116 protein-coding genes, 1 tRNA gene and 1 riboswitch (1 of these 118 running past the window's edge) are annotated in these 111,905 nt (G+C 60.4%); of the genes, 80 read left to right on the top strand and 37 right to left on the bottom strand.

Annotation, left to right across the window (positions count from 1 at the left end):
• The 40 genes from ACTZWY_RS03060 to ACTZWY_RS03255 all read left to right on the top strand — a co-directional run.
• Window positions 1-370: DUF3164 family protein (locus tag ACTZWY_RS03060; RefSeq protein ID WP_444789209.1), on the top strand; the 370-nt coding region annotated here is incomplete at its 5' end.
• A 4-nt stretch (window positions 371-374) separates the two neighbouring features.
• Window positions 375-1,469 (top strand): hypothetical protein, encoded by a 1,095-nt coding sequence (locus ACTZWY_RS03065; RefSeq protein WP_444789210.1) that lies wholly within the window; start codon window positions 375-377, stop codon window positions 1,467-1,469.
• Window positions 1,462-1,788 carry a hypothetical protein gene (locus ACTZWY_RS03070; protein ID WP_444789211.1) on the top strand — a complete coding sequence of 109 codons (327 nt, stop codon included), beginning with the start codon at window positions 1,462-1,464 and terminating at the stop codon, window positions 1,786-1,788. Before ACTZWY_RS03065 ends, ACTZWY_RS03070 begins: the two co-directional genes overlap by 8 nt.
• A 29-nt stretch (window positions 1,789-1,817) precedes the next feature.
• Window positions 1,818-2,222, top strand: coding sequence for a phage protein GemA/Gp16 family protein (locus ACTZWY_RS03075; RefSeq protein WP_444789212.1), 405 nt, complete (start codon window positions 1,818-1,820; stop codon window positions 2,220-2,222).
• Window positions 2,219-2,473, top strand: a complete 255-nt coding sequence (locus ACTZWY_RS03080; RefSeq protein ID WP_444789213.1) for a hypothetical protein — start codon at window positions 2,219-2,221, stop codon at window positions 2,471-2,473. The genes ACTZWY_RS03075 and ACTZWY_RS03080 overlap by 4 nt, the downstream gene beginning before the upstream one ends.
• Entirely contained in the window at window positions 2,470-2,856 is a 387-nt protein-coding gene (locus ACTZWY_RS03085; RefSeq protein ID WP_444789214.1) for a hypothetical protein, read from the top strand. Before ACTZWY_RS03080 ends, ACTZWY_RS03085 begins: the two co-directional genes overlap by 4 nt.
• A 117-nt stretch (window positions 2,857-2,973) precedes the next feature.
• Window positions 2,974-3,879 (top strand): glycoside hydrolase family protein, encoded by a 906-nt coding sequence (locus tag ACTZWY_RS03090; RefSeq protein ID WP_444789215.1) that lies wholly within the window; start codon window positions 2,974-2,976, stop codon window positions 3,877-3,879.
• 1 nt (window position 3,880) lies between these two features.
• Window positions 3,881-4,393: a hypothetical protein gene (locus ACTZWY_RS03095; RefSeq protein ID WP_444789216.1), complete on the top strand. Its 513-nt coding sequence runs from the start codon at window positions 3,881-3,883 to the stop codon at window positions 4,391-4,393.
• Entirely contained in the window at window positions 4,390-4,776 is a 387-nt protein-coding gene (locus ACTZWY_RS03100) for a DUF2730 family protein (protein WP_444789217.1), read from the top strand. The genes ACTZWY_RS03095 and ACTZWY_RS03100 overlap by 4 nt, the downstream gene beginning before the upstream one ends.
• Window positions 4,773-5,081, top strand: coding sequence for a VpaChn25_0724 family phage protein (locus ACTZWY_RS03105; RefSeq protein ID WP_444789218.1), 309 nt, complete (start codon window positions 4,773-4,775; stop codon window positions 5,079-5,081). The genes ACTZWY_RS03100 and ACTZWY_RS03105 overlap by 4 nt, the downstream gene beginning before the upstream one ends.
• Before the next feature lie 3 nt (window positions 5,082-5,084).
• Window positions 5,085-5,627 (top strand): phage protein Gp27 family protein, encoded by a 543-nt coding sequence (locus tag ACTZWY_RS03110; protein WP_444789219.1) that lies wholly within the window; start codon window positions 5,085-5,087, stop codon window positions 5,625-5,627.
• Window positions 5,624-5,935 carry a hypothetical protein gene (locus tag ACTZWY_RS03115; RefSeq protein ID WP_444789220.1) on the top strand — a complete coding sequence of 104 codons (312 nt, stop codon included), beginning with the start codon at window positions 5,624-5,626 and terminating at the stop codon, window positions 5,933-5,935. The genes ACTZWY_RS03110 and ACTZWY_RS03115 overlap by 4 nt, the downstream gene beginning before the upstream one ends.
• On the top strand, window positions 5,925-7,340 hold the full coding sequence (locus ACTZWY_RS03120) for a phage terminase large subunit family protein (protein WP_444789221.1): 1,416 nt from the start codon (window positions 5,925-5,927) through the stop codon (window positions 7,338-7,340). Before ACTZWY_RS03115 ends, ACTZWY_RS03120 begins: the two co-directional genes overlap by 11 nt.
• Complete coding sequence (locus ACTZWY_RS03125) at window positions 7,340-8,860, top strand: DUF935 domain-containing protein (protein ID WP_444789222.1); 1,521 nt, start codon at window positions 7,340-7,342, stop codon at window positions 8,858-8,860. The genes ACTZWY_RS03120 and ACTZWY_RS03125 overlap by 1 nt, the downstream gene beginning before the upstream one ends.
• Complete coding sequence (locus tag ACTZWY_RS03130) at window positions 8,853-9,752, top strand: phage head morphogenesis protein (protein ID WP_444789223.1); 900 nt, start codon at window positions 8,853-8,855, stop codon at window positions 9,750-9,752. The genes ACTZWY_RS03125 and ACTZWY_RS03130 overlap by 8 nt, the downstream gene beginning before the upstream one ends.
• A gap of 211 nt (window positions 9,753-9,963) precedes the next feature.
• Complete coding sequence (locus ACTZWY_RS03135) at window positions 9,964-10,962, top strand: phage protease (protein ID WP_444789224.1); 999 nt, start codon at window positions 9,964-9,966, stop codon at window positions 10,960-10,962.
• Window positions 10,963-10,965: 3 nt separating this feature from the next.
• Window positions 10,966-11,892, top strand: coding sequence for a Mu-like prophage major head subunit gpT family protein (locus ACTZWY_RS03140; protein WP_444789225.1), 927 nt, complete (start codon window positions 10,966-10,968; stop codon window positions 11,890-11,892).
• Between the two features lie 68 nt (window positions 11,893-11,960).
• Entirely contained in the window at window positions 11,961-12,335 is a 375-nt protein-coding gene (locus ACTZWY_RS03145; protein ID WP_444789226.1) for a hypothetical protein, read from the top strand.
• A gap of 92 nt (window positions 12,336-12,427) precedes the next feature.
• Window positions 12,428-12,859 (top strand): gp436 family protein, encoded by a 432-nt coding sequence (locus tag ACTZWY_RS03150; RefSeq protein ID WP_444789227.1) that lies wholly within the window; start codon window positions 12,428-12,430, stop codon window positions 12,857-12,859.
• Window positions 12,859-13,326, top strand: a complete 468-nt coding sequence (locus tag ACTZWY_RS03155) for a phage virion morphogenesis protein (RefSeq protein WP_444789228.1) — start codon at window positions 12,859-12,861, stop codon at window positions 13,324-13,326. Before ACTZWY_RS03150 ends, ACTZWY_RS03155 begins: the two co-directional genes overlap by 1 nt.
• Window positions 13,323-13,847: a hypothetical protein gene (locus ACTZWY_RS03160; RefSeq protein WP_444789229.1), complete on the top strand. Its 525-nt coding sequence runs from the start codon at window positions 13,323-13,325 to the stop codon at window positions 13,845-13,847. The genes ACTZWY_RS03155 and ACTZWY_RS03160 overlap by 4 nt, the downstream gene beginning before the upstream one ends.
• Window positions 13,844-14,335, top strand: coding sequence for a phage baseplate assembly protein V (locus ACTZWY_RS03165; RefSeq protein WP_444789230.1), 492 nt, complete (start codon window positions 13,844-13,846; stop codon window positions 14,333-14,335). The genes ACTZWY_RS03160 and ACTZWY_RS03165 overlap by 4 nt, the downstream gene beginning before the upstream one ends.
• A complete protein-coding gene (locus tag ACTZWY_RS03170; RefSeq protein WP_444789231.1) occupies window positions 14,332-14,493 on the top strand; it encodes a hypothetical protein in 162 nt (53 codons plus the stop codon). The genes ACTZWY_RS03165 and ACTZWY_RS03170 overlap by 4 nt, the downstream gene beginning before the upstream one ends.
• On the top strand, window positions 14,490-14,828 hold the full coding sequence (locus ACTZWY_RS03175; protein ID WP_444789232.1) for a GPW/gp25 family protein: 339 nt from the start codon (window positions 14,490-14,492) through the stop codon (window positions 14,826-14,828). The genes ACTZWY_RS03170 and ACTZWY_RS03175 overlap by 4 nt, the downstream gene beginning before the upstream one ends.
• On the top strand, window positions 14,825-15,721 hold the full coding sequence (locus ACTZWY_RS03180; protein ID WP_444789233.1) for a baseplate assembly protein: 897 nt from the start codon (window positions 14,825-14,827) through the stop codon (window positions 15,719-15,721). The genes ACTZWY_RS03175 and ACTZWY_RS03180 overlap by 4 nt, the downstream gene beginning before the upstream one ends.
• Window positions 15,721-16,278, top strand: coding sequence for a phage tail protein I (locus ACTZWY_RS03185; RefSeq protein WP_444789234.1), 558 nt, complete (start codon window positions 15,721-15,723; stop codon window positions 16,276-16,278). The genes ACTZWY_RS03180 and ACTZWY_RS03185 overlap by 1 nt, the downstream gene beginning before the upstream one ends.
• The gene (locus ACTZWY_RS03190) at window positions 16,278-17,282 is read left to right on the top strand and encodes a phage tail protein (protein ID WP_444789235.1); all 1,005 of its coding nucleotides are present in this window, start codon (window positions 16,278-16,280) and stop codon (window positions 17,280-17,282) included. Before ACTZWY_RS03185 ends, ACTZWY_RS03190 begins: the two co-directional genes overlap by 1 nt.
• Before the next feature lie 13 nt (window positions 17,283-17,295).
• Window positions 17,296-18,477 carry a phage tail sheath subtilisin-like domain-containing protein gene (locus tag ACTZWY_RS03195; protein WP_444789236.1) on the top strand — a complete coding sequence of 394 codons (1,182 nt, stop codon included), beginning with the start codon at window positions 17,296-17,298 and terminating at the stop codon, window positions 18,475-18,477.
• A 12-nt stretch (window positions 18,478-18,489) separates the two neighbouring features.
• Window positions 18,490-18,987, top strand: coding sequence for a phage major tail tube protein (locus tag ACTZWY_RS03200; protein ID WP_444789237.1), 498 nt, complete (start codon window positions 18,490-18,492; stop codon window positions 18,985-18,987).
• Window positions 18,988-18,999: 12 nt separating this feature from the next.
• Window positions 19,000-19,314 carry a phage tail assembly protein gene (locus ACTZWY_RS03205; protein ID WP_444789238.1) on the top strand — a complete coding sequence of 105 codons (315 nt, stop codon included), beginning with the start codon at window positions 19,000-19,002 and terminating at the stop codon, window positions 19,312-19,314.
• Between the two features lie 26 nt (window positions 19,315-19,340).
• Complete coding sequence (locus tag ACTZWY_RS03210; protein ID WP_444789239.1) at window positions 19,341-19,481, top strand: GpE family phage tail protein; 141 nt, start codon at window positions 19,341-19,343, stop codon at window positions 19,479-19,481.
• Window positions 19,474-21,678 carry a phage tail tape measure protein gene (locus tag ACTZWY_RS03215; protein WP_444789240.1) on the top strand — a complete coding sequence of 735 codons (2,205 nt, stop codon included), beginning with the start codon at window positions 19,474-19,476 and terminating at the stop codon, window positions 21,676-21,678. Before ACTZWY_RS03210 ends, ACTZWY_RS03215 begins: the two co-directional genes overlap by 8 nt.
• Window positions 21,675-22,073, top strand: coding sequence for a phage tail protein (locus tag ACTZWY_RS03220; protein ID WP_444789241.1), 399 nt, complete (start codon window positions 21,675-21,677; stop codon window positions 22,071-22,073). Before ACTZWY_RS03215 ends, ACTZWY_RS03220 begins: the two co-directional genes overlap by 4 nt.
• A complete protein-coding gene (locus tag ACTZWY_RS03225) occupies window positions 22,070-22,630 on the top strand; it encodes a tail protein X (protein WP_444789242.1) in 561 nt (186 codons plus the stop codon). Before ACTZWY_RS03220 ends, ACTZWY_RS03225 begins: the two co-directional genes overlap by 4 nt.
• Complete coding sequence (locus ACTZWY_RS03230) at window positions 22,627-23,607, top strand: phage late control D family protein (RefSeq protein WP_444789243.1); 981 nt, start codon at window positions 22,627-22,629, stop codon at window positions 23,605-23,607. Before ACTZWY_RS03225 ends, ACTZWY_RS03230 begins: the two co-directional genes overlap by 4 nt.
• Window positions 23,604-23,888, top strand: coding sequence for a hypothetical protein (locus tag ACTZWY_RS03235; protein ID WP_444789244.1), 285 nt, complete (start codon window positions 23,604-23,606; stop codon window positions 23,886-23,888). The genes ACTZWY_RS03230 and ACTZWY_RS03235 overlap by 4 nt, the downstream gene beginning before the upstream one ends.
• Entirely contained in the window at window positions 23,885-25,717 is a 1,833-nt protein-coding gene (locus ACTZWY_RS03240; protein WP_444789245.1) for a hypothetical protein, read from the top strand. Before ACTZWY_RS03235 ends, ACTZWY_RS03240 begins: the two co-directional genes overlap by 4 nt.
• Window positions 25,714-25,983, top strand: coding sequence for a hypothetical protein (locus ACTZWY_RS03245; protein WP_444789246.1), 270 nt, complete (start codon window positions 25,714-25,716; stop codon window positions 25,981-25,983). Before ACTZWY_RS03240 ends, ACTZWY_RS03245 begins: the two co-directional genes overlap by 4 nt.
• A gap of 82 nt (window positions 25,984-26,065) precedes the next feature.
• Window positions 26,066-26,302 carry a Com family DNA-binding transcriptional regulator gene (locus ACTZWY_RS03250; RefSeq protein ID WP_444789375.1) on the top strand — a complete coding sequence of 79 codons (237 nt, stop codon included), beginning with the start codon at window positions 26,066-26,068 and terminating at the stop codon, window positions 26,300-26,302.
• The gene (locus tag ACTZWY_RS03255) at window positions 26,299-27,102 is read left to right on the top strand and encodes a DNA adenine methylase (protein ID WP_444789247.1); all 804 of its coding nucleotides are present in this window, start codon (window positions 26,299-26,301) and stop codon (window positions 27,100-27,102) included. Before ACTZWY_RS03250 ends, ACTZWY_RS03255 begins: the two co-directional genes overlap by 4 nt.
• Before the next feature lie 27 nt (window positions 27,103-27,129).
• Here the strand turns inward: ACTZWY_RS03255 and ACTZWY_RS03260 are convergent, their stop codons facing one another.
• A complete protein-coding gene (locus ACTZWY_RS03260; RefSeq protein ID WP_444789248.1) occupies window positions 27,130-27,336 on the bottom strand; it encodes a hypothetical protein in 207 nt (68 codons plus the stop codon).
• A gap of 208 nt (window positions 27,337-27,544) precedes the next feature.
• Between ACTZWY_RS03260 and ACTZWY_RS03265 the strand changes: the two genes are divergently transcribed.
• The 5 genes from ACTZWY_RS03265 to ACTZWY_RS03285 all read left to right on the top strand — a co-directional run bounded on the left by ACTZWY_RS03265 (window position 27,545) and on the right by ACTZWY_RS03285 (window position 32,106).
• Window positions 27,545-29,116, top strand: coding sequence for a site-specific DNA-methyltransferase (locus tag ACTZWY_RS03265; protein ID WP_444789249.1), 1,572 nt, complete (start codon window positions 27,545-27,547; stop codon window positions 29,114-29,116).
• Between the two features lie 271 nt (window positions 29,117-29,387).
• The gene (locus ACTZWY_RS03270; RefSeq protein WP_444789250.1) at window positions 29,388-29,891 is read left to right on the top strand and encodes a YbjN domain-containing protein; all 504 of its coding nucleotides are present in this window, start codon (window positions 29,388-29,390) and stop codon (window positions 29,889-29,891) included.
• 100 nt (window positions 29,892-29,991) lie between these two features.
• On the top strand, window positions 29,992-30,804 hold the full coding sequence (gene proC, locus ACTZWY_RS03275; protein WP_444789251.1) for a pyrroline-5-carboxylate reductase: 813 nt from the start codon (window positions 29,992-29,994) through the stop codon (window positions 30,802-30,804).
• A complete protein-coding gene (locus tag ACTZWY_RS03280) occupies window positions 30,801-31,142 on the top strand; it encodes a tRNA-binding protein (RefSeq protein ID WP_444789252.1) in 342 nt (113 codons plus the stop codon). The genes proC and ACTZWY_RS03280 overlap by 4 nt, the downstream gene beginning before the upstream one ends.
• 10 nt (window positions 31,143-31,152) lie before the next feature.
• Window positions 31,153-32,106, top strand: coding sequence for a 2-hydroxyacid dehydrogenase (locus ACTZWY_RS03285; protein WP_444789253.1), 954 nt, complete (start codon window positions 31,153-31,155; stop codon window positions 32,104-32,106).
• A 345-nt stretch (window positions 32,107-32,451) separates the two neighbouring features.
• Here the strand turns inward: ACTZWY_RS03285 and ACTZWY_RS03290 are convergent, their stop codons facing one another.
• The 3 genes from ACTZWY_RS03290 to ACTZWY_RS03300 form a co-directional block, all read right to left on the bottom strand.
• The gene (locus ACTZWY_RS03290) at window positions 32,452-34,257 is read right to left on the bottom strand and encodes a M3 family oligoendopeptidase (RefSeq protein WP_444789254.1); all 1,806 of its coding nucleotides are present in this window, start codon (window positions 34,255-34,257) and stop codon (window positions 32,452-32,454) included.
• A gap of 61 nt (window positions 34,258-34,318) precedes the next feature.
• A complete protein-coding gene (locus ACTZWY_RS03295) occupies window positions 34,319-34,609 on the bottom strand; it encodes a DUF4389 domain-containing protein (RefSeq protein ID WP_444789255.1) in 291 nt (96 codons plus the stop codon).
• Between the two features lie 64 nt (window positions 34,610-34,673).
• The gene (locus ACTZWY_RS03300) at window positions 34,674-35,765 is read right to left on the bottom strand and encodes an anhydro-N-acetylmuramic acid kinase (protein ID WP_444789256.1); all 1,092 of its coding nucleotides are present in this window, start codon (window positions 35,763-35,765) and stop codon (window positions 34,674-34,676) included.
• 64 nt (window positions 35,766-35,829) lie between these two features.
• Here ACTZWY_RS03300 and tyrS point away from each other — a divergent pair, with 64 nt between their 5' ends.
• Window positions 35,830-37,098 (top strand): tyrosine--tRNA ligase, encoded by a 1,269-nt coding sequence (gene tyrS, locus ACTZWY_RS03305; protein ID WP_444789257.1) that lies wholly within the window; start codon window positions 35,830-35,832, stop codon window positions 37,096-37,098.
• A gap of 116 nt (window positions 37,099-37,214) precedes the next feature.
• On the opposite strand, the gene ACTZWY_RS03310 is transcribed toward tyrS, so the two are convergent.
• The 4 genes from ACTZWY_RS03310 to ACTZWY_RS03325 form a co-directional block, all read right to left on the bottom strand.
• A complete protein-coding gene (locus ACTZWY_RS03310; RefSeq protein ID WP_444789258.1) occupies window positions 37,215-38,147 on the bottom strand; it encodes a pirin family protein in 933 nt (310 codons plus the stop codon).
• Window positions 38,148-38,181: 34 nt separating this feature from the next.
• Window positions 38,182-39,000 carry a serine O-acetyltransferase gene (gene cysE, locus ACTZWY_RS03315; RefSeq protein ID WP_444789259.1) on the bottom strand — a complete coding sequence of 273 codons (819 nt, stop codon included), beginning with the start codon at window positions 38,998-39,000 and terminating at the stop codon, window positions 38,182-38,184.
• An 87-nt stretch (window positions 39,001-39,087) separates the two neighbouring features.
• A complete protein-coding gene (locus ACTZWY_RS03320) occupies window positions 39,088-39,879 on the bottom strand; it encodes a GNAT family N-acetyltransferase (protein WP_444789260.1) in 792 nt (263 codons plus the stop codon).
• 55 nt (window positions 39,880-39,934) lie between these two features.
• On the bottom strand, window positions 39,935-40,384 hold the full coding sequence (locus ACTZWY_RS03325) for an outer membrane protein assembly factor BamE (protein WP_444789261.1): 450 nt from the start codon (window positions 40,382-40,384) through the stop codon (window positions 39,935-39,937).
• Window positions 40,385-40,572: 188 nt separating this feature from the next.
• Between ACTZWY_RS03325 and ACTZWY_RS03330 the strand changes: the two genes are divergently transcribed.
• The 9 genes from ACTZWY_RS03330 (at window position 40,573) to ACTZWY_RS03370 (ending at window position 46,884) form a co-directional block, all read left to right on the top strand.
• Window positions 40,573-41,148 carry a YceD family protein gene (locus ACTZWY_RS03330; RefSeq protein ID WP_444789262.1) on the top strand — a complete coding sequence of 192 codons (576 nt, stop codon included), beginning with the start codon at window positions 40,573-40,575 and terminating at the stop codon, window positions 41,146-41,148.
• A 195-nt stretch (window positions 41,149-41,343) separates the two neighbouring features.
• Window positions 41,344-41,550: a 50S ribosomal protein L32 gene (rpmF, locus tag ACTZWY_RS03335; protein ID WP_444789263.1), complete on the top strand. Its 207-nt coding sequence runs from the start codon at window positions 41,344-41,346 to the stop codon at window positions 41,548-41,550.
• Window positions 41,551-41,580: 30 nt separating this feature from the next.
• On the top strand, window positions 41,581-42,735 hold the full coding sequence (plsX, locus tag ACTZWY_RS03340; RefSeq protein ID WP_444789264.1) for a phosphate acyltransferase PlsX: 1,155 nt from the start codon (window positions 41,581-41,583) through the stop codon (window positions 42,733-42,735).
• Window positions 42,732-43,709: a beta-ketoacyl-ACP synthase III gene (locus ACTZWY_RS03345; RefSeq protein WP_444789265.1), complete on the top strand. Its 978-nt coding sequence runs from the start codon at window positions 42,732-42,734 to the stop codon at window positions 43,707-43,709. The genes plsX and ACTZWY_RS03345 overlap by 4 nt, the downstream gene beginning before the upstream one ends.
• 100 nt (window positions 43,710-43,809) lie before the next feature.
• Window positions 43,810-44,112 carry an integration host factor subunit alpha gene (gene ihfA, locus ACTZWY_RS03350; RefSeq protein WP_444789266.1) on the top strand — a complete coding sequence of 101 codons (303 nt, stop codon included), beginning with the start codon at window positions 43,810-43,812 and terminating at the stop codon, window positions 44,110-44,112.
• 15 nt (window positions 44,113-44,127) lie between these two features.
• Window positions 44,128-44,766 (top strand): MerR family transcriptional regulator, encoded by a 639-nt coding sequence (locus ACTZWY_RS03355; RefSeq protein WP_444789267.1) that lies wholly within the window; start codon window positions 44,128-44,130, stop codon window positions 44,764-44,766.
• Between the two features lie 92 nt (window positions 44,767-44,858).
• Window positions 44,859-44,935 (top strand) — tRNA-Pro (locus tag ACTZWY_RS03360).
• A 210-nt stretch (window positions 44,936-45,145) separates the two neighbouring features.
• Window positions 45,146-46,231 carry a 2'-deoxycytidine 5'-triphosphate deaminase gene (locus ACTZWY_RS03365; protein WP_444789268.1) on the top strand — a complete coding sequence of 362 codons (1,086 nt, stop codon included), beginning with the start codon at window positions 45,146-45,148 and terminating at the stop codon, window positions 46,229-46,231.
• 5 nt (window positions 46,232-46,236) lie between these two features.
• A complete protein-coding gene (locus tag ACTZWY_RS03370; RefSeq protein ID WP_444789376.1) occupies window positions 46,237-46,884 on the top strand; it encodes a MarC family protein in 648 nt (215 codons plus the stop codon).
• Between the two features lie 74 nt (window positions 46,885-46,958).
• On the opposite strand, the gene ACTZWY_RS03375 is transcribed toward ACTZWY_RS03370, so the two are convergent.
• The 3 genes from ACTZWY_RS03375 to prfA form a co-directional block, all read right to left on the bottom strand.
• On the bottom strand, window positions 46,959-47,753 hold the full coding sequence (locus ACTZWY_RS03375) for a DUF4167 domain-containing protein (protein WP_444789269.1): 795 nt from the start codon (window positions 47,751-47,753) through the stop codon (window positions 46,959-46,961).
• 254 nt (window positions 47,754-48,007) lie between these two features.
• Window positions 48,008-48,853 (bottom strand): peptide chain release factor N(5)-glutamine methyltransferase, encoded by an 846-nt coding sequence (prmC, locus tag ACTZWY_RS03380; protein WP_444789270.1) that lies wholly within the window; start codon window positions 48,851-48,853, stop codon window positions 48,008-48,010.
• On the bottom strand, window positions 48,850-49,905 hold the full coding sequence (prfA, locus tag ACTZWY_RS03385; protein WP_444789271.1) for a peptide chain release factor 1: 1,056 nt from the start codon (window positions 49,903-49,905) through the stop codon (window positions 48,850-48,852). The genes prmC and prfA overlap by 4 nt, the downstream gene beginning before the upstream one ends.
• A 140-nt stretch (window positions 49,906-50,045) precedes the next feature.
• Between prfA and ACTZWY_RS03390 the strand changes: the two genes are divergently transcribed.
• Window positions 50,046-51,377, top strand: coding sequence for an HlyC/CorC family transporter (locus ACTZWY_RS03390; RefSeq protein ID WP_444789272.1), 1,332 nt, complete (start codon window positions 50,046-50,048; stop codon window positions 51,375-51,377).
• A 52-nt stretch (window positions 51,378-51,429) separates the two neighbouring features.
• Here the strand turns inward: ACTZWY_RS03390 and ACTZWY_RS03395 are convergent, their stop codons facing one another.
• Window positions 51,430-52,350, bottom strand: a complete 921-nt coding sequence (locus tag ACTZWY_RS03395) for an ABC transporter ATP-binding protein (protein WP_444789273.1) — start codon at window positions 52,348-52,350, stop codon at window positions 51,430-51,432.
• 137 nt (window positions 52,351-52,487) lie between these two features.
• On the opposite strand from ACTZWY_RS03395, the gene ACTZWY_RS03400 reads away from it, so the two are divergent.
• The 3 genes from ACTZWY_RS03400 to polA all read left to right on the top strand — a co-directional run bounded on the left by ACTZWY_RS03400 (window position 52,488) and on the right by polA (window position 56,077).
• Entirely contained in the window at window positions 52,488-52,955 is a 468-nt protein-coding gene (locus tag ACTZWY_RS03400) for a DUF805 domain-containing protein (protein WP_444789274.1), read from the top strand.
• A 90-nt stretch (window positions 52,956-53,045) separates the two neighbouring features.
• Window positions 53,046-53,231 carry a zinc-finger domain-containing protein gene (locus ACTZWY_RS03405; protein ID WP_444789377.1) on the top strand — a complete coding sequence of 62 codons (186 nt, stop codon included), beginning with the start codon at window positions 53,046-53,048 and terminating at the stop codon, window positions 53,229-53,231.
• A gap of 35 nt (window positions 53,232-53,266) precedes the next feature.
• Window positions 53,267-56,077, top strand: coding sequence for a DNA polymerase I (gene polA / locus ACTZWY_RS03410; protein ID WP_444789275.1), 2,811 nt, complete (start codon window positions 53,267-53,269; stop codon window positions 56,075-56,077).
• 247 nt (window positions 56,078-56,324) lie between these two features.
• Here polA and glmM read toward each other — a convergent pair whose 3' ends face one another.
• From glmM to ACTZWY_RS03450, 8 genes are all read right to left on the bottom strand, one after another.
• Window positions 56,325-57,668, bottom strand: a complete 1,344-nt coding sequence (glmM, locus tag ACTZWY_RS03415) for a phosphoglucosamine mutase (protein WP_444789276.1) — start codon at window positions 57,666-57,668, stop codon at window positions 56,325-56,327.
• Complete coding sequence (gene folP, locus ACTZWY_RS03420; protein WP_444789277.1) at window positions 57,665-58,687, bottom strand: dihydropteroate synthase; 1,023 nt, start codon at window positions 58,685-58,687, stop codon at window positions 57,665-57,667. The genes glmM and folP overlap by 4 nt, the downstream gene beginning before the upstream one ends.
• A gap of 51 nt (window positions 58,688-58,738) precedes the next feature.
• Window positions 58,739-59,659 carry a dihydroneopterin aldolase gene (locus tag ACTZWY_RS03425; protein ID WP_444789278.1) on the bottom strand — a complete coding sequence of 307 codons (921 nt, stop codon included), beginning with the start codon at window positions 59,657-59,659 and terminating at the stop codon, window positions 58,739-58,741.
• Window positions 59,660-59,771: 112 nt separating this feature from the next.
• Window positions 59,772-60,686 carry a cell wall hydrolase gene (locus ACTZWY_RS03430; protein WP_444789279.1) on the bottom strand — a complete coding sequence of 305 codons (915 nt, stop codon included), beginning with the start codon at window positions 60,684-60,686 and terminating at the stop codon, window positions 59,772-59,774.
• Between the two features lie 292 nt (window positions 60,687-60,978).
• Window positions 60,979-63,522 carry a putative PEP-binding protein gene (locus tag ACTZWY_RS03435; RefSeq protein ID WP_444789280.1) on the bottom strand — a complete coding sequence of 848 codons (2,544 nt, stop codon included), beginning with the start codon at window positions 63,520-63,522 and terminating at the stop codon, window positions 60,979-60,981.
• A 368-nt stretch (window positions 63,523-63,890) separates the two neighbouring features.
• Window positions 63,891-66,182 carry a glycine--tRNA ligase subunit beta gene (gene glyS / locus ACTZWY_RS03440; RefSeq protein WP_444789281.1) on the bottom strand — a complete coding sequence of 764 codons (2,292 nt, stop codon included), beginning with the start codon at window positions 66,180-66,182 and terminating at the stop codon, window positions 63,891-63,893.
• Between the two features lie 10 nt (window positions 66,183-66,192).
• Window positions 66,193-66,693, bottom strand: coding sequence for a DUF6446 family protein (locus ACTZWY_RS03445; RefSeq protein ID WP_444789282.1), 501 nt, complete (start codon window positions 66,691-66,693; stop codon window positions 66,193-66,195).
• Window positions 66,693-67,634 (bottom strand): glycine--tRNA ligase subunit alpha, encoded by a 942-nt coding sequence (locus ACTZWY_RS03450; protein WP_444789283.1) that lies wholly within the window; start codon window positions 67,632-67,634, stop codon window positions 66,693-66,695. The genes ACTZWY_RS03445 and ACTZWY_RS03450 overlap by 1 nt, the downstream gene beginning before the upstream one ends.
• A 135-nt stretch (window positions 67,635-67,769) precedes the next feature.
• Here ACTZWY_RS03450 and ACTZWY_RS03455 point away from each other — a divergent pair, with 135 nt between their 5' ends.
• Window positions 67,770-69,575: a serine protease gene (locus ACTZWY_RS03455; protein ID WP_444789284.1), complete on the top strand. Its 1,806-nt coding sequence runs from the start codon at window positions 67,770-67,772 to the stop codon at window positions 69,573-69,575.
• Between the two features lie 194 nt (window positions 69,576-69,769).
• Here ACTZWY_RS03455 and ACTZWY_RS03460 read toward each other — a convergent pair whose 3' ends face one another.
• The 5 genes from ACTZWY_RS03460 to metF all read right to left on the bottom strand — a co-directional run bounded on the left by ACTZWY_RS03460 (window position 69,770) and on the right by metF (window position 75,647).
• The gene (locus ACTZWY_RS03460) at window positions 69,770-71,218 is read right to left on the bottom strand and encodes a TrkH family potassium uptake protein (RefSeq protein ID WP_444789285.1); all 1,449 of its coding nucleotides are present in this window, start codon (window positions 71,216-71,218) and stop codon (window positions 69,770-69,772) included.
• Window positions 71,219-71,249: 31 nt separating this feature from the next.
• Window positions 71,250-72,203 (bottom strand): 1-phosphofructokinase family hexose kinase, encoded by a 954-nt coding sequence (locus ACTZWY_RS03465; RefSeq protein WP_444789286.1) that lies wholly within the window; start codon window positions 72,201-72,203, stop codon window positions 71,250-71,252.
• A gap of 40 nt (window positions 72,204-72,243) precedes the next feature.
• Window positions 72,244-73,335 carry a GTP cyclohydrolase FolE2 gene (gene folE2, locus ACTZWY_RS03470; RefSeq protein ID WP_444789378.1) on the bottom strand — a complete coding sequence of 364 codons (1,092 nt, stop codon included), beginning with the start codon at window positions 73,333-73,335 and terminating at the stop codon, window positions 72,244-72,246.
• 94 nt (window positions 73,336-73,429) lie between these two features.
• Complete coding sequence (gene metZ / locus ACTZWY_RS03475; protein WP_444789287.1) at window positions 73,430-74,611, bottom strand: O-succinylhomoserine sulfhydrylase; 1,182 nt, start codon at window positions 74,609-74,611, stop codon at window positions 73,430-73,432.
• A gap of 48 nt (window positions 74,612-74,659) precedes the next feature.
• A riboswitch (SAM riboswitch) is annotated at window positions 74,660-74,737 on the bottom strand.
• 43 nt (window positions 74,738-74,780) lie between these two features.
• Window positions 74,781-75,647 (bottom strand): methylenetetrahydrofolate reductase [NAD(P)H], encoded by an 867-nt coding sequence (gene metF / locus ACTZWY_RS03480; protein ID WP_444789288.1) that lies wholly within the window; start codon window positions 75,645-75,647, stop codon window positions 74,781-74,783.
• Between the two features lie 96 nt (window positions 75,648-75,743).
• Here metF and ACTZWY_RS03485 point away from each other — a divergent pair, with 96 nt between their 5' ends.
• Both ACTZWY_RS03485 and ACTZWY_RS03490 read left to right on the top strand, forming a co-directional pair.
• Window positions 75,744-76,649 carry a LysR family transcriptional regulator gene (locus tag ACTZWY_RS03485; RefSeq protein ID WP_444789289.1) on the top strand — a complete coding sequence of 302 codons (906 nt, stop codon included), beginning with the start codon at window positions 75,744-75,746 and terminating at the stop codon, window positions 76,647-76,649.
• A 62-nt stretch (window positions 76,650-76,711) separates the two neighbouring features.
• Window positions 76,712-77,506 carry an inositol monophosphatase family protein gene (locus tag ACTZWY_RS03490; protein WP_444789290.1) on the top strand — a complete coding sequence of 265 codons (795 nt, stop codon included), beginning with the start codon at window positions 76,712-76,714 and terminating at the stop codon, window positions 77,504-77,506.
• Between the two features lie 323 nt (window positions 77,507-77,829).
• On the opposite strand, the gene ACTZWY_RS03495 is transcribed toward ACTZWY_RS03490, so the two are convergent.
• Window positions 77,830-78,699 (bottom strand): MurR/RpiR family transcriptional regulator, encoded by an 870-nt coding sequence (locus ACTZWY_RS03495; RefSeq protein ID WP_444789291.1) that lies wholly within the window; start codon window positions 78,697-78,699, stop codon window positions 77,830-77,832.
• Between the two features lie 136 nt (window positions 78,700-78,835).
• Here ACTZWY_RS03495 and ACTZWY_RS03500 point away from each other — a divergent pair, with 136 nt between their 5' ends.
• The 7 genes from ACTZWY_RS03500 to ACTZWY_RS03530 all read left to right on the top strand — a co-directional run bounded on the left by ACTZWY_RS03500 (window position 78,836) and on the right by ACTZWY_RS03530 (window position 86,702).
• Window positions 78,836-79,687: an N-formylglutamate amidohydrolase gene (locus ACTZWY_RS03500; protein WP_444789292.1), complete on the top strand. Its 852-nt coding sequence runs from the start codon at window positions 78,836-78,838 to the stop codon at window positions 79,685-79,687.
• Entirely contained in the window at window positions 79,672-80,178 is a 507-nt protein-coding gene (locus ACTZWY_RS03505; protein ID WP_444789293.1) for a TRAP transporter small permease subunit, read from the top strand. The genes ACTZWY_RS03500 and ACTZWY_RS03505 overlap by 16 nt, the downstream gene beginning before the upstream one ends.
• Window positions 80,178-81,503, top strand: a complete 1,326-nt coding sequence (locus ACTZWY_RS03510) for a TRAP transporter large permease (protein WP_444789294.1) — start codon at window positions 80,178-80,180, stop codon at window positions 81,501-81,503. The genes ACTZWY_RS03505 and ACTZWY_RS03510 overlap by 1 nt, the downstream gene beginning before the upstream one ends.
• Before the next feature lie 64 nt (window positions 81,504-81,567).
• The gene (locus ACTZWY_RS03515; protein WP_444789295.1) at window positions 81,568-82,605 is read left to right on the top strand and encodes a TRAP transporter substrate-binding protein; all 1,038 of its coding nucleotides are present in this window, start codon (window positions 81,568-81,570) and stop codon (window positions 82,603-82,605) included.
• A 117-nt stretch (window positions 82,606-82,722) separates the two neighbouring features.
• A complete protein-coding gene (locus tag ACTZWY_RS03520; RefSeq protein WP_444789296.1) occupies window positions 82,723-84,090 on the top strand; it encodes a glutamine synthetase family protein in 1,368 nt (455 codons plus the stop codon).
• 83 nt (window positions 84,091-84,173) lie between these two features.
• Entirely contained in the window at window positions 84,174-85,553 is a 1,380-nt protein-coding gene (locus ACTZWY_RS03525) for an aldehyde dehydrogenase family protein (RefSeq protein ID WP_444789297.1), read from the top strand.
• Window positions 85,554-85,556: 3 nt separating this feature from the next.
• On the top strand, window positions 85,557-86,702 hold the full coding sequence (locus ACTZWY_RS03530) for an iron-containing alcohol dehydrogenase (protein ID WP_444789298.1): 1,146 nt from the start codon (window positions 85,557-85,559) through the stop codon (window positions 86,700-86,702).
• Between the two features lie 45 nt (window positions 86,703-86,747).
• Here ACTZWY_RS03530 and ACTZWY_RS03535 read toward each other — a convergent pair whose 3' ends face one another.
• Together ACTZWY_RS03535 and ACTZWY_RS03540 are read right to left on the bottom strand one after the other, a co-directional pair.
• Complete coding sequence (locus ACTZWY_RS03535; RefSeq protein WP_444789299.1) at window positions 86,748-87,668, bottom strand: HAD-IIA family hydrolase; 921 nt, start codon at window positions 87,666-87,668, stop codon at window positions 86,748-86,750.
• Complete coding sequence (locus ACTZWY_RS03540) at window positions 87,665-88,573, bottom strand: LysR substrate-binding domain-containing protein (RefSeq protein WP_444789300.1); 909 nt, start codon at window positions 88,571-88,573, stop codon at window positions 87,665-87,667. Before ACTZWY_RS03540 ends, ACTZWY_RS03535 begins: the two co-directional genes overlap by 4 nt.
• 183 nt (window positions 88,574-88,756) lie before the next feature.
• Here ACTZWY_RS03540 and ugpB point away from each other — a divergent pair, with 183 nt between their 5' ends.
• The 5 genes from ugpB to ACTZWY_RS03565 all read left to right on the top strand — a co-directional run bounded on the left by ugpB (window position 88,757) and on the right by ACTZWY_RS03565 (window position 93,886).
• Complete coding sequence (gene ugpB / locus ACTZWY_RS03545; protein ID WP_444789301.1) at window positions 88,757-90,079, top strand: sn-glycerol-3-phosphate ABC transporter substrate-binding protein UgpB; 1,323 nt, start codon at window positions 88,757-88,759, stop codon at window positions 90,077-90,079.
• Window positions 90,080-90,157: 78 nt separating this feature from the next.
• A complete protein-coding gene (ugpA, locus tag ACTZWY_RS03550; RefSeq protein ID WP_444789302.1) occupies window positions 90,158-91,042 on the top strand; it encodes a sn-glycerol-3-phosphate ABC transporter permease UgpA in 885 nt (294 codons plus the stop codon).
• A 13-nt stretch (window positions 91,043-91,055) separates the two neighbouring features.
• A complete protein-coding gene (gene ugpE, locus ACTZWY_RS03555; protein WP_444789303.1) occupies window positions 91,056-91,904 on the top strand; it encodes a sn-glycerol-3-phosphate ABC transporter permease UgpE in 849 nt (282 codons plus the stop codon).
• 2 nt (window positions 91,905-91,906) lie between these two features.
• Window positions 91,907-92,959, top strand: coding sequence for a sn-glycerol-3-phosphate import ATP-binding protein UgpC (locus ACTZWY_RS03560; RefSeq protein WP_444789304.1), 1,053 nt, complete (start codon window positions 91,907-91,909; stop codon window positions 92,957-92,959).
• 15 nt (window positions 92,960-92,974) lie between these two features.
• Entirely contained in the window at window positions 92,975-93,886 is a 912-nt protein-coding gene (locus tag ACTZWY_RS03565; protein WP_444789305.1) for a glycerophosphodiester phosphodiesterase family protein, read from the top strand.
• A 2-nt stretch (window positions 93,887-93,888) separates the two neighbouring features.
• On the opposite strand, the gene ACTZWY_RS03570 is transcribed toward ACTZWY_RS03565, so the two are convergent.
• From ACTZWY_RS03570 to gloB, 3 genes are all read right to left on the bottom strand, one after another.
• Window positions 93,889-94,671 (bottom strand): rhomboid family intramembrane serine protease, encoded by a 783-nt coding sequence (locus ACTZWY_RS03570; protein ID WP_444789306.1) that lies wholly within the window; start codon window positions 94,669-94,671, stop codon window positions 93,889-93,891.
• Between the two features lie 93 nt (window positions 94,672-94,764).
• The gene (gene clpA / locus ACTZWY_RS03575) at window positions 94,765-97,083 is read right to left on the bottom strand and encodes an ATP-dependent Clp protease ATP-binding subunit ClpA (RefSeq protein WP_444789307.1); all 2,319 of its coding nucleotides are present in this window, start codon (window positions 97,081-97,083) and stop codon (window positions 94,765-94,767) included.
• 159 nt (window positions 97,084-97,242) lie between these two features.
• Complete coding sequence (gloB, locus tag ACTZWY_RS03580) at window positions 97,243-98,031, bottom strand: hydroxyacylglutathione hydrolase (protein WP_444789308.1); 789 nt, start codon at window positions 98,029-98,031, stop codon at window positions 97,243-97,245.
• 95 nt (window positions 98,032-98,126) lie between these two features.
• On the opposite strand from gloB, the gene ACTZWY_RS03585 reads away from it, so the two are divergent.
• The 6 genes from ACTZWY_RS03585 to ACTZWY_RS03610 all read left to right on the top strand — a co-directional run bounded on the left by ACTZWY_RS03585 (window position 98,127) and on the right by ACTZWY_RS03610 (window position 104,047).
• The gene (locus ACTZWY_RS03585; RefSeq protein WP_444789309.1) at window positions 98,127-98,876 is read left to right on the top strand and encodes a hypothetical protein; all 750 of its coding nucleotides are present in this window, start codon (window positions 98,127-98,129) and stop codon (window positions 98,874-98,876) included.
• A gap of 327 nt (window positions 98,877-99,203) precedes the next feature.
• Complete coding sequence (locus ACTZWY_RS03590; RefSeq protein WP_444789310.1) at window positions 99,204-99,764, top strand: F0F1 ATP synthase subunit delta; 561 nt, start codon at window positions 99,204-99,206, stop codon at window positions 99,762-99,764.
• Window positions 99,765-101,303 (top strand): F0F1 ATP synthase subunit alpha, encoded by a 1,539-nt coding sequence (atpA, locus tag ACTZWY_RS03595; protein WP_444789311.1) that lies wholly within the window; start codon window positions 99,765-99,767, stop codon window positions 101,301-101,303.
• Between the two features lie 23 nt (window positions 101,304-101,326).
• Window positions 101,327-102,202: a F0F1 ATP synthase subunit gamma gene (locus ACTZWY_RS03600; protein WP_444789312.1), complete on the top strand. Its 876-nt coding sequence runs from the start codon at window positions 101,327-101,329 to the stop codon at window positions 102,200-102,202.
• A 20-nt stretch (window positions 102,203-102,222) separates the two neighbouring features.
• Window positions 102,223-103,641, top strand: a complete 1,419-nt coding sequence (gene atpD, locus ACTZWY_RS03605; RefSeq protein ID WP_444789313.1) for a F0F1 ATP synthase subunit beta — start codon at window positions 102,223-102,225, stop codon at window positions 103,639-103,641.
• A gap of 10 nt (window positions 103,642-103,651) precedes the next feature.
• On the top strand, window positions 103,652-104,047 hold the full coding sequence (locus ACTZWY_RS03610; RefSeq protein ID WP_444789314.1) for a F0F1 ATP synthase subunit epsilon: 396 nt from the start codon (window positions 103,652-103,654) through the stop codon (window positions 104,045-104,047).
• 284 nt (window positions 104,048-104,331) lie between these two features.
• Here the strand turns inward: ACTZWY_RS03610 and ACTZWY_RS03615 are convergent, their stop codons facing one another.
• The 6 genes from ACTZWY_RS03615 to prfB form a co-directional block, all read right to left on the bottom strand.
• Entirely contained in the window at window positions 104,332-106,788 is a 2,457-nt protein-coding gene (locus ACTZWY_RS03615; protein ID WP_444789315.1) for a DUF3772 domain-containing protein, read from the bottom strand.
• 12 nt (window positions 106,789-106,800) lie between these two features.
• A complete protein-coding gene (locus tag ACTZWY_RS03620; protein ID WP_444789316.1) occupies window positions 106,801-107,832 on the bottom strand; it encodes a cysteine synthase A in 1,032 nt (343 codons plus the stop codon).
• 109 nt (window positions 107,833-107,941) lie between these two features.
• Window positions 107,942-108,382, bottom strand: coding sequence for a hypothetical protein (locus ACTZWY_RS03625; RefSeq protein WP_444789317.1), 441 nt, complete (start codon window positions 108,380-108,382; stop codon window positions 107,942-107,944).
• 219 nt (window positions 108,383-108,601) lie between these two features.
• Window positions 108,602-109,678 carry a Hint domain-containing protein gene (locus ACTZWY_RS03630; protein ID WP_444789318.1) on the bottom strand — a complete coding sequence of 359 codons (1,077 nt, stop codon included), beginning with the start codon at window positions 109,676-109,678 and terminating at the stop codon, window positions 108,602-108,604.
• Window positions 109,679-110,020: 342 nt separating this feature from the next.
• Window positions 110,021-110,803 carry a DUF2189 domain-containing protein gene (locus tag ACTZWY_RS03635; protein ID WP_444789319.1) on the bottom strand — a complete coding sequence of 261 codons (783 nt, stop codon included), beginning with the start codon at window positions 110,801-110,803 and terminating at the stop codon, window positions 110,021-110,023.
• A gap of 81 nt (window positions 110,804-110,884) precedes the next feature.
• Window positions 110,885-111,905, bottom strand: partial view of a peptide chain release factor 2 gene (prfB, locus tag ACTZWY_RS03640; protein ID WP_444789379.1) — the 3' portion only. It continues 107 nt past the right edge of the window; 1,021 of the gene's 1,128 nt are visible here — the last part of the coding sequence; its start codon lies off the right edge, out of view; its stop codon occupies window positions 110,885-110,887.

Consider the following 111,905-nt stretch of genomic DNA (forward strand, 5'->3'; position numbering starts at 1 on the left):
CTTCATGAGCCATGACGGGCTGTTCAAGGTACAGGTGCAAGTCGCGGATCATATCGATTTTGGGCTACAGTTGCAGATCGCGAAAGAGCTGATTGATGAATGCCTGAATGAATGGGCTGCGGACAGCCGCCCCGAAATCCGCGCCATCGTCACGCGCGCCTTTAATACGGACAAGGCAGGCCAGATCAACAAGGGCGAGATTTTCATGCTCTTGCGGCTGGAGATTGAGGATAAGCGCTGGCTGGAAGCGATGCGCGCGATCCGCGATGCAATGCGTATCGTGGGCAGCAAGACCTATATCCGCTGCTACCAACGTCCGACACAGGATGCGGGGTGGCAAGCCGTGACCATCGATCTGGCGAAGGCGTAAGGGGATGGTCTATAAACCGCTAATCCGGCCGCAACGGCTGAGGTCACAAGGACCGGGCACGGCATCGTTTGTTGATCGGCTGACCAAGCGCAATGCGAAGATGGTCGCCGAGGGAATTTGTGACGCGCAATATCCACTCGATCTGTATCAGCAACTGTCTCTGGTAGTTTCTGCAGAGTGGGATTCGCTGCCAGAAAGCTACAAGGCCAATCGCTTACCAGAAGAAGAGCTTATCGAGTGGGCCATTGAAACTGAAGAGGCAGCATGGTGTCTCGCCCGCGGCAACAACGCCTTTGTTATCGGACCCGATGTAACGGAAATGCTGCGCCGGACCGATGCCTCAGACGTTCGAGTTGCGGATATCCGAATGCCGTTCGACGGGTTTTGCATCCAGTTTGATGAAGGTCAGATGGTCTGGCCAAACGGGGCAGTTTTCGAGGGGGCCTATGTCAGGGCCACCTCAGATGGGATATCCATCGCCCCTTACTTTTCAGGGCCGCGCGGGAACCGCGATGAAACAGGGTTCATCTTTCGGGTGATTCTAAAGCAATCGTCCGAAGACAAGCTGAAGGATGCGTTGAGTAGGCTGCGCGAAAGTATATCCGCTGTGGCGGCATCTGGATCAACAATTGTCGAAGCGGTTAGCAACCGTGCGCTGGACGGTATCGAAGATCGGTCAGCACGCTACGACGAAGTTTTGGCGCTAATCGGATCGACACTTTGTCTCTTAAGTGCGCAGCCGGCACTTTCAGAAATCCGAACGATGCCTTGGCCCCCGGCGGTCCAACATAGGCCCGGCACAGCACACAAGTTGCCCAAGGGTGCTGTTGCGACCCGCATAATCACACTGGAAACGGTGGGTGGCGAAACAAATGGCCGTACCAGACTTGGAATATCGCCGCGCGCGCATTGGAGGCGCGGCCACTGGCGGAGAGTGCTTGTTGGCAAGGGTGGGGACCGTAATCACGTCCTCCGATGGATCAAACCAACCCTTGTAAATCCTGCTGAAGGACCGATGGCAGAAGCAACGCTTTACCGAATTAGCGATGCGAGTAATGCGCCCGCCCCCAACACCGACAATGGAGGCTCTCATGCCTGAGCAAATCGCGCTTCTCGAAATCCCGCTGATCGACGCCTCGGACCGCAAAGCCATGTCGATGGTTCATGACATTGGCGAAGGCATCGTGCTGGGCCGACCGGCAAAGTTTCGTATGACTGTGAATGCATCCCGCATTGAGGTCTGGGTGGCCGATGGCGTGTTCACTATCTCGGTCACTGACCTGTTGGAGAAATCGCTTCACGCAATCGAGGCAGACATTACCGCCAAAACTGCCGCGCGCGCCTTGGCTGTTCATGGCGTTCCCGATCAGACCAGCCAGCCCATGATCATAGGCTGGGATTGGGGGCGTGACGAATGACGGCTCGTGCCCTTCAAAGAAAGGTTTTCATGGGCTGCCGGGCGCTGGGGCTGGATGACGACATGCGCCGCGAACTGCAAGAGCAGGTCACGGGCAAGGCGTCAATGCGCGAGATGTCCGAAGCCGATTTGAAAGCCCTGTTGAAGGTACTGGAAAACAGGGGTTTCAAGCCAGCGCCAAACCCGAACTGGAAGCCCGCCGCCACCCGACCAGACCTGCGATACATCCATGCACTATGGGGAAAGCTGGCGCGTGCCGGTCATGTGAAATCAGGGCGGCGCGCGCTCAACACCTTCATCCGGTCCCGGTTTGAGAGCGCATGGGGGCATGTGCCGGTTGATGTGGACGCCCTGCGCGAGGCCGACGAGATTGCGGCAGTGCTGGAGGCGCTGAAGGCCATGTGCCGCCGTCATGGATTGAAGGTGACGAAATGAAGAAGTCCCGCGTCTGTGTGTCGGACCATGCTGTGCTGCGCTATCTTGAGCGGGTACAGGGTATGGATATCGAGCGCCTGCGCCGTGAGATCGGGGCACGCGTCGATCATGCGGCGGCGCTGGGGGCCTGCGGCATTATAATCAGCGGGTTCAGCTATCGCATAGAGAACAACACCGTCACCACAATCCTGCGCGCACATCGCTGTGACAGCCGGATCGGTCCCAAGCGTCGGGGGCGTGTGCAGGAATGACGCAACTGCCGGGCATTGCTGGCCAGATAGAGGAGGCTATTGGCCTTGATCTGACTGTGCGTCTGCTCAAGCGGCGCGGTGGATGTGAGATACACATTCCCCGCCGCGTCGCCGGGTCAATGCTGGCCGAGATCATTGGCGATGAGGCCACTGCGCGTGTGGTCGATACCCTTGGCCCGGGCAAGGTGCTGTTGCCCTGTGGCCATCTGCGCGGCCAGTTTGCACGCCGCGAAGATGCGCGGCGCATGTTGCGCGCTGGCGCGTCGCTGCAACAGGTGGCGCTGGCTTGCGATATGCACACACGCACTGTTTCGCGGCTGCGCGCAGAAATTGAGCTTGAGCGTGGCGCGCGTCAGCCAACACTGCCGTTTGACAGGACATAGGCTGATCTGCCAAAGTGACGAAACGCGTCTGGCTGCCTGACCTAGACACCTGTCGAGGCGTATACATCCCCCCTGATTTGCGAATGTGCCCCCATCGGTTTTGATCGGGGGTTTTTCATGCAGACGAGTGCACAAGGGGTTGCCTTCAAGAAGCGGCATGAGGGGGATGTCCTGAAGGCGTATCGCTGCCCGGCGGGCGTTTGGACTGTTGGTGTCGGCCTGACTGCCGCCTCGGGTGTGGTTAAACCTCATGCGGGCATGAAGATCACTGCGGCGGAGTCCACGCGCCTGTTGCAGCTTGCGCTACGGCGCAATTATGAGCCTGCCGTGAGAGCAGCAATGCCGCGCGCGAAGCAGCACGAGTTCGACGCAGGCGTGTCATTCCATTTCAATACTGGCGCAATCGCGCGGGCATCCTGGGTGAAACGCTGGGTTGAACGGAACTGGGACGCCACACGCACAGCACTTTTGGCATGGAACAAGGGCGGCGGGCGCGTTCTGCCCGGCCTGACCCGTCGGCGCGAAGAAGAATACCGCCTGCTCCGGCACGGGGACTATGGTCAAGGCGTGCGCGCGCAGGGAGGCCGCGACGGTCTGGCGCGCGTTGTCGTCGATCTGTCCCAAGAAGAGATCGCGGCTGCACAAGCCGCTTTCGTGAAGCTTGGCTATAAGGTCGGAGATGATGCGCGTGGATTTGACCTGTTCGCCATCCGCGCCTTCCAGAAAGATCACGACCTGACCGTTGATGGCATCGTTGGCCGCGCGACCCTCTCAACCTTGCAGCGCGTCATGGACAGCCGCACGAAAGCAGCAACGCCAGCCGCTGTCACTGCCGCTGGTGGCGCAGATACCACGGTTCAGGCCAGCGCCGAACTGGATCCTGCGCTGTCATGGATCGGCCCGGCGCTGCTGGCAGCCGGTGCTCTCTGGGGCCTGTGGCTTGCGTGGCAGTACCGCGACGCAATTGCAGCTGCCATCGCGCCGCGCTTCCCCCGCCTCGCCCGCAAACTCTGGAGTATCTGATATGTCCGCAGCCATTCTCGCCGTTGCCAGCCAGATCGGCGCACCGCTGATCCGGCAAGTGCTGAGCAGCCGGATCGGCGCGCAGAATACCGAACTGGCAACCAGCGTTGTCGAGGCCGTTGCAAAACGCGCAGGCGTCGCCTTGCCTGATCTGGACCGCTTCGCCGATGAAAACCCCCCGCGCATGATCGATGCGGTGCGTGCGACCGAGGCGATGATGCCCGAGATGGTCGCACTTTACGCACAGGGGCTTGAGGGGCAGTTCGCACTGTTGCAGGCCGAGCAGAAAGGGCACTGGCTGGGCTGGGCCTGGCGGCCCTTCATGATGTGGCTGCTGGCCTTCCTGTGGCTGTGGAACATCGTGGCCCTTCATGTCGCCAACGCCATCTGGAAGATCGCGCTGCCGCCTACAGACAGCGCGACGCTGTTGGGCCTGACCAGCGTCTATATGGCGCTTTATATGGGCGGGCACACACTGAAGGACTTTGTGCGCGTGTCGCGAGGTAAAGCGTGACACAGCAGACTATGGATATCGCCCCGCTGATCATCTGGGCCGCTGGCATAACGACCCTGCTGAACTTCGCCAACATCGCCTGGTCAATCTTCTCTGGGCCGACGCGCAAACTTGCCGCCCGGCTGTCCGAGGTTGAGGGGCGCATGCAAGACGCCGAACGACGTTCTGAACGCCACGCCAACCAGATCACAGCGCTTAGCCAGACCATCGGCGCAATGCCCGGCCATCAGGCACTTCACCAGTTGGAGCTGACACTGACGTCCATGAGCGGTGATCTGCGCGAGATGCGCGCGACCATGGAAGGCAATGCAAAAGTGATGAAGCGGCTGGAAAATGTGGTCAGTCGCCATGAAGATCACCTGCTCGACGGAGGCAAGCGATGAGCGACTATCTGGCAACCCTGCGCAAGCACCGCCGTCTGGCCATCCTGCGCCATCTTGAGCGCTGCTCGGAATTCACATCCAACGCTTCGATCCTTGTCGATGTGCTGCGCGGGGTCGGTGTGACATCGACGCGCTCGCAGGTCATCACAGAACTCACCTGGCTGGCTGAAAACGGCTTCACGGAAAACAATGATCGCGGCGATTTCGTCATCACCACAGCGACCGAGCGCGGGATCGAGATTGCGCAAGGTTCAGCCACGCATCCTGACATCCAGCGCCCGCATCCGCGCAATCGCGGGGCGTGATCCATGCCTCCGCCGCGCAAGGTCGATCTGCTCCCCGCCGAGCTGAAATTCTGGCTACAGGAAGAGCTGCGTTCGCGCGGCTTCGGTGGGTATGAGGATCTGGCAGAGGCGCTGAACTTCCGGCTGGAAAAGGCTGGCTCTGAACTGCGCATCCGTAAATCCGCGCTTCATGCCTTCGGGCAGGAATACGAGGAGTTCGTCAAGTATCAGGAACAGGCCAGTGCCTGGGCAGCGGACTGGATGCAGGAACAGGGTCTGGCCGAGGAAGCCAAGCGCCACAACGTGCTGTTCCAGATGATTACCACGCTCGCCTTCAAGGTCATGCAGGCGCAGATGATCAAAGAGGGCGGCGAGATCGACCCGAAGGAGTTGCATTTTCTGGGGCGCATGCTGAAGGACGTCATGGCGTCCTCGGGTATCCGCGAAAGCCTGATTGTCGCAGAGCGCAAGGCGCAGGCCGCAAAGCTCGATGAGGCGGTCGAGGCCGGAGATATCGACAAGGAAGCCGCCGCCAAGGCGCGGCGCATCATGGGCTTCGGCGAATGAGCGGCCTCGGCCAGATCGCAAATGACCTGCGCGCGCAGGTCCGGTACTGGGACCGGAGGCTTCCGAAATCCTCGCGCCTGATAGCGCATATGAGCCGCGCGGCGCAGTTGATCGAGGCTGCGGTCAAGACCGGCGCGCGCAAGGGCCTGATCAAGCGGCTGAAGCGTGCGTGCGGGTGGATGCGGGTACATGCGCAGGAGGTCGCGCATTGGCAATACGTGTTCGGTGCAACCCAGCTTTCGACTTCGCTATACCGCGCAATGCGGTGTCTGCACCTGCTTGCATTGGAGTGCGAGAATGCCAGCTGATACCTCACTGGCCCGCGTGGTTAATTTCCTGCCCTATCAGCGCGCATGGATCGAGGATCAGAGCCGGTTCAAGATTGGCATGTTCTCGCGCCAGACCGGCAAGACCTTCACCACGGGCGGCGAATGCGCCGATGATTGCTTTCAAGGCTGGATCGAGGACCGGCGCGCGCGTTGGGTGATCCTGTCGCGTGGCGAGAGACAGGCGGCCGAGATGATGACCGAAGTCATCAAGCCATTCAGCAAGGCGTTTTACGAGGTCTATAATACCCTGTTGAAAGGGGGGGAGCCGCGCTTTGAAGAGGGCGAGTTCCGCGCGCCGCAGGAGAAAGGCCCTGACGCGGTCTATAAGGCGCTTGAGGTCAAGTTCCCCAATGGCTCGCGCATCACAGCACTGCCCGCGAACCCCGACACAGCGCGCGGGTTCAGCGCGAATGTAATCCTCGACGAATTCGCCTTCCATGCGAAGTCACGCGACATCTGGGCGGCCCTGTTCCCGGTCATCTCGAAACCGGGACTTAAGCTGAGGGTGATTTCTACGCCCAATGGCAAGGGCAACAAGTTCTATGAATTGATGACAGCTGAAGGCGGCGTATGGTCGCGGCATGTGGTTGATATCTACGAGGCCGTGTGCCAGGGACTGGAGCGCGACATCGACGGCTTGCGCGCTGGCATGGCCGACGAGGACAAATGGGCACAGGAATACGAGCTGAAATGGCTGGACGAGGCAACCGCCTGGCTGAGCTATGATCTGATCGCCGCCAATGAACACCCCGCTGCCGGACTGCCCGCGCTCTATCAGGGTGGCCCCTGTTTCGTGGGCGTCGATATCGCGGCGCGCAATGACCTGTTTGTCATCTGGGTGATGGAACAAGTAGGCGATGTGCTTTGGACACGGGAGATTATCGCGCGCCGCCGGATCAGCTTTGCCGAACAGGACCAGTTGCTGGCTGATGTGATGCAGCGCTACCGCGTCGTGCGCTGCGCGATCGACCAGACCGGCATGGGCGAGAAGCCTGTCGAGGATGCCAAGCGCAACCACGGTGCATCGCGTGTTGAGGGTGTGTTGTTTTCCAGCGCTATCAAACTGGATCTGGCAACCGCCCTGAAGGAAGCCATGGAAGAGCGCCGCGCGCGGATCCCGGCGGGCGATGTGGTGCTGCGCGCTGATCTGCACGCAATTCAGTCACAGGTGGGTATCACCGGCGCGCGCCGTCTGGTGGCCGATGGTGATAGCGACGGGCACGCTGACCGCTTCTGGGCAGGTGCACTGGCCGTGAGTGCCGCACGCTCGACCTATCAGCCTTATGAGTACCGCCCAGTACCGCGAGGCGGCCGGGGCGATGATGACGACATGCGCCGTATCCGCCTGACCTCGGGACTGGGCGGCATGAAAGGAGTGTTCTGATGGCGTTGCTTGACCAATATGGCCGCCCGGTCAAAACGCAGGCACTGACAAAGTCGCTTGCGCGTCCGGGTATTACCAGCATCCGTCAGGTCTGGGGCGGCAGCACCGCATCGGGGCTTACCCCGCAGCGTCTGGCCGGGATCCTCTCGGCCTGCGATCAGGGCGACCATGTGCCATATGTGACATTGGCCGAGGAGATGGAGGAACGTGATCCGCACTATGCCTCTGTGCTGGGTGTGCGCAAGCGCGCGGTGTCGGGTGTGGCCGCCCAGGTCAAGCCTGCGTCAGACAGCGCGCGCGACAAGGAAATCGCCGAGGCTGTGCGCAAGCGGATTGCCGGGCATTCAGGTTTTGCCGATCTGGTCGAGGATCTGCTGGACGGGCTGGGTAAGGGCTTTGCCGTGATCGAGATCAACTGGGCGCGCAGCCCCCGCGAATGGTGGCCGGACCGGTTTGAGCATGTCGATCCGCGCTTCATCCGTTTCGATCGCGATACACTGCGCGTGCCCCATCTGCTGGATGAAGCGGACCCCGTCGACGGAATCCCGCTTGCGCCCTTCAAATTCGCCTATCACACGCCCCGCCTGAAATCTGGCCTGCCGCTGCGCGGCGGGTTGGCGCGGCTGGCGGCATTCACATGGATGTGTAAGGCGTTTGCCCTGAAGGACTGGGTGGCATTCGCGGAACTCTACGGTCTGCCCTTGCGATTGGGGCGTTACGGGCCGGAGGCCACGCGCGAAGATGTCGAGAAGCTGTTTCAGGCAGTGGCCAATATCGGCACTGATGCCGCCGCTGTGCTGCCCGAGAGCATGAAGATCGAGTTCGAAGCGGTAGCCACAGGCGCGGGCGGAGACAAGCTGTTCGAGAACCTTGCGCGTTATCTGGACGAACAGACGTCAAAGGCCGTGCTGGGGCAGACCATGACCAGCGACAACGGGTCCAGCATGGCGCAGGCGCAGGTCCATAATGAAGTGCGCCATGATATCGCGGCGTCAGATGCGCGCGGAGTCTCTGGCACGATCCAGCGCGATCTGGTGAAGCCCTATGTCGATCTGAACTACGGTGTGCAAGAGGCTTATCCCATAGTCTCGATCGAGATCGCAGAGCCTGACAATACGACCGAACGCATGGAGGCGGCAGAGGGGTTGATTGCACAAGGCCTGCGCGTGCCCGCGCGCGAGTTGCGCACCGCGCTGAAGTTTTCGGAACCGGAAGAGGGCGAGGAAGTCGTGGGCGGCGCGCCACCGGCAGCCGATCCGCCCGCCCTTGCGCTGAACCGCGAAGGCGACGGGCCAGAGGATGCTCTGGACGAGATCGAGGCCGAGATGCTGGCAGACTGGCAGCCTGTCATGGAGGAGGTGCTTGATCCGATTGAGGCAGCGATCATGAGTGCCACCAGCTATGAGGATGCGCTCGCACGCCTGGACGCCCTTGGCCCGATCAACAGTGCCCGCGCAATAGATGTGCTGGTACGCGGCATGTTCCTTGCCCGCATCCAGGGGGATGTGCAGGATGGTTGACCGCCCGGCCTATTCGTTCAATCCCGGCCCCCCACCCGAAGCGTCGCGTTTTCTTGCGAATAAGGATTGGCTGCCTGCCTTTAGCTTTGAGGATGTGGAACCGCAGGAACACGCAACAGCCTTCACCGTGGCCAAGGCCATGCAGATGGATGTGCTGAAGGATATCCGTGAAGAGCTTCAGCGCGCCCTTGATGAGGGCATTCCGCTGGATCAGTTCCAGCGCAACCTGCGGCCGCGCCTGGAAGCGCGTGGCTGGTGGGGCAAATCCACGATGATCGATCCGGTAACTGGAGAGGCCCGACAGGTCCAGCTTGGCTCGCCCCGGCGGTTGCGGGTGATTTACCAGTCGAACCTGCGCGCGGCCCGCGCGGCTGGTCAGTGGGAGCGCATCCAGCGCACGAAACGCGCGCTGCCCTATCTGGAATATCGCCTCGGCCCGTCTGAACGTCACCGCCCCCATCATCAGGCCAAGGAAGGCATGATCCTGCTGGCGGATGATCCGTTCTGGGCGTCCTGGTATCCGCCCAATGGCTGGGGCTGCAAATGCTGGGTGCGCCAGTTGACGCGCGCGCAGGCTGAAGAACGCGGGATCAGCGCCAGCCCCGAGGTGCCGATGCACGATGTGGTCAATACCCGCACCGGCGAAGTGCGCCGTGTGCCCATCGGCATCGATCCGGGGTGGGAGCGCAACCCCGGCGCGCAGCGTGTGCAGGCGAGCATCGACATGCTGCAGGGTAAGGCTGCATCGGTGGCGCCGGAGATTGCCCGCGTGGCCCTGCGTGATCTGGAGGATGGCTGGATGGCCGAACGCGCGCGCCGTCATCCGGACTGGCGCGATGATCTGCCATTTCTGGAAGCTTTGCGGCGGATTTTCGCGCCGGGCGGGGGCTGACACCGGAAGACCGGCGCGGAATGCGCTCGTAGCGCGCCGTTAAATACCCATTAAAGGGGCTGGACGGATTTGCGGGCGTGCTGATACCGTAGCGTGGGCAAGGTGGCTGTGTGGGCCGCTCTGGCGTTCAATCCCGAAACGATCAATAACATGACTGCCCTCGACATCTGTCGAGGCTGATTGCGCGTGCCGGACTTGCGATTGTGCGGGCATGAACGCACATGCTTTTCTCTCACCCTTGCCAATTGCGCTGAACTCGGAACTTGCCGCGCCAAGCGACAAACCCGAAGTGCCCGAATGGATCCAGATCACTCCCAAGGCCCCGCGCCTTGAGGGGATGGATGGGCGCATCTGGACAATGGCAGACCCCGAAGCCGTTGTGGCAACCTGCCGCGCGAATATGGCGGGCGGGCGGCTGATCCCGGTCGACTTTGAACACGCCACCCATGTGAAAGGCGCGCGCGGCGAGCGCGCCGATGCGGCAGGCTGGATCCGCGAGTTGGAGGCCCGCGACGGCGCGATCTGGGGTCGGGTCGAATGGAATGACAGCGGGCGCGAGGCGATTGCCACGCGTGGCTACCGCTTCATCAGCCCCGGTTTCGATTTTCACAAGCTGACTGGCGCAGTGCGCCGGATCGTTTCGGCCGGTCTGACCAATGTGCCGAATTTCACCATGCCCGCGCTGAACCGGACGGGCGAATTTGAGGAGACAGAGATGGACGCAGCCGTCCTTCAGGCCCTTGGCCTATCACAAGGTGCGAGCGCGGCGGATGCTGTGATCGCGATCACCAAACTGCGCGCGGATGCAGATACTGCGCTGAACCGTGCCCAGAACCCCGACCCGACACAGTTCGTGCCGCGTGCGGATTATGATCTGGCCACCAACCGCGTGAGCGAGCTGGAAGCCGAAGTGTCCACGCGTCTGGAGGCGGAAATCACAGCCGCGATCGATACAGCGGTCGAGGCAGGCAAGATCGCCCCTTCCAGCCGTGATTACCATCTGGCCGTCTGCCGTGCTGATGGCGGGTTGGACAAGTTCCGCGCCTTCATTGGCGCGGCCCCGGTGATTGTGTCTGACAAGACCACCCCCAGAGCCCCGGACCCCAAGCAGGCTGACCAACTGTCCAGTGAAGAGCTGGCGATGTGCCGCGCCTGGGGAATGGCCCCGGATGATTTCAAAGCCGCCCGCGCGGCCCGAGCGGAGACCTGATCCATGCCCATGATCACCAATGCCACCCTGACGGCCCTGCGCACGATGGTCCACACGGCCTTCCGCGCAGGTTTCGACGGCATGATGCCGCAGACCTTCTACCGCGATGCCGCGATGGTCATTCCTTCCACGACCGCGTCCAACACCTATGACTGGCTGGGCGATTTCCCCGAGCTGCGCGAGTGGATCGGCGACCGTGTCATCAAGGACATGAAAGAGAATGCCTACCAAGTCCAGAACAAAACCTTCGAGAGTACCGTGGGCATCAAGCGCACGGATATCGAGGATGACAATCTGGGCACCTATGGTATGCGCTTCACCCGCATGGGCCAGTCTGCTGCGCGCCATCCCGACATCATGATCGCCGATCTGATGAAAACCGGCCATGCAAACCTGTGTTTCGACGGGCAGAACTTTTTCGACACCGATCACCCGGTCTATGCCAATCATGATGGCACAGGTGCTGCCAGCACTGTGTCGAACTATGACGACAATGGCGAGGACACGTCCACACCTGCCTGGTACCTGATCGATGCCTCTGACACGATCCTTCCCTTCATTTTCCAGGAGCGTACCAAGCCGGAACTGGAAACCAAGGAGAACCCCGGCCAGTCGGATCATGTCTTTCTCAAAGACCAGTATCTCTATGGCACCCGCTACCGCTGCAATGGTGGCTACGGGTTCTGGCAGAAGGCTTACAAGAGCCACAAGCCGCTGACCGGTGATAACCTGGACGAAGCGATCGCTTCGATGATGGAATTCAAGGGTGACGGGGGCCGCCCGCTGGGGATCACGCCGACGCGCCTGATCGTGCCACCGCGCCTGCGCGCCGATGCGAACAAGACCGTGAAGGTCATGTTCGGTGAAGGAGGTGCATCGAACGCCAACTATGAAGCGGTCGAGGTGCGTGTCACCCCGTGGCTGGCCTGACCAGAAGTCGGTTTCTCTGTGGGGGTGGGCCACGCCCGCCCCCCATGACAAGCTGACAGGAGGTTGAAATGTCCAGACTAATCAAGATCGCGGCCCTCGCACAGGCAGGGTTTTTCAGGGCCGGGCAGTTCTGGCCGCATGAGGGTGTCGTGGTCGATGCCGATGAACTCGGCGAAGCTACGCTTAAACGCCTTGCAGGTGACCGAAGCCTGCGCATTGAAGCAGCCCCCGAGGGCGTGACCGTTGCGGATGTTGCCGAGGCCACCGAGGATCTGAAGGCGCGGCTGCGCGCGGCCATTGCAGCATTGCCCGCAGAAGCCTTCGGTGCAACCGGCGCTCCGAACCTCGCGCCTCTGCGCGAAGCGCTGCCCGAAGATGCTGCAAGCATCACAAGCACTCTGCGCGACGAGGTCTGGGCTGCGCTGCAGGCCAATCCTGACTGAATACCCGAGCGCGCCTGCTGACATGCGCGAAAGCATCGGGGTGCTGTAGCGGCGGGACGGCACCCCTTTAACCCTGATTGAAGGTTCTGTTTATGGCCTATGCCACACAATCTGACATTGTCGAACTATATGGCCCGGACGCGCTGTTTGTCGCGGACCGGGATGGTGACGGTGTGGCAGACACTGCGGCGGTCACCCGCGCGTTAGAAGGCGCGCAGGATGAAATAGACACCTATATTGCCGTGCGCTACCGGCTGCCTTTGGCGCAACCGGCGCGCATTCTGCGTCAGTATGCTGTGGATATAGCGCTTTATCGCCTCGCACTCTCTGCCGATGTGCTGAGTGACGAGCACCGGAGGCGCTATGAAGATACCATTGCCGCGCTGAAACGGATTGCGAAGGGCGAAGCCGCGCTGGTGATGCCAGCAGATGATGACGCCGAGGATGACGGACAAGGCCCGCGCCCTATCGTGGTCGGTGGCCCAGAGCGCATTTTCTCACGCGAAAAGATGCGAGGTCTGTGATGGCTGGTGTGCAGGTTGAACTGACATTGCAAGGTATTGAAGGTGCGGCCCGCGCCCTTGGCCAGCTGGCCACGACGGATCTGGAGGATCTGGCCTATAATGTTGGCGCACTTCTGGAAAGCAGCACCAAAGAGCGTATTGCCACAGAGAAGGCCGCACCTGATGGCACGCCATGGACGGATTGGAGTGCGCACCATGCCGCAACGCGCAAGACGCAGCATTCGCTGCTGGTGCAGGACAATGATCTGCTGAACGCCACACAGAACTACACGACCGGCACTACTGTCAGGGTGGGAAACAACCTTGTCTATGGCGCGATCCATCAATTGGGCGGCGAGATCACAAATGCCTTTGGCCGCGGTATCAAGGTGACAATGCCCGCGCGCCCTTACTTGGGTATTTCATCTGCCGATGCGGTCGCAATCACGGCCCTTGTCACTGAAAGCCTGTCGGAGCCGTTCCAATGAGCGCGCCGCAAGTCGATCTGCTGGCGCAACTGCCCGATCTGATTGCAGACCGGATCAAGTTGCGGCTGCCGGATCTGCGCCAGTGCAAGGGCATGGTCGGCGGCTTCGATCTGGAGGAGCTTAAGCGTCAGGGAATTCAAGCCCCTGCTGTGCTTGTGTCGCGTCTGGGTGTGGCCCCGATGCCCACGCTTGCCGGGCCGCATCGCAGATACGCGGTGTCGATGGCTGCGTTCATCGTCACCCGTGATGCGATGGGGCTATCGCGCGACATTGCGCTGGGGAATATTGCCAGTGTTCTGCTGCAGGTGGTGCCCGATAATTGCTGGCAGATTGCAGGCGTTGGACCTGCTGACAAGGTCGAAGAGCGGGTGCTGGTCAATCGTGATGCACGGCAGGCGACTGCGGCACTGGCGGCGATTGTCTGGCAGCAACCCCTTACACTGACCCCGCACCCTGATGCCACACCGATGCCGGTTGAACTTTATCTGGGCGGCGATCTGCAAGGTGAGGTGGGCATATGAGTTTTGAGATTGCGGAACTGAACCGCCGTTTGGCGAATATTGTCCAGCTTGGCCGCGTGACCGCGATTGACACAGGCGCGATGCGCGCCCGTGTCCAGATCGGGGATCTGACCACACCGATGATCCCGGTGTCGCAACTGTCCAGCGGTGCGATCAAGGTGCACTGGATGCCCAGCCCTGGCGAACAGGTGGTGGTCTTTGCGCCCTCTGGTGAAATGGGAGCAGCGGTTGTTCAAGGTGCAGTCCCGCAATCGGGCAGCGCCGTGGCCGAGGATGAAAGCCATCCGACGATTGAGCTGGGCGGGGCTGAACTGGTGATCACCGGAAATGTGAAGATCACCGGCAATCTGACGATCATCGGCAATGTCGATGCGATCGGGGCTGTCACGTTCAGCGAAGACGCGATCGCGGATGGTGTCAGCCTTGTGCACCACACGCATGGCGGTGTGGTGTCGGGCGGTGGCAATACGGGAGTTCCCAACAAATGACCCGGACGCAAACCTATATTGCCAAGGCCGCAGGCTGGATTGCCGGACGTTACCTGAAAAAGGGCGACCCGATCCCCCTGACGCCAGATGCCGCGAAATATGAAAACGTCGCGCCCCCGGCCCCGCGCAAGCGCCGCACACGCAAGGGGGCATCATGACCGGCATGGCACGCAACACGGGGCGGCGCTTGGGGTTTGACGCGCATCTGTCGCAGTCGATCGCAGATATACTGGGCACGCCCAAGGGCACGCGCGTGATGCGTCGTGAGTATGGATCGGACGTGCCGCGCCTGATCGATGCCCCGGTCAATGGGAGCACTGTCGTTGATCTGTTCATGGCCGTCGCCGAAGCATTGGGGCGCTGGGAGCCACGGCTGGAGCTGCGCCGTGTAGAAGTTCTGGACGCCAGGCCCGGCAGCTTGACCATAGCGCTGGAGGGCGATGTGACCGGGCGGCAGACACAGATCCAGATCGAACTGGAGGCGCGCGGATGACCACACGCTTTGCCAGGATTGATCTGTCGCGTCTGTCAGCCCCCGAAGTCATCGAGCCTTTGGAGTATGAGGCGCTGTTCGTCGAAATGAAGGACTATGTTGCCGCGCGCGACCCTGATCTTGCGGCCACGCTGGCGCTGGAAAGTGAACCCGCCGTGAAGGTGCTGCAGGCCGCTGCCTATTTCCGCCTGCTGGACCGCGCGCGCGTGAATGATGCAGCGCGTGCGGTGATGCTGGCTTATGCGACAGGCCCTGATCTGGACCATCTGGCCGCGCTGTTTGGCGTTGAGCGTGCCACTGTCACGCCTGCCGATCTGGATGCAAGCCCGCCAGTGGCCGCAGTCATGGAAAGCGACACGCGCTTGCGTGACCGCGTGCAGCTGGCATTGCAGGCCTATTCCAGTGCAGGGCCAGCCGGGGCTTATCGCTATTGGGCCATGACGGCGACACCGGAAGTGCTGGACGTCATGGTCGACAGTCCCGCGCCCGGAGATGTGCGCGTGATTGTGCTGAAGGATCCCGCATCCGATCTGGAGGACAGCGCCTTCACCGCCGCAGTGACGGGCATGGTCACGCGTGAAGATATCCGTGTGCTGTGTGACAATGTCTATGTGACACTGGCAGAGCCTGTCGCATTTGAGGTGCAGGCCACGATTGAATTTCTGTCTGGTCCGGATCCGGCCCCCGTGCTGGCCGCAGCTCAATCCGCAGTGCAAGCCTATATCGAAGACCGCTTCCGGCTGGGGGCGAGTGTCACGCGATCTGGCCTGATCGCTGCGCTGCACCGTGAAGGTGTGAAGGACGTGTCCCTGTCCAGCCCCGCGATCAGCATTCACACGGCCCCCCATCAGGTGCCGGTATGCACAGCACTTACTGTCGGCGGGGGCGCGTAATGGCCGATATCCTGCCCCCTTGGAAAGGCACAGCCGAAATCCTGCTGGCACAGGCAGCTGTCGCGCGGGCCTTGCCGGTGCCCGTTGATGGGCTCTGGGATCCAGCACGCTGCCCGTCCAGCGTTCTGCCTTGGCTTGCATGGGCGTTGGCAGTGGAAGACTGGGACCCTGCCTGGCCGGAATGGCGCAAGCGCGAGGTGATTGCGCAGTCCATCGCGCTGCACCGGATGCGCGGCACAGTCGCGGCGGTCCGGCGGGTGCTGGAACTGACCGGCTTTGGCAGTGCAAAGGTCATTGAACGCTGGGGCGAGAAGGCACGTGACGGCAGCCTGACGCGCGACGGAGAAGAGACACGCGGCGCTGCTGATCATTGGGCGGAATATCGCGTCATTCTGGATCGGCCCATTTCGGCGGCGCAAGCTGTCATGGTGCGCGCGCTGATTGAACGGGCGGCCCCTGCAAGGTGCCATCTGAAATTGCTGGATTTCACCGAAGCGCCCATTTTGCGGGACGGTACTGTCTTGCGCGATGGCACATATACCAGAGGAGGAGCCTGATGGCCTATCTCAATGACGGCGGCGACCAGTTCCCGGACATTCTGCAATTCGAGCAAACCGATCCTGTCTTGTCCGGTGAGCCCAATGAGGCCACTGGCGCCGGGCTGGACAATATTCCGCACATGCAGCTTGCACGTCGCACGCGCTGGCTGAAGACGCGTGTGGATCAGTTGCTCGACACAGTTGTCAATGCGACCACCAATGTCGCGGGTATCGTACGGCTCAACAATACGGTCACCAGTGACAGCGTGACACAGGCCGCCACGGCCAATGCGCTCCGGCTGGCGAACAACAACGCAAATACAAGGGTGCCCGACACCCGCGCGGTCACAGGCGCAGGTCTTGCGACCGGTGGTGGCACCCTGAACCAAAACCGCATCATCACAGTGCCAAAAGCGACCGCGCAGCAAGCAGTTGACGGTGTGGCGGATGATGTGGCCCTGACCCCGGCAACGGGGCGCGCCCAGATTGAGGCAATCTTGTCGGGCGGAAACGAGACTGCAGCCGCATTGGTGCCGGCTGGCGCGATCATGGATTTCGCCATGCCGACCCCGCCCAATGGCTGGCTGGTCTGTGACGGCTCGCAGCAATCGCGCAGCGAACACGCAGATCTGTTTGCAGCCATCGGCACGACATTTGGACCGGGCAACGGAACAACCACCTTCAACCTGCCTGATTTCAGAGGCGAGTTCCGGCGTGGCTGGGATGCCGGGCGTGGGGTCGATGCGGGACGCGGCTTCGGGACTAAGCAGAAGGGGACGCTGTTTGTCTTTGATCAGGCCAATGACGGCGTCTGGGTTACAGGCACAGCCGGAACCACATTGACCGCATCGCAACTATCGGCGGGCGTGGATAGCTATTCAGCAAATGAATATCCGGGTGCCCGTGCGATGGGGGCCGCCCCGATCGGAAATGAACCCTTACCCGGTCAGAACGACAACCTGCACGCGTCCGGCATTACCCGCCCCCGCAACATCGCAGTCCTGACCTGCATCAAGGCTTAAAGGAGAACCCATCATGCCTGATCAATTCCTTCATGGGGTCGAAGTCGTCCAGATCGATGACGGCCTGCGCCCCATTCAGACAGTAAAATCCTCGATCATCGGGTTTGTGGGCACTGCGCCCGATGCCGATGATGCGGTATTCCCTGAAAACACACCCGTGCTGATTACCGGCCCGCGCATGGCTGCGTCCTTGGGCGAACCTGGCACGCTGCGCGATGCCTATCTGGCGGCCTATGCCCAGGGCGTGGCGGAAATCATCATCGTACGTGTGCCGCATGCACAGGACGCGCCCACCACATTGGCCAATATCATCGGCGATGAAACAGCGTATTCCGGTGTCTGGGGCTTGCTGGCTGCTGGCAGTGTCACCGGGCAGGTGCCGCGCATTCTGGCTGCCCCCGGTTTCACATCCGGAGATCCCGGCGAAGGCGTCAATCCCGTGGTCAGCGCGCTGCTCAGCATTGCTCAGCGCCTGCGCGCCGTCGTGATCAAGGACGGGCCGAACACCACCGAGGCTGATGCGATTACCGATGCAGGGCTATACGGGGATGACCGGCTTTACATCGTGGATCCCGCAGTGCGCGCTTTTGACACGGTATCTGCAAGCACGATCACACGACCAGCATCAGGCTATGTGGCGGGTTTGCTGTCACGGCGCGACCGTGAAAAGGGCTTCTGGTGGTCGCCGTCCAATCAGGAAATGCGCGGCATTACGGGCACAGCACGTCCGATCGGGTTCCAGATGTCCGAGCCAGCGACCGAAAGCAACCGCCTGAATGAAGCCAAAGTGGCGACCATCATTCGCCAGAACGGGTTCAGGCTTTGGGGCAACCGCTCGACGGCAACCGATCCGATCTGGGCCTTCCTGTCGGTGCGGCGCACGGCTGATATGATCTATGAAAGCATTGAAGCCGCGCATCTGTGGGCCATGGACCGGCCTTTCTCAGCGCAGCTGCTGCTGGATATCCGCGACAGTGTGCAGGCGTATCTGGATACGTTGACCACGCGTGGCGCACTTCTGGGTGGACGGGTCTGGCTGGATCCGGAACTCAACACCGAAGCCACCCTGAAGGCTGGCAAGCTGTATCTCGATTTCGACATCGAGCCACCCGCACCGTTGGAGCGGCTGACCTTCCGCGCCCATCGCAATGGTTCTTACTACGAAGAGCTGGTTGCCACTGTCATCGCTTCCTGAGGAGATTGACCAATGTCCTATCCAAAGCAAATCCGCAACTTTAACGCCTTCGTTGACGGGATCAGCTATTTCGGTCGCGCGACCGAAGGCAAGCTGCCCGACCTGAAGATTATGACCGCCGCCTATCGCGGCGCGGGCATGGACGGGCCAGTCGGCGTCGATATGGGGCTGGAAGCCATGAAGGCCGAACTGACCTTCGCGGAATTCGACCCCGCTGTGCAAAAGCTGATCGGGCGCGTCAATCGCTTCGTGCTGCGCCCTGTTCACAAGGGCGAAGACGGCAGTCCCGCCGACACGATGATCTACACTGTGGGCGGGCTGATCACGATGCACGAGCCGGGAAACTTCAAGCCCGGCTCTGACACCACACTCAAAATGACAATCGACCTGCGCAGCTACCGCTATGAGCATAACGGCGAGGTGATCTGGGACATCGACCTGGAAGCGGGCAAGCGCATCATCGGGGGTGTCGACCAACTGGCCGATCACCGCCGCGCAATGGGCCTTTAAGGAGGGTATTAAATGACTGCTGCACGTATGAATTCTGTCGCGCTGTCCACGCCAATCAAGGGCACGGACGGCAAGGTCATCACCGAGATCGAAGTGATGAAGCCGACCGCCGGTGCGCTGCGCGGTCTGCAACTGGCCATGGTCCAGATGCAGGACGTCAACGCCCTTGCGAAGCTGCTGCCGCGCATCACACAGCCCGCGCTGAGCACCGATCAGGTGTGGGACCTCGATCCGGCCGATCTGGCCGACCTCGCCAACCGGGTGTCGCTTTTTTTTATGACACCCGAACAGCTGGTGATGATCCAGATCGAACACCAGACCGGTTAAGGCTGCCCGACGACATAGAGGAGGCGATGGCCGACATCGCCTTCATCTTCCACTGGTCCCCCGAGCATATGGACCGGATGGACCCAGAAGAACTGGCGCGCTGGTGGGCGCATGCCGAAGCGCGCTGGAAAGCCACACAACCCCCGTCTGCAGGACCAAATGTCTGACCTCAATATTGCCCTCATTCTGCGCTTCGTCGATCAGGCCACCGCGCCTGCGCGTGCAGCGATGCAGAATGTGCAGGGCGCTGCCGAGGCTGTCCAGCGCTATGGACATCAGCAAATTGCGCAAGGCCGTACGATGCAGGAAACTGCGCGGCAACAGACAGCAGATATGCGGGGGTCGACCTTGGCAACGATCGGCACGGGGGTGGCTTTTTATGCGGCAATGCGCCCTGCGATAGATTTCGAAGCGCAGATGTCGCGGGTCGCGGCTGTGTCCAAGGCCACCGATGATGAACAGCAGGCGCTGACCGCAACAGCGCTGGAACTGGGCGCGCGGACCCGCTTTACCGCGTCGCAGGCTGGTCAGGGTATGGAATATCTTGCAATGGCCGGGCTGGATGTGAACCAGACCATCGCCGCCATGCCCGGTGTGCTGGGGCTGGCTGCTGCTGCTGGCGCAGATCTGGGGGATTCTGCGGATTATTCGACAAATATCCTTTCCGGGTTCCGGCTGGAGGTCGATCAGTTGCCCAGACTGAACGATGTCCTGGTCAACACCTTCACCAGTTCGAACGTGACGCTAAGCCAGTTGGCCGCAACAATGGAATACGCAGCGCCTGGCGCTTCCCGATTGGGGCTTGGTCTTGAACAGGTCGCAGCAATGGCGGGGACATTAGGGGATCAGGGTATCAAAGGCGAGCGCGCAGGGACATCACTGCGCGCGATGCTTGCGCGGCTTGCAGCCCCTTCGACGGAAGCGCGTCGCGCGCTGGACGACATGAATGTCACGCTGGTCGATGCCGAGGGCAACCTGCGCCCTCTGTTCGAACTTCTGGAAGAGATGGACGTGGCGATGCGTGGGATGGGCACTGCCGCCCGCGAGGAGGTGCTGAATTCCATCTTTGGTCTGAATGCTGCGGGTGAAGCCGGAACGTTGATTGCGGCAGCGGGCAGTGGTGCCTTGCAGGACTATGCGGAAAGTCTGCGCGAAACCGGAACAGCGGCGCGTGTCGCAGAACAGATGAGTGATAACGCGCGCGGTGCAATAGACCGGCTGAAAAGCGTGACGGAAAGCGCCCAGATCGCCCTTGGCAACGGATTGCTGCCGGTTCTTGTCGAAATCGCTGAACAGGTCATGCCGCTTATCGCGATCACAGGCCAGTGGATCGGCGAAAATCAGGAACTGGTCAAGGTGATTGGCTGGGCCGTAGCCGGACTTCTGGCGTTGAGTATTGGCGCACTCGCGTTGCAATGGGGTTTCTGGTTGTTGTTCGGGTGGGTTGGAAAACTAAGGGTCGTTTTCGGCATTTTTCTGGTTGCGGTGGGACTCTTGGGACGGGGATTGATGGCGCTGGCCGTTCGTGCAATCCCGCTTCTACAGGTGATGGGCTTGGCGTTGGCCAATGTCTTGTTCTTCGTCGCTCGGGCCATCTATTCCGTGGGCCTTCTGCTTTTGAAGAACCCGCTCATTCTTGCGGTGGCCGCAATCGCGGCACTGGCCTATGTCGTCTATGACAGTTGGGACGGCATTGTCGCGTATTTTCAGGAGAAGTTTGATCGCGTTAAAGATGCCTTTGAAAACGGCCTGCTGGCCGGTCTGATATCGCTGTGGTCTGAGTTCAACGTCTTCACGCTGATGATGGACGCGATCGAGGGGTTGCTGGCCTATATCGGCGAGGCGTTTGATATTGACCTGTTCACCCAGGGCGCAAACATGATTGCCAGCCTGCGCGCCGGGATCTGGTCTGTCCTGACAGATATGGTGGCAGCGGTGCGGGCCTATCTTGCCGGTATTGTGCCTGATTGGCTGATCCGCGCATGGAACTATGTCAGCGGCGGCGGTGGCGTGTCGGGTGACGATGGGCCGGGTGGCGATGGTCCAGCCACCGGTGACGGCCGCCGACGCAGGGCGCAAGGTGGCCGTGACAGCGGTGGTGTGGTGCGTCCGGGCTTCCTGTATGAAATCAACGAACGCGGTCAGGAATTCTTCAGCCCCAATATGCCAGGCAGCGTGATCAAGGGGGCTGACGCGTCCAGGGGGGCGGGAGCTGGCGCGCAGGCCGCGCGGGGCTTTGGTGACATCAATATCTATCCGCAGCCGGGCATGGATGCCCGCGCGATTGCCGAGGAGGTGAAGCGCGCCGTCCGCGAGATGATGCGCGAGGAGCGCTATGCCCTGCATGACGGGGGGTTGTCATGATCAGCACTATCATGATGGCGCTGGGCGCGTTTCGTTTCGGGGTGACAGGCGGCAGCTATCAGACCCTGCGGCGTGTGGCGCAGTTTCGCTGGCAGGCGCAAGACCGGCTGGGGCGCGATCCCGCCATGCAGTTCATGGGGCCGGGATCCGAGGAGGTGACGCTGGAAGGCACAATCCATCCGCATTATCGCGGTGGTTTGCGGCAGGTTGAATTCATGCGTCTGTCCGCACGCAGCGGTGAGCCGTTGATGCTGGTCGACGGGCTGGGCTGGGTGTTCCATCGCTGGGTGATACTGTCGGTTGATGAGACGCGCAAAGTGCTGATGTCCGATGGCGCGCCGCGTCAGATCGATTTTCGCATCGCACTGCGCAGCTATGGCGAGGACCGCGCATGATCCGCTTTCGCAGACAGCGTGGTGAACCGCTGGTATTGCGCCTGACCACGCCCTTCGCGCTGGCCGATATCGAGATTGCCTCCAGCCTGCGCAATGATCTGGGGGGGGCGTGGCATCTTGCAGCCACTGTGCTTGATGTTGACGCAGGCCTGTTTGAACTGGATGCCGGTGTTGATGCGCGGGTGCTGCCTGCCGGTCGGTTGTGGTTTGATATCCGGTTCCGCCGGTTTGGCGAGAATGTGCACACGCTGACATTCAGGCTGGATCTGCTGGATGATATTGCCGCTGAAAACACCGCCCTTACTGATCGGGCACAATACAACGCGCGGGCACAAAGTGACGGGCGTGTCTATCTGACGCGCGAGGGCGATATGCTGGACGCGATCTGCCAGACGGAACTGGGCGCAGATGCACTGGCCCCGCAGCTGCTGGACGCCCACCCACGCCTTGCCGAACTGGGTCCGGTTTATCCGGCGGGTCTGGCGCTGTTTTTGCCCACACGTGACAGATTGGTTGCACCGCGCACCCGTCGTATCACGCTTTGGGGGCGCGCATGACGACCCCGGATTTCCGCATCATCGCCAATGCGCAGGATGTCACCGCGATGATCCGCGACCGGCTGTTGTCATTGACAATAACCGACAATGACGGCGAGACGGCCGATCGGCTGGAGCTGACGCTGGATGACCGGGATAACCGGCTGGAGATGCCCGAACTTGACGCGGTTCTGGAGGTCGAACTGGGCTATCGCAGCCAGCCTTTGCACCCGATGGGGCGTTTTGCGATTGAAGGCATATCCTCCTCTGGCCCGCCAGACAGTATGCGGATCACAGCGACTGCCGTAGACCTGAAAACCGTCACCCGCGCGCCCCAGACCCGCGCATGGGAAGGGCAAAGTTTTGGCCAGATTGCCCGCAAGATCGCGTCAGAGGCAGGGCTTGAACTGGTAATCGCGCCGCGTCTGGAGATTGTGCCCTTTTCCTATCTGGCCCAAACGTCCGAAAGCGATCTGCATTTCCTGACGCGGCTGGCGCGCGGGCTGGATGCCACGGCCAAAGCGGCGGCGGGCAAGCTGGTGATCGCGGGGCGCGCGCCCGCAGATCAGACTGCGGCCGGAGATGAGCGCAAGCCCGTGGTGCTGCCGCGCGACCGGCTGACACGCTGGCAGTTCGATCTGTCAGAGCGGGGAAACGACAAGTCGGTCGAGGCCGAGGTGCAGTTGACCGGCAGCGCAGAGCGCAAGCGCGTCACAGCAGGCACTGGCAAGCCCGCCCGCCGCCTGCGCCACACCTTCGCGACCGAAGCCGAAGCCCGGCGCGCTGCAGACAGCGAACTGGCACGCAGTGCACGCGGCAAGGGAAAATTTGAGGCCACGCTTGCAGGGTTTGAACCTGCCCTTTTCGCGGGGGGTCGGGTCTCGCTGACCGGCCTGCGCCCCGAAACAGCCGGGACATGGCATATCACTACGGTGCGCCATCAGCTTGGCACCGGCCTTGTGACAAATTTCAGCGCCAATAAGGGAGGGGACGCATGATCACCCTGCGCCGCAAATATGGCGACACGCTGCGCTTGCGCTTTCACACCACAGCGGCATTGCGCGATGTGACAATCACGGCCGCATCGCGCAATGCCGCAGGCGGCCTGACGCCCTTTAACGTGGCAATCGTCGATCGCGACGGCGGGATATTCGAGATCACACCGACCACGGGACTGCCCGTCGGCCGCCATTCTGTCGACATCCGCTATGACCGCGCGGGCCAGACTGCAATCAGCCCGACATTCTTCATCCAGATACTGGAGGCAATGACGCCATGAGCACCACAATGACCGACCTTGCCAGCGGCAAGACCTTCGTATTTGACACGGCCCTGCCGGGACGGGATGCCTATGAAGAAGCGCTGGCGCAAGGGTTTGAAGGCACACGCGCAGACTGGCTGGCCAGCCTGAAGGGGTTTGATTTTGATCCCGACGCGCCGGATTGGGAAAGCGACCGCGTGTACGGTCCGCGCGCAGCCGTGCTGAATGATCATCGCCTTTGGGTGGCACGCACGGCCAGTCAGGGTGTCGCGCCGGGCAGCGACCCCGCGGTGTGGAAACTGGTTCTGGACGGTGCGGATGCCGCCGATCTTGTTCAAGCGGTCGCTGACGCCAACCAGCATCGCGCGGATGCAGACACTGCACGTGCGCAAACCGAAGCTGCGCTGGCCCAGACCCAGACCGTGCTGGGCCAGACACAGGCGGCCGCCGCCGCGCTGGCCCCGATCGAGGCGCTGCATCCGACAGATCAACCCCGCCCCAAAGGGTGGTGGGACACAGGCGATCGACTGGAACTGGCGGCCCCGATGATTGCGCGCGCCGTGATCAGCAACTGGCATCCGGGCCTTGTTCATCTTGGTGTGATCGGGTTTCAGGTCGAAAATCACGCATTTACCGATCTGGACGCCACACAGCTTGCCCAACCCGGCCAACCGGTTGCAGCGGTCACGAATTGGGCGGATCAGATCGTTGCTGCGCAGCCTGAGAATGCGCGCCGCCCTACATTTGGCCGCCACCCCGCATCGGGGCTGCGTAACCGCCTGCCCAACAACCGCATGGACGGCGCGGCATTGGGCGTATTGGGTGCCGGGGGGGCGCTGCCGACAGGCTGGAGCCTTGTGAATATCGCCACTGGCGAGGTTGAGATCGTATCGCTGGCCCCAAAGAGCGGCAGACCGAATATCCGCATCCGGCTGAACGGCACACCCACGGGCAATGTGCAACTCACGTTTAACCCGCTTGGTTCGGCTCCCAGCGCCACGGGACAAACCTGGACGGGTTCAGCATGGGTGCAGCGGGTCGGCGGCAGCACTGCAAATATTACCAATGTGTCGCTGATCAATACGCATTTTTCCGGGTCAGGTTTTGCAGGCGCAACCAATGGCGGCAGTTTTCTCAGCACGATAGAAAGTGATCTGCGGCGCGTTGCGTCCGGTGGTATCGCACCAGAAAGCGTGACGAACACACGCGGTGTGCTGCAACTGGTCCATGCGAGCGGCCCCATCGACATCACCCTGGACATATCGGCACCGCAACTGGAACAAGCGAGCGAACCCAGCGCCGTGCAGATCACAGGCGCAAACGGGTTTGACGTCACCGATGCCGGTCAGCCCAATGTTCATTCTCTGGGGTTTGACGGTGTTGACGATCGCCTAACTCTTGCAACATCGTTCAGTGGCCACACATCTTACACACTCGCAGCCGCACATGACGTGGCGTTTCTTCCCGCCGCCCCGAATGAGGGGATCATTTTCGGGGGCACAGGGCGCTTTACCAAAACCGTGTCCAGCGGGCTGCGCTGGCGCAACCAAGGCACCGATAATCAGGTGGATTTTTCTACGCAATCTGTGTCGGGGCGTCAGGTGGACATGGTGCGCGTGGCCGGGGCCGCAGCGCCAGAAGCGTGGCGCAACGGGCAGGCCGCAACCATCAGCACGGCTGCAGGCTCTCTATCGCCGCTTGTCGGTCTGACGCATTTTTTCAACGCGGGCAGCAGCTTTTCCAAAGGGCGGCTTTATGCCGCCGCATTGATTCCGCAGCCCGTGTCCGAAGCCGACCGCATTCGGCTGCAGCGCTATTTGTCCAGCCTTTCAGGAGTGATCCTATGATCCGTGTCACTATCGCCGAACCAGTTGCCTTACCCGTAGTGCTGACCCCTGAAAATGCACCACTCTGGCAGGATGGGCAGGGCAATCTGTATCGTGTCGCATCTGGGATGTACGAGGACTGCCCGCTGGATGCATGGGTGCCAGATCCCGATGGACTGGCCGCCCCGCCCCAAGCATCACCCGATGCTACAGTTCAGATCGCTGCAATGGACGGCCTGGCAGCCCTTGCAGCCATGGGCTTGCAGCCCTTGCCTGACGCGGATTAACCCTGCGGGAGGCCGAAGGTGTTGACGCACCTTCGACACGGGGCCACCGTTGAAAACAGCCCCACCGACCAGCAATCGCCTTATGGCCGCTCCCTCCCTGATCAGGGGCGGCGAAGGTGAGGTGATTCGCCTTGCGCGATCAAGAGCAAATCCGTGGGCTCGCGCCTGTGCGCGGCTGTTATTCTGTGCAGAACCTGACGCATTATCCGGTGTCGTCAGTATAAAATGCCCGCGTTGCCGGGCCATGAACATCCTGAGGCCAAGAGCCCTTTCCCCAGAGCGCCCCCAGCGCCCCATAGTGAAAGGCCAAGGCCAATGACCCCGATATCACAGACTGCCCGCCCGATTGCCCCGTGGATTGGCGGCAAGCGCAACCTCGCCAAGCGCATCTGCGCGATCATCGACGCCGATCAGGCGCACAAAACCTATGCAGAACCGTTCGTTGGGATGGGGGGCGTGTTCCTGCGACGGACATCACGTCCGAGGGCGGAATTCATCAATGACCGCTCGCGCGATGTGTATAATCTGTTCAGGGTTCTGCAGGAGCATTATGTCGCGTTTCTGGACCTGCTGCGCTTCCAGATCACCACACAGGCCAATTTTGAAAGACTTGTCCAGGTTGATCCCGTAACACTCACCGACATGCAGCGCGCGGCACGTTTTCTGTTTCTGCAGCGCGCAGCCTTTGGTGGAAAGGTCTCCGGCCGCACATTCGGCCTGTCCCGCGACCGCCCAGCCCGGTTCAACCTGACCACGCTGGAGCCGGATCTGGAAGCCCTGCACAGCCGCCTGTCGGGGGTGTGCGTGACATGTCTGGATTTTACCGATTTTATCCGCCGGATCGATCACAAGGAGACGCTGTTCTATCTCGACCCGCCGTACTGGGGCTGCGAGGGCTATTACGGGCGTGCGTTGTTCAGCAGGGAACGGTTCGAGGATATGGCTACCCAGCTTGGCACGCTAAAGGGCCGCTTCATCATGTCCCTGAACGACACGCCGGGCGTGCGTGAGGTGTTCAGGGGCTTCGAGATCAAGGAGATCAGCACCGTCTACACTGCGGCGTCAAGCGGGCCGAAGGCAGCGGCCGAGGTGCTGATCATGAATTTCAAGCCGGGGTGAAGCGGGTTTGAATGCCCGCTTCACCCCTCAGTTATATCCGGGCGTTAGATAGAAATTGTTCTCTTCATAGGGGCATTCTCTCCTCAATCTTGCCGCAGCCGCTGCAGCCGAACCCTCGTGAGTACCACCGACCTCGACAACGTGGTTGCAACGCTTGCATGTAACTATCAGCCCCATCACGGTGCCGAAATCGCCATCGATCTCATTCTCTTCAATATCTGTTTCTACACGCATCTAATGCCTCCATCTGGTTTGGGGAGCCGAAGATACAGCCACGGCGGCAATGCGCGAACAGCATTGTCGGGATTGACAGGGTGGCGAGGCCGAAAGAATCGGATAGGGTCTGTCAAGGACAGAATCACTTCCGCGAGAGCATATGGCGAACCACCTGTATTACGGCGACAATCTGCGCGTTTTGCGCGACAGCATCGCAACCGGGTCTGTGGACCTGATCTATCTGGACCCGCCCTTCAATTCCAATGCCAGCTACAATGTGCTGTTCAAGGGGCCGCAGGGCAACGAAAGCGCGGCCCAGATCGAGGCCTTTGACGACACTTGGCACTGGACCGACAGCGCCGAGGAAGCCTTTGGCGAGGTGCTGCGCTCGGGCAATGGCAACGCCGCCGAAATGCTACGCGCGATGCGGACCTTTCTGGGCGAGAATGACATGATGGCGTATCTGGCGATGATGGCCGTGCGCCTGCTGGAGTTGCACCGCGTGCTGAAGCCCACCGGCAGCCTCTATCTGCACTGCGACCCGACGGCGAGCCATTACTTGAAGATCCTGCTGGATGCGGTGTTCGGGGCGCGCGGCTACAAGAACGAGATTATCTGGAAGCGCACCACCACCCATAGCGACGCGAAGACATGGAGTCGTGTCGCGGATACGATCTACTTTTACGCAAAATCGCCGAGCGATTTCATCTGGAACACGCCACGCGAGCCACATTCCGACGAGTATCTGGCCACGAAATATCGTCACGATGACGGGGACGGGCGCGGCTTATATCAACTGGATAACATGACAAGCCCAAATCCGCGCCCGAATATGATGTACGAGTGGAGGGGACACGAAAGCCCGCCGAAGGGGTGGCGCTATTCTCTCCAAACGATGCAGCGACTGCATGACGATGGCAGGATTTACTATCCAACCAATCGTGACGGAACGCCTGACACGACCAAACGTCCGCGCCTCAAGCGCTATCTTTCTGAGATGGAAGGCGGAGTCATGGGCACAGTCTGGACAGACATTCCCCCCATTAACTCGCGCGCCCAAGAACGCCTCGGCTACCCCACCCAGAAACCCGTAGCCCTGCTCGAACGCATCCTCTCTGCCTCCTCCAACCCCGGCGATGTGGTGCTCGACCCGTTTTGCGGTTGTGGCACAACGGTCCATGCGGCGCAAAAACTGGGCCGCCAGTGGATCGGCATTGATGTCACCCATCTGGCCATCGGGCTGATCGAAAAGCGCCTGCGCGATGCATTTGAAGGTGTGGAATTCATCACCCATGGCGTCCCGCAAGACCTGGCCGGCGCGCGCGACATGGCCCGCCGGGGCCGCGAGGACAAGAACTATTATTTCGAGTTCGAGAAATGGGCACTATCGCTCATCGCCGCCCAGCCCGGCAACCTGTCGAAAAAAGGCGCCGACCGCGGCATTGACGGCAACATCTATTTCGGGCGCACCAACCGCGCGCTGGTCAGCGTCAAGGCGGGCGACAATGTCGGCGTGTCGATGCTCCGCGACCTGCGCGGTACGATAGAACGCGAGCGCGCCGATATCGGCATCTTCCTGACCCTGACACCGCCCACCAAGCCGATGATCACCGAGGCTGCAGCCGCAGGCCAGTTCGAGATGGACGGTTTCAGCCCCGTGCCCCGGATCCAGATCGTCTCGATCGAGGAAGCCCTGCAACTGCGCGACCGCGCCGTCCGCCTTCCCGCCCGGCGCGACGATGCGTTCAAGAGGGCCAAGCGCGAAAGCGGCGGCGGGCAGGGTTCACTGGACATTTAACGGGTGCTTTAAGGCCCATGACACGTCAGCCTGTATGCCGACCCCGGAAATCGCGCTGCTGCAAGAATCTCTACAAAACCCTGCAGATATCTCGGTCACACCACAACAATCCACAGGTAATTCTGGCTGGACTGGTGATTTCACTTTACTCATGGCGCATTTAAGCACACCATATATAGTAAGAGATGCGACGAAACTACAGATTGCTAGTGCATGACACTTGGTCTGGTGGCATCGCGCAGCGCAGCGGCAAAAGCGGAACGGGGCAGCCATGTCAGCATTGGAACTTTATCTAAGCAACGACTCGGTTCATCCGATCGACATTGTTGAAACACTGGCCGCCAACCATGACTGGGATTTTGACCGCATCGGAGAAGACCAGATCGCCATGGTGATAGAAGGGCAATGGCGCAGCTACGCGCTGACGCTTGCGCTGTCCCCCGAAGAGGACATGCTGCGCCTGATTTGCACCTTTGAAATGGACCCGCCCGAAACCGCCCTGGCCGCGTTGTATGAAACGGTCAGCCGGGCCAATGACATGGTATGGTCGGGCGCGTTCAGCTTTTGGGACACGCAGCGCTTGATGGTGTGGCGCTACGCCTTGCTGTTGGGCGTGGACCAGACTGCGGAAATCGACCAGATTGACCGCATGATCCATAGTGCGATTATTGCGTCAGAACGGTTTTATCCAGCCTTTCAGCTTGTCTCCTGGGCCGACCACAGCCCGCAATCGGCGCTTGATCTGGCACTGGCCGAAGCTGTCGGGCACGCATGATCCCGCCAGTTTGGTGCAGATTGCGAAATTAAGCCGCCCTTGCCCTTGACGCAGACAGCCTGCAGCGCAACAAATGCGCCAAAGAATGAATGGGGGCATTATGGGACTTGAGCAGATCAACACGCAGGCTATGGTTTTGCTGGGCTGCGGGAAAATGGGGTCGGCGCTGTTGGCGGGGTGGCTGGCACAGGGTATCACAGCGCAGCATGTGCATGTCATTGAACCCGCCCCCTCCGACTGGCTGCGCGGCTCTGGCGTGTCCCTGAACGGCAAATTGCCTGATGCACCTGCGGTGGTTGTTCTGGCCGTGAAACCACAAATGATGGGCGCTGCCCTGCCCGCGCTGCAATCCTTCGGCAATGGGCAAACGCTGTTTATATCCATCGCCGCAGGCACGCAGATGGCGCGGTTCAGCGATATTCTGGGCGCGCGCACCCCGATCATCCGCGCCATGCCCAACACCCCTGCCGCCGTCGGACAGGGCATTACCGCGCTGATTGGCAATGACCATGTGTCCGACACGCAGCTGGCATTGGCCGAGGCGCTGCTGTCAGCGGTCGGGCAAACTGTTCGCCTGGAACACGAAGCGCAGATGGATGCGGTTACCGCGCTGTCAGGGTCTGGCCCGGCCTATGTTTTTCACCTGATCGAAGCCATGGCCCGCGCCGGTGCGGCCCAAGGGCTGGCGCCGGAACTGGCCATGCAACTGGCACGCGCAACAGTGACGGGCGCGGCCGCACTGGCCAGCCAAGCCCCACAAACCGCCGCGGAATTGCGCCAGAATGTCACCAGCCCCGGCGGCACCACAGCGGCGGCACTGGCCGTGTTGATGGACGCAACCCATGGCCTGCCGCCCCTTATGGAACGGGCCATCGCAGCGGCGGCGGCGCGGTCGCAGGAACTGGCGCAATGAACGAGCAGATCAGTTTTGACGATTTCCTGAAGGTGGATATTCGCGCAGGCCGGATCATCCGCGCCGAACCCTTCCCCGAAGCGCGCAAACCCGCCATCAAGCTATGGATCGATTTCGGGCCTGATCTGGGCGAAAAGAAATCCTCGGCGCAGATTACCGCGCATTACACGGCGGATGCGCTGATCGGCAAGCGCGTAATGGCTGTGGTGAATTTTCCCGCGCGCCAGATCGGGCCGTTCATGTCGGAAGTTCTGGTTCTGGGCGTATCAGATGCGCAGGGGCATATCACGCTGATCTCGCCCGACCATGACGTGCCCGCTGGCGCACGCATGCATTGAAAGGCACGCCATGAAGGAACTTTATATCACCCGCCCCCTACCCGCAGCCGTGCTGGAGCGCGCGCGCGCATATTTCAATGTCACGTTGCGCGACCAGACAACCCCGTTGAAAAAGGGCGAAATGCGTGCCGCGCTGGTGCTGTATGACGTGATCATTCCAACCCTTGGCGACATGTTCACTGCAGACGTGTTTGACGGAATGGAAACAGCCCGCTGCCGGTTGCTGGCCAATTTCGGGGTGGGCTATAACCACATTGATGTGGCAGCCGCGCGGCAGGTGGGCATTTCAGTGACCAATACCCCCGGTTCTGTCACCGACGCCACGGCCGACATTGCGCTGATGCTGGTGTTGATGTCCGCACGCCGCGCCAGCGAGGGCGAGCGTCTGGTGCGCGCGGGAAAATGGACGGGCTGGCACCCGACCCAGATGTTGGGGCTACATCTGGGCGGCAAAACATGCGGCATTATCGGCATGGGGCGTATTGGACAGGCCATAGCAAAGCGCGTGCATTTCGGGCTGGGCATGGAGGTGGTTTATCACAACCGCTCTGTGCGCGCAGTTGACCTTCCCGCGCGCCAGCTTGACAGCATTGCAGATGTGTTGGCGGCGTCCGATGTCGTGGTTCTGGCTGTTCCGGGCGGGGCGGAAACGCGCCATCTGATTGGCGCGCAGGAGCTGGCGATGATGCGCCCACATGCCCATCTGGTCAATATTGCGCGCGGGGATGTTGTGGATGAAGCGGCGCTGATTGGTGCGTTGCAACACGGACAGATCGCTGGTGCGGGGCTGGATGTCTATGAATTCGAACCGGCCGTCCCCGACGCGTTGCGCCGCATGGACACTGTAACCCTGCTGCCACATCTTGGCACGGCGGCGCAGGATGTGCGCGAGAATATGGGCATGATGGCGCTTGATAACGCCATTGCGCATGCAACAGGGCAAGCGCTTGTGAACCCTGTATAAAGGCAGGGCAAGGCCAAAGCAGGTTTGGCGCCCGCCGCTGTCAGGGGGCAGCGGGTCGGTCGGAGTATGGTCTGTAGGGGACGTTGGGAATGCCCCAAGGCGCGGAATCAAGGGCGCAGCCCGCCGCGCCATCGGCGGGCCGTCCCGCGGCCTGCCGATTACTCTGGTGGCACGCCAAGCCTTGAAAGTCGGAGTAGGCCGCCTGCATAAAGTGAACCCCTAAACCGTCGGATCGGCAGACCCCGGCCCGCCGACAGCGCGGGCTTTGTCCAAGCGCGAATGCCCGCAACAGGCCAGAAAACCCGCACAAGCGCACGCTCGCCTGATCATGTCAGCCTATAGCTGCTATTCCATCGCTTCCAACTCATCAATGAAGCCCGCGATCATCTGCAGGCCCTTGTCCCAGAAGGCGGGGTCGCTGGCGTCCAGCCCGAAGGGGGCCAACAATTCCTTGTGGTGCTTGGACCCACCTGCAGCCAGCATGTCGAAATACTTGTCCTGAAACCCGTCTGGCGCATCGCGGTATGCGGCATAAAGCGCGTTCACCAACCCGTCGCCAAACGCATAGGCATAGACATAAAACGGCGAATGCACGAAATGCGGGATATACGCCCAGAAGGTTTCATACCCGTCCATGAAATCGAACACTGGCCCAAGGCTTTCAGCCTGCACACTCATCCACAGGGCGTTGATGTCGTCGGGCGTCAATTCCCCTTCGCGGCGCGCGGCGTGCAGTTTGCATTCGAAATCATAAAACGCAATCTGGCGCACAACAGTGTTGATCATATCCTCAACCTTGCCAGCCAGCAGAACCTTGCGTTCCGATTGTGTTTTGGCCTGTGCCAGAAGCTTCTGGAAGGTCAGCATCTCCCCAAAGACAGAGGCGGTTTCCGCAAGTGTCAGCGGCGTGGAGGACAGCAATTCCCCCTGCCCTGCGGCCAGTCGCTGGTGCACCCCGTGCCCCAGTTCATGCGCCAGCGTCATGACATCGCGCGGCTTGCCCAGATAGTTCAGCATCACAAACGGATGCGCATCGGTCACTGTGGGGTGGGCAAAGGCGCCGGGTGCCTTGCCGGGTTTCACGGCGGCGTCAATCCAGCCCTGGGTAAAGAACGGTTCGGCCAGATCTGCCAGCTTTGGCGAAAATTCCGCATAGGCGTCCAGCACCGTGGAGCGCGCATCATCCCAGTTGAACACGCGCGGCGCTTCCAATGGCAGGGGGGCGTTGCGGTCCCAGATTTCCAGCCGGTCAAGCCCCATCCAGCGCGCCTTCAGCGCATAATAGCGGTGGCTCAGGTTCGGATAGGCCGCGACCACTGCATCGCGCAACGCTTGCACAACTTCGGGTTCAACATGGTTCGACAAATGGCGCGCATGTTGCGCCGATGGCATCTTGCGCCAGCGATCCTCAATTTCCTTTTCCTTGGCCAGCGTGTTGTGCACACGGGCAAACAACTTCAACTGGCCCGAAAACACGAAAGCCAGCGCCTGCGCGGCTGCTTGCCTGCGCGCGCGGTCAGGGTCGGTCAACAGGTTCAGCGTTGCTTCCAGCCCCAGCGGCTCGGCCTCGCCCTGCACCTCGAAATGCAGGCCCGCCATGGTTTCATCAAACAGCCGGTTCCATGCCGCAGACCCGACCGTGGACTGGTCATGCAGGAATTTCTCCAACTCGTCCGACAATTGGTGCGGGCGCATGGCGCGCATGCGGTCAAACACCGGACGGTAGCGCGCCAGATCGGCATTGCCCGACACCAGCGCATCGAATGCCGCATCATCAATGCGGTTCATTTCCAATGAAAAGAACACCAGCGGGGTGGTCGCATCGGTCATGCGGTCCTGGGCATCGGCCATGAACTTGGCGCGTTCGGGGTCCACGGTGTTCTGGTAATAGCGCAGCCCCGCATAGGACATCAGCCGCCCGGCAACCATGTCAATTTTTTCATAGCGCTGCACGCAAACAAGCATGTCAGCCGCAGAAAGCTGCGCAAGCCTGCCTTCATATTCAGACGCGAATTCCGCGCATTCCTGCCGCAACCAGTCAAAATCGCGGGCCAGTTCCGGCGCATCGGGGGCGGCATACAGCGCGCTTAAATCCCAGTCGGGCAAATTGCCGAATTCGGTTTTTGTGGTGCTTTGCTGGTCAAGGGGCATGGACTTCTCCGCTAAATACGAGCCCCACACTTAGGCCGCGCGGCGCCGCGCTGCAACCGCTTCAGTCCATCTCTTTGAAGGGCCAGGGCTTGGCATCCGTGGCAACTGACAAATAGCGCGCGGCCTTGGCGATCCATGCCCCCACCATACAGCCGAAATCCGCCAGCCGTTCATTGGGCTGGCGCTTGTCGATGATGATGACAACAAACTGAATGACCCCCACCAAAAACACGATGGATTGCGCCACCGACATCATTGTTGCGATAATCAGCATATAGACCAGCCGCAACAACAGCGGTTCTGCTGGCTTGTCCAACGGGGGGGATGGGCGGTCATTGTCGATATCTTGCATGTTCGTCATCCTCTCTTGTGCTGCCCATGGCCGTTCAGGCAACGGGCGCGCCTCATTTCACATGTTACGGTGTGCTCACCTGCCCGCCGCCCACCGCAGCGCCCACACCTGTCGTTCCGGGACATGATGTGGGCAAGCCACGCGCCACCCGCACTGCCAGATAGGCGAAGGCCTGCGCTTCCAGCATGTCCCCGTCCAGCCCGACCGATTCGACAGGTTTTACCGCACAAGACAGCCGCAGCGCGATACGGCGCATCAAATCCGCATTGTGCCGCCCCCCCCCACAGACCAGAATCTGTGCAGGTTCAGTCGGGAAATGCGCAAACGCTTCCGCCACTGCAGCCGCCGCGCATTCGGACAATGTTGCCAAGGCATCCGCATCCGATAAATGTGCAACGCCCGCCAGCAGTCCCGGAAAATCCCGGTCCAGTGACTTGGGCGGCATGCGGTAGAAATAGCTGTCTTCCATAAAGGCGCGCAGCACGGCGGAATCCACATGTCCCGCTGCCGCCAGCGCGCCCCCGTCATCGCGGGCCAAACCAAGGCGCGACAGGCACAGATCATCAAGCGGCGCATTCGCAGGGCCAGTATCAAAGGCCAGAAGCGCGCCGTCATCTTCGGGTCGGGCCCTGGACGGGTCCACCCATGTGACATTGCCCACCCCGCCAAGGTTCAGGAACGCAACTGGCGCAGTCGCCCCGATATGACGCGCAAGTGCGAAGTGATAGAACGGCGCCAGCGGTGCGCCCTGCCCGCCCAACTGAATGTCGGAGCTGCGAAAATCCCACACCACAGGATAGCCCGCAATCATGGCCAGCACCGCGCCCGACCCGGCCTGATGGGTGCCGCGCCCGCGCGGGTCATGCGCCAGTGTCTGGCCGTGAAAGCCCGCAAGCTCTATCCCGTCAAAGCGCGCCATCAGTTCGGCATGCGCCGTTTCCACCAGTTCTGCCGCCTCCTCGACACCGGGATCGCCGGGCCAGCCCCCAAGGGCCGCGCGCAACACCGCGCGTTCCGACGGCGTATAGGCGCGATAGGCGGTTGGGCCAAAGCCCGCTATAGTTTCGCCATCAGTGCGCAGAACCGCGCCATCCACCCCGTCCAGCGATGTGCCAGACATCATTCCCAGCACAGTAACACAGTGTGATTCCAACATGGGCTTTTCCTTGGCGGCCTGCGCGGCTATAGAACGCGCAATCGGCCATCCGGGACAAGCAAAAATGACCTACAAACCCAAATCAGATTTCCTGAACATCCTTCAGGCGCGCGGCTTCTTCGACAACTGCACCGATCTGCAAGGTCTGGACGAGGCGCTGATCAAGGGGGTTGTGCCCGCTTATATCGGTTATGATGCTACGGCCAAATCGCTGCATGTGGGCCATTTGCTCAATATCATGGTGCTGCGCTGGTTCCAGAAATGCGGCCACAAACCCATTACCCTGATGGGGGGGGGCACCACCAAAGTGGGGGACCCCAGCTTCCGGTCGGACGAACGCCCGCTGCTGGACGCCGCCGCGATTGAGGGCAATATCACAGGCATGAAACAGGTCTTTGCGAAATACCTGACCTATGATGACAGCGCGCATGGCGCGATTATGCTAAATAACGCCGAATGGCTGGACGGGCTGAATTATCTGGATTTCCTGCGCGATGTGGGGCGGCATTTCAGCGTGAACCGCATGCTGAGTTTCGAATCGGTGAAATCACGGCTGGACCGTGAACAGTCGCTGTCCTTCCTTGAATTCAATTACATGATCCTGCAAGCCTATGATTTTGTGGAAATCCACCGCCGCCACGGGTGCCTGCTGCAAATGGGCGGATCGGACCAATGGGGCAATATCGTAAATGGGATCGACCTTGCGCGCCGCATCTCGGATGCCGAGATTTTTGGCCTGACAACACCGCTTCTGACCACATCGGACGGGCGCAAGATGGGCAAATCGCAGGGCGGCGCGGTCTGGCTGAATGCCGACATGCTTAGCCCTTATGAGTTCTGGCAGTTCTGGCGCAACACCACCGATGCCGATGTGGGGCGCTTCCTGAAGCTATATACGGAACTTCCGGTTGACGAATGCAACCGACTGGGCGCGCTGGAAGGGTCCGAGATCAACGCCGCCAAGGTTATTCTGGCCAATGAGGTGACGACCCTGTGCCATGGCGCGGACGCCGCCCGCACCGCGCAGGCCACAGCGCGCGATGTGTTTGAAAAGGGCGGCTTGGGCGACGACCTGCCCAGTTTGACCCTGACTGCCGCGGAACTGGGCGCGGGCATGCCGGTAGCACAGCTTTTCGTGCGTGCGGGGCTGGCAAAGTCGGGCAAGGACGCAAAGCGCCTGATCCTTGAAGGGGGCGCACGGATGAATGATGTGCTGCTCAGCGATGCGGGCCAGATGGTCCGCGCTGCCGATCTGGCGCAGCCCATGAAACTGACTGCTGGCAAGAAGCGCCACGCGCAGGTGGTGCTGGAAGGGTCAGCGGCCGCCTGCTGACCCGACCCCGCCTTCTGTGACTGCCAAAGCCAAGCCGTGTATTGGATATTTTTGCCAGAATGAAAGGGACAAAGTGGCAGGCACTGCCGCGACAGGGATACCGAGGGAATGCTGCCTTATGGCAAAGGCACAAATTCGTCCCTGTCGCCTGCGGGCAGGTCAAACTGGCCCCGCCCCCAATCGGCGGCACGCCATTGGGATTTGGCCTGTTCGATGCGGTCGCGGCTGGAGGCCACGAAGTTCCACCAGATATAGCGCGGCCCGTTCAATGTGGCCCCGCCCAAGGCCATCAGCCGTGCCCCGGCTGGGCCCGCGCCCACAGTAATGCGGTCACCGGGGCGAAAGACCATCATGCGCCCTGCGTCAAATATCTGACCTGCGATTGTCACTGACCCTTGGGTGATATACAGGCCGCGATCTTCGTGATTGTCGGGCAATGGGAAGCGTGCGTTCGGCGCGAGGGTGACATCAAGGTAGAACGTATCGGAATAAAGCGTTGCGGGCGCGCGTTCCCCGTAAGCCTGCCCAAGGATCAGCCGGGCGCTGATGCCGGTATCGGTGATCAACGGCAAGGCATGCTGGCCGTGATGTTCGAACAAGGGCGCCATGTCTTCGTGGGTTTCGGGCAGCGCGATCCATGTCTGGATGCCAAACAGGCTGTTTGGGCCCTGCCGCGCCTGCGTGCTGGTGCGTTCGGAATGCGTGACACCGCGCCCCGCCACCATCCAGTTCAGCGCGCCCGGCGTGATGATCTGGTCGCTGCCAATACTGTCGCGGTGGTGAAAATCACCCCGATACAGATAGGTCACTGTCCCAAGGCCGATATGGGGATGGGGGCGCACGTCGATTCCCTGACCTGTCAGGAATTCCGCCGGCCCGGCCTGATCGAAGAAGATGAAGGGGCCGACCATCTGGCGTTTTGGCGCTGGCAGGGCGCGGCGCACTTCGAAACCGCCAATATCGCGGGCGCGCGGGATAATCAGTGTTTCGATCGCGTCTGCGCCCACATCATCGGGGCAGCCGGGCGCGAGGGCGGGATTCCAGCTCATGATTTTGTGCCCTGTGGGACGGGGCGCGCCATCGTCATATCTTGCCGCGCAGCAGGTGATCCATGGTCAGGGACGGTTGCGCGCAACCCGCTTCGCCCACCACACGCGCGGGCACCCCTGCGACGGTGCTGCGGGCGGGAACTTCTTCCAGCACGACAGACCCGGCCGCGATGCGCGCGCAATCGCCCACGCGGATATTTCCCAAAACCTTGGCACCTGCCCCGATTAACACGCCATTGCCGATTTTCGGGTGGCGGTCGCCATCTTGCTTGCCGGTGCCGCCCAATGTGACGGAATGCAACATCGACACATTATCGCCGACCACAGCAGTTTCCCCGATAACGATGGAATGGGCGTGGTCGATCATGATCCCTTGCCCGATTCGCGCCCCCGGATGAATATCCACCCCGAAGACTTCGGACACGCGCATCTGGATCAGGCTGGCGAAATCACTGCGCCCCTGCAGACACAGCCAATGTGCAATGCGATACGCCTGAACAGCCTGAAAGCCCTTGAAATACAACAGTGGTTTCATGAAGCGGTTGCAGGCGGGATCGCGTTCATAGGTGGCGACAATATCCGCGCGCGCCGCTTGTCCCAACCCCGGATCACTGGCATGGGCTTCGTCCATGATTTCGCGCAGGATCTGTTCGGACATTTCCGCTGACGCCAGTTTTTGCGACAGCCGGAACGCCAGCGCCTGTTCCAGAGTTTTGTGGTGCAGGATGGAGGAATGGAACACCCCCCCCATCAGCGGTTCAAGGTCGACTGCCGCGCTGGCTTCTTGCCGGATTCGCGTCCAGACCGGGTCAAGATGGGGCAGCGGACGCGGTGTTTTGCTGAATTCGGGCATGGGTCAGATCCTTGTCGCAGATATCACAGGCGCATGCGCCCATTTTTCAAAATAAGCAAGCCAAAGCAGAAAACAACGCTTGTCACGTCAAACCGGGCACAAAGCGCGCAAGGCGCGCAATCTGGCGGGGGGGATGGTTGCGGTCGCAACCGCCGTGAAGACATGCAGCGTGTCCAGTTCAGGGTCGATTATCGCATGGTCGGACACCCAGCCCCCCATGCCCAGATACATGCGCAACAACGCAGGCAACGCCTGTTTCTGGGCGTGGGGGTCGGCGTCACCATGGGGAAAATCGACAGCGCGGGGGTGCATACGCTGCGGGCGTAAATCCACAGGGCCAAGATGTCTGGTGCGCAACCATGTCAGGGCCGCGCCATGGGCCTGAACGTCCTGCCCACGAAACGAGGTGCAGCCAAACAGCACTTCTGCGCGGGTATGCACGCATATCAATGTGACAGCGGCCAAAAGGGCGCGCAAGGCATCGGCCATATTCTGCGCATCGCTGGCCTGACACAGGCGGCCAATTTCCAGCGCGCGCCCATAGCTGCGCGACAGGGCGGTCATGTCGTAAAACTGCCCGGTATAGGTTTGCGCAAAGTCAGCACCCTGTCGCAACAGCCGCAAGCGCGCAGTGGCCAGAACCTGTTTCGCGTCCGGGCGGCAGACCATCAGATGCGTGCTTAGCGAATCAAAGCGGTCCCTGTCGGACTGTCCCGGCGCGGTGACGGCAAACCTGTCGCGCCGCAGCGCCAGAACCTGATCCATGTCTTCGGGGGTTTGCGCAAGGCGCACCGGGAAACCGCCAACCACAATACCCCCGCCCATCAGGGCCTGTGGCAAGTCCAGCGTGGGCTGCAGTGCCAAATGATCTGTCGCCATACCTTCTGCCTGTCAAAACCCAGACCGACCCGCGCGACAAAATGCCTGTGACGCGCTACCCGCCCAACATCTGGGTTGGATTGAACCTTCCGAAATTCGACATCAACTGGCGCAACACGCTCATCCCGGAGGGGCCAGTATCCGTCACCCGCCGCGAGAGGGCGACAATTTCACCATCTTCCAGACCAAAGCGTTCGACATTGGACACCCGATTCCCCGAATCGAAAGTGATTGCCACTATCTGGCGGTCAATTTCCACGGGGGCGCGCCATCCTTCATCGATCCAGTCGCTTTGGACGTAATACCACCCCGACCCTTCCATCACACCCGAAATGCCCGGGCGTCCGATTTTCTGTTCCACCGTTTCGCGGGTATCGCGCCCAACCTGAATTTCCGCAAGCTGCATGTCATCGGGGGCGTAGCCGTGGAACCGCGCAACGGGGCTACAGGCCACAAGGGCCAACAACACGACGGGTGACAAAATCCACAATCCGAAATTCCGCATGCGCCGCATTACCCCTTGAACCTGCCCTGTCTTCCAGTCAACCACCGCTTGGACAACCGCAATTTGTTGCGCGGTGGCTGGCCGCCTTTGTCAGAAGGGATACAGAAGGACGCGCCGCTATTCAAGAAAGGAACGAAACACTGTATAAACTCATTGAAGTTTCCCCCCCCTAAAAGCCCGAGGATTTCGTGACAAAGCCCCCCACCCCGCCAGTTTTATGCCCCCCCATACGCGTTGCCGCCCTGAACGCACGCAAGCCCGTCCGGTTTGATGTGCAACCAGATTCTGCCATGCGCACGCAACTGGCGCAGGATATGGGCCTGATCGCCCTGCGCAAATTCCGCTTTCAGGGTGAACTTCGCCCTTTGGGCAAACGCGACTGGGAAATCAGCGCCACGCTGGGCGCGACAGTCGTTCAATCCTGCGCTGTGACACTGGACCCGGTGACCACGCGAATCGATGAACCCGTGCTGCGCCGGTATCTGGCAGAATTGCCCGACCCCACCGGCACCGAAGTGGAAATGCCCGAAGATGACACTCAGGAAATTCTGGGCACAGTGATCGATCCGGGCGCGGTCGCGCTGGAAGCGCTGGCGCTGGCGCTGCCGGCATTTCCGCGCGCTGACGGGGCGGCCCTGCCGGGGGCCGGGGTATTGAGTGCCGCCCCCGCAGGCGCAGCCCCCCTTGAGGATGCCCGCCCCAAACCTTTTGCCGCGCTGGAGGGCCTGCGCGAAAAACTTTTGCGCGACACCGACAAGTCCTGACGATAATTGTCGTTTTCGTAAATTGCGGCTTGAAAACCGCGCCAAAGCAAGTATTTTGCGCCACTCATGCAAAGAGGGCTTGGAAACGCGGGTTAAGCCGTGTATGCCGCGCCTCAAATCGCAACCCCTAGATTATGCGCATGTTGGGGGCCCATATCGGGCTTACCTGCAAGCGCCTGCAACCCGAGGTTTGATATGGCCGTCCAACAGAACCGCGTAACCCGCTCTCGTCGTAACATGCGCCGGTCGCATGATGCATTGGTCGCGGGCAACCCGAACGAATGCTCAAACTGTGGCGAACTGAAGCGCCCGCACCATGTGTGCCCGTCTTGTGGCCACTACAATGACCGCGAAGTCATTGCTGCCGCTTCGGCCGTGGACCTGGACGACGACGCCGCATAAGTCCGGTGTTCATGCCCAGTCAGTTGACCCATGTCTGAAGCCCTGCGCGGTAACCTTGGTGTTGGTGCGAACATGACCACCATATCAGTGGATGCCATGGGCGGGGATCATGGGCCAGAAGCTGTGGTTGGCGGCTGTGCCATTTCGGCGCGTCGCAACCCTGACATTGCGTTTTTGCTGCATGGCGATCAGTCGGTTTTGACGCCGCTTGTTGCCCGCGAAAGCGTGTTGTCAGGGCGTGTGCATGTGGTGCACAGCCCCGGCGTTGTCAGTATGGACGACAAGCCCGCCCAGATCATGCGGCGCGGGCGTGACACATCGATGTGGTCCGCCATATCCGCCTTGCGCGACGGTCAGGCGCAGGCGGCTGTATCCTGTGGCAATACCGGCGCATTGATGGCCGTGTCCATGCTGCGGCTACGCAAGTTGCCCGGCGTGCACCGTCCCGCGATTGCCTGTCTGTGGCCATCACGCGGCGCGCATGGCTATAATACCATGCTGGATGTGGGCGCGGATGTGCGCGCCGATGAAGAATCCCTTTTGCATTACGCCCTGATGGGATCGGCCTATTTTCGCAACGCGTTTGACGTGGCCTGCCCGCGTGTGGGCCTGCTGAATGTCGGCACCGAAGACCACAAGGGCCGTGCCGAAATCAAGGAAGCCGCGCGCCTGATTGCCGACGCGGCAGAGGTGGGGCGCTATACCTTCGTGGGGTTTGTCGAAGGCAATGACATTCCCTCAGCGCATGTCGATGTGATTGTGACCGATGGGTTCACAGGCAATGTGGCCCTGAAAACCGGCGAAGGCACTGCAAAGCTGATGGGCGATGTGCTGCGCGCCGAACTGGAACACAGCATATTCTCCAAACTGGGCGCATTATTCGCCCTGCGCCCGCTGCAGCGCATGAAAAAACGGCTGGACCCGCGGCTGGCAAATGGCGGTGTTTTCCTTGGGCTAAACGGCACTGTTGTAAAATCGCACGGGTCCGCCGACGCGACCGGCGTATCCTCTGCCATAAAACTGGCCTTCACATTAGCGCAATCCGGCTTTCAGGATCGCATGGCAGAGCGTATATCTGCTGTATCCGACGCGCTGCAGGAACGGGTGCTCAAGGCAGCCGCAGACCCCGCCACAGCGCCCCTTGCGACACCGGACAGACCTTCAGACGGGACAGAGCAGGCATGAACGTAACCAGAGCGGTGATTCGAAGCACAGGTCATTATTTGCCCGCGCGTGTGGTTCCAAATGCGGAATTCGCCAAGACACTGGACACCAGCGACGACTGGATTGTGTCGCGTTCAGGGATTGAGCGGCGCCATTTCGCAGCCGAGGACGAGTTCACCTCTGATCTGGCGATAAAGGCCGCGCGCGTGGCGCTTGACAATGCCGGGCTGGACGCCGCCGATATTGACGCGATCATCGTCGCCACCTCCACGCCCGATTTCACCTTTCCAGCCGTGGCCACACAGGTTCAGGCGGGGCTGGGCATGCGCAAGGGCTTTGCCTTCGATATTCAGGCGGTCTGCGCGGGGTTTGTGTTTGCACTGGCCAATGCAACGGGTCTGATCCTGGCCGGTCAGGCGAAACGGGTGCTGGTCATCGGGGCGGAAACCTTCTCGCGGATCATGGACTGGACAGATCGCGGAACCTGCGTGTTGTTTGGTGATGGTGCGGGCGCGGTCATTCTGGAAGCGCAAACTGGCACGGGCGCGAACACGGATCGCGGGGTTCTGGCATCTGACCTGAACTCGGACGGGCAATACCGCGACCTTCTGTATGTTGACGGCGGCGTGTCGCGCACGGGCACATCTGGCGTGTTGCGCATGCAAGGGCGCGAAGTGTTCCGCCACGCGGTCGAAAAGCTGGCGGCAACAGCCAAGACAGCCTTGGACAGCGCTGGATTGCACGCCGCTGACGTTGACTGGGTTGTGCCCCATCAGGCCAATCTGCGCATTATCCGGGGCACAGCGCAAAAACTGGGCCTGTCGATGGACAAGGTGGTGGTTACCGTTCAGGACCATGGCAACACATCGGCGGCATCCATCCCGCTGGCCTTGTCCGTCGCCAATGCCGAAGGGCGCTTCAAACCCGGTGACCTGATTGTGACCGAAGCCATTGGCGGCGGCCTAAGCTGGGGCGCGGTCATTCTGCGGTGGTAAACTGCGCCCGGCGCGCGGTTTAATGCTTGCACGCAACCCCCTGATATTGACTCGGAAAACTCTTTCCCGCATCCTGCAGGTTGAAACGCGGGGAAAAGACATGTCAAACAAAACGCTTACAAGAATGGACCTGACCGAGGCAGTCTTTCGCGAAGTTGGTCTGTCACGAAATGAATCATCCGCTTTGGTGGATTCGGTGCTGCAGCATATCTCGGATGCGCTGGTGGGTGGCGAACAGGTCAAGATTTCGTCCTTTGGCACATTTTCCCTGCGCGACAAGAATGCACGACTGGGGCGCAACCCGAAAACCGGCGAAGAAGTGCCCATCTCGCCACGGCGGGTTCTGACCTTCCGCCCGTCCCATATCATGAAAGAACGCGTGATCGACGGAAACCGCAATTAAGGTAAGGTGTGCCCCATGCGCAAGGCCCCCGAGGCGTTTCGCACCATCAGCGAAACCGCAGAGGCACTGGATACGCCCGCCCATGTTCTGCGCTTTTGGGAAAGCAAGTTCACGCAGGTAAAGCCCGTCAAGCGTGCTGGTGGGCGGCGCTATTACCGGCGCGCTGATATTGACCTTCTGGCAGGTATCAAGGAACTGCTGCACGAACAGGGCATGACGATTCGCGGCGTGCAGAAACTGCTTCAGGAAAAGGGCGCGCGACATGTGGCGGCACTTGCGCCAGTGCGTGACGCCCTTCTGGACGATGACGCGCCCGCGCAATCGCGCGCTGAAACCCAGCCCGATACGCCCGCCCCGCCCACTGTCGCCACGGATACACCTGAAACTGCGGCACATCATGAAACGGCCGCGGATACACCCGCAAAACAGCCGCTAGCGCCGCTGGCCCCTGCTGCCCCGCCTGCGCAGCAGACACCGCGCGCTGCCAAATCGGACACGCCCAAACGCACGCATATACGGCTGGCCCATGATATTCGACGCCATGCCGGACCAGCAGTCCCGGACCGGGCGCGCGCCGCGCTGCTTCTGGCACGGCTGGACGCGCTATTTCAACGCATGGCTGCAGCCGCGCAACACGACCAGCACGACACATAATGTGCCGCACTTCATTTCAGTGATGAAAGCTGCGGATTTTCTGAATTCGCGCTTGCCCTCGCCGATGAATCGGGTAGAAAGCGCGCAGATGTCGGGCTATAGCGCAGTCTGGTAGCGCGTCCGTCTGGGGGACGGAAGGTCGCAGGTTCAAGTCCTGCTAGCCCGACCATTACTCACCGACATCTTGTTTTCTGGACGCACTGCGCCAATCGGCTGCAGGGTGGACAGGCGTAATAACCCGGACTAGAGCATGTCAGGTGCAGTCGCATTCACAAGACATGTTCTAACGTATTGATTGCGCATGTTCGAGAAGCTCAAAACCGGTTCCCACTTTTGAGCAACATGCTATAGAAGCACAAAACACTTTTCGGGGGCACGCATGACAAAACGCGGCGTTTTACCAGCGCAGGATCTGCACGCCATGATCGCATGTGGCGAAATTTCGTCACCAACACCAGTTGAAGACGCCCAGATTCAGCCCGCAAGCCTTGACCTGCGCTTGGGGGCGCGGGCATGGCGGGTGCGCGCCTCTTTTCTGGCGGGCAAGGGAAACCGCGTGTCCGACCGCCTGCAACTGTTTGAAATGCACCAGATGGACCTAAGCGGTGGCGCTGTTCTGGAAAAGGGCTGCGTCTATGTTGTGCCGCTGATGGAATCGCTTGCATTGCCAGGCGGCATTCAGGCTGTGGCCAATGCCAAAAGTTCCACAGGCAGGCTGGATTTGCTGACGCGCGTTATCACCGATGACGGCACCGAATTCGACCGCGTGCCCGAAGGGTATCATGGCCCCCTTTACGCTGAAATCTGCCCAAGGTCGTTTTCCGTGCTGGTGCGCCCCGGCATGCGCCTGAACCAGATCCGGTTTCGCGCGGGCCATGCTGTGCTGGATGATGACGAACTGACAGCGCTGCATGCCGCACAAACACTGGTGCCCGGCACCCCGGTCATTTCACAGGGCCTTGGCTTTTCGGTGGACCTGCGCCCGTCCAGCGGAACGCTGGTGGGCTACCGCGCCAAACCCCATACCGGCGTCATCGATCTGGACAGGATCGGGGCCTATGACGCGTGCGATTTCTGGGAAGAACTGCACAGCGAGTGCGGGCGCATCATTCTGGACCCTGGCGCATTCTATATTCTGGTCAGCCGCGAGGCAGTGCATATTCCGCCAGATTACGCTGCTGAAATGGCCCCGTTTCTTGCCATGGTGGGCGAATTCCGGGTGCATTATGCGGGCTTCTTCGACCCCGGTTTCGGCCATCACGCAGCTGGCGGCGCAGGGTCGCGCGGGGTGCTGGAAGTGCGCTGTCATGAAGCGCCTTTCGTGCTGGAACATGGCCAGATCGTGGGACGGCTGGTCTATGAGCATATGCGCACGCGGCCTACGCGGCTGTATGGGGCCGATATGGCGTCAAATTATCAGGGTCAGGGCCTGAAACTGGCCAAGCATTTCAAGACGGCACGCTGATGTTGCTGGACCCTGCCTTTGTGATAACGGCCTTTGTCACGCTGTTTGTGGTGATTGACCCCATTGGAACCGCGCCGCTGTTTCTGGCCCTGACGCAAGGCATGGATGCGGCGCGGCGGCGCGTCATCGCGCTGCGCGCCTGTCTGATTTCCGTGATCCTTCTGGCGTTATTTGGACTAGCGGGAGAGGATTTCTTGCGCGCCATCGGAATTTCGATGCCCGCCTTCCAGATTGCAGGTGGTATTTTGCTGTTTCTGACCGCGCTGGATATGCTGTTTGACCGCCGCGCCCGCCGCCGCGCCGACCACGCCGACGAAGGCGATGGCGAAACAGTTGATGATCCGTCGGTTTTCCCGCTGGCCATGCCCTTGATTGCAGGTCCCGGCGCGATGGCAACAATGGTGCTGCTGATCAATGATGCGGGCCGCGGCATCGAAGGGATTGCCCTGATCACAGGCGTGATGCTTGCTGTCATTGGTCTGGTTTTGCTGGCATTTCTGGCCGCTGGCCCCATTGAAAAGCTTTTGCGCCGCACGGGAACCATGGTCATGACGCGGTTGTTCGGGCTGCTTCTGGCCGCGTTGTCGGTTCAATTTGTCATGAACGGCGCAGCCGCTATCGGGCTATTGCCTGTGGTTCAGTCGGGTCTGTAGCGCCGTGCGTCTATGGAACAAGGCCAGACAGCGCCTGCGCGCCATCTGGCCTTGTTGATTTTGTCCACGCCAGCTTATTCTGCGGCGTTGGGCTTCATTTGTGGCAATTCGGGCTGCGTGTCAGTGTCCTTTTGGGCATCTGGCTTGCGCGGCTTGCGTGTGTTGCGGCGTGGTTTTGGCGCGTCTTCGGCGCTGGCAGGGGCCGCCGCTTCCGGCGCTGGGGCCGGTTTCGGGGTGCGCTTGCGACGCACCGGCTTCTTTGGCGCATCGTTTTCGGCATTTTGTGGGGCAGCGTCTGCAGTATGTGACACAGGCGGTTCAGCCGGGGCCGGGCGGGTGTCGGGTTTCACTGGCGCTGCGATATGCTTTGCTTCGGGCGTTTCAACAAGCGTGCTGTCATCGACATCACCTTGATCCTGCACGGAAAAGGAATCTGACCGTGGCGAAACTGCTGCGGCTGTGCCAGAATCAGCTTGCGCCGAATGCCCGTGTTGCTGTTGCGTAGTCTCGCCCTGCTCGGCGCGGTCATCACCAGAGCGGCGCTGATGGCGGTTGCGATCATCATTTTGGTGACGGTTGCGGTCTTCTTGCTGCTGGCGGCGCGCTTCGGCTTCGGCCTGCATTTCGCGTTGCGCCTGTGCCAACATGCGGGTGTAATGTTCCGCATGTTGTTGAAAATTCTCTGCGGCGACGCGGTCGTTGGACAATTGCGCATCGCGTGCAAGAACCTGATATTTCTCAATTATCTGTTGTGGCGTGCCACGCACTTTGCCTTCCGGTCCGGAACTGTCAAAGACACGGTTGACAATGTTGCCCAATGATTTAGGGCGGTTCGACTTCGAACGCGAGCGTTGTTTGGTTGATCTCATACTGTAAAAATTCCGGCCCTATGTGGCGTGGCGTGCAAACCAGTTGCGGAGCAATTCGGCAAGCGAGTTATCCGGTAGGCTGCAAGGGAAACCAAGCGAAGCGCCTTAAAAGCGCCGCGTCCTGTAGGGTTTGTGTGCCATGGCTGTGGATACAAGACAAGGGTTTTATAGCGTAAATACGCAGAATTTGCGGGGTATTGCCGAAAACACACATAAAACCCGGCACAACTGCACCGCAACAGCGCTGCGGGGTGCTATGGGGTGTGTTGTCCGGCAATAACGCGGTCATGCCCGGACATGTCCTGCACCAGTGAAATGGACGCAAACCCCGCTGCGGCGAACAGGGCCTGCACGGCCTGCCCTTGCGCGGCACCGATTTCAACCACCAGCCAGCCACCGGGCCGCAAATAGTCCCGCGCCCGCGCACAGATCACGCGGTAGGCCCCCAGCCCGGTGCCGTCATCCCCATCGGGAACCAGCGCCATGCGCGGTTCCCAATCGCGCAGTTCCGCTGATAACGCGCCCAGTTCCCTGACACTGATATAGGGCGGGTTTGACACGATAAGGTCGAACTGCCCCGACACATCCGCAAACCAGTCGCAGCACTGCCATTGAACCCTGTCCTGAACCCCAAGCGCGCGCGCGTTCTGCCCCGCCACGCGCAACGCCGCCGCCGACAGGTCCACGCCAACGCCCCGCGCGTGTTGGCGTTCGGCCAGCAATGTCAGCACAATCGCGCCCGACCCGGTGCCAAGGTCCAGCACAGTGTCAAACTGGCGGTCCAGCGCGGTCTGTATCAGTGTTTCGGTTTCGGGGCGCGGGTCCAGCACATCGGGCGTGACACAAAACCGCCGGCCCCAGAAATCGCGCGCGCCCAATATCTGGGCGACGGGCTGGTGGCGCAGGCGCGCGGTGATCATGCCTGCAAACCGCTGCGCCTGCGCGTCTGTCACGGGGTCAGGCAGTGCAAGGATCAGGCGTGCGGCGTCAATATTCAGGGCATGCGCCAGCAACCAGCGCGCATCGCGCGGCGCGCCGTCAATGCCGGCTGCGCGCAATTGCGCCACGCCAGCCGCCAGCAGCTGCGCCGCCGTGGTCATGCTTCCATCTCGGCCAGACGGGCGGCCTGATCGGCGGTGACCAGCGCGTCGATAATGTCATCCAGATCGCCTTGCATGATCTGGTCCAGCTTATACAGCGTCAGATTGATGCGGTGGTCAGTCATACGCCCTTGCGGGAAATTATAGGTTCGGATGCGTTCGGACCTGTCGCCTGACCCCACCTGCGCCTTGCGCGCGCTGGCGCGGTCATCGGCGGCGCGCTGGCGTTCCATGTCGAACAGTTTTGCACGCAACACCTGCATGGCAATCGCGCGGTTCTGATGCTGGGATTTTTCGGAACTGGTCACCACAATGCCGGTGGGAATATGGGTCAGGCGCACGGCGGAATCGGTTGTGTTGACATGCTGCCCCCCTGCGCCCGACGCGCGCATTGTATCAATGCGAATGTCCTGGGCGGGAATGTCGATATCGACTTCCTCGGCCTCGGGCAGGACAGCGACAGTTGCCGCAGATGTGTGAATGCGCCCGCCGGATTCGGTGACGGGCACCCGCTGCACGCGGTGCACACCGGATTCGAACTTCATGCGCGCAAACACCCCCTCGCCTGCGATGCGCATGACCGCGTCGCGCAAACCGCCCAGTTCGGTTTCATTATAGCTGACCATCTGCACCTGCCAGCCGCGGGTTTCGGCATAGCGTTGATACATGCGCAACAGGTCCGCGGCAAACAGGCTGGCTTCCTCGCCGCCGGTGCCGGGGCGCAGTTCAACCAGCGCCGGGCGCGCATCGGCGGAATCCTTGGGCAGCAGCGCCAGCCTAAGCGCCTGTTCCAGATCGGGCAGCGTGGTTTCCAGCCGTTGCAGTTCTTCTTGCGCGAGGGTGCGCATTTCTGGGTCATCTTGCAAGGCCAGCGCTTCAACGCGGTCAGCGACCGCCTGCTGATAGGCCGCGATCTGGTCCACCACGGGCTTCAGTTCGGCATATTCGCGCGACAGCGCTGCCATGTCCTGCGCGGCCACACCTTCCATAAGGCGGGCTTCCAAAAAGCCGAAGCGGCGGGTGATCTGGTCAAGCGTATCGGATTGAAACATGTGCAAGCATGTGGCGCGGCGAATGGAAATGGTCAAGCCCCTGCCGCAGTCGTGAAGGTATCATATGCAGCAGTTGCACTGGACCTGATGCGCCAGTCCCTGTAAACTCGCGCAATCAAAAATCCGAGGGTTTTTTCCATATGGGCGATTTCGCCAATCACCTTGACACCGCGTTCTGGGTTAGTGTTGGGGCAATTTTCGTGCTTCTGGTCATTTCCGGGCTGTTTTCGGGGTCTGAAACCGCGCTTACCGCGTCAAGCCGTGGCAAGTTGAAGGCACAGGCCGACAAAGGGTCGGGCGCGGCAAAACGCGCGCTGGAACTGACCAAGGACAGCGAGCGCCTGATCGGGGCAGTTTTGCTGGGCAACAATCTGGTCAATATTCTGGCCGCATCGCTGGCGACGGCATTGTTTACGCGGCTGTTTGGCGATGGGGGCGTGGCGCTGGCCACATTGGTCATGACACTTCTGGTTCTGATCTTTGCAGAAGTGCTGCCAAAAACCTATGCGATTTCAAACCCAGAAACCGCCGCAACACGCATTGCGCCGGTTCTGACATGGGTGGTGGCCATCTTTTCGCCCGTGGTGGCAGTGGTGCGGTTTGTCGTGCGCCGGGTTCTGGCGCTGTTCGGGGTCACCATTGACCCTGACAGCAATATCCTGTCGGTGCATGAAGAAATCGCGGGAACGCTGGCTTTGGGCCATTCAAGCGGGTCGGTTGAGAAGGAACACCGCGACAGGTTGCTGGGCGCACTGGATCTGTCGGAACGCACAGTTGAAGAAATCATGCGCCACCGCAGCCAGATTGAAACTGTGAATGCCGATGCCCGCGTGGAAGACCTGATTGCGACTTCCGTAAATTCGGCCCATTCGCGCCTGCCGGTCTACCGTGATGATCCCGAAAACATTGTGGGTATTCTGTATGCCCGCGATCTGGTGCGCGACATGCACCGTCAGGTCTCTGATGCGGGCGGGGATTATGGCGCGATTGCGCGACTGGACATTTCGGGCCTGATCCGCCCGCCCTATTTTGTGCCCGAAACCACGCCGCTGGACGAGCAGATGCAGGAATTCTTGCGTCTGCGCAAGCATTTCGCGCTGGTGGTTGATGAATATGGCGCCTTGCGCGGATTGATCACGCTTGAAGACATCCTTGAAGAAATCGTGGGCGAGATCGAGGATGAATATGACGTCGCCCACGCCCCCGAGATTGAACACGGCCCCAGTGGCGAAGTTCTGGTGGATGGCGCAATGACCATACGCGACCTGAACCGCGCCACGGACTGGACGCTGCCCGATGATGAAGCCGTGACCATCGCGGGCCTTGTCATCCACGAATCGCAAACCATCCCGGAAGCGGGGCAAACCTTCTTCTTCCATGGCTGCCGGATCAAGATTCTGGAACGCGAAGGCAACCGCATCACGCGCCTTAGCCTGCTGAACACAGCCGAGGAAATGACCGCAGACACCTGATATGCGCCGCAGCACCGCCCGCCATGGGGGCGGCGGGCGGGCGGGTGCAAGGTCAGGCGGCCTTGCCGCTGGTCAGCGACAAGAACACATCTTCCAGATCGGGTTCTTCGCTGGTCACATCCGTGACCACACCGCCCGATTGCGCGATCGCCGCCAGCAACTGCCCCGCACTAACCTGCGAGCGGCGATAGGTCAGCGCGATCTGCCCGTCGCGGCGGGTTTCCTGCGTGACATTGACGGGCAAGGTCAATTCGGGCAGCGGGTTTTCCAGCCGCAACACAAGCGTCTTGGCATCCAGCCGCCCCAGCAATGTCGATGTGCGGTCACGCACCACAACCTCGCCATGGTTGATAATGGCGATTTCATCGCACATCGCTTCGGCTTCTTCCAGATAATGGGTGGTCAGAATGATCGTCATGCCCTGATCGTTCAGCTTGCGCACATTGGTCCACAGCATCTGGCGCAATTCGATATCCACCCCTGCGGTGGGTTCGTCCAGCACCAGAACCTGTGGGCCATGCACCAGCGCCTTGCCCAACAGCAGACGCCGCCGCATGCCCCCTGACAGCGTGCGCGCATAGGCTTCAGCCTTGTCTGTCAACCCGATCAGTTCCAGTATCTCATCTGTGCGCCGCGCGGATTTGGGCACACCATACAGCCCTGCCTGCACCTCCAATGCGCCGCGCGGGGTGAAAAACGGGTCAATGTTCAGTTCCTGCGGCATGACCCCGATGGCCGCGCGCGACTGGCGCGGGTTCACATCCTGATCGAAGCCCCAGATCTGCACCTGCCCGGCCGTTTTGTTAACCAGACCCGCCAATATATTGATCATGGTGGATTTTCCGGCCCCGTTTGGCCCCAGCAACCCGAAAATACTGCCCGACGGAATGGCCAGATCGACCCCTTTCAACGCTTCTTTTCCATCGGCATAGGTCTTGCGCAGTTTCGTCACTTCAATCGCGTTCTTCGTCATAGGGGCTGCCCATCCTCATAGCATGTTTGCCCGGAACATAAGCACATCTGCGAAAATTGAAAGGCGGCAGCCTTTCTTGACCCACCCTGCCCCCATCACTAGGCTGACCCCGAATACCAAAGCCGGAAGGAAACATCATGCAAGATTTGCTGACATCATTTCACGGGCGCATCGGGCGGGGCAGATGGTGGCTGGGGGCCTTGATCCTGATTGCCTTCAGTATTGTCTATGCCATCCTCGTGGGATTTTTGTTTGGGGACAGTGTGATCACCGGCATTCTTACCTTGGTGCTGTCCTTCGCGCTGGTATATCCGGCGGCAGCGCTGGCCACCAAGCGGCTGGCGGACCGCAACACGCCGGCCATGCCCCGGCTGGTGCTGTTCTTTGGGCCGGGCATTTTGTTTACCTTGATCGACACGTTTCGCATCGGCTATCGCCCCTTGCCGGAAATGGGGGGAATGGGCCAGACAGGTGCCATGATGCCGGGCACATTCGGTATGACGCTTGGGTTTCTTTCGCTTGTCGCAAGCCTTTGGGCGCTGGTAGAACTGGGCATTCTTAAGGGGGATGCGGAAGAAAACAGCTTCGGTCCCCCGCCTGCGTGACCCGCACAGACCGAACGCCCCTTGCCTGCACCACAGGATCAAGTATGTTTGCGCACAGGTAGCAAGAAGGTCACCAAGATGAAGTCCACCCTGTCCCATGATGCCCCGGAAACCGAAATCGTCAACGCCATGCGCGTGTGCTGCGATGGGGGCGAAGGTGCGCTGGGGCACCCGCGCGTGTGGCTGTCTGTGGCGCAAGACACCGGCCTTGTGGAATGCCCCTATTGCGACAAACGCTTCATCCACCGCGATTTCGCGGAAAACCAGACGTCCTGATCCCGCAGACAAGACCACGAAACGGAGGGCCAGCCATGAGCGACAGCGAAACGGGCTTCGGCAAAGGCTGCCATCTGCACCTGATCGACGGGTCGGCCTATATTTTCCGCGCCTATCATGCGCTGCCGCCCCTGACGCGCAAATCCGACGGGTTGCCCGTCGGGGCCGTGGCGGGGTTTTGCAACATGCTGTGGCGCTATCTGGGCGAGAATGGCAACAGTTCCGACGCGCCCACCCACGCGGCGGTGATCTTCGACCATTCCTCCAAAACCTTCCGCAATGACATTTATGACCTGTACAAGGCCAACCGCCCGGAACTGCCCGAAGATTTGCGCCCGCAATTCCCGCTGACCCGCGACGCCACGCGCGCCTTCAACCTGTCCTGCATCGAGGTGCAGGATTATGAAGCCGATGACATCATCGCCACACTGGCCCGTCAGGCGCGCGAAGCAGGCGGGCGCGTGACGATCATTTCATCTGACAAGGACCTGATGCAACTGGTCGGCAACGGTGTCGAAATGCTGGATGCGATGAAAAACAAACGCATCGGCACCGACGAAGTCATCGAAAAATTCGGCGTCGCCCCCGACCGCGTGGTGGATGTGCAGGCCCTGGCCGGGGATTCGGTGGACAATATTCCCGGCGCACCCGGCATCGGGGTGAAAACCGCCGCGCTGTTGATAAATGAATATGGTGATCTCGACACCCTGCTGGCCCGCGCGGGCGACATCAAGCAACCCAAACGCCGCCAGACCCTGATCGACCATGCCGACCAGATCCGCATGTCACGCAAACTGGTCACGCTTGATGAAAACACCCCGCTGGATTTCTCGCTAAGTGATCTGGAAGTGCGCGACCCCGACCCGGCCACGCTGGTGGATTTCCTGAACCAGATGGAATTTCGCACGCTGACGCGCCGTGTGGCCGATAAATTCGGCACCGAACCGCCCGCCCTGCCCGAACCTGCCTCCGAAACTGCTGCGCCACAGGCCGACACACCTGACCTTAGCGCTGCACGATATGACTGCATCCGCGACATTGACACACTGGGCACATGGATCGACCGCATCCGCGAACGCGGCTATGTCGCGGTGGACACAGAAACCACATCACTGGACGAAATGCGCGCGCAACTGGTGGGCATTTCGCTATGCGTGGATGCAGGGCACGCGGCCTATATCCCGCTGGCGCATCGTGCGGGCGGCGATGACCTGTTTGGCGCCAGCGCGCTTCTGGACGGCCAGATCCCGCTAGCGCAAGCGCTGGATGCCCTTAAACCCGTGCTGGAAGATCCTGCCATCCTGAAAATCGGGCAGAATATGAAATATGACGCCAAGATATTTGCCAATCTTGGTATAGACGTGGCCCCGATTGATGACACGATGCTGTTGTCCTATGCGCTGCATGGCGGGCTGCACGGGCATGGCATGGATACCTTGTCGGACCGCTACCTGAACCACCAGCCCATTCCCATCAAATCGCTTCTGGGCGCGGGCAAATCGGCTGTCACATTCGATATGGTGGGCATTGACGACGCCACCCGCTACGCGGCTGAGGATGCTGATATTACCCTGCGCCTGTGGCAGATGTTCAAACCGCGCCTGCATGCTGCACAGGTGACGCGCGTCTATGAAACCCTTGACCGCCCGCTGGTGCCGGTTCTGGCGCGGATGGAACGCCACGGGATCAAGGTGGACCGCGATGTGCTGTCGCGCATGTCCAACGCATTCGCCCAGAAAATGGCCGCGCTCGAATCGGAAATCCACGACCTTGCAGGCGAAACCTTCAATGTCGGCTCGCCCAAACAACTGGGCGAAATCCTGTTTGACAAAATGTCCCTGCAAGGCGGCAAGAAAGGCAAGACCGGGGCCTATGCCACCGGCGCCGATGTGCTGGAAGATCTGGCAGCAGAAGGGCATGACCTGCCCGCGCGTGTGCTGGACTGGCGGCAATTGGCGAAACTGAAATCCACCTATACCGACGCGCTCCAAGACCACATCCACCCCGAAACCGGCCGCGTGCACACCTCCTATGTCATCACAGGGGCGGTGACGGGGCGGCTGTCATCGACCGACCCGAACCTGCAAAACATCCCCATCCGCTCCGAAGACGGGCGGCGCATCCGCACTGCTTTCGTGGCGGATCAGGGCAATAAACTGGTCGCGCTGGATTACAGCCAGATCGAATTGCGCATCCTTGCCCATATCGCTGGCATCGACAGCCTGAAAGCCGCCTTCCGCGACGGCCATGACATCCACGCCATGACAGCCTCGGAAATGTTCGGCGTGCCGCTGGACCAGATGACCCCCGATGTGCGCCGTCAGGCCAAGGCCATCAATTTCGGCGTAATCTACGGCATTTCCGGCTTCGGTCTGGCGCGCAATCTGCGCATTCCGCGCGCACAGGCACAGGCGTTTATCGACACCTATTTCGAACGCTTCCCCGGCATCCGCGCCTATATGGATGATACTGTCGAATTCGCCAAAAAACACGGCCGCGTGGAAACCCTGTTCGGGCGGCGTATCCATACACCGGAAATCAATACCAAAGGGCCGGGCGCAGGCTTTGCCAAACGCGCGGCCATCAATGCGCCCATTCAGGGCACTGCCGCCGACATCATCCGCCGCGCCATGATCCACCTGCCCGCAGCGCTGGCCCAGTTGCCTGCAAAAATGCTGCTGCAAGTGCATGACGAACTGGTGTTCGAAGTGCCCGAAAATGCCGTCGATGACACCATCGCCTGCGTTCGCACTGTCATGGAAGCGGCCGCAGAACCCATCGTCAAACTCGACATTCCCCTTGTGGTGGATGCAGGTGTCGGGGACAACTGGGCACAAGCACATTAGAGCATGCAGCATTCATTCGCATTCATGCTATATACTCTAACGAATTGATTTCGCAGCTTCGAGAAGCGCAAAACCGGTTCCCACTTTTGCGCAACCTGCTCTAATTACCGCCACACATCGCATAGCCGGCTCCCGTTGCTTTCATTCTGGCAAAAATATCCACCGGGGTTTCACAAGGGGGGCGTGCCCCCCTTGTGGCAGGGGGTTTGGGGGGCAGCCGCCCCCCAAGGCCGCCCCTGAAAACACGCTACGCCACGTTTTCCATTTCCGCGATGATGCCGTTGACCACATCGGCCAGCAATCCCTCATCCTCGCATTCGGCCATGACGCGCACCAACGGCTCGGTGCCGGATTTGCGGATCAGCAGCCGCCCGCAGCCCTGCAGCCGGGCTTTGCCTGCATCTATTGCGGCCTTCACCTGCTCGGAGGACAGAATATCCACCCCCGGCGCCGTGCGCAGGTTGCGCAGCATCTGGGGCACCGGGTCAAAACTGCGCGCCAGCAGCGATGCGGGTTTTTGGGTTTCCATCATCGCGGCCAGAAAATGCAGCGCAGCAATCAACCCGTCGCCTGTGGTGGCATAATCGGTCATCACAATATGTCCGGACTGCTCGCCGCCCAGATTCCAGCCGCCCGCGCGCATGCGTTCCACCACATGCCGGTCGCCCACCGCCGTGCGTTCCAGCCGCAACCCGTGGCCCTGCAAGAACCGCTCCAACCCCAGATTTGACATGACCGTTGCCACCAGAACGCCGCCCTGCAGCCGGTCCACCTGCGCCCAGCGATGGGCGAATAGCGCCATGATCTGGTCACCATCGGCGATTTGACCACGTTCATCAATGATGATCACGCGGTCCGCATCGCCATCCAGTGTAATGCCCAGATCGGCCCCTGTTTCCAGCACTTTGGCCGCGCAATGGCGCGGATGGGTCGACCCGCAGTCAAGGTTGATATTGGTGCCGTTGGGGTCCACCCCCACCTTGATGACATCTGCCCCCAATTCCCACAGCACCTGCGGGGCAACCTTGTAGGCCGCGCCATGGGCACAATCCAGCACCACTTTCATTCCCGCCAGCTGTGTGCCGCGCGGCAAGGTGGTCTTGGCATATTCGACATAGCGCCCGCCAGCATCTTCAATACGCTTCGCCCGCCCGATATTTGCGGGCTGCGCGGGTGTGATCGGCCCGCTCACAATGCGTTCGATTTCAGCCTCATCCGCATCCGACAGCTTGAAGCCGTCAGGGCCAAAGAACTTGATACCATTGTCCTGATGGGGGTTGTGGCTGGCAGAAATCATGATCCCCAGATCCGCGCGCATGGAGCGCGTCAAAAACCCCACTGCGGGCGTGGGCACGGGGCCAAGCAACAGCACATTCATTCCCGTCGAGGTCAGCCCCGCCGTCAGCGCCGTTTCGATCATATAGCCCGACAGGCGCGTGTCCTTGCCGATGACAACCCGGTGCCCGTTTGACCCGTCCCGCCGGAAATGGCGCCCTGCGGCAGCACCCAGTTTCAGGGCCATTTCCGCCGTCATGGGATGGCTGTTTGCCGTGCCGCGCACGCCATCCGTGCCAAACAATTTATCACTCATACCTGTTCCTTGCCATCCGTCATGTTCAATGCCTGCCACAGGGACAGGGCCTGGCGTGTCTGTTCAACATCATGCACGCGCAGAATTTGCGCGCCCGCGCTGGCCCCGGCCAGCGCCACGGCAAGCGACCCGGCCACGCGGTCAATCGCATCATGAACCCCGCTGATCTGCCCGATAAACCGCTTGCGCGATGCCCCAAGCAGAATAGCACAGCCTGTCATATGCAGCAGCGCCAGATCCCGCACCAAAGCAAGATTATGCTCAGTCGTTTTGCCAAACCCGATTCCGGGGTCAATGATGATGCGCTTGCGCGCGATGCCCGCATCCATTGCGCGCGCGATGGCCTGCACCAGCCAATCATGCACATCCATGCGCACATCATCATATTTCGGGTCATTTTGCATGGTCTGCGGGGTGCCTTGCGCATGCATCAGACAGATGGGAACCTGCGCCTGTGCCACCACCTGCGCCAGATCACGGTCCCATGTCAGGGCTGACACATCATTCACAAAACTCGCGCCCGCTTCCAGCGCGGCGCTGGCCACTGCCGCTTTGCGCGTATCAATCGAGATGGGTTGCGTCACGCCATCTTCGCGCAAGGCGCGGATCAGCGGTGCCGTGCGCGCGATTTCGTCCGCCACCGGAACGTCCTGGGCGCCCGGTCGGGTAGATTCGCCGCCGATATCCAGAATATCGGCGCCTTGCGCGATCAGGTTGCGCGCCTGTTCCAACGCGGTGCCGATGGTGCTGAAACGGCCCCCATCGGAAAAACTGTCAGGCGTTACATTCACAATGCCCATGATCCGCGGCCTGTCCAGCGCCAGACCGCATACAGGCGCGGGCGGCAGTGTCAGCGCATGATCTGCCACAGGGTCAAAGGCGCGGGGGATGCGTGATGCGCTGGCGCGCGTCAACACATCAATTCCCGCAATATGCAGGGCCTGTTGCCCGCGCAAGGCAGGCATGGAAGGGGCTGACTGCGCTGCAGGGCGCAGAACCGGGAAAATATAGCTTTTCATCCCGGCTATTTGCCCGTTTCAGTCCCTTAACACAAGATGGTGTGCACCATGTCAGGCGGGCAAGCGCGCTTGCGCGACATGGCTGCCGGGGGGGATGGCAAGCCCTTCGGGCACAAGCAGGCGGTCGGCGGCGACATGTTCGGCCAGCCAAAGCGCCAGCGCCACACCGTCACGCGGGCTGCAATCGGGGCTGTCGGTCGAATCAAGGATCAGTTTGGAGGGGGCCCAGACAATCATCTGGCCCTGTTTCATGGCCCAGTCAATTTCCGTGCGACTGGCCACAACCACACAGCGCCGGTCCAGCGCCGCCAACCGCCATGCGTTCTGTTCCAGCGCCAGAAGGTCAATCCGGCGCTGCACGGCACGCGGTGCCACAGATGGCGGGGTTTGCGGCGGCATACCCACACACAGGATCACGGGCACGCCGCCCGCCTGCAACCCGTCCAGACGCGCGCCCAGATCAGGCGCGGCAATCATGTCATTGTCGAGATACACCACCAACGGATGCACTGATTCTTCCTGCCCTGCCGCATCCAGCGCGCGCAGGGGCTGGGATGCGCGGTTGCGCACGATTTCCACCCCCAACGCGCCCGGCCCGCGGTCCAGCTTTTCGACACGGACAAAGGCGCGCATGGCCTGCGGTTCCAGCAAAATGCGGTCTGCAATGCGTTCAGCCAGGGTTTCCAGCAGGTTCATCCGTTCCGCAGCCAGTTCGGCGGCAATGGCCTCGGTGATCCGGTCATAGGACAGGATGCGATCCACGTCATCTTCCAGCGGTTCGGGGTTGGGGCGCAGTTCGACCACAATATTGAAGCGCACGCGCTGACGCAGGCCGCGTTCTGCCTGAAACGCGCCGATTTCCACCTCGACAATGTGATCGCGCAGGCTGATGCGGTCGCGCGGGTCAGCGGGGGCTGACGCTTCTGCGCGCGCTTCGGGATGGGCGAACGCCAGTCTTATGTCAGAACTCATGGGGGTATCCTTCCTCACCTGTGCCTGTCATACCGACTATGACGCAGGGTTCAACGCGTATTCGCGCCATCAGGCCGCGCATATGCGACAAGGTCCCTGCCCGTTTGCCGGATCAGCCCCGATAGAAAAGATGCGCACCAATTTGTGTCGTTTGCGTGAAACGGGCCGACCATGTCGGATTGACCGCCGTGGTATGGAAATACTGCGCGCCCCCGGTCAGCCCCCGATGCGCCCCGTTCGCCATGACATAAGCGATGCGGTTTGCAATATCGGCCGCGCGGCGGTTGGGCATGGTGTCGGGCTGGGCATCACAGGCAAAGCTGAACTGGCACCCGCCAATGCGCCCGGACTGAACGCCCTGATAGACAACGGCGCAAATGCTGCCGGGAAAATGGCTCGACTGCACGCGGTTCAAAACAACCTCGGCCACGGCGAACTGGCCTTTGAGCGATTCCCCGCGCGCTTCATGATAGATTGCGGTTGCAAGGCATTGCATCTGCTCATCCAGCGCGCCAATCTGCTGCCTGCGCAACCAGGACACCGAATATTGCACCACCCGGCGTTCAAGGGCCGCAGGGCGGGCAACCGGGCGCAAGGACGCCAAGGGCGCAAAAGGACTGGCCAGCGCCACAGGTGCCGCAACCGCGCCACTTGTCGACATATGTATGTCAAATTCCGTATCAGCCGCAGCGGCCACTTCGTCCATCCCTGCAATCGCAGGGGCAGTGGGGGTGTCTTCGTCAAAGGCGGGGACGCTGCGCATCTGGCCAATCATCGATGTCAGCGCCGCAAGGTCCACATCGCGCCCGGATTGCGGGGTCTGCGCAAGACCAAAACTGTCAATCGTCTGCCCCACAGGCGCCATATTGGCCAGTTGATAGGTGCCTGCCCCCAACACCACATTATTGCGAATGGCAGGATTGCTGCCTTGCAACGCGGCCATAACAAGCTTTGCGCGCATGTCATTGGTCAATGTGCCATCTTCAACACGCGACCCCATGCTGGGCAGCGCCACAAGAAGGGACATTCCCCATATCATGCACACTGCAGCCACCCGCCTGCCATGTTCGGGAAGCCGCCCTGCGCACGCCATGCCAGCCATGCCCGGTTCGCAGTCCCGCGCTTTTGTCGATTGGAAACCTGTAACCATATAAAAAACCGCGCCGGTCCTTGGCGCGCCACACCTGTCTGAAGCAATATTACGTTTTCGTGATCGGATATATTCCAATAGTTGTTAAAAATCTACCCACGGTGCCAGCCCCGTGGCGCAGGGTGGCAGAAACTGGCTTAGCAGGTCGGAAAAGCCCATATTTTTATGGTCAGGCCAAGTCTTCTTCGATAACAAGTTGCGCGGCGGCCAGACGGGCAACCGGCACCCTGAAGGGGGAACAGGACACATAGTCAAACCCAAGATCGCGGCAAAAACGAATCGATTCCGGGTTTCCCCCATGTTCCCCGCAAATCGATAGCGTCAAGTCACTGCGTGCCGCGCGCCCCCGTTCCGCCCCAAGACGCAGCAATTCGCCCACACCGTCCAGGTCCAGCGTATGAAACGGGTCTTCGGGGAAAACGCCCTGATGCACATAATCCGACATGAAACGCCCCGCATCATCGCGCGACAGGCCATAGGTCATTTGCGTCAGGTCATTGGTCCCGAAGGACAGAAAACCGGCATGCAGCGCAATGTCACCGGCGCGCAGCGCGGCGCGCGGGGTTTCCACCATCACCCCCAGCTTATAGTCAAACGTGCCCCCCGACCGCGACCGGACCGCAGCGGCAGCGGCATCAATGCGGGTTTTCACCAACTCCACCTCGCGCATGGCGGACACCAGCGGAATCATGATTTCCGGCACAATATGGGCATTGCGGCGGCTTATCTCGATCGTGGCCTCGAATATGGCGCGCACCTGCATCTCGTAAATCTCGGGGATGGTTATCCCCAGACGCACGCCGCGCATGCCCAACATGGGGTTGAACTCCGACAGCGCCTCGGCGCGGCGGGTGATTTCGGACAGCGGTTTGCCAAGCGCATCGGCCAGAAACCGCAACCCTTCCTTGGAATGCGGCAGGAATTCATGCAAGGGCGGGTCAAACAGCCGGATGCACACGGGCTGACCCTGCATGATTTCGAACAGGTCAATAAAATCCGCGCGTTGCATGGGCAACAACCGTTCCAACGCGTCTGATCGGTCCTCGGGCGTGTCCGCAAAGATCATCTCGCGCATCAATGTCAGGCGGTCATCCTCGAAGAACATGTGCTCGGTGCGGCACAGCCCGATTCCCTGCGCCATGAAATCGCGCGCGATCCGCGCATCGGCAGGCGTGTCGGCATTGGCGCGAATACCAATATCGCGCCGTGCATCAGCCCATGACAAAAGCGTCTGGAACCTGTCATCCAGCGCGGGTTCCAGCAGCGGAACCTCGCCCAGATAAATCTGGCCGCTGGTTCCGTCTACTGTCAGAATATCCCCTTCGGTCAGGGTGCGCCCGCCTGCCGTCAGCGTCTTGCGCCGCGCGTCAATCTGGATACGCGACACCCCCACCACACAAGGCACCCCCAGCCCCCGTCCGATAACAGCGGCATGGCTGGTCATGCCGCCGCGCTCTGTCAAGACAGCACTGGCCGCATGCATGCCGCGAATATCTTCGGGCGTGGTTTCGCGCCGCACCAGAATACACGCCTCGTCGCGCGCGGCGCTGGCCTGTGCAGCCCCCGAACTGAACACCACCCGCCCGATGGCTGCACCGGGGCTGGCCGCGATACCGCGCGCAAATACGTCGGGGCGGCTGCGCGCGTCGACCTGACGGTGCAACAATTCACTTAGCGCCTTGGGGGCAATGCGCATCAGCGCCTCATCGCGCGGAATGATCCCGTCATTGGCCAGATCGACCACGACCCGCACTGCCGCCCGCGAGGACCGCTGCACAGTGATCGCATCCAGCACCCACAGCTTGCCATCATCCAGCGTGAACTCGATCTCCATTTCCTCGCGCAGGCGCTTGCGGGCGTTGCGGCCATGCTCCAGCAATTGCGCAAAAGCCTCTGGGCAGTATTCTTCCAGCGAGGGGCCCCGCGCGTCGCGCGTCAGATACAGCACATTCGCCCCGTTTCGCAGCGCATCCGCGCCATGCTGCCCGTCAGACCTGAACCGCCCCTTCACCTGTGGCAAGCCAGTATCAGTGTCAATGAACCGGATCAGCCCCGCCCCGCTTTTGCCCACACCGACCCCGCCCGCCATGGCTTGCACCACCAGCCCCAGCCCAGCATCGACAGACGCCCCCTTGGCCTGCCGCAGCAGCCGCGCGGATGTGCCTTCCCATGCCCGCGCCATGGAGCGCAGCACATCGGCCAGTTGTTGGGCGGGCGATTGGGGGAAAGGTTCCTCCATCTCGGATTCATAGTCGCGCAGGGCCGCATGCAGCGCGGGCAAGGACGGTTCCCCCGCATCGAACATGTCAGGGTCCAGATGCGCCACATGCGCCGCATAGGATTGCACGAAGCGCAGATAAATCGCCGTCGCCACAGCCTCGCCATGCGACGCGCTGATATGGGCGTGCATCTCGTCATTCATGCCGATATTCAAAATAGCGGCTGGCCCCCCCCATTCCGGGTGCTCCGAGGACGGGCGCACGGACAAAAGCTGCCCCTTGGGGAAATGCCCCAGCAGATGGCGCAGGTTCATCTGCGCACCCGTCGCAATTTCGCGCACCACCGCAAAGGACAGCGCCACAGTTTGCGGCACTGGCATGTCCAGCCGCACCAGCCGTTGCAGGCATTTTGCACGCCAGCCATGGGTCTGGCGCTTGATGGGCGCCGACCCGGTAATTTGCGCGTAATCGGTCAGGGTCAGGTATTTGGGCATAGTCCACCTTCTGGCTGCGCTGCAGCATAGGCCAATGCTGCGCAGACTCAAGGTTTTGTTATCGCCTGTGCGTTTTGGCGCAGCCGTGACGGATGGCAATGCCGCGCCGCGCAGTTTTGGCCTGAAGCAGACGTTGAAGGCATTCCGCAGTGCGGAGCAAAGGCCGCAGGCCGCCGCACTATCGGCGGGCCGTCCCGCGGCCTGCCGATACCTCTCGTGGCGTGCCAGGCGCTTGATGTCAGGAATATGCCGCCGGGATAAACCGCATTCCTATACCGCCGGATCGGCAGACCCCGGCCCGCCGATAGCGCGGGCTTCATCCAAGTGCAAACGTCCCCTTCAGGCCAAAACCACCAGCCTTTTGCGCGCTACCCCTCAACCCGCGTCAGGTCGGCCACTTGCAGGCAGGTGGCGCGAATGCGGTGCAGCAGGTTCAGGCGGTTGCGGCGCAAGATCTGGTTATCAGCATTGATCTGCACTGCCTCAAAAAACGCATCAATCGGCGCGCGCAGGGCGGCCATGGCCTGCATGGCGGCGCCAAAATCTTCTGCCCCCATGGCGGGGGTGATGGCGGCCTCTGCGTGATCAAGGGCTGCAAACAGCGCCTTCTCTTCCGGCGTTTCGGCCAGTTTGGGGTCAGGCCCGAAGGAATATTCCACCCCGTCCTTAGCCTCTTCCTTGGTCAGAATGTTATTCGCGCGCTTGAACCCTTGCAGCAAGTTTTCCCCGTCACTGGTTTTCAGGAACGCGGCCAGCGCTTCCGCGCGTTTGACCAGCAGCGTCAGGTCGTCGTTGTTCGGCGTCGCGCCCTCCGGCGCGCCACCAAGATCACCAAGGCAGGCATCGATCACGTCATGGCGGATGCCCTGCTCGCGGAGGTGGACCTTGAGGCGGTCGTGGAAGAACGCGAGGAGGTCGGATGGCGCGGCTCTAAGCAAAACTTCATACTGTTCAATTTCTTTCTGCTGCTTGACTCGTTCGTCCGCAAGGACAGGTAGCATTTCCTCAGCTTGTCGTCGTGTTCCTGTTAGAAGAGTCCCGCGCCAGTTTGGATCGGCGAGCTTCTCTTCTAGTTGATCAATTTCAGAAATTAGGTTTTTCATCGCCCCGCGCAGAGCATTTAACCAAGGCTGGCGACGAATCCCGTCCTCAAACGAATGTATCAATCCACCTCGTATGCCATTCCCCAACACCAACCGAATAACCCCCAGCGCCGCGCGGCGCAGCGCGTAGGGGTCTTTTGACCCCGTGGGCTTCTCATCAATCGCCCAGAACCCCGTCAGCGTGTCCAGCTTGTCCGCCAAAGCCACCGCGACCGATACCGGCGAAGATGGCACGGCATCCGATGGCCCAAGGGGTTGGTAATGCTCCAGACAAGCGCGCGCTACGCCTTCGGGCAACCCTGCCGCCCGCGCGTAATAACTGCCCATAAGCCCTTGAAGTTCCGGGAATTCCCCCACCATTTCTGACCGCAGGTCGGATTTCACCACGCGCGCCGCCGTTGCGGCCAGTTCCGGGTCGGCCCCCACAAGCGGCGCAATCTCGCGCGCCAGTGCTTCAATGCGAGCCACACGGTCGGCCTGCGTGCCCAGCTTGTTGTGGAAGGTGACCGCCGACAGCCCTGCCCCCATCCCTTCAAGCCCTGCATCATCAATCGCGCGCAAGTCATTGTCCCAAAAGAATTTCGCATCCGACAGCCGCGCTGCCAACACTTTCTGGTTGCCCGCAAGGATTGTCGCGCCACCGTCCACGGTTTCGCGGTTGGCCACAGTCACAAAGCCGGTGATCTGCCCAGATTTGGGGTCGCGCACCGAAAAGAACTTCTGGTGTTCCTTCATCGATGTTTGCAGCACTTCCGGCGGCAGGCCAAGGAATTGCGCGTCAATGCGCCCCATCAGCACCACTGGCCATTCGACCAGCCCCGCCACCTCGGCCAGCAAGCCCCGATCCTCGACCAGTTCCAACCCCGCTGCAAAGGCCATCTGGCTGGCATCATTCCAGATATGGTCTGCGCGTTCCACAGGGTCCAAAATGACGCGGGCGCGCTTTAACTTCGCAGCGTAATCCTCGAAACTTACGACAGAAAATTCATCTGACGCCATGAATCGGTGCCCGCGCGTGCGGTCGCCCGCCACAATCCCGTCTACGTCCAGCGGCACAACCTCCGCGCCTGCATCACCGCTCAGGATACACAGGATGGACTGCAAAGGCCGCACCCAGCGCAAGCTGCCCGCCCCCCAGCGCATGGATTTGGGCCATGGAAAATTGCGGATCGTGTGGTCCAGCACATCGGCCACAATGGCGCTTGCCGCGCGCCCTTCGGTCACGACATGGGCGATATAGACCTGCCCCTTCTTGTCATCGCGGGTTTCCAGATCTTCCAGCCGCAGCCCGGTTGACCGCAAGAACCCCTCGATCGCCTTCTCGGGCGCGCCAACTTTCGGCCCGCGGCGTTCTTCGCGGGTTGTGGGGCTGTGGTCGGTCAGGCCATGCACGGCCAGCGCCAGCCTGCGCGGGGTCGCAAAAGCCTGCGCATCCGAATAAGTCAGCCCGCGTTCTACCAGCCCGTCCGTGACCATCCGCTTCAGCGCGTCGCAAGCACCCGCCTGCATGCGCGCCGGAATTTCCTCGGAGAACAGCTCGATCAGAAGGTCAGCCATGATATGTCTTTCAGCGTTCAGGTGGGGGTGGGCAACCGGGTGGCACCGGGTCGCCGTCAAAATGGGCAAGGCCACAAGGGTTGATTTGTTGCCATGAATAACCGCGCCCGTCCATCATGGCCACAACACGGTCCACCCCGTAGCGAATGTTCGACACGCCCATGACCGCTTGCGCCTGCCCGCTTTCCAGCGCCAGCGTCAGCGCGGCCGCGTCGAAACACCCAAACCAGTCAGGGGCGAACATGGGCGTGGCATTGGCATAGGGCGTCAGCGCACCCGCATCCACATCAATGTCGAAACAGGCGCGGTAACGAATGGGCGAGCTGTCGGAGTCGATGCCCTGAAAATTGCGCACTGCAAAATCCTGCGGGGCCAAGGCGCCCATGGGCGTCAGGTGCACGCTGTCTTGCGCGGGCAATTCGTCGTAGAAGGCGTAGACCTGAAAATACCACACCCCCGCCCCCGCAAGCGCAGTGCTCAGCACCAAAAGGACAACCAGAAAGCGCCCCATCAGGCCACGGCCCCGCCTGCATCTGTCTGGACAAACGCATCTGCGCACAGCTTGGCCAGCGCGCGCACCCGCCCGATATAGGCCTGACGTTCGGTCACGGAAATAACCCCGCGCGCGTCCAGCAGGTTGAACAGATGGCTTGCCTTGATGCATTGGTCATAGGCCGGGTGCACCATGATGATACGCTTGCCGGTGGCGCCATCATCTGGGTCCATGCCCAACAGGCGCGCACATTCGGCCTCGGCATCCTCAAAATGGCGCAGCAACATGTCAGTGGTGGCAGCGTGGAAATTGTGGCGCGAATATTCTTCCTCGGTCTGGCGGAAGATATCACCATATTTCAGCGGGATCGGCGCGTCTGGGGCGTTGAACGGCATGTCCATCACATGATCAACGCCCAGAACATACATTGCCAACCGTTCCAGACCATAGGTCAATTCGCCCGAAACGGGGCGGCAATCATGCCCGCCCACTTGCTGGAAATAGGTAAATTGCGACACTTCCATCCCGTCGCACCACACTTCCCAGCCCAGACCCCAGGCCCCAAGCGTGGGCGATTCCCAGTCATCTTCCACAAAACGGATGTCATGCAGGCTGTCATCAATGCCAATCGCGCGCAGGCTGCCCAGATACAAGTCCTGCAAATCCGGCGGGCTGGGTTTGATGATCACCTGATACTGGTAGTAATGCTGCAAACGGTTGGGGTTTTCGCCATAGCGCCCGTCTGTGGGCCTGCGCGACGGCTGCACATAGGCCGCAGCCCATGCTTTCGTGCCAAGCGCGCGCAATGTCGTGGCCGGGTGAAACGTGCCTGCGCCCACTTCCATATCATAGGGCTGCAGCACCGCGCACCCTTTCGCCGCCCAGTAATTCTGAAGCCGCAGGATAATTTCCTGAAAGCTTTGAGGCTTTTGTGAACTGTTTTCGGTGGTTTCGACCATTGCGGCCCCTTGCCTTGCGCGCGCATTCTCTTAAAGCTGCGTCTCAATAGGCAAGCTGCAGCCAAGGGTCAACGCTTAAACCCCTGCGCGCGGCCAGCACATGAAGAAATGAACGAAGAAGAAAGGTTTTCAGGAATGGTATCAGGATTACGCAACTGCGCCTATTTTGCCGCAACAGTGTCAGTTACCGCGATATTGGGCAGTTGGTCCGCATCCGCACAGGAACAGCGCTGGGTCCAGATCGAAGCGCACCGCGATCTGGATGTCGCGCTTGACGCAGCGCGCAGCTATGACGCGCGCATTGGCACGATCAGCGGGTTCCAGCTGCCCAGCGACTGGTATGCCATTAGCGTGGGCCCTTTCGAGAGTGACACAGACGCATTCGCCGTGCGCCGCCAGTTGCGCGCCGAAGGGGCAATTCCCATTGATGCCTTTGTCAGCAATGGCGCGAATTATCTGGCCCAGGTTTTCCCTCAGGGCGCCAGCACCCTGCCCGCAGCGCAAGACCTGACACTTGCCGAACTCACGCCCGAACCGGACCCTGAACCCGCATCCGAACCAGCACTGGCCCCCGCGCCCGAACCGCAACCAGAACCAGAACCAGAACCAGAACCAGAAGAAACCCTGCGCGAAGCGCAAGCCTCCGAACGGTTGCTGACCCGCGACGACCGTGTTGCGCTGCAAACAGCGCTGCAATGGTTCGGGTTTTACACATTGGGAATTGACGGTGCCATCGGGCCAGGCACACGGCGCTCCATGCAGGCATGGCAGACAGATCAGGGCTTGGACGCCACCGGCGTTCTGACAACGCGCCAGCGCGCGCAACTGCTGCAGGACTGGCAAGGCGAACTGGCCGCGCTTGGCATCGAAACTTGGCGCGACGAAGATGCAGGCATCAGTATTGACCTGCCTATGGCCATGCTGCGCTTTGACCGGCACGAAACCCCGTTTGCCCATTTCGACGAACGCGACAACAGCGGCGTGCGCGCCCTGCTGATCAGCCAGTCAGGCAATAGCGCGACATTGTTCGGCCTGTATGAAATCATGCAAACCCTCGACATCGTCCCGCTGGAAGGCACGCGCGAACGCCGCCAGAACGGGTTCTTGCTGACCGGCCAAAGCGACAGCCTGCGCTCCCATACTGTGGCGCAACTGCGCAACGGCCAGATCAAGGGCTATACCCTGATCTGGACACCCGAGCGCGACGCGCAGATGGCCCGCGTCCTGCCCATGATGGAGACCAGCTTCACCACATTCGGGGCCGCATTGCCCGAAAGCGCCGGACCCGCCAGCCTTGTGCAACGCGGCGACCTGTTATCGGGCCTGACCGTGCGCCGCCCGGAATTTTCGCGTTCGGGCTTTTATGTCGACGCCAATGGCGCAGTCCTCACCAGCGCGGCGGCGGTGGCCAATTGCGGGCGCGTCACTTTGGATGAATCCTATGACGCGCGCGTTGTCGCGCGCGATGATGCTTTGGGTCTGGCAATTCTGAAACCTGAAACCCCACTCGTTCCCCTTGCATTCGCGCAATTCCAGCCAGACGGGCTGCAGCGCGGCAGCACCATCACCATCTCGGGCTTTTCCTTCGAGGATATGCTCACCCGCCCTGTCCTGACCTTTGGCCGTATCGAAGCGCTCAACGGGCTTGACGGCTCTGACGACCTGATCCGCCTGACCGCCACCGTCCAACCCGGCGATCAGGGCGGGCCGGTCTTTGGTGCCACGGGGGCAGTCGTGGGCCTGCTCTCCGCCAACCCACAAGATGACGCGCGACAATTGCCCCCGGAAATCAGCTTTGCCGTGCCATCAGAAGCGATCCGCGCCTTCTTGCGGGCAAACAATATCGCCATTGGCACATCGCGCGAAACAAGCCCCATGCCTGCAGAACAGCTGACCCGGGTTTCAGGGGATGTGACCGTTCTGGTCTCGTGCTGGAACTGATCGCACAGCCTTCATGCCGGAACAGGGCCGCGCCCCGCACCCCGCACCCCGTGCCAGTTTCATTCTGGTAAAAATATCCAAATACGCCCCCCCGGCCCGGCCCGGACCCGAAGGCTGGACCAAACACACCAAGACCAAAAGCGCGCCCGCATCGGCGCGCTTTTTCCCGCCAAGACAGGCATTTTTTGACTGCCCTATGCCCGCCAGAAGCGCGGCAGCAGCAAAACCAGCACTGCCAGCACTTCCAGCCGGCCCAGATACATGCCCAGAATCATCAACCATTTCGCCGTGTGCGAAAACCCGTCTACAGCGCCCGTTTCCCCGACTTCCGGCCCGAAAACAGGGCCAATATTGCAAATCGCAGTCCATGCGGCGGTCAGGGCCGTGCGTGTTTCCAGCCCACTGAGCGCCAGCGCTGTGGCCAGCAGCAGGAAAATTCCTGCAAATGCCGTGAACATCACGATCACGGAATTGATCACGTCCTGTTCCAGCCGCTTGCCCCCCAGCTTGATGGCCATAACGCGGCGGGGGCTGCTTAACTGGCGCATGCGCATCTTGATCGATTCAAACAAAACAAGAAAACGGAACACTTTGATCGAACAGCCTGTGGACGCCGTGCACGCCCCGATGAACCCTACCAGCATGACCACCAGCAGCGGAAAATCCCCCCATGCGCCCACATCTTCGCTGCCATATCCGGTGCCGGTAAACAGCGTGATCACATTGAACAATGTGCCGCGCAGCACGTCCAGCGCGCCCGCATCCGTTGTGGCCAGCCGGTAGGCCACAACGGCCCCCACTGCATAGCCAACCCATCGCAAAAAGGCGCGCACCTGCACATCCTCCCAGATGGCGCGCACCGATCCCCCCATCAACTGGATGAACCGGATAAACGGCAGCCCCGCCAGCACCATGAACACGGCACTGACATATTCCAACGGTCCGACAAACGCCGCGAAGGACGCATCGCGCGTGGAAAAACCGCCTGTCGCAATGGTGGTCAGCCCGTGGTTCAGCGCATCAAACCCCGACATGCCAAACGCCATATAGGCCAGGATCGCAAGCACGGTCAGCCCCAGATAGACCTGCAGCAGCGCCGCCGATATGTCATAGACCCGCGGCATGACCTTTCCCATCGTGTCAAACGCCTCGGACTGGAAATGTTGCATGCCCCCCACGCGCAGAATGGGCAAAAACACCAGCGCCACAACGATAATTCCCAACCCCCCAAGCCATTGCAGGATGGACCGCCACAGCAGCACCCCCGGTGGCATCCCGTCCAGCCCCACAAACACTGTGGTGCCCGTGGTGGTCATGCCTGACATGGCTTCAAAATAGGCATGGGTCACGCTTTGGTGCGGTGCGCCGAACACAAAGGGCAAGGCGCCAAAAGCGGGCAAAACCGCCCAGACGCTGGCGGTCATCAAGAACGATTGCCGCCGCCCCAACCCCTGATCCAGCGCCGAACGGGTGCTAAGTGTCGCAACTGCCCCGATCAGGCATGTCAGAAAAGACGCCTGCGCGAAGCCCTGCCAGTTGTCATTGTCCGCCTGCAAATCCAGCGCAAGCGGCAGCAACATGATTGCGCCAAGCGCAAATGTCAGCAGTCCAACAAGGTGAACGACGGGGCGAATATCCAACATGCAAATGCCATCGCGCCAGCGCGCGCCTGTGTCAAGCGCGAAGCGTCTGCAGGGTGCAGCCGGCCGCAAGGGCCTGCACATCCGCGCGGGTGCATAATTGCGTGCCCGGTGTCATGACCGCCGCCGCCGCAGCTGCAGTTCCTGCCACCAGCGCCTGTGCCATATCCTGCCCCTGCGCCAGTGCCAGCGTGAATGCGCCCGTGAAACTGTCGCCTGCACCAACCTTGCTGGCAACGGCCACTTGCGGCGGGCGGCAATGCAGCGCCAGCCCCGGCCCGGCCAGAACCGACCCATTGGCCCCATGCGCGATACAGATATGCCGTGCCACGCCGCGCGTAACCAGCGCCTGGGCAAATTGCCGCACATCGTCTATATTGCGCAGGGGTTGGCCCGCGTGCAACTCGGCCTCGGCCTGATCCAGCCGCAGCACATGAAGCTGTGCATCCGGATCAGGGGCTTGCATGACCTGCGACAGGGCCGCGCCGGATGTGTCAAGGATCAACCGCCCCGCCCCCAGCGCATGGGCCAGGCGCTGCGCAAACGCCGCCTCCACGCCCGGCGGCTGCGACCCGCTAAGCACCACCAACCCGCGCGCCTGCGCCACTATGTCCTCAAATGCGCGGGCAATATGCGCCTGGGTCCAGCCCTCACCGGGCAATTGCAGGCGGAATTGCTGGCCCTGCGCGTCGGTAATGGCCCAGCTTTGGCGCGTGTCGCCGGGCGCTGCAAAACGGTGGACACGCACGCCCTGCGCCTGCAGCAAGGCGAAATGCCTGTCGCCCGTCGCGCCGCCAAGGGCCACCCATGCGCAACCCTGCCCACCCAGTTCATGGATGGCGCGCGCCACATTTACCCCGCCCCCGCCCGGTTCGAACACCGGGTCAGTCAGGCGCAGTTTTGGCCCCGCGCGCATTTCAGAAACCCGCGCGGACAGGTCCAGCGCGGGGTTCAAGGTAACAGTCAGAATATGTGTTTGCGCCATCATCGGCGCAAACTGCCATTACTGGACTAAACCTGCAAGCCTCCTAGCCTACATGAAACAAGGTACTGAACAGGCGCGGGTCAAGGCTTGCGGCAGCGAAACTGTCACCGCGGGTCAACACGCTGACCGCATCATGGCTGTGCAAACTTTCCTGATGGCTGGCCACAACGCGGAAATCCCCGATACGCGGGTCATTTTCCAGTTGTTTGCAGAAACTGCGCGCGGCATCTTCCACGAAAATGGGGTTTGCAGCGTTCAATTCGGCAAAAGCCTGTTCATCTTCGCGCTTGACCATGACTTGGGTTTCCGTGGGCACGGCCGCGCGGCACAGATCCACAAGATCTTCATACCACAGGGTCGTCCCGTCCAGCACCTGCACAGACACGCGCGCAACAGAGCGCTGCGAATGCGGGGTGGCCAGCTGGCCGCGCGTGGCGCGCGCATGTTCACTAAGTTCCAGCGAACACGGGCAGGTAGAGGAATAGACATAATCCAGATGCATGAACAGGTTACGCACACCGGCATGGTCCACCAGTTCCAGGGCAATGTCGTAATATTGATAACCCGTCAGGTTGGAACGCAGCGACTGCACTTTCATCGGGAATGAAAACCGCATCATGATTCGCGCATCAAAACTTTCCAGATCGGCCTTGTAATCCTCCAGCGCGGCGCGGATCACATCGCTGCTGAAGGTGCGTTCGGCATGGCCGTAGAAGCTGCGCATAATGCGCGACATGTTGATGCCCTTCTTCTCGGCCTCCAGACTGACAGTGCCCGTGACCGAGGTTTCCAGCATCACATCGCCATTGTCGCGGGTGTGGTAGCGAATGGGCAGGCGGAAATTTGAAATGCCCACATGCTGAATGGCCGCTTTCGCGCCCACAATCAGGCTGGCGGGGCCATTTTGCAAATCCGGCAAGCTGGCCTTATAGGCGTCGCTGACACGAAACTGCGCCGGATAATCCCGCGAGAGCACAGGATATTCTGCCGAAGGCAACAACCCTGTTACAGCGGCTTCCATCCGGGCGCGGTCATCTTCTGCGGCGCTGTCAGTAAAACGGCGCAGCAAGTCAAGTGCGGCTTCGGCCTGTTCGCGCGTGGGCGTTTGATCCAGTCCCGGCAGGTGGATATTCATCGTGGCGTCCCTTCCTGTCTGTCGCTTCTTATACATAAGCGTCAGTTTCCTGATTTCCACGAGTATACGCACCAATCATGGGATCGGATCGAAATCAAATTGCGTCCAAGGCACGGCGCAAATCGGCAATCAGGTCTGCGGTCCCTTCCAGCCCCACTGACAGGCGCACCAAGCCCTGTGAAATACCCAGCAAACGCTTCTGATCTTCTGGCAGGCGCTGATGGGTGGTGGTGGCGGGATGTGTGACAATTGACCGCGCATCGCCCAGATTGTTCGAGATAACCGCAATCTGCAGCGCATTCAAAAAGCGGAACGCGGCGTCCTTGCCTGCAGCAATGTCCAGCGCCAGCACAGTGCCGAACCCGTCCATCTGGTTGCGCGCGATGGCATGTTGCGGGTGCTCTGGCAGGCCGGGGAAAATGACACGCGCCAGTCTGGGGTCATCTTTCAGCGCTTCTGCGATGGCTTGGGCACTGGCAGCCTGCGCGCGCACGCGCAAATCCATCGTTGTCAGGCCATTGATCATGATCCACGCATTGAACGGGCTAAGCGCGCCGCCTGTATGTTTCATATAAGGCTCGACTGTGCCGCGGATAAATTCGCGCGTGCCACAGATCACCCCGCCCAGCGCGCGCCCCTGCCCGTCAATATGCTTGGTCGCGGAATAGATCACCACATCCGCGCCCAATTCCACCGCACGGCTGAAGATGGGGGTGGCAAAGACATTGTCCACCACAACCTTGGCGCCCACGCCATGGGCAATTTCAGCAATCGCGCGCAGGTCGACAACTTCCAGCGTGGGGTTGGACACAGTTTCGAAAAACACGGCCCGCGTGTCGGGGCGGATGGCTGCGCGCCATTGATCCAGATCGGTGCCATCCACAAAATCGACCTGCACGCCATAGCGCGTCAGGACTTCTTCCAGAATATACAGGCAGGACCCGAACAGCGCGCGCGATGACACCACATGATCGCCCGCGCGCAACATTGATGTCAGCGCCCCCGACACGGCCGCCATGCCCGATGCCGTGGCAAATGCGTCTTCGGTCCCCTCGATCGCGGCAATCCGGTCTTCGAACACGGCCACAGTGGGGTTGCCGTAACGGGCGTAGATGAATTCGTCGTCGCCGGTTTTCAAAAACCGCTGTTCGGCGGCTTGCGCTGACGGGTAGACAAACCCCTGCGTCAAATAGATCGCTTCGGCCACTTCGCCATATTGGCTGCGCCGCGCGCCTGTATGCACCAGCTTGGTGCGCTTATCCCAATCTTGTGCCATGCTGGCCCCCGACGCAAAGAAAAACCCCCGGACTGTCACAGGCCGGGGGCAAAATTCGCCCTGACCTCTTTAGCGGTTTTTTTAGCGTGGCCCGCAATCCGGTAACAAAGCGCCACGTCAGGGTGATTTAAGGCTTTCGTCGGGGCAGGTCAATCAGGGTTTGCGCGCCTTATGCCACGTTTTCCAGCAATACCTGTGGGTGCACGCCCAGCGCATGGCAGACATCGCGCGTCAGATAGGCACGGTTCAGGGTGTAGAAATGCAAATCTTCGACCCCTTCGGCAATCAGGCGGTCACACATTTCGGTGCAAATCGCGGTGGCAAGCAGGTCTTCACGCCCGTCGCGGGCGGCTTTTTCAAACGCGTCATCCATCCATGCGGGAATGTGGGTATTGCACGCGCTGGCGAATTTGCGAATGCCCGCCCAGTTTTCAATCGGGATAATGCCGGGAATGATCTTGCCGGTAATCCCCTGACGCACGCACTCATCACGGAACCGCAGGAATGTATCGGGTTCAAAGAAAAACTGTGTGATGGCCGAATCCGCGCCTGCCTGAAACTTGCGTTTCAGCCACATCACATCGGCGCGCGCATCGGGCGCGTCGGGGTGGGGTTCGGGATAGGCGCCCACGCGGATTTTGAACTTGCCGGTATTGGCCAATGCCTCGATCAATTCCACGGAGGACCCGAACCCGTCCGCATGCGGGGTAAACCGCGTGGCCCCTTTGGGCGCGTCGCCGCGCAGCGCCACAATTTCCGACACGCCCGCATCTGCGTAAGCGGTCGCAATGTCCAGCGTGTCGGCGCGTGTGGCATCCACACAGGTCAGGTGCGCGGCCACATTCAGCCGGTATTGCGCGCCAATGGTGGTAACCGCTTCATGCGTCAACTGCCGCGTTGTGCCCCCTGCCCCATAGGTGACAGACACGAATTCCGGGGCCAGCGGGGCCAGCATGCGCACGGTTTCCCACAACCGGAAGCTGGCATCCAGCGTTTTGGGCGGGAAGAATTCAAAGGAAATGCGCGGTGTGGTCATAGCAAGATGCTCCGGTTTGTGTTGCCCCCTTGTGCCATGTCTGCGAATGTGAAACCAATTCATTATTCTCAACACCATTATGAACAGGATCGAGGGATGCATATCGAATTCCGGCATCTGCGCACCATCAAGGCCATTCATGATGCAGGCGGGCTGGCGCGTGCCGCCGATCTGCTGAACATGACGCAATCGGCGCTGTCGCATCAGGTCAAGGGGCTGGAAGATCAGGCAGGGGTGGAACTGTTCGTGCGCCGGTCCAAGCCGCTGAAACTGTCGGCAGCAGGCATGAAGATGTTGCGCGCCGCCGAAGACATCCTGCCGCGTGTTGCCGCGCTGGAAGAAGAATTCACCGGGCTGGTCAAGGGGCGGTCGGGGCGGCTGCACATTGCCATAGAATGCCATGCCTGTTTCGACTGGCTGTTTCCCGTGCTGGAGAAATTCCGCAAGGCATGGGGCGATGTTGATGTCGATATCCGCCCCGGTCTGGCGTTTGATGCGCTGCCTGCGCTGAAGCGCGAGGATGTGGATCTTGTCATCTCCTCCGACCCCGAGGATTTGCCGGGCATTACTTTTTTACCCCTGTTCGACTATGAACCCGTGTTCGTGGCCGCCGCCACCCACCGGCTGGCCGCGCAGGATTTTGTGACCGCGCAGGATTTCCGCGATGAAACGCTGATCACCTATCCGGTGGATCGGGGCCGGCTGGATGTGTTTACCCAGCTGCTGACGCCCGCCAAGGTCGAACCCCGCGCCATCCGGCAGGTGGAACTGACCGCCGTTATCCTGCTGCTGGTGGCTTCCGGGCGGGGCGTGGCGGTGCTGCCCGACTGGGTGCTGCGCGATGTGCGCTATCATTCGGACTATGTGACCAAACCCATCACCGAAGCGGGCCTGACACGGCGCCTTTATGCGGCTGTGCGGGTCGAGGATGCGGCAAAACCCTTCATGGCGCATGTTTTGCGGCTGGCACGCACGGAACCGGTGAAATTGCAGCGCGGTTGAGGCTTCACATCTGCGCGCCGCGCGCGTATAGCGCCCCCTGACCCAATCTAGGAGCCGTTCGGATGCAAGGCAGTGCCAACCTTAACCTGATGATCAAAGCCGCGCGCAAGGCGGGCCGCGCCTTGGTCAAGGATTTCCGCGAAGTGGAAAACCTGCAGGTGTCGTCCAGGGCCGCAGCCGATTTTGTGGCCCGCACCACCATTGCCGCCGAACGCATCATCCGCGAGGACCTGTCGGAAGCGCGCCCCAATTACGGCTGGCTGGCCCGCGACAGCGCAGAACTGGACGGCAAGGACCCCACCCGCCGCTGGATTGCCGACCCGCTGGGCGGGGCCGAGAACTTCTTGCATGGCATGCCGCATTGGTCGGTGTCCATTGCGCTGGAATTCAAATCCGAAATTATTGCCGCAGTGGTGTTCGACCCGGCCAAGGATGAATTGTTCGTATCTGAAAAAGGCGCGGGCACGTTCATGAATGACAAACGCCTGCGCGTGTCAAACCGCAACGTGATGTCGGAATGTGTGTTTGCAACCGGCATTCCTTTTGCGGCCAAACGCACGCTGCCCGCCACCTTGCATGATCTGGCGCAGATTATGCCGGCCTGTGCGGGGGTGCGGCAATGGGGCGGGGCGGCGCTGGACATGGCCTATGTGGCGGCGGGGCGGTTTGACGGCTATTGGGAACGCGAATTGCAGCCATGGGACTATAGCGCGGGGCTGTTGCTGGTGCGTGAAGCAGGCGGGTTCACAGCCCCCATCCGCGACGGTGCCGAGATTGCCGAACGCGGCGAAGTGATCGCGGCCAATTCCGGCGTTTTCGACAGTTTCGCCCGCCTGCTGCGCAAACGCCCGGAGTGATCTGACGGCGCAAAGGCCTATCCGACAGATGTGCAAGGCCGGTTACTTATGGCCTTAAGCAGACATTGGGAATACCCCAAGGCGCGGAGCAAAGGCCGCAGGCCGCCGCGCCATCGGCGGGCCGTCCCGCGGCCTGCCGATGACCCAAGGTTACCTCAAGCCTTTGAAGTCAGGAATATTCCGCTTGGATAAAGTGCATTCCTAAAATGTCGGATCGGCAGACCCCGGCCCGCCGACAGCGCGTGCTACATCCAACTGCGAACGTCCCCTTCAGGCCCTCATCCCCCCACAAACCGAATACCTCAACCTGATCGAAACCCTTTCTAGCGCAGCCGCTTGAACAGGCGCATCTGTTCGTAAAGCGATTCCATGCGTTCCAGCCGTTCGCTGGTCTGCGCCCAGTTGCGTTCCTGAATGCGCGCCAACATCGCTTCGACAAGCGCGACAAGCGGCACCACCGTGTCCCAAGCAGACGGCACTTCTATATGGCTGGCAAGGATGTGGCGCGCCACGCTGGCGGCGGGCGATACCCATCTGTCGGTCAGCAAGATAACCTCCACGCCTTGTTCGCTGGCCAGTTCCGCCAATTGCTGGACCGACGGTTCATAGCGCCGAATGTCGAACACCACCAACACATCGCGTTCGGTCATGTCCAGAAGCGCGGGCGGCCAAGTGTTGGGCAGGCTGGACAACAGCGCCACATCCGCGCGCATGACCTTCAGCGCAGTTGCAAAATATTCCGCGATGGACCGTGTCAGCCGCCCGCCCACCATATGCACAGGGCGGGATTTGTCCGACAAAATGCCCGCCGCCTCGTCAAAGCTGGCCAGATCCTGCTGGCGCAAGGTCATATCCACATTTTCGATCACACTTTGGCCAAAGCGATTCAGAATATGGTCCTGCGCCCCCGCCCCTGCCCATTTTTCGTGCTTGGATATGGGCGAGGCCAGTCTTTCGCCCAGATCCTCATGCAGTTGCGCGCGAAATTCAGGGTAGCCCGAGAACCCCAGCTTGCGCACCAGTCGCACCACGGTCGGCCCCGACACTTCGGCGGCGCGCGCCACATCGGACACGCTGCCCAGAACGGAAACCGGAAAATTCCCAAGCATATAGGCCGCAAGCTGGCGTTCGGCGCGCGTCAGGTCGGGCATGGCGCCGCGCAACCGCGCTTCCAGCGTATCCACAGGTTTCATGCCAGCCCCCTTGCATTGAAAGAACCGCACACAAGTCTGTAATGTTTGTTACAAAAACGCAATGCAAGAAAAAGTCTTGACGAAATCAATCTGAATGCGGCAGGTTCGGACAGGTTACCACACTGGACTTGCCCTGATGTCACATCCTGCCCCTGCACCATTGACCACCACCGCGCCGCCTGTGACGGGCGACTGGGCGGGCAGCTGTGAAGCATGGAACAGCACGGGCAGTGTGCCCGCCGACAGCGCGGCCCCGCAGGTGTTGCTGATTTGTGAACATGCCTCGAATGCGGCGGCGCCACCATGGGCGCATTTTGACGACAGCCCCGAACAAATGGCCGCACATGTGGCCAGCGACCCCGGCGCATTGGGCCTGGCGCGCGCGCTGGGGCAATTGCTGGGCCAGTCCATGGGGGCGGCCGAATTGGTGCATGCCCCCCTGTCACGGCTGATTTATGACCTGAACCGCAGCCCCGACCGCATGGACGCCATGCCCGCACAGTCCGAGGCATTCCACATCCCCCAGAATCAGGGGCTGGATGCTGGCCAGCGCATGGCGCGGATGGACGCGCTGTATCTGCCATTTCACAACCATGTCCGCGCGCGCATCGCCCGCGCGCTGGTGCTGGGCGCGCGGCCCTGCATTGTGACCATCCATTCCTTTACGCCCATCTGGCACGGCCAGCCCCGCGAGGTGGAATTCGGGATCATCCATGATGATGCACCCGAATTTGCGCATGCCATTCTGGCACATTCCACAAGCACCGGTCTGGCAACACGCCTGAACGAACCCTACAGCGCGGCAGACCATGTTACCCATACGCTGCGCCTGCATGCCCTGCCCTATTTCCTGCCAAATGCCATGCTGGAATTGCGCAATGACCTGATTGCAAGCCCCGCACAGCAAACCGATATTGCCACCCGGCTGGCCCCTGTCATTGCCCGCGCAATCGCCAGCCTGAAGGACCGCCCATGCCCGCAATCCTGATCACCTATGTCCGCTGGGTCGAGGCGCTGAATTACCGCGTTGGCCGTCTGGCCATGTGGGGGCTGTTTGCGCTGATGGCAGTGCTGATGTGGGGCGCCGTTGCGCGCGCGGGATTCACCCCGCAAATCTGGACGGATGAGATGGCGCAATTTCTGCTGCTGGGCTATTTCATGCTGGGGGGCGCATATTCACTGCAATTGGGCTCGGCGGTGCGGATGGACCTTCTGTATACGCGCTGGTCGGACCGCACCAAGGCCATGGTCGACGCGATCACCATTTTCACGCTGTTGATCTATCTGGGCGTGTTGTTATGGGGCGGAATTGAAAGCACGCAATACGCGCTGGAATATGGCGAGCGCCGCCGCGGGCTGTGGCGGCCCTACATGGCCCCCATAAAGATTGTCATGTGCCTAGGGATTGTTCTGATGATCCTGCAATGCACAGCGTTTCTGATCCGCGATATTGCCAAACTCAGGGGCAAGGACATCTGATGTCGTATGAAATGATTGCAGCGCTGATGTTCGGGTCCATGCTGGTGGTCATGCTGACCGGCCAGCGCATGTTTGGCGTCATTGGATTTGTCGCGGTGGTGGCCGCTGTGTGGCTGTGGGGCGACCGGGGCGGGCATGATCTGGCCTTTGCGCAGACTATCAAACTGATGAACTGGTTTCCGCTGATGACCCTGCCGATGTTTATTTTCATGGGCTATGTGCTGTCGGAAAGCAAACTGGCGGATGATCTGTATCGCATGTTCCATGTCTGGTTCGGCCCTGTGCCCGGCGGGCTGGCAATTGGCACGATTGTGTTGATGGTGCTGATTTCGGCCATGAACGGGCTAAGCGTGGCGGGTATGGCAATCGGGGCCACAATCGCGCTGCCGGAATTGCTGAAACGCAATTACGACAAGCGCATGGTCACGGGCGTTATTCAGGCTGGCTCCAGCCTTGGGATACTGGTGCCGCCTTCGGTGGTTCTGGTGCTGTATGCCATGATCGCACGCCAGCCGGTGGGGCAATTATGGATGGCGGGGTTGCTGCCGGGGCTGATGCTGGCGGGGCTGTTTATCCTGTATATCTGGATACGCTGCAAGATAAACCCCGCCCTTGGCCCGACCATTGACCCTGACGAACTGGCGCGGGTGACGCGCGCGGAAAAATACCGCCTGCTGCTGGCGGGGCTGATGCCGCTGGGTATTTTCGCGGTCATGATGGTGCCGTTTGTGCTGGGCTATACGCGGCTGGTGGAAAGTTCGGTCGTGGGGGCGGTGGCGGCGCTGGCCGTGTCCCTGGCCAAGGGCCGCATGAGCTGGAACGTGCTGGAACGCTGCACGCGCAAGACGCTGGCCATTTCATGCATGTTCTTGTGGATCATCCTTGCCGCACTTGCGTTTGGCGCGGTGTTTGACGGGCTGCGCGCGGTGGATTTCGTGCGTGCGCTGTTCATGGAGAACCTGGGCCTGGGGCGCTGGGAAATCCTGATCCTGATGCAGATTTCCTTTATCCTGATGGGTATGTTTCTGGATGATACCGCCATGCTGGTGATTGTCGCGCCGCTATATGTGCCCATTGTGCGCATGCTGGAATTCGATCTGATCTGGTATGGGGTGCTGTATACGATCACTTGCCAGATCGCCTATATGACGCCGCCATTTGGCTATAACCTGTTCCTGATGCGGGCCATGGCGCCCAAGGAAGTGTCGCTGATTGATATCTACCGCTCTATCGTGCCCTTTGTGGGGGTGATGGTCATTGGCCTTGCGCTGGTGATGGCCTTTCCACAGATCGCGCTGTGGCTGCCCGGTGTGGTATTTCCCTGAATACACCAAGAAGGTGCGGATAACGCGCCCGACCAACTGAACCCCAAGACAGGAAGGAAAACCCATGACAACGACAAGACGCAAGTTTCTGACCACCAGCGCATTGGGCGGTGCCGCCACATTGGCCGCCCCCGCCGTGCGCGCGCAATCCACCATCCGCTGGCGGTTGCAAACCTATGCGGGCGCGGCCCTTGGCGCACAGGTGGCCAAACCCGCGATTGACATGTTCAACGCCATCGCGGGCGATGAAATGCAGATTGACCTGTTCTATGCCGACCAGCTGGTGCCCACGGAAGAACTGTTCCAGGCCATGCAGCGCGGCACAATCGACGCGGTGCAATCAGATGATGACAGCATGGCGTCGCCCACCGAAGTGACTGTGTTTGGGGGCTATTTCCCCTTTGCCAGCCGCTACAGCCTGGATGTGCCCGCGCTGTTCAATGACTGGGGCCTGAATGAAATCTGGGCCGAGGAATATGAAAAGGTGGGCGTCAAGCACATCTCGGCAGGGTCCTGGGACCCGTGCCATTTCATCACCTCCTCGCCCATCACATCGCTGGACGACCTGCAAGGAAAGCGGGTGTTCACCTTCCCCACTGCAGGGCGGTTCCTGTCGCAATTCGGGGTCGTGCCGGTCAGCGTGCCATGGGAAGATGTGGAAATTGCGTTGCAAACCCGCGAAATTGACGGCGTGGCATGGTGCGGGATCACGGAAGCCTATGAAGTGGGCTGGGCCGATATTTGCAGCCATTTCCTGACCAACAACATTTCCGGTGCGTGGATCGGGCATTTCTTTGCCAATATGGACCGCTGGAACGAATTGCCCGAACATTTGCGCAACCTGATGGCCACCTGTTTCGAGCAATCACATTACTACCGCCAGCATTGGTACTGGGCCGGCGAAGCGCGGCTGCGCACCGAGGGCACGAAACTGGAGCTGACATCGATTCCTGATGCGGAATGGGGCACAGTTGAAGGGGCCGCGCGCGATTTCTGGGAAGAAATCGCCGCCGAATCCGACACCAAGCGCCGCGTGGTCGAGGTGTTCCGCGCTTATAACGCCGCAATGGACAAGGCCGGTCGCCCGTATCGCTACAGCTAGGGCGGGTTTGACCGGAAAAAGGCGGGGGGCTGTCTGCCCCCCGCACCCCCCGAGGATATTTTTACCAGAATGAATGCGGATAAACCCGCGCGCTGGAAGTGGTAGGAGGACAGGCTTATGGGCGCTGGAATGACATTGCAGGACCTGCAACAGGCGTTTGATGCGGGCGAGATTGATACAGTGTTGGTGGCGGCCCCCGATATGCAAGGCCGCCTGATGGGCAAGCGGTTCCATGCCGCGCATTTTCTGGCATCGGGATATGAGGAAACGCATTGCTGCAATTACCTGCTGGCCACGGATATGGAGATGCTGACGGTCGAGGGGTATGAGTCAACCAGTTGGGCGAAGGGATACGGGGATTATACCATGAAGCCCGATCTGGCCACGCTGCGGCGCCTGCCATGGCTGGAGGGAACGGCGCTGGTGCTGTGCGATCTGGTGGACCATCACAGCCATGAGGAGATCAGCATTTCGCCACGCGCGATATTGAAGCGCCAGATCGCGCGGGCGCGCGCGCTGGGCTATGAGGCGATGGCTGCGACGGAGCTGGAGTTTTATATTTTCGAGCAAAGCTATGAGGCGTTGCGCGATGCGGGCACCGAGAGCCTGACGCCGATTTCGGCTTATAACGAGGATTACCATCTGTTCCAGACCACCAAGGAAGAGCCGCTGATGCGCGCGCTGCGCAATGGTCTGTATGGTGCGGGTATTCCGGTGGAGAATTCCAAGGGCGAGGCCGAGGCCGGTCAGGCGGAAATCAACATCCGTTATGCCGATATGCTGACCACAGCCGATTATCATGTGATCACCAAGCAGGCGACCAAGGAAATTGCCCATTCTTTGGGAAAATCCGTGACCTTTATGGCGAAATATGACCACCGGCGCGCGGGATCATCAAGCCATGTGCACCAGTCGTTGTGGACACCCGCGGGGGAGGCGGCCTTCATGGACCGCGATGCCGAATATGGCATGTCGGCGCTGATGCGCCAGTATATGGCCGGACAACTGGCCCATGCGCGCGAGATCACGGCGTTTCTGGCCCCCAATGTGAACAGTTACAAGCGGTTCTGCACTGGCATGTTTGCCCCCACCAAGGCAGTATGGTCGCTGGACAACCGCACGGCGGGCTTCCGTGTGTGCGGGGATGGCACGAAGGCCGTGCGGGTGGAATGCCGCATTGGGGGCGCCGACCTGAACCCCTATCTGGCCTGTGCGGCGCTGTTGGCGGCGGGGCTTGCGGGGATCGAGGAAGGCATGGCGCTGGAACCGGAATTGCGCGGGGATATGTATGGCGCGCGCGAGGCGCGCGAGATACCCAAGACCCTGCGCGAGGCCGCCGACCTGCTGGAGGGGTCGAAGATGTTGCGTGCGGCCTTGGGCGATGATGTCGTGACGCATTACGCCCATGCCGCCCGATGGGAAATTGCAGAACATGACCGCGTGGTGACAGATTGGGAACGCAGGCGGTTGCTGGAACGGGGATGAGCCGGCGCCAGCGTCATGTTTGAGTATTTTTGGCAAGATGAAGCCTGCAGCACCGGGGTGCGGGGCAGAAAACAGGAGCAAGGATGTCTACGATCAAGCTGATCTCGCCTGTGGATGGGTCGGTTCATGCCGAGCGTGCGGTTTTGTCGCCGGGCGACGCGCGGGCCGCTGTTGCGCGCGCGCGCGCCGCGCAGAAGGACTGGGCGCTGCGCCCGCTGCAAGAGCGTAGTGATCTGGTTATGGCGGGCATTGCCGCGCTGGAGGGGATGAACACGCAGATTGTGCCAGAACTGGCCTGGCAGATGGGCCGCCCTGTGCGCTATGGGGGCGAAATGGGCGGGGTGCGCGAACGCGCGGCCTATATGGCGCAGATTGCCGCAGAGGCGCTGGCCGATGATGTGATTGAAGACAGCGACACTGTGGCGCGCGTTCTGGCGCGTGAGCCGCATGGTGTGGTGTTCGTCATTGCGCCATGGAATTACCCGTTCCTGACGGCAGTGAACACAGTTGTTCCTGCGCTGATTGCGGGAAATGCAGTTGTGCTGAAACATGCCAGTCAGACATTGCTGGCGGGCGAGCGGCTGGCGCAGGCCATGCATGCGGGCGGGGTGCCGCAAGATGTGTTCCAGAATGTGGTTCTGGACCATGCGACAACTGAGGCTTTGATCGGTGAGCGCGCCTTCGGGTTTGTGAATTTCACCGGATCCGTGGGCGGCGGTCAGGCGATTGAGCGCGCGGCGGCAGGCACATTCACGGGTGTCGGGCTGGAGTTGGGGGGCAAGGACCCGGGCTACGTGCGCGAAGATGCTGATCTGGAGGCTGCCGTGGAGGGGCTGATGGATGGCGCGATGTTCAATTCCGGCCAGTGTTGCTGCGGGATTGAGCGGATTTATGTGCATGAAAGCCTGTATGAGGCGTTCATTGAGAAGGCCGTGGATTGGGTGAGCGGCCAGAAGCTGGGCAACCCGCTGGAACCCGACACCACCATGGGCCCGATGGCGCATGTGCGTTTCGCGGCCACAGTGCGCAGCCAGATTGCGGATGCGGTGGCGGCGGGGGCGCGGGCGCTGATTGACCCTGCCCTGTTCCCTGCGGATGATGGCGGGGCTTATCTGGCGCCGCAGATTCTGGTTGATGTGGACCATTCCATGCGTGTCATGCAGGAAGAAAGCTTCGGTCCGGTGGTGGGCATCATGCCGGTAAAAGATGATGCGCAGGCAGTGGCGTTGATGAACGATTCCCCCTATGGGCTGACGGCATCGGTCTGGACCCGCGACACGCAGGCCGCGCGCGCCATCGGGGCGCAGCTGGACACTGGCACCATATTGATGAACCGCTGCGATTATCTGGACCCGGCCCTGTGCTGGTCGGGCTGCAAGGACACGGGGCGCGGGGCGGCCTTGTCGAAACTGGGCTATCTGGCGCTGACGCGGTCCAAATCCTACCATCTGAAAAAGGTCTGAGACATGTCATTTTCGGCAAACTGGAGCTATCCGACAGCAATAAAATTTGGCGTGGGCCGGATTTCGGAACTCGCGCAGCATTGCACCGCAGCGGGCATGAAGCGCCCGCTGCTGGTCACCGACAAGGCGCTGGCAGCGCTGCCCATCACGGCGCAGGCGCTGGATGTGCTGGATGCCGCAGGTTTGGGCCGGGCCATGTTCTCGGACGTGGACCCGAACCCCACAGAGGCCAATATGACCGCTGGTCTGGACGTCTACCGCGCAGGCGGGCATGACGGGGTTGTGGCCTTCGGGGGCGGTTCGGCGCTGGATCTGGGCAAGATGATTGCGCTGATGGTGGAGCAGCCGGTCAGTGTGTGGGATCTGGAAGATATTGGCGATTGGTGGACGCGGGCCAACCCTGACACCATTGCACCCATCATTGCAGTGCCCACCACTGCGGGCACCGGGTCCGAAGTGGGGCGCGCGGGCGTTCTGACCGACAGTGCCACGCACCGCAAGAAGATTATTTTCCACCCCAAACTGATGCCCGCCGTCACCATTTGCGACCCTGCGCTGACTGTGGGCATGCCAGCCTTTATCACGGCGGGCACCGGCATGGACGCGCTGGCGCATTGTCTGGAAGCCTATTGCAGCCCGCATTACCACCCCATGTCCCAAGGGATTGCGCTGGAAGGCATGCGGCTGGTGTTTGAAAACCTGCCCCGCGTTTATGCCACCCCTGAGGACCTGGAGGGGCGCGCGAATATGATGTCCGCCGCCGCGATGGGCGCTGTGGCCTTCCAGAAAGGGTTGGGCGCGATCCATTCGCTTAGCCATCCTGTGGGCGCGATCTACAACACCCATCACGGCACCACCAATGCCGTGGTCATGCCGATGGTGCTGGATTTCAACCGCCCGGCCATTGAGGACCGGATTGTGCGCGCAGCCGCCTATCTGGGGATTGATGGCGGGTTTGAGGGGTTTGGCGCCCGCATCATGGAGCTGCGCGCCGCGCTGTCCATTCCCGAAAGCCTGTCAGCCATGGGGGTGGACCCTGCACGGCTGGATGAAATGACGGATATGGCGCTGCTGGACCCGTCTTGCGGGGGCAATCCGGTGACCATGACGCGCGAGAATACGCGCGCGCTGTATGACGCCTGCATGTAAGTTCAGCGACTGGCCCGACAGGTTCGGGCCAGTCGCATGCCCGCGTCAGGTGGTGGGAATGATGTGATCAGGCGTAATCGCGCTTTCGGTCACAAAGGGGGCCACATCAAGCCCGCGAAACAGCCCATGTCCGGTGACCAGCACAGTGCCAAAGCCTGCCGCATTGCCGCCCAGAATGTCTGTGTGCAGCGTGTCGCCCACCATGGCCAGCCGCTGCGGCGCACCGCCCCCCAGACGCGCCAGCACCATTGAAAACGCATCCCCGTAGGGTTTGCCGATATAGCGCAGGCAGGGTTGCAGGTCCTGCGCCAGGGCATGGCCAAAAAACCCCGGTTCCAGCGAAAACCCGCTTTCCTGCGGGGCGACCAGATCAGGGTTGGCAATCACTACGTTGCGCGGGCGCGCGCGCAGCGTGCTTTGCAGCCGTTCCTGCAAGGCCATGGTCCAGCGTGCCGATGACAGGAACAGAATTCCGTCGCCATGCTCCAGCCCGTCGGGGGTTGCCAGCGCATCGTGGCAGGGGGCGGGAATATCCTTCAGCGGGTCGCCTGCCGCGCTGATAACGGCCCAGGACGCCCCGTCTGCCAGCTGCGGCAACACGGACAAGGCGACATCGCGCGACGACACCACTTCATCTGCGGTAAAGTCAAACCCCAGCCGGTGGTATTTCGTCACCAGATCGGGCTTGGGGTAACTGGCGGCATTGGACAGCACGCACAGCGCCTTGCCCGCTGCGCGCAGTTGCGCCATACGCGCCACTGCCCCCGCAATGGCCCCCTTCCCCACATTCAGCACGCCAAACGCATCCAGCGCAAACCCATCATACTGCGCGGCAATTTCGGCCAGGTTGGCCGCCTTGTTCGACCGCTGTTTGGGGGCGGCCTGTGGCAGTCGCTGCGCAATGGCCTGATACAGCGCAAACGCATCCGCCCCGGTTACGGGCGGCGAGTGCAGGGAAAAGCTCATTCTTCCTCCAGATAAAACGGGCGCAGGCTTTCGATAAAGCATTCCATGAATTCCAGCGTGATCATGGAGGGCTGTTTGTGAACCGGGCGCACCAGGGACAGGCGGTGCGGCACAACGGGGTGGAACGGGCGATACATCACCCCCTGCCCGCGATATTTCACCGCGTCAAGTTCACTGACCACCGACACCCCCACCCCTTGGGCCACGAATTCGCAAGCAGTCGTAAATTGGCGCGCTTCAACAAAGGTCGTTATGCTTTGGCCATCTGCGGCAAATGATTCGCTAAGCAGCCGGAAGAAGGGGCTGTCGCGGCGGGTGTGAATCAGTTTCTGGCTAACCAGATCGCGGGGTCGAATCACTTTCAACCGCGCAAGCGGGCTGTCTTGCGGGAAAATGCACACAGTTCTGACGCGCACTTCTTCATGTTCGACCGCCGGGTGCCCCTCGAACCCGTCAGTGATGCCGAAATCAAACTGTTCGCCCACCATCCATTCCAGAATGCGTTCAGGGCGGTCGGGTTCCAGTGTGACCGTCACGCCGGGCCGGTCTTTCAGAAAACCGGCCACAACACGCGGCAAATGGCTGATGGCAAACCCCGGAAGGCAGGCAATCCGCAAATCCCCCGCCTTGCGCTGGGTTATATTGCGGCTGGTTTCCGAAATACGGGTCAGCAATTCCAGCAATCGCCGAATATCTGGCAGCAAAAATCGCGCCTCCTGCGTGGGCACAAGCCGCCCGTCGCGCCGGTCAAACAGCGCAAAGCCCAGATCATGCGCCAGATCGGACAGAAGCCGGCTGACAGCGGGTTGGGACACATTCAACTGCTGCGAGGCGCGCGTCATCGTGCCATGTTCGACAACAGCGTGAAACGCTTCTAGCTGGCGTGGACTGATCTGCCCTGACATCGGTGCTTCCTCATATGACCCAAGGTCAATTTTTATAACATCGCATTATGTATCAAAATAAAAAAATTGTCTTGTCTTATGATTGTTACAATGCAACGTTAATCCCCGTAGCGAGCGGGGGCAAAACCTTGGCCCCGTGACAAACCGAAAAGTTTCACCGCTACCTTCGAAAGGGAGGAAATCATGAAGAAACATGTGTTTGGCGCCTGTATCGCCGCAAGCACCGCACTTACCCCTGTCTGGGCCAATGCGCAGGTTACCATTGACTGGTGGCATGCCATGGGTGGCGAACTGGGTGAAATGCTGGAAGCCATCGCCGCAGATTTCAACGCTGGCCAAGACGAGTTTGAAGTGCGGCCCAGCTTCCGCGGCACCTATACCGAAACCATGACCGGCGCGATTGCCGCATTCCGTGCGCAACAACAGCCCCATATCGTTCAGGTGTTCGAAGTGGGCACCGGCACCATGATGGCAGCCGAAGGCGCAATCTACCCCATCTATCAGTTGATGGCCGATTATGACGTTCCCTTCGACCCGTCCGCTTACCTGCCGACAGTCGTAGGCTACTACACCGACCCGGACGGCAATATGCTGTCTTTCCCGTTCAATTCATCCACCCCGATCATGTATTACAACAAGGATGTGTTTGAAGCGGCAGGGCTGGACCCCGAACAACCACCACGCACATGGGCGGAAATGGAATCCACCTCCATCGCGATTCTGGAATCTGGCGCTGCGCCTTGCGGGTTCACCACATCCTGGCCAAGCTGGGTGATGCTGGAAAACTTCAGCGCATGGCACAACATTCCGTTGGGCACACAGGAAAACGGGTTCGCCGGGTTTGACACCGAATTCGTGTTCAACAATGACCTGGTTGCCACACATTGGGACAACCTGAAGGCATGGCAGGATGCAGGCGCGTTCCGTTGGGGTGGCCCCAATACTGGCCCCGATGCGTTCCCCGCGTTCTATTCAGGCGAATGCGCCATGGTCTTCGGGTCATCCGCCAGCCGCGCCGGTGTGCTGCGCAACACTGATTTCAACGTCGGCTACAGCTTCCAGCCCTATTACGACACAGTCGAGGGCGCGCCGCAAAACACCATCATTGGCGGCGCAACCCTGTGGGTGCTGCGCGGCAAGGACCAGGCCGAATATGAAGGCGTCGCGCGCTTCTTCGAATACCTGTCGCAACCTGAAGTGCAGGCACAATGGCATCAGGACACGGGCTATCTGCCCATCACGCAGGCAGCATTCGATCTGACCCGCGAACAAGGCTATTATGACGAAAACCCCGGTTCGGACACATCAATCCTGCAAATGACGCTGAACCCGCCGACTGAAAATTCCAAAGGTCTGCGGTTTGGCAGCTTCGTCCAGATCCGTGACATCATTTCGGAAGAGATGGAATCGGTCATGACGGGTGCAAAAACCGGCCAGCAAGCTGCAGATGACGCCGTAAGCCGTGGCAACACGCTTCTGCGCGAATTCGAAGCTGCAATGAACTGATCCCACACTGAAACCAGCGCCCCCGGCATGACCCTTGCCGGGGGCGCTTTCGTTGGACGCCAGCCAAGGCCACACGACATGCAAACCAAACGGATGACCTTTTCCAGCAAGTGGCTTCCCTATGCCTTGCTGGCCCCGCAAGTTATCATCACGCTGATCTTCTTTATCTGGCCCGCATCGCAGGCCCTTTATCAATCTGTGCTGCGTCAGGATATTTTCGGGCTAAGCACAGTTTTCGTGGGTCTGGACAATTTCGCGCGCCTGCTGGACGATCCGCTATATCTGAATTCGCTGAATGTGACCTTCTGGTTCAGCGTTGGAACCACCTTGTTGTCAATGTCGGTTGCGTTGCTGTTTGCCGTCATGGTCAACCGCATGATCCGGTCGCGCGACACTTATACCACCTTTCTGGTCTGGCCCTATGCCGTGGCCCCTGCAATTGCGGGTGTGTTGTGGTGGTTCATCTTCAACCCCTCAATCGGGATCATGCCCTATATGCTCAAGGGGGTAGGGTATGACTGGAACCACCGCGCCTCCAGCACGGATGCCATGATGCTGGTCATCATTGCAGCGGCGTGGAAACAGATCAGCTATAATTTCCTGTTCTTCCTTGCGGGCCTGCAATCCATTCCCCAAAGCCTGATCGAAGCGGCCGCGATTGACGGGGCCAGCCGGATGAAGCGCTTCTGGACCATTGTGTTTCCGCTGCTGTCGCCCATCACCTTTTTCCTGATGGTGGTGAATGTGGTCTATGCCATGTTCGACACTTTCGGCGTGATCCATGCCACCACCGAAGGCGGGCCGGCGCAGGCCACGAATATATTGGTCTACAAGGTCTACCGCGACGGGTTTGTGAACCTGAACCTTGGGTCCTCTGCTGCGCAATCCGTCATCCTGATGGGGATCGTCATCATCCTGACCGTCATCCAGTTCCGCTATATCGAGCGGCGCGTAAATTACTGAAGGGGCGCGGCACATGGTCGAAAATAATCGTTGGGGCAACCTGCTTGCCCATATCATCCTGATCTTTGGCGTGGCGATCGTGGTGTTTCCTGTCTATGTGGCGGTCGTGGCCTCGACCCACCCGCCGGGAACATTTGTGCGCGGTGTCATGCCACTATTGCCCGGCCCGAATGCGCTGGAAAACTACAAGACTGTCATTGTCGAAGGGCGTTCGCGCGCAGGCACACCGCCCATCGGGGGCATGCTGTGGAACAGTTTTGTCATGGCGATGGCGATTACCATTGGCAAATTGTCCATCTCGCTGCTGTCGGCCTTTGCGATTGTCTATTTCCGCTTTCCGTTCCGCATCTTCTTTTTCTGGGTCATTTTCCTGACGCTGATGCTGCCGGTCGAAGTGCGGATTCTGCCCACCTTTCAGGTGGTGGCCGATCTGGGCATGCTCAACAGTTTTGCGGGCCTGTCCATTCCGTTGATTGCCAGCGCGACCGCCACGTTCCTGTTCCGGCAATTCTTCATGACCGTGCCCGAGGAACTGATGGAAGCTGCCCGCGTGGATGGTGCGGGGCCGATGAAATTCTTCAAGGACATTCTGATGCCCTTGTCGATCACCAATATCGCGGCGCTGTTTGTGATCATGTTCATCTATGGCTGGAACCAATATTTGTGGCCACTGCTGATCACCACGGACCCGGAATATTACACCATTGTCATGGGCATTCAGCGCATGGTTACCGGCGGGGACAGTGAACCGCTGTGGCATCTGGTGATGGCCACTGTGGTTCTGGCCGCCCTGCCCCCGATCCTTGTGATCCTGTTCATGCAACGCCTGTTTGTCAAAGGCCTGACCGAGACGGAGAAATAACAATGGCCTCCATTAAAATGGATAACCTGCACAAGGTCTATACCGGCGGTGTGCGCGCGGTAACCGGCATCAACCTTGATATTGCAGATGGCGAAATGATTGTGCTGGTCGGCCCGTCGGGCTGCGGCAAATCCACCCTTCTGCGCATGGTCGCGGGGTTGGAAACCATCAGCGAAGGGACACTGAAAATCGGGGATCGTGTGGTCAATACGCTGGAACCGGCAGATCGTGATATTGCGATGGTGTTTCAGAACTACGCGCTTTATCCGCATATGACCGTGTTCAACAATCTGGCCTATGGGCTGAAAAACCGTGGCTTTTCAAAGTCCGAGATTGACCGCCGCGTGCGGCAAGCTGCTGAAATGCTGGAAATCGGGCCGTTTCTGGACCGCAAGCCACGCCAGCTGTCAGGCGGGCAACGCCAGCGTGTGGCCATGGGCCGGGCGTTGGTGCGCGAACCGGCGGCGTTTTTGTTCGATGAACCGCTGTCGAACCTGGATGCGAAACTGCGCGTGCAAATGCGGGTGGAAATCCGGCAGTTGCAAAAACGTCTGGCCACCACGTCGCTATATGTGACCCATGACCAGTTGGAAGCACTGACCATGGCCGACCGGCTGGTGGTCCTGAATGGCGGCCAGATTGAACAGGTGGGCACGCCCATGGACGTGTATTCGCGGCCCGAAACCACCTTCGTGGCCGGGTTCATCGGATCGCCTGCCATGAACATGCTGCCTGCCGACTATCTGCGCAGCACCCAACAGGCCGACAGCTTGGCACATATTCCCCAAGCCGCTGATCTGGTCGGTATTCGCCCCGAAGATTTCGCCCTTGAAACGCCCGGTGACGGTGACCTGATCCTGACAGGAACCCTGCTGCTGCTGGAACCTGCGGGGGCCGAAAGCCATTTGCACCTGAAATTCGACGGGCTGGATGAAAACATGATTGTGCGCCTGCCGCATGTCCCCTCTGTGGCGGAAGGTCAGACATTGTCCTTCAGCGTGCGGCGCGACAGCTTGCACCCGTTTGACCGCACGACCGGCAAACGCGTTTCTTGAACAGGGCCCTGTGATATGACAAATTTCTTGCGTCGCCCTGCCGGGCACCCGCAAATTTACGGGCATCGGGGCGCGCGCGGCGTGCTGCCGGAAAACTCCATGGCGGGGTTTGCCTATTTGCGCAAGATCGGTGTGACCGCTGTTGAACTGGACGTCCAGAACGCCAAGGGCCGCGTTCCGGTCATCTTGCATGATCCGCTACTGCCCGTGGCCCATACCCGCGACGCGCAGGGCGCATGGCTGCCCGCGGCGGGACCCAAGGTCATTGACCTGACAGTCGACGCGCTGCGCGGGTATGACATCGGGCGCATGAACCCCGCCACCGCCTATGCGGCGCGCTACCCCCAACAGGCCCCCCATGATGGCGCGCGCATTCCAACGCTTGCGGAATTTCTGGACTGGGCGCAAACATGGCCTGATTTGCTGATCAATATCGAAATCAAGTCCCATGCCCATCAGCCAGAGCTGAGCGATGCGCCCGACATACTGGCCGCAGATGTGGCGCGGCTGGTGCAAGGCGCAGGTCTGGGGGCACGGGTGGTTGTGTCATCGTTTGACTGGCGTGTTCTGTCGGCGCTGCGCCAGCTCGCCCCGGAAATTGCCCGCGCCCATCTTAGTTTCGAACAACCGGGACATGAGACGAACATCATTGATGGCGGGCCACTTATGGACGGGCTGGACAGGGCTGATTTCGACGGCAGCTTGCCCGCGTTGATTGCCGCGCAAGGGGCCAAAGCATGGTGCCCCTATTTTGGTGACCTGACACCAGCGCGACTGGCGCAGGCACATGCGCTGGATCTGGCGGTCAATGCATGGACGGTCAATGATGACGCCGACATACGCGCGATGGTTGATATGGGTGTGGACGGGATCATCACCGACTATCCGGCACGCGTGCAACACGTGCTGGGTATTGCCGTGGCCTGACGTTACTTTCGCTCCCACGGGCCGGGGCATGCGGCCCGTGGGGGTTTGCCAGATTTCGGCACGCTGGATGCCACAAACCTGTAACGCGCTTCGGGATGGGGGGGGTGACCCACGCAGCGCGACCAGAACGCCCGCCCCCCCATCCGCTGCCATAGCGGGAATGACAGCGCAACCCCGGCCAGAAACCCGCCCGCATGCGCCCAATAAGCCACCCCGCCCCCCCCTGAAGGCACCGATACCCCCCCAAGGATTTGCAACATGAACCATCCGCCCAGAACCACCCATGCGGGGGTGGGTATGACGCGGAAAATGACAATCAGGAACAGGAACAAATCCACCCGTGCGCGCGGGTAAAACAGCACATACCCGCCCAGAACACCTGCAATCGCGCCAGATGCGCCCACCATTGGAACAGCCGACCCCGGGTCGGACGCGAATTGCAGCGCCGCAGCCGATATTCCACATAGCAGATAGAAGCCCAAAAACCTGAAATGTCCCCAGACATCTTCCATGTTATTTCCGAATATCCACAGAAACAGCAGATTGGACCCCAAGTGCAGTAAATCTGCATGTAGAAACTGATGCGTGATCAGGGTGACATACCCCTCTCCAAGACGCAGGCGCGCAGGCAGCATGCCCCAGCTTTGGAAGAAATCCATCAGGCGAAATTCTTGCGCAAACAGACCCGCATAGCCAACAAACACGACAATATTCACCACAATCAAGGCATAGGTCACAAAAGGCCGTTTTGCCGGCGGGTTATGGTCGCGGATCGGGATAAGCATTCTGGGGGTCCTGAAAGCCACAACGCCCGAACAACATGTTCGGGCGTTTGGTCGGCACTATAAGCTGGCGCGCAGGGTGCGCACGCGGCAATGTCAGTCGGCGGTCAGCAAGGGCGGGTTCTTTCCGGTCAGGCGCTTGGCCTCCGGCCCCTCTACGGTCAGGGCGATCTTGTCATCGCGCACATGCACGCGCACCAGCCCGCCCTTGGTCAGTTTGCCAAACAACAATTCTTCTGCCAGCGGCTTCTTGATGTTTTCCTGAATCACACGCGCCAGCGGACGTGCGCCCATTTTGTCATCATAGCCTTTTTCCGCCAGCCATGCGGCCGCCTCTTCTGACAGGTCAATCGTGACGTTGCGATCCATAAGCTGGGCTTCCAGCTGCAGAACAAACTTCTCGACAACCTGCACAATGACCGTTCTGGGAAGCGGCGCAAAGCTGATCACCGCGTCCAGACGGTTGCGGAATTCGGGCGTGAAGGTCCGTTCAATCGCAGCCGTATCTTCCCCTTCGCGGCGGTCGCGGCCAAAGCCGATGGCCGCCTTCGCCTGTTCTGCCGCACCCGCGTTCGATGTCATGATCAAGATGACATTGCGGAAATTGACAGTGCGGCCGTTATGGTCGGTCAACTGGCCATGATCCATGACTTGCAGCAGAATGTTATACACATCCGGATGGGCCTTTTCGATTTCGTCCAGCAACAGCACACAATGCGGGTGCTGGTCCACCCCGTCCGTCAGCAGACCGCCCTGATCAAACCCGACGTAGCCCGGCGGGGCACCGATCAGGCGGGAAACAGCATGTTTTTCCATGTATTCCGACATGTCAAAACGCAGCAATTCAACGCCCAGACTGTCGGCAAGCTGTTTGGCCACTTCGGTTTTACCAACCCCTGTTGGCCCTGCAAACAGGTAGTTCCCAATGGGTTTTTCGGGTTCGCGCAAGCCCGCGCGCGACAGCTTGATCGCGGAAGACAGCGCCTCAATCGCCGTATCCTGCCCGAAAACCACACGTTTCAGCGAACGCTCCAGATCACGCAGCACTTCGGCATCGTCTTTGGACACATTCTTTGGCGGGATTCGCGCAATCTTGGCCACCACGGCCTCAATCTCTTTGGGGCTGATGGTTTTGCGCCGCTTGGAATCTGCCAGCAAATGCTGTGCAGCGCCCGCTTCATCAATCACATCAATCGCCTTGTCGGGCAATTTTCGGTCGTTGATATAGCGCGCGGCCAGTTCGACAGCGGTTTTGATCGCGTCATTGGTGTAGCGAATGTCGTGATGCTCTTCGAAATAGGGTTTCAGCCCCATCAGAATTTTGATCGAATCTTCAACAGTGGGTTCAACCACATCGATTTTCTGGAACCGACGCGACAAGGCGCGGTCCTTTTCGAAATGCTGGCGGAACTCCTTGTAGGTCGTGGACCCCATGCAGCGCAATTTGCCGCCCTGAAGCGCGGGTTTGAGCAGATTGGACGCATCCATTGCCCCGCCTGATGTCGCGCCTGCCCCGATGACAGTGTGTATCTCATCGATGAACAGCACTGCGTCGGGGTGGTCTTCCAGTTCCTGCATGACCGATTTCAGGCGTTCTTCAAAATCACCGCGATAGCGGGTGCCCGCCAGAAGTGCGCCCATATCCAGCGAATAGATGGTGGAATGCGCAAGAATTTCAGGTGTTTGTCCTTCGACAATCTTCTTGGCCAGCCCTTCGGCTATCGCGGTTTTGCCAACACCGGGATCGCCCACCAGAAGTGGGTTGTTCTTGCGCCGGCGGCACAGGACCTGAATGCAGCGTTCCACCTCGGACCCGCGGCCAATCAGCGGGTCCACTTCGCCCTTGCGCGCCTTGGCGTTCAGATCGACGCAGAACTTGCCCAATGCCGTTTCCTTGGCCTTTTCATCACTGCTGGCGGGGCCAGCCTGTTCCTCTTCCGCGCCGGAAACAGGGCGCGCTTCGGAAAAACTGGTGTTTTTTGCAACACCATGGGCAATGAAATTCACCGCATCATAGCGTGTCATATCCTGTTCTTGCAGGAAATAGGCCGCGTTCGATTCGCGTTCGGCGAAAATGGCGACAAGCACATTCGCGCCCGTCACCTCATTGCGGCCAGAACTTTGGACATGGATGGCCGCGCGTTGAATCACGCGCTGGAAAGCGGCCGTTGGCACTGCTTCGGACCCTTCCACATCGGTCACCAAAGATGTCAGTTCTTCCTCGATGAAGTCATTGAGGGTTTTGCGCAGCTCCTCCAGATCGACATTGCAGGCCTGCAGAACGCGGCTGGCATCCGGTTCGTCAATCAGTGACAAAAGCAAATGTTCCAGCGTTGCGAATTCGTGCCGACGGGAATTGGCCAAGGCCAGGGCCCCGTGGATGGATTGTTCCAGTGTCGCAGAAAATGATGGCACGTCAGACGCTCCTGTATAGTTTGATCTTCGGCCCATACCGCAAGATCAGTCTCGCCTCTTAATCTTAAACTTCGGTTTTATTTTCCGCCGTTCAAGTATTTTTTTTCCAACTTGGTCCCAAAGGCACGAAACAAGCACGGATTAAGCAGATCAGGCTGGTCAGAACTTGTCTTTAAGCGCGCGAAGATGCGCGAACACCTCGGCATCGCTGGCGCCGGGCAGTCCGACCGCGGCCTTCATGCGGGGGTCAGCGGCCCGCAGGAAAGGGTTGGTCTGGCGTTCCAGCGCAAGGGGCACAACTGCCATTGGCTTGCCGTCTTCTGCCATTGGCTTGCCGTCTTCTGCGTCTATTTTGCACTGGGCAATGCGGGCTTGCAAGTCGGGATTATCCCCATCCACACTTAATGCAAATGCGGCGTTCCCCTTGATGTAATCATGCCCGGAACAAATGACAGTGTCATCAGGCAGCGCCATCAATTTTGTCAGGCTGGACCACATCTGTTCTGCGGTGCCTTCGAACAGGCGCCCGCATCCCAGCGCCATCAGGCTGTCAGCGGTAAAGGCCAGCCGGCTTTCGGGGAAATGGAACGCGATATGGCCGATCGTATGTCCGGGCACGTCCAGCACCCGGCCCTGTTGGGTGCCGATAACAACCGGGTCACCTTCGGCCAGGGCGTGGTCAAGGGGGGGCAACCTGTGGGCATCCTTGCGCGCGCCCCAGACGGCCGCGCCAGTGGCTGCGCGCAAATCCTGCACGCCATCAATATGGTCGTTGTGGTGGTGGGTGATCAGAATATCCTGAAGTGTCCAGCCTTGCGCGGTCAGCGCCTGCTGAACAGGTGCCGCGTCGGGCACATCAATAACCGCTGTCCTGCCTGAAACAGCGTCATGAATCAAATAGGCGTAATTGTCCGCAAGGCAGGGGACAGCGTGCAACACAAAGGGCATGGTCTTTTCGCTTTCATCGGTTACAGTTATCCCAAGACTGCGCCAAACGGGCGGCATGTGCAACCAAGGCATCATCAAGGGGTGAAGGGCAAACCATGCATCACGATGTCCGTGCGCTGCGCGACTTCTATTACACAACATCCCTTGGGCGCGCGGCCCAGAAGGCCATGCGCGACCAGTTGCGCACCTTCTGGACGGACACATCGGGCCTGTCGGTGGCGGGGTTCGGCTTTGCGGCGCCCCTCTTGCGCCCGTTTCTGCATGAGGCTGCACGCGTGACCGCGCTGATGCCCGCGCAGCAAGGTGTGATGCACTGGCCCGCTGAATCCGCAAATCATTCTGTTCTGGTCGAGGAAACCAACTGGCCCGTGGCCACTGGCACAATTGACCGGCTGGTATTGCTGCACGGGCTGGAAACATCCGACCGGCCCGCCGCCTTGCTGGAAGATGCCGCGCGCGTGCTGAAAACAGGGGCGAAGGCCGTGTTCATCGTGCCCAACCGGTCGGGGCTTTGGGCCCGCCGCGACGGCACGCCCTTTGCCTTGGGCAGGCCCTATTCGCTGGGCCAGATCGAAACGCAACTAAAGGACCACGGCTTCGCGCTGGAAGGGCATTGTGCGGCGCTGTTTTTCCCCCCGCGCGACACCGCGCGATGGCTGCGATGGGCCATGACACTGGAACGGATCGGGCAAAAACTGTCGCGCTACCCTGCGGGCGGGGTTCTTGTTGTGCATGCACGCCGCATCAGCGACACGCCCGGAACGACCGGGCTGGTGGTGAAATCGCGCAAACCCTTGCGGGTTCTTGACGGGGTTACCCAGCCCGGGGCGCGTCCAGCGTGGTAAATGGTGTTTTTCACATACACCGAACTGCGGCAAATTGTCCTGCCCACGAAAGCCCGCCGCGCGGCATAAGGGAATCATCACCACTGCAAAAACGGGCCATCCCCGCAGGTGATTGCGCAAACAGACGGGGATGAAGGCCCCGCACTGCGGCAAAAACGGGATGCGGGGTAATTTTATGACCCGGATCATCAAGAAGTGGTTACCTTCGCGGTTGCGGCAGAAATGGACCTCTGCTAAACCCGCGCCGACCTCACATGCCGCGTAACTGTAGCATTCATAACATCGGGCCAGCGCGAGGCTTGATGAAAACCAGATGGAAGGGTGGACGTGTCCGAACCAGCTTCGATCTCCTCCGGCATCGCCGCGCGCTATGCCACTGCAATTTTTGAGTTGGCGAAAGAGTCAAAATCGCTCAAAGCCCTTGAAGCAGATGTTGACGCGCTGGATGGCGCGCTGACAGAAAGTGCTGATCTGCGCACCCTGATCACATCGCCGGTTTACACGCGCGATCAGGTTGCAACCGCGATTACTGCAATCGCCAGTAAAATGAAATTGTCGCAGAACGTGGCGGGCGCACTTGGGCTTATGGCCCAGAAACGCCGCCTGTTTGCCCTGCCGCATGTGCTGGCTGCACTGCGCACGCGCATCGCCCATGAAAAAGGCGAAGTCACCGCCGAGGTGACATCTGCGCAGGCGTTGTCCAAGGCACAGGAAACAGAGCTTGTCAAAACGCTCAAAGCGCGTATTGGCAAGGATATAAAACTGAAACTGGCTGTCGATGAATCCCTTATCGGTGGTCTTGTCATCAAGGTGGGCTCGCAAATGATCGATACCTCGATCCGTGCGCAGCTCGCGGCCCTCAAGAACAGTATGAAAGAGGTCGGATAAATGGGTATCCAAGCAGCTGAGATCTCTGCGATCCTGAAAGAGCAGATCAAGAACTTCGGTCAGGATGTCGAAGTCGCCGAAGTCGGGCGTGTGTTGTCCGTGGGTGACGGCATCGCGCGCGTCCACGGTCTGGACAATGTTCAGGCCGGCGAGATGGTCGAATTCCCCGGCGGCGTGCGCGGTATGGCGCTGAACCTTGAGGCCGACAATGTCGGTATCGTTATCTTCGGTGACGACCGCGGCATCAAGGAAGGCGACACAGTCACGCGCACGAAATCCATCGTGGATGTGCCGGTTGGCGACGCCCTTCTGGGCCGTGTTGTTGACGGTCTTGGCAACCCCATTGACGGCAAAGGGCCGATTGTAACGTCAGACCGTCGCGTCGCCGATGTGAAGGCACCGGGCATCATTCCGCGCAAATCGGTTCATGAACCCATGGCAACCGGCCTGAAATCCGTGGACGCCATGATCCCGATTGGCCGCGGCCAGCGCGAATTGATCATCGGTGACCGCCAGACCGGCAAGACCGCTGTGGCACTGGACACCATCCTGAACCAGAAAAGCTATAACGAAGCTGCCGGTGCGGATGAATCCAAGAAACTGTATTGTGTCTATGTCGCAATCGGTCAGAAGCGGTCGACTGTTGCGCAGTTGGTGAAGAAGCTGGAAGAAACCGGCGCGATTGAATATTCGATCGTTGTTGCCGCAACCGCGTCCGACCCGGCGCCCATGCAGTTTCTGGCCCCCTATGCGGCCACGGCCATGGCCGAGCATTTCCGCGACAATGGCCGCCATGCGCTGATCATCTATGATGATTTGTCCAAACAAGCTGTTGCTTACCGCCAGATGTCGCTGTTGCTGCGTCGCCCACCGGGCCGCGAAGCTTACCCTGGTGACGTGTTCTACCTGCACTCCCGCCTTCTGGAACGCTCTGCGAAACTGAACGAAGATCACGGTTCGGGGTCGCTGACGGCGCTGCCCATCATCGAAACCCAGGGCGGTGACGTGTCGGCCTTTATTCCGACAAACGTGATTTCGATCACCGACGGTCAGATCTTCCTTGAAACCGAATTGTTCTATCAGGGTATCCGCCCGGCGGTGAACACTGGTCTGTCCGTGTCGCGCGTGGGGTCGTCTGCGCAAACCGATGCGATGAAATCAGTTGCCGGTCCGGTGAAACTGGAACTGGCACAATACCGCGAAATGGCGGCGTTTGCGCAGTTCGGGTCCGATCTGGATGCGTCCACCCAGCGGTTGCTGAACCGTGGTGCGCGCCTGACTGAGCTGATGAAGCAAGGCCAGTATTCGCCCATGACCAACGCGGAAATCGTCTGCGTGATCTTTGCGGGCACCCAAGGGTATCTGGACAAGGTTGCCGTCAAGGATGTGGGCCGCTTTGAAAAAGGTCTGCTGGCCCATCTGCGCGGCAGCCACAAGGCGCTTCTGGATGACATCACCATAAATGACCGCAAGGTTAAAGGTGAGCTGGAACAAAAAATCCGCGCCGCTTTGGATGAATTCGCGAAAGACTTCGCCTAAGGGCGGGGTAACAGGAGGAGCGAATGGCAAACCTGAAGGACCTCAAGAACCGGATCTCCAGCGTTAAATCAACGCGCAAGATCACGAAGGCCATGCAAATGGTCGCGGCCGCAAAACTGCGCCGCGCCCAGGACGCCGCCGAAGCAGCGCGTCCTTATGCCGAACGTATGGCGAATGTGGTCAATGGCCTTGCGGCGTCTGTCGCAGGGTCGGAAACGGCACCGAAACTGTTGGCTGGAAGCGGGTCGGACCAGACCCATCTTCTGGTGGTCATGACGGCCGAACGCGGGCTTTGCGGTGGGTTCAATTCCTCCATCGTGAAGGCCGCGCGTGTGCGGGTTGCGAAATTGCTTGCCGAAGGCAAGACGGTCAAAATTCTGACTGTCGGCAAAAAAGGCCGTGAGCAGCTGAAGCGTGACCTGTCGGCGCATATGGTCGGTCACGTCGATCTAAGCGAGGTCAAGCGCGTCGGATATGAAAATGCAGCCGATATTTCGAAACGTGTGTTCGAAATGTTTGATGCCGGCGAATTCGACGTTGCGACCATTTTTTACAACCGCTTTGAATCGGTGATCAGCCAGATTCCGACACCGCAGCAGATCATTCCTGCCGAAGTGCCCGAAACCGATACGGCCAAATCCGAAACGCTCTATGATTACGAGCCATCGGAGGAAGCCATTCTGGAAGACCTGCTGCCACGGTCCGTGACCACGCAGATCTTCACCGCGCTTCTGGAAAATGCGGCGTCTGAACAGGGTGCACGGATGTCAGCAATGGACAACGCCACGCGCAATGCGGGCGACATGATCGACCGGCTGACCATCCAGTATAACCGCTCGCGTCAGGCCGCGATCACCAAAGAGCTTATCGAGATCATTTCGGGCGCGGAAGCGCTCTGACGAACCCGGAGAGACAAATAATGGCTTCAAATGGCAAAATCACACAGGTGATCGGCGCCGTCGTCGACGTGCAGTTCGACGGCGACCTGCCCCCTATTCTGAACGCGCTGGAAACCGACAATAACGGCAAGCGTCTGGTGCTGGAAGTGGCCCAGCACCTTGGCGAAAGCACTGTGCGCACCATTGCGATGGACGCGACCGAAGGTCTGGTCCGTGGCCAGCCCGTCAAGGACTCGGGCGAGCCGATCATGGTTCCCGTGGGCGACGCAACGCTGGGCCGCATCCTGAACGTGGTGGGCGAACCCGTGGACGAAGGCGCGCCGATTGACGCGACCGAACGCCGCGCGATTCACCAACCCGCCCCCGGTTTCGACGCGCAGTCAACAGAATCCGAGATTCTGGTGACCGGCATCAAGGTTATCGACCTGCTGGCCCCCTATTCAAAGGGCGGTAAAATTGGTCTGTTCGGTGGTGCTGGTGTGGGCAAAACCGTTTTGATCATGGAATTGATCAACAACATCGCCAAAGTGCATTCGGGCTATTCGGTGTTTGCCGGTGTGGGCGAACGGACCCGTGAAGGCAACGACCTGTATCACGAGATGATGGAATCCGGCGTTATCAACATCGACAACCTGTCGGAATCCAAAGTGGCGCTGGTTTATGGCCAGATGAATGAACCCCCCGGTGCGCGTGCGCGTGTGGCACTGACCGGCCTGACCCTGGCCGAACAGTTCCGCGACCAGTCCGGGACCGACGTTTTGTTCTTCGTGGACAATATCTTCCGCTTTACGCAAGCCGGTTCGGAAGTGTCAGCACTTCTGGGGCGTATTCCCTCCGCTGTGGGCTACCAGCCAACGCTGGCCACCGACATGGGCGCATTGCAGGAACGCATCACCTCGACCAAGGCAGGCTCCATCACCTCGGTTCAGGCGATTTATGTGCCTGCAGATGACTTGACCGACCCTGCGCCGGCCACATCCTTTGCCCACCTTGACGCGACCACCGTTCTGTCGCGCGCGATCTCGGAACTGGGCATCTACCCCGCTGTGGACCCGCTTGATTCCAACTCGCGCCTGATGGACCCGACCTATATCGGGGATGAACATTATCAGGTGGCCCGCGATGTGCAGGGTATCTTGCAGCGCTACAAGTCGCTTCAGGACATCATTGCCATCCTTGGCATGGACGAATTGTCGGAAGAAGACAAAATGACCGTGGCACGCGCGCGCAAGATCCAGCGCTTTCTGTCGCAGCCTTTTGACGTGGCAAAAGTGTTCACCGGGTCCGACGGTATTCAGGTTCCGCTTGAAAAAACCATCGCATCCTTCAAGGCTGTTGTCGCAGGCGAATACGACCACCTGCCCGAAGCCGCCTTCTACATGGTCGGCGACATTGACGATGTGATCGCAAAAGCCGAGAAGCTGGCCGCTGCGGCCTAAAGGGGGCCTTATGGCTGACATGATGCAATTCGAACTGGTATCGCCCGAACGGAAGCTTGCTTCTGTTCAGGCGCGCGCTGTGCAGATCCCTGCAGCAGATGGCGACCTGACAGCAATGTCCGATCATGCGCCCCTGATCACCACTTTGCGCCCCGGCGTTCTGGTGGTTGATGGTGCAGATGGGGAAACCCGGTTTGCCGTGACGGGGGGCTTCGCTGAAATCACCCCCAACGCGACATCTGTTCTGGCAGAACGCGCCTATCCTGCTGGGCAGGAAGGGCGCGACGCCTTGCAAGGGCTGCTTGACGAAACGCGCGCCAAAGCGGCAACGGCCGAAGGTCACGACCGCGATGCGCTGAACAAAACCGCGGACGATCTGGCCAACACCATCGCGACAATGTTCTGACGCCCCTTGGGCGCCAGTTCTTGCGACGCAATGGCGCAAGAGAAAAACGCGTAATTTGCGTCTGCCAGAACGTCCAGCTGCACAGATAGACCCCGCTGCACCATGTGCGGCGGGTTTTTTTAAAGCGTGTCGCGTTCATTCGCATTCACGCGACCCACTCTAACTTATTGAGTTCGCAGGTTCGAGAAGCGCAAAACCGGTTCCCACTTTTGCGCAACCTGCTCTAACCTCATGGTGTCGCGTGTCTTTTGCGCAAAACAGGTTCCCGCCTTTGACCAACCTGCTCAGCGCTGATCCGGCCCGTCAGCGTCAGATGTATCGCCCGTGTCCGTTTCAGAAACTTCATCATATTGCATCAGGTTTGACTGCGCCGCTTCTTGTGGCGTGTCAGCTGCTGGCGCGACAGGCGCATCTCCGCGCAAAACTTCGGGGTTGCGCAGCCAGATATCACGCTGTGCGAATGGTATTTCTATACCTTCCTGCTTGAAGCGTTCCGCAATCTGATGGCGCACTTCTGTGCGCACGCTTAACCCGAACCCCACATCGCTGATGACAATGCGCAGCTCAAATTCCAGGGCATCCGCCCCGAAATTGGTGAAATGCACCGCCGGCGCCGGGTCCAGCAGCGCCAAGGGCTGCGCATCCCCGATTTCCTTTAGGATACGTTCCACCTTGCGCGTGTCCGACCCATAAGCCACCCCCACAGGGATGATAACACGCCCGGTCTGGCTAAACCGCGTCCAGTTTGTCACGGTGCCCGAAATCAGGTCCGCATTGGGCACAATCACATCTGTCCGGTCAAAGGTTTCGATGATCGTAGAGCGCACCGAGATTGAGCGCACTGTCCCCATCGTGGTGCCAACCTCAATCCAGTCGCCTTCGGCTACAGGGCGTTCGATCAGCAAAATCAGCCCCGAAATGAAATTCGAAACAATGTTTTGCAGACCGAAACCGATCCCCACGGACAAGGCCCCCGCCACAATGGCAAGGCCGGACAGGTCAATGCCCGCAGTCGAAATCGCCACCAGCGCGGCAATAAATATGCCCACATAGCCAGTGCCGGAAATAACTGCCTTCTGCCCGCCCTTGTCGATCTTGGTTTTGGGCAGAACAGTCGACCCAAGCGCGCCTTGGACCATGCGTGTCAGCATGTAGCCGATGGAAAAAACGATTACGAAACTCAGGATATTGGTTGGTGATATGCGCGTTTCGCCAACACGGAACCCTTCGCGCAGCACTTGCCACAGTTCCAGCAACTCGGTCGGGCGAACGCCCCAGATCAGGGCGAAAACCGGCAAGGACAACAACACCAACGCGAAACTGATCAATGCAGGGATCAGCGCGTCGGGGTCATCAAGCTTGCGGGCCGTGACCATATCATATGTGTCTGACACCAATTGCGAGACGAAAATAAGCACCGCGACAACCCATAAGGACACAATCGCGGGAAACAACACCGCCTCGGCGGCCTGAACATAGCCGACAGCGGCAAAAACCGGGCTACCCGCACCAATCACCAGCGCCCCGCGCCCAAGGATATTGATCATCCTGTCAAAAAAGCGCCGCTCCTCGCCTTGGTCGGTGCACAGTTTGGCATGCAGCGTCATCAGCGACCCGAACCGCACAAGCACCAGCCCGGCCAGCACGATAATCGGAAACAGGATTACAGCATTCGCGGCGTCTGTCTGAACTTCTGGGTTGATGTATTCATATATCATCAGCCCTGCGCCCATGATCAGGCCCATGAGATGGGACAGGAAACGCCCCTCGCGGCGGCGGGCATCGGGCAGTTTCAAGGCCAGTTGCGGGGTTTCGACGACTGGGAAAATCTCCCCTCCGGCCCATCTGGCAGAAAAGTAGATGACCCCGAACCCAATCAGTGCAGTTGTCAGGTCACTGCCGATTTCGCCGATAATGCCGGTCAATTCCAGCGCGATGGCAACTGCAACAACAGCCGTCACCGGGACCAGAATCTGCGCAAGAGAGGCGATTTCTGCAAAAACCCGCTTGCTTTTGCGCGCCCCTTCTTCGTGCAGCAATTTGGCCACCGCATGTTCAATCCAGCGCCGCCCGCGCAACAATACGAAACCGGCAAACCCGATAAGCAACAGCACAATCGGCAGATTGGACCGGAATTCACGCAGGCGCGCAGGGTCATCCAGCGCGCCGGCCACTTGGGTGTAGAATGTAAAACTGCGCCCCCAGACCGCATCAGCAGCGGCCACCCAGTTGACGGGGTTCAACGGCGAGGGCCACAGTTCCAGCAGTGCTTCGGCCTGACGTTCGCGCAAGATGACGTCAATTTGCCGGATCAAGCCATCCGCGCGCCGAAACGCTTCTTGCGCGGCAATCCCGGGGGCCTGAAGGGCCGTAAGCTGTTCGGTCAACTCGGCGCGGCGCGTGGCGATTTCGGGGGCTTCAGACGTGCCTTCCTCGGGAACGGGGCCAAGTGCTGCGATCTGTTCACGAAGACTGGCAATCCGCGTCTGGTTGGCATCCTGCGCGGCCAGAAAACGCGCCCGGAACGTCACCAGTTCCTGACGCAACTCATTTAGGGTTGCATCATCAGCGGTGCCCGCATCAGTGATACTTTCCGCGCGCGCCGCGACATTGCGCCATTCGTCGTAATCCGGCGCAGTGCTGGCGGGCGGTTCAGAGGATTGCGCCAGCGCCCCGTTCGGGGCCGTGACACATGCTGTGGCGCAAAACAGCGCCAGAAGAAGACCTTTTATAAACTGCATGATACCAGACTATCAGGCTTCAAACACGGTTGGAAGGGCGCGCTGTTCACGGTCCAGCCAGCTTGGCACCGGCAGGTTCTTACTATGCAGGAATTCGGGGTTGAACAGTTTGGACTGGTAGCGCGTGCCATAATCGCACAGGATGGTCACAATCACATGCCCCGGCCCCATGTCGCGCGCCATGCGCACCGCGCCTGCCACATTCACCCCGGAAGACCCGCCCAGGCACAGCCCCTCTTCGGCCAGCAGGTCAAACACATAGGGCAGCGCTTCATCATCAGGGATTTGTGCACAAAAATCAGGGGTGAACCCTTCCAGATTGGCAGTAATGCGCCCCTGCCCGATGCCTTCGGTAATGGACCCGCCTTCTGACTTCAGTTCCCCGCTGGTGTAAAAGCTATACAGCGCCGCGCCCAGCGGGTCGGCCAGACCGATTTTCACGCCCCTGGGCTGCAGCACCTGCGCCACGCCCGCCAAGGTCCCGCCAGACCCAACGGCGCAGATGAATCCGTCCACCTTGCCATCTGTCTGGTTCCAGATCTCCGGTCCAGTGGTTTCCACATGTGCCTGACGGTTGGCAACATTGTCAAACTGGTTGGCCCAGATGGCGCCATTGGGTTCGGTTTTGGCCAGCGCTTCGGCCAGACGGCCAGAATAACGCACATAATTGTCGGGGTTGCGATAGGGGGCGGCGGGAACCTCGACCAGTTCGGCCCCGGCCAGCCGCAGCATATCCTTTTTTTCCTGACTTTGGGTTTCTGGAATAACAATCACGGTCCTGAACCCCATGGATGCGCCCACAAGCGCCAGCCCGATTCCGGTGTTACCTGCGGTCCCTTCCACAATCGTGCCACCCGGTTTCAGCGCACCGCGCGCCACAGCATCGCGGATAATATACAGCGCCGCGCGGTCCTTGACGGATTGGCCGGGGTTCAGGAATTCCGCCTTGCCAAGGATTTCGCAGCCTGTCGCCTCGCTGGCCTTATTCAGCCGGATCAAGGGCGTGTTTCCGATGGCCTGTGCAAGGTTTGCGTAGCGCGTCATCAGGTTTCTCCAATATTCTCAAGACCATGGAAAGGTATTTTAACGCGGCATCCGGGATGATGCCGCCCCGTGTGGGCCGGGAAGCCGGGTGTGGGCAGGCAGGGCGCTGTTACAGCCGCCCATACCGTTTTGCCGTGCGCGCATATAACCACAGGCCAAAACTGCCAAGGGCCAATGCACCGGGATAATCCAGCGGCCTGATGGTGCCAATCAGGGTTTGCCCCTGCGCAACGGCCAAAGCCCCCCAGACCAGCGCCACCAAACTGGCCAGCATTCCCAGCGCCAGCACAAGCACTGACGCCCTGTCGCCCAGCAGCAACAACACCGCGCCCAGAACCCCCAGCCATATGCCCGCCGTTGTGGCCAATGCAGCCCAATCCGGCATGACGTTCAGAAAATCCCCCAGACCGAACGGCGCGGGTAAATGAATGATCGCGCCAAGCGCATCATATCGCGCCAACACATATTCCAACGCCAAAAACCCGAAACAGGCTGTTCCGACAACACCGAATACGGTCACCAATACGCCACGCGCCCGTTTTTCCGCCATGATAGACTCCCGCAACTATTTTCTGCAGATTGCCTTGCGCTGCGGGCAGTGTCCACCCCCAAGCGGATATGCCCCCGCCCACCATCATTCCTGAGGGGGGCGTGACAGGCCCAAGGCAGGGGGTCCCGCGTATCGTGCGTTGCGCGACATGCTCTAGCAAAAATGCCCTGTCGCGCGGGCGACAGGGCATAAAATCAACACCGCTGCGACCTGCCTGTGTCAGGCGGCCATCAAGGCGCGCACTTCGCTTTCTTTCAACGTCAGGCGCGCGGCAACATAGGCATCCTGCCCCGCCATGCTGGCCAGTTCCGGAAACAGCGCCAACAATTCATCGCGCTGCCGATCATCCATACCGCCAAGGGTTTTTTGTCCGGGCTGGAAACTCTCGCTCCAAGCACCCTCGCCGCGAATAATCTGATGGGCGGCGAACATCACATGCACATAATGGACCGGCGCGGTTTCGCGTTCGATTCCCGCCTGACCAACAAGATGCAGGGCAGGCACAAGCACCTCATGTTCGCCAAACAGCACTTCCGCACGCTGGCCACTGATCAAAATGCGGTGCCACGGCGACACGCGCAAATCACGCTGCGGCATTCCGTCCCCCAAAGCGCCAGCGCGAATGATGACCGCTGCATAGTCGGGGTTCTGCGCCACGTCGTCTTGCGTCAATTCGCGTGATCCGGCCCAGACGACCGGCAGATAGCCGTTGTCACGGGTCATGACCAAATCACCGGGAACAATCTGCTCCACGGGGCGGGGTCCTTGTGCAGTGTCAATCAGCGTGCCTGCCACGAAACACGGCACTGTCACATCGTCATCATCGGTCAGCTTGTTGTCGCCGTCCGTGCCTTCGGTGATGGCCGTTTCAACTGTCGGCGTAGAGGCAACTTCGATGGAGAGAATGTCACCGGGAAGCCACGGCCCTTCGGGGCTGAAGCTGTCACTGGGCGAGATGAAGGAAATTTCCGACCCGTCCGCCGCGGTCACTGTAAACGCGCTTGTCTGTCCGAATTGCGTGAAGGTTTCGCCAGTATCAGGGTCGACCTTCGTAAAACCGCCCCAGAAGGTGTAAACTTCGGTCAGTTCATATTCAACACCGTCAATGATGGTGGTCGACCCTATGGGAAGGGACTGGTCCACTGTTCCGGGGACTTCTTCAAATTCAACCCCGTCCAGCACGCCAACCAGATCTGATACCGCAGGGTCCGGGTCATAGCTGAAAACTGTGCGGAAACTTCCTGTGTCGACACCTGCCCCGCTTAGCCTGATCAGGTCATTGATTGTCACAGACATAATAATTCACCCTTATTCGCAACACCGAAACGTTTGAAACCGGCCCGATCATAACGAGTTCATGACCATAACCTTAGCCGAGCGCTGCTTCATCAACGTATATAATAATCGTTAAGTTTCAGCGATACTCCCACAATGTGGCACAATAACGGCAATATCTTTGGTGATAAAGATAAAATGATCATCGATGCGCAAATCAAGGAAACAATAGGCGGCACAGTGCCAAATTGACGATTCTGCCGAAACGCTGGTCCAGTCCCCACGCTGGACCACGCGCGCCCACCCCAAAGCATGATGTTCAGGATTCGTTTACCTACGCCACCGCCCGGCCCTGAATGCCGGTTAAGCCAGAACCCGCCGATACAGGTGCCATGATGCATGTCCCAGCACGGGCAACACGACAAACAAGCCCAGAAACATGGGCAGCATGGCCGCAAACAACAGCGCCGCAATAATTCCGGCCCAGACAGACATGACCCACAAGTTCTGCATCACAGCCGAGAACGAGGTGATCATCGCAGTGATGAAATCCACTTCCTTGTCCAGCAACAACGGCAGGCTAATGACCGACAAGGCGTATAAAACCGCCGCCATGCTGCCGCCAATCGCGCCACCCACCAGCAGCATCATCAGGCCCGGCCCGGACATCAACATGTCGAATGTCGAACTGGTAATGGGGCGCAGCCCGAAAAACAGCGCGAAAATGGTATGCGCAACAAACACCCAGAACATGAACGCCAGCATGATGACCATCGCCATGGACGGCACCTGCCGGTCGCGCTGCGCAAAAACACATCCTGCAACCGCGGCCCAGTTCAGGTCCTTGCCCTGCTCAATTCTGCGGCTGACCTCATACAGGCCGGTTGCGGCAAAGGGGGCAAGCAAGGGAAACCCCACTGCGACGGGGATGAACCACCAGCTTTGCCCCGACGCCAGAAAGATCGCATAGAGCACCAGCCCGCCCAGCACATACACCAGAGAAAACGCCAGCCCGAAGATGGGGGCCTGCCTGAAATCCGACCAGCCCGCACGCAATGCGGCAGCAAGGTCCGAAAGGCCAATGGTTTGCGGCGCTGGCACTATGGACGGGGGGCGATGGGTGCCTTGACTGGTGTTGTCGCTCATGATGTCCTCCATTCCCTTTTCGGGAATGATAGGGGTGCGACATTATGTCATGCAAGCGAATTTACACGCCCGCACGCGCGCTTAGTCGCTGGCATTCGCTTCAGCGCGGGATTTGCCGGACACATCCATGGCCAGCGTGGCCGCCATGAACCCGTCAAGCGCGCCGTCCAGCACCCCTTGCGTGTCCGAGGTTTCATGCGATGTGCGCAAATCCTTTACCATCTGGTAGGGGTGCAGCACATAAGACCGGATCTGGTTGCCCCAACCGGCATCGCCCTTGGCGTCATGGGCCGCTTCAATCGCTTCAGTGCGCTTGCGCAACTCCATCTCATACAGGCGCGATTTCAGCGCGTTCATCGCAATTTCACGGTTCTGGTGCTGCGATTTCTGGCTGGATGTGGTCACAATACCCGTGGGAATATGGGTAATCCGCACCGCCGAGTCGGTGGTGTTGACATGCTGCCCCCCCGCCCCGGATGAGCGATAGGTATCAATGCGGATATCAGACGGGTTGATCTCAATTTCGATATTGTCATCAACAACCGGATACACCCAGACCGAGCTGAAAGAGGTATGCCGCCGCGCCGACCCGTCAAAGGGTGAAATCCGCACCAGACGGTGCACACCGGATTCCGATTTCAGCCAGCCATAAGCATTATGGCCTGAAATCTTGTAAGCCACGGACCGGATGCCCGCTTCCTCGCCTGCGCTTTCGGACATCAATTCGACCGTGTAGCCCTTCTTTTCGGCCCAACGCACATACATGCGCGCCAGCATCGACGCCCAGTCGCAACTTTCGGTGCCGCCCGCGCCCGCGTTGATTTCAAGGAAGGTGTCGTTGCTGTCCGCTTCGCCATTGAGCAGCGCTTCCAGTTCCTTGGCAGCGGCGGATTTGGCCAGTTTGCGCAACTCCTCCTCGGCCTCGGCCACCACTTCGGTGTCACCCTCGGCCTCGCCCAGTTCAATCAGGCCGATCTGGTCTTCCAGTTCCTGCGCGATGCTGCGGTAGGTTCCCAGCGCATCCGCCAGAAGGCGGCGGTCGCGCATCAGGGCCTGTGCGCGGGCGGGGTCATTCCACAGGTCGGGGTTTTCAGTCATCGCA

Source organism: Roseinatronobacter sp. NSM (assembly GCF_052379845.1).
Taxonomy (GTDB): Bacteria; Pseudomonadota; Alphaproteobacteria; order Rhodobacterales; family Rhodobacteraceae; genus Roseinatronobacter.

Excerpts from the sequence above, each read along its gene's own strand:
- ACTZWY_RS03065 (WP_444789210.1), top strand. The coding sequence starts at position 375 with ATGGTCTATAAACCGCTAATCCGGCCGCAACGGCTGAGGTCACAAGGA.
- ACTZWY_RS03070 (WP_444789211.1), top strand. The coding sequence starts at position 1,462 with ATGCCTGAGCAAATCGCGCTTCTCGAAATCCCGCTGATCGACGCCTCG.
- ACTZWY_RS03075 (WP_444789212.1), top strand. The coding sequence starts at position 1,818 with ATGGGCTGCCGGGCGCTGGGGCTGGATGACGACATGCGCCGCGAACTG.
- ACTZWY_RS03080 (WP_444789213.1), top strand. The coding sequence starts at position 2,219 with ATGAAGAAGTCCCGCGTCTGTGTGTCGGACCATGCTGTGCTGCGCTAT.
- ACTZWY_RS03085 (WP_444789214.1), top strand. The coding sequence starts at position 2,470 with ATGACGCAACTGCCGGGCATTGCTGGCCAGATAGAGGAGGCTATTGGC.
- ACTZWY_RS03090 (WP_444789215.1), top strand. The coding sequence starts at position 2,974 with ATGCAGACGAGTGCACAAGGGGTTGCCTTCAAGAAGCGGCATGAGGGG.
- ACTZWY_RS03095 (WP_444789216.1), top strand. The coding sequence starts at position 3,881 with ATGTCCGCAGCCATTCTCGCCGTTGCCAGCCAGATCGGCGCACCGCTG.
- ACTZWY_RS03105 (WP_444789218.1), top strand. The coding sequence starts at position 4,773 with ATGAGCGACTATCTGGCAACCCTGCGCAAGCACCGCCGTCTGGCCATC.
- ACTZWY_RS03110 (WP_444789219.1), top strand. The coding sequence starts at position 5,085 with ATGCCTCCGCCGCGCAAGGTCGATCTGCTCCCCGCCGAGCTGAAATTC.
- ACTZWY_RS03115 (WP_444789220.1), top strand. The coding sequence starts at position 5,624 with ATGAGCGGCCTCGGCCAGATCGCAAATGACCTGCGCGCGCAGGTCCGG.
- ACTZWY_RS03120 (WP_444789221.1), top strand. The coding sequence starts at position 5,925 with ATGCCAGCTGATACCTCACTGGCCCGCGTGGTTAATTTCCTGCCCTAT.
- ACTZWY_RS03125 (WP_444789222.1), top strand. The coding sequence starts at position 7,340 with ATGGCGTTGCTTGACCAATATGGCCGCCCGGTCAAAACGCAGGCACTG.
- ACTZWY_RS03130 (WP_444789223.1), top strand. The coding sequence starts at position 8,853 with ATGGTTGACCGCCCGGCCTATTCGTTCAATCCCGGCCCCCCACCCGAA.
- ACTZWY_RS03135 (WP_444789224.1), top strand. The coding sequence starts at position 9,964 with ATGAACGCACATGCTTTTCTCTCACCCTTGCCAATTGCGCTGAACTCG.
- ACTZWY_RS03140 (WP_444789225.1), top strand. The coding sequence starts at position 10,966 with ATGCCCATGATCACCAATGCCACCCTGACGGCCCTGCGCACGATGGTC.
- ACTZWY_RS03145 (WP_444789226.1), top strand. The coding sequence starts at position 11,961 with ATGTCCAGACTAATCAAGATCGCGGCCCTCGCACAGGCAGGGTTTTTC.
- ACTZWY_RS03150 (WP_444789227.1), top strand. The coding sequence starts at position 12,428 with ATGGCCTATGCCACACAATCTGACATTGTCGAACTATATGGCCCGGAC.
- ACTZWY_RS03155 (WP_444789228.1), top strand. The coding sequence starts at position 12,859 with ATGGCTGGTGTGCAGGTTGAACTGACATTGCAAGGTATTGAAGGTGCG.
- ACTZWY_RS03160 (WP_444789229.1), top strand. The coding sequence starts at position 13,323 with ATGAGCGCGCCGCAAGTCGATCTGCTGGCGCAACTGCCCGATCTGATT.
- ACTZWY_RS03165 (WP_444789230.1), top strand. The coding sequence starts at position 13,844 with ATGAGTTTTGAGATTGCGGAACTGAACCGCCGTTTGGCGAATATTGTC.
- ACTZWY_RS03170 (WP_444789231.1), top strand. The coding sequence starts at position 14,332 with ATGACCCGGACGCAAACCTATATTGCCAAGGCCGCAGGCTGGATTGCC.
- ACTZWY_RS03175 (WP_444789232.1), top strand. The coding sequence starts at position 14,490 with ATGACCGGCATGGCACGCAACACGGGGCGGCGCTTGGGGTTTGACGCG.
- ACTZWY_RS03180 (WP_444789233.1), top strand. The coding sequence starts at position 14,825 with ATGACCACACGCTTTGCCAGGATTGATCTGTCGCGTCTGTCAGCCCCC.
- ACTZWY_RS03185 (WP_444789234.1), top strand. The coding sequence starts at position 15,721 with ATGGCCGATATCCTGCCCCCTTGGAAAGGCACAGCCGAAATCCTGCTG.
- ACTZWY_RS03190 (WP_444789235.1), top strand. The coding sequence starts at position 16,278 with ATGGCCTATCTCAATGACGGCGGCGACCAGTTCCCGGACATTCTGCAA.
- ACTZWY_RS03195 (WP_444789236.1), top strand. The coding sequence starts at position 17,296 with ATGCCTGATCAATTCCTTCATGGGGTCGAAGTCGTCCAGATCGATGAC.
- ACTZWY_RS03200 (WP_444789237.1), top strand. The coding sequence starts at position 18,490 with ATGTCCTATCCAAAGCAAATCCGCAACTTTAACGCCTTCGTTGACGGG.
- ACTZWY_RS03205 (WP_444789238.1), top strand. The coding sequence starts at position 19,000 with ATGACTGCTGCACGTATGAATTCTGTCGCGCTGTCCACGCCAATCAAG.
- ACTZWY_RS03210 (WP_444789239.1), top strand. The coding sequence starts at position 19,341 with ATGGCCGACATCGCCTTCATCTTCCACTGGTCCCCCGAGCATATGGAC.
- ACTZWY_RS03215 (WP_444789240.1), top strand. The coding sequence starts at position 19,474 with ATGTCTGACCTCAATATTGCCCTCATTCTGCGCTTCGTCGATCAGGCC.
- ACTZWY_RS03220 (WP_444789241.1), top strand. The coding sequence starts at position 21,675 with ATGATCAGCACTATCATGATGGCGCTGGGCGCGTTTCGTTTCGGGGTG.
- ACTZWY_RS03225 (WP_444789242.1), top strand. The coding sequence starts at position 22,070 with ATGATCCGCTTTCGCAGACAGCGTGGTGAACCGCTGGTATTGCGCCTG.
- ACTZWY_RS03230 (WP_444789243.1), top strand. The coding sequence starts at position 22,627 with ATGACGACCCCGGATTTCCGCATCATCGCCAATGCGCAGGATGTCACC.
- ACTZWY_RS03235 (WP_444789244.1), top strand. The coding sequence starts at position 23,604 with ATGATCACCCTGCGCCGCAAATATGGCGACACGCTGCGCTTGCGCTTT.
- ACTZWY_RS03240 (WP_444789245.1), top strand. The coding sequence starts at position 23,885 with ATGAGCACCACAATGACCGACCTTGCCAGCGGCAAGACCTTCGTATTT.
- ACTZWY_RS03245 (WP_444789246.1), top strand. The coding sequence starts at position 25,714 with ATGATCCGTGTCACTATCGCCGAACCAGTTGCCTTACCCGTAGTGCTG.
- ACTZWY_RS03250 (WP_444789375.1), top strand. The coding sequence starts at position 26,066 with ATGGCCGCTCCCTCCCTGATCAGGGGCGGCGAAGGTGAGGTGATTCGC.
- ACTZWY_RS03255 (WP_444789247.1), top strand. The coding sequence starts at position 26,299 with ATGACCCCGATATCACAGACTGCCCGCCCGATTGCCCCGTGGATTGGC.
- ACTZWY_RS03260 (WP_444789248.1), bottom strand. The coding sequence starts at position 27,336 with ATGCGTGTAGAAACAGATATTGAAGAGAATGAGATCGATGGCGATTTC.
- ACTZWY_RS03270 (WP_444789250.1), top strand. The coding sequence starts at position 29,388 with ATGTCAGCATTGGAACTTTATCTAAGCAACGACTCGGTTCATCCGATC.
- proC (WP_444789251.1), top strand. The coding sequence starts at position 29,992 with ATGGGACTTGAGCAGATCAACACGCAGGCTATGGTTTTGCTGGGCTGC.
- ACTZWY_RS03280 (WP_444789252.1), top strand. The coding sequence starts at position 30,801 with ATGAACGAGCAGATCAGTTTTGACGATTTCCTGAAGGTGGATATTCGC.
- ACTZWY_RS03285 (WP_444789253.1), top strand. The coding sequence starts at position 31,153 with ATGAAGGAACTTTATATCACCCGCCCCCTACCCGCAGCCGTGCTGGAG.
- ACTZWY_RS03290 (WP_444789254.1), bottom strand. The coding sequence starts at position 34,257 with ATGCCCCTTGACCAGCAAAGCACCACAAAAACCGAATTCGGCAATTTG.
- ACTZWY_RS03295 (WP_444789255.1), bottom strand. The coding sequence starts at position 34,609 with ATGCAAGATATCGACAATGACCGCCCATCCCCCCCGTTGGACAAGCCA.
- ACTZWY_RS03300 (WP_444789256.1), bottom strand. The coding sequence starts at position 35,765 with ATGTTGGAATCACACTGTGTTACTGTGCTGGGAATGATGTCTGGCACA.
- tyrS (WP_444789257.1), top strand. The coding sequence starts at position 35,830 with ATGACCTACAAACCCAAATCAGATTTCCTGAACATCCTTCAGGCGCGC.
- ACTZWY_RS03310 (WP_444789258.1), bottom strand. The coding sequence starts at position 38,147 with ATGAGCTGGAATCCCGCCCTCGCGCCCGGCTGCCCCGATGATGTGGGC.
- cysE (WP_444789259.1), bottom strand. The coding sequence starts at position 39,000 with ATGCCCGAATTCAGCAAAACACCGCGTCCGCTGCCCCATCTTGACCCG.
- ACTZWY_RS03320 (WP_444789260.1), bottom strand. The coding sequence starts at position 39,879 with ATGGCGACAGATCATTTGGCACTGCAGCCCACGCTGGACTTGCCACAG.
- ACTZWY_RS03325 (WP_444789261.1), bottom strand. The coding sequence starts at position 40,384 with ATGCGGAATTTCGGATTGTGGATTTTGTCACCCGTCGTGTTGTTGGCC.
- rpmF (WP_444789263.1), top strand. The coding sequence starts at position 41,344 with ATGGCCGTCCAACAGAACCGCGTAACCCGCTCTCGTCGTAACATGCGC.
- plsX (WP_444789264.1), top strand. The coding sequence starts at position 41,581 with ATGTCTGAAGCCCTGCGCGGTAACCTTGGTGTTGGTGCGAACATGACC.
- ACTZWY_RS03345 (WP_444789265.1), top strand. The coding sequence starts at position 42,732 with ATGAACGTAACCAGAGCGGTGATTCGAAGCACAGGTCATTATTTGCCC.
- ihfA (WP_444789266.1), top strand. The coding sequence starts at position 43,810 with ATGTCAAACAAAACGCTTACAAGAATGGACCTGACCGAGGCAGTCTTT.
- ACTZWY_RS03355 (WP_444789267.1), top strand. The coding sequence starts at position 44,128 with ATGCGCAAGGCCCCCGAGGCGTTTCGCACCATCAGCGAAACCGCAGAG.
- ACTZWY_RS03365 (WP_444789268.1), top strand. The coding sequence starts at position 45,146 with ATGACAAAACGCGGCGTTTTACCAGCGCAGGATCTGCACGCCATGATC.
- ACTZWY_RS03375 (WP_444789269.1), bottom strand. The coding sequence starts at position 47,753 with ATGAGATCAACCAAACAACGCTCGCGTTCGAAGTCGAACCGCCCTAAA.
- prmC (WP_444789270.1), bottom strand. The coding sequence starts at position 48,853 with ATGACCACGGCGGCGCAGCTGCTGGCGGCTGGCGTGGCGCAATTGCGC.
- prfA (WP_444789271.1), bottom strand. The coding sequence starts at position 49,905 with ATGTTTCAATCCGATACGCTTGACCAGATCACCCGCCGCTTCGGCTTT.
- ACTZWY_RS03390 (WP_444789272.1), top strand. The coding sequence starts at position 50,046 with ATGGGCGATTTCGCCAATCACCTTGACACCGCGTTCTGGGTTAGTGTT.
- ACTZWY_RS03395 (WP_444789273.1), bottom strand. The coding sequence starts at position 52,350 with ATGACGAAGAACGCGATTGAAGTGACGAAACTGCGCAAGACCTATGCC.
- ACTZWY_RS03400 (WP_444789274.1), top strand. The coding sequence starts at position 52,488 with ATGCAAGATTTGCTGACATCATTTCACGGGCGCATCGGGCGGGGCAGA.
- polA (WP_444789275.1), top strand. The coding sequence starts at position 53,267 with ATGAGCGACAGCGAAACGGGCTTCGGCAAAGGCTGCCATCTGCACCTG.
- glmM (WP_444789276.1), bottom strand. The coding sequence starts at position 57,668 with ATGAGTGATAAATTGTTTGGCACGGATGGCGTGCGCGGCACGGCAAAC.
- folP (WP_444789277.1), bottom strand. The coding sequence starts at position 58,687 with ATGAAAAGCTATATTTTCCCGGTTCTGCGCCCTGCAGCGCAGTCAGCC.
- ACTZWY_RS03425 (WP_444789278.1), bottom strand. The coding sequence starts at position 59,659 with ATGAGTTCTGACATAAGACTGGCGTTCGCCCATCCCGAAGCGCGCGCA.
- ACTZWY_RS03430 (WP_444789279.1), bottom strand. The coding sequence starts at position 60,686 with ATGTCCCTTCTTGTGGCGCTGCCCAGCATGGGGTCGCGTGTTGAAGAT.
- ACTZWY_RS03435 (WP_444789280.1), bottom strand. The coding sequence starts at position 63,522 with ATGCCCAAATACCTGACCCTGACCGATTACGCGCAAATTACCGGGTCG.
- glyS (WP_444789281.1), bottom strand. The coding sequence starts at position 66,182 with ATGGCTGACCTTCTGATCGAGCTGTTCTCCGAGGAAATTCCGGCGCGC.
- ACTZWY_RS03445 (WP_444789282.1), bottom strand. The coding sequence starts at position 66,693 with ATGGGGCGCTTTCTGGTTGTCCTTTTGGTGCTGAGCACTGCGCTTGCG.
- ACTZWY_RS03450 (WP_444789283.1), bottom strand. The coding sequence starts at position 67,634 with ATGGTCGAAACCACCGAAAACAGTTCACAAAAGCCTCAAAGCTTTCAG.
- ACTZWY_RS03455 (WP_444789284.1), top strand. The coding sequence starts at position 67,770 with ATGGTATCAGGATTACGCAACTGCGCCTATTTTGCCGCAACAGTGTCA.
- ACTZWY_RS03460 (WP_444789285.1), bottom strand. The coding sequence starts at position 71,218 with ATGTTGGATATTCGCCCCGTCGTTCACCTTGTTGGACTGCTGACATTT.
- ACTZWY_RS03465 (WP_444789286.1), bottom strand. The coding sequence starts at position 72,203 with ATGATGGCGCAAACACATATTCTGACTGTTACCTTGAACCCCGCGCTG.
- folE2 (WP_444789378.1), bottom strand. The coding sequence starts at position 73,335 with ATGAATATCCACCTGCCGGGACTGGATCAAACGCCCACGCGCGAACAG.
- metZ (WP_444789287.1), bottom strand. The coding sequence starts at position 74,611 with ATGGCACAAGATTGGGATAAGCGCACCAAGCTGGTGCATACAGGCGCG.
- metF (WP_444789288.1), bottom strand. The coding sequence starts at position 75,647 with ATGACCACACCGCGCATTTCCTTTGAATTCTTCCCGCCCAAAACGCTG.
- ACTZWY_RS03485 (WP_444789289.1), top strand. The coding sequence starts at position 75,744 with ATGCATATCGAATTCCGGCATCTGCGCACCATCAAGGCCATTCATGAT.
- ACTZWY_RS03490 (WP_444789290.1), top strand. The coding sequence starts at position 76,712 with ATGCAAGGCAGTGCCAACCTTAACCTGATGATCAAAGCCGCGCGCAAG.
- ACTZWY_RS03495 (WP_444789291.1), bottom strand. The coding sequence starts at position 78,699 with ATGAAACCTGTGGATACGCTGGAAGCGCGGTTGCGCGGCGCCATGCCC.
- ACTZWY_RS03500 (WP_444789292.1), top strand. The coding sequence starts at position 78,836 with ATGTCACATCCTGCCCCTGCACCATTGACCACCACCGCGCCGCCTGTG.
- ACTZWY_RS03505 (WP_444789293.1), top strand. The coding sequence starts at position 79,672 with ATGCCCGCAATCCTGATCACCTATGTCCGCTGGGTCGAGGCGCTGAAT.
- ACTZWY_RS03510 (WP_444789294.1), top strand. The coding sequence starts at position 80,178 with ATGTCGTATGAAATGATTGCAGCGCTGATGTTCGGGTCCATGCTGGTG.
- ACTZWY_RS03515 (WP_444789295.1), top strand. The coding sequence starts at position 81,568 with ATGACAACGACAAGACGCAAGTTTCTGACCACCAGCGCATTGGGCGGT.
- ACTZWY_RS03520 (WP_444789296.1), top strand. The coding sequence starts at position 82,723 with ATGGGCGCTGGAATGACATTGCAGGACCTGCAACAGGCGTTTGATGCG.
- ACTZWY_RS03525 (WP_444789297.1), top strand. The coding sequence starts at position 84,174 with ATGTCTACGATCAAGCTGATCTCGCCTGTGGATGGGTCGGTTCATGCC.
- ACTZWY_RS03530 (WP_444789298.1), top strand. The coding sequence starts at position 85,557 with ATGTCATTTTCGGCAAACTGGAGCTATCCGACAGCAATAAAATTTGGC.
- ACTZWY_RS03535 (WP_444789299.1), bottom strand. The coding sequence starts at position 87,668 with ATGAGCTTTTCCCTGCACTCGCCGCCCGTAACCGGGGCGGATGCGTTT.
- ACTZWY_RS03540 (WP_444789300.1), bottom strand. The coding sequence starts at position 88,573 with ATGTCAGGGCAGATCAGTCCACGCCAGCTAGAAGCGTTTCACGCTGTT.
- ugpB (WP_444789301.1), top strand. The coding sequence starts at position 88,757 with ATGAAGAAACATGTGTTTGGCGCCTGTATCGCCGCAAGCACCGCACTT.
- ugpA (WP_444789302.1), top strand. The coding sequence starts at position 90,158 with ATGCAAACCAAACGGATGACCTTTTCCAGCAAGTGGCTTCCCTATGCC.
- ugpE (WP_444789303.1), top strand. The coding sequence starts at position 91,056 with ATGGTCGAAAATAATCGTTGGGGCAACCTGCTTGCCCATATCATCCTG.
- ACTZWY_RS03560 (WP_444789304.1), top strand. The coding sequence starts at position 91,907 with ATGGCCTCCATTAAAATGGATAACCTGCACAAGGTCTATACCGGCGGT.
- ACTZWY_RS03565 (WP_444789305.1), top strand. The coding sequence starts at position 92,975 with ATGACAAATTTCTTGCGTCGCCCTGCCGGGCACCCGCAAATTTACGGG.
- ACTZWY_RS03570 (WP_444789306.1), bottom strand. The coding sequence starts at position 94,671 with ATGCTTATCCCGATCCGCGACCATAACCCGCCGGCAAAACGGCCTTTT.
- gloB (WP_444789308.1), bottom strand. The coding sequence starts at position 98,031 with ATGCCCTTTGTGTTGCACGCTGTCCCCTGCCTTGCGGACAATTACGCC.
- ACTZWY_RS03585 (WP_444789309.1), top strand. The coding sequence starts at position 98,127 with ATGCATCACGATGTCCGTGCGCTGCGCGACTTCTATTACACAACATCC.
- atpA (WP_444789311.1), top strand. The coding sequence starts at position 99,765 with ATGGGTATCCAAGCAGCTGAGATCTCTGCGATCCTGAAAGAGCAGATC.
- ACTZWY_RS03600 (WP_444789312.1), top strand. The coding sequence starts at position 101,327 with ATGGCAAACCTGAAGGACCTCAAGAACCGGATCTCCAGCGTTAAATCA.
- atpD (WP_444789313.1), top strand. The coding sequence starts at position 102,223 with ATGGCTTCAAATGGCAAAATCACACAGGTGATCGGCGCCGTCGTCGAC.
- ACTZWY_RS03610 (WP_444789314.1), top strand. The coding sequence starts at position 103,652 with ATGGCTGACATGATGCAATTCGAACTGGTATCGCCCGAACGGAAGCTT.
- ACTZWY_RS03615 (WP_444789315.1), bottom strand. The coding sequence starts at position 106,788 with ATGCAGTTTATAAAAGGTCTTCTTCTGGCGCTGTTTTGCGCCACAGCA.
- ACTZWY_RS03620 (WP_444789316.1), bottom strand. The coding sequence starts at position 107,832 with ATGACGCGCTACGCAAACCTTGCACAGGCCATCGGAAACACGCCCTTG.
- ACTZWY_RS03625 (WP_444789317.1), bottom strand. The coding sequence starts at position 108,382 with ATGGCGGAAAAACGGGCGCGTGGCGTATTGGTGACCGTATTCGGTGTT.
- ACTZWY_RS03630 (WP_444789318.1), bottom strand. The coding sequence starts at position 109,678 with ATGTCTGTGACAATCAATGACCTGATCAGGCTAAGCGGGGCAGGTGTC.
- ACTZWY_RS03635 (WP_444789319.1), bottom strand. The coding sequence starts at position 110,803 with ATGAGCGACAACACCAGTCAAGGCACCCATCGCCCCCCGTCCATAGTG.